The organism is Sulfuricaulis sp. (genome assembly GCF_040901545.1).
Lineage (GTDB): Bacteria > Pseudomonadota > Gammaproteobacteria > Acidiferrobacterales > Sulfurifustaceae > Sulfuricaulis.
Genome location: NZ_JBBDYL010000054.1, coordinates 184,001 through 266,877, shown reverse-complemented (window position 1 = coordinate 266,877; position 82,877 = coordinate 184,001). Strand labels below are relative to the sequence as shown.

Annotated in this window: 79 protein-coding genes, 2 tRNA genes and 1 riboswitch (1 of these 82 cut by a window edge); of the genes, 50 read left to right on the top strand and 31 right to left on the bottom strand. The window is 56.1% G+C overall.

Annotated elements, in window-relative coordinates:
- Positions 1-126: 126 nt before the first annotated feature.
- The 3 genes from ampD (at position 127) to WD823_RS12155 (ending at position 2,648) form a co-directional block, all read left to right on the top strand.
- Positions 127-675, top strand: a complete 549-nt coding sequence (gene ampD, locus WD823_RS12165) for a 1,6-anhydro-N-acetylmuramyl-L-alanine amidase AmpD (protein WP_368429773.1) — start codon at positions 127-129, stop codon at positions 673-675.
- 64 nt (positions 676-739) lie between these two features.
- Positions 740-1,672 carry a cobalamin biosynthesis protein gene (locus WD823_RS12160; RefSeq protein WP_368429757.1) on the top strand — a complete coding sequence of 311 codons (933 nt, stop codon included), beginning with the start codon at positions 740-742 and terminating at the stop codon, positions 1,670-1,672.
- A gap of 73 nt (positions 1,673-1,745) precedes the next feature.
- Entirely contained in the window at positions 1,746-2,648 is a 903-nt protein-coding gene (locus WD823_RS12155) for a cobalamin-binding protein (RefSeq protein ID WP_368429756.1), read from the top strand.
- On the opposite strand, the gene WD823_RS12150 is transcribed toward WD823_RS12155, so the two are convergent.
- From WD823_RS12150 to WD823_RS12110, 9 genes are all read right to left on the bottom strand, one after another.
- Positions 2,645-3,196, bottom strand: coding sequence for a cob(I)yrinic acid a,c-diamide adenosyltransferase (locus tag WD823_RS12150; RefSeq protein WP_368429755.1), 552 nt, complete (start codon positions 3,194-3,196; stop codon positions 2,645-2,647). The two genes, WD823_RS12155 and WD823_RS12150, sit on opposite strands and share 4 nt — an antisense overlap.
- A gap of 3 nt (positions 3,197-3,199) precedes the next feature.
- The gene (locus WD823_RS12145) at positions 3,200-3,586 is read right to left on the bottom strand and encodes an energy transducer TonB (protein ID WP_368429754.1); all 387 of its coding nucleotides are present in this window, start codon (positions 3,584-3,586) and stop codon (positions 3,200-3,202) included.
- Between the two features lie 269 nt (positions 3,587-3,855).
- Positions 3,856-5,844 carry a TonB-dependent receptor gene (locus WD823_RS12140; protein WP_368429753.1) on the bottom strand — a complete coding sequence of 663 codons (1,989 nt, stop codon included), beginning with the start codon at positions 5,842-5,844 and terminating at the stop codon, positions 3,856-3,858.
- A gap of 178 nt (positions 5,845-6,022) precedes the next feature.
- A riboswitch (cobalamin riboswitch) is annotated at positions 6,023-6,275 on the bottom strand.
- A 168-nt stretch (positions 6,276-6,443) separates the two neighbouring features.
- A complete protein-coding gene (locus tag WD823_RS12135; protein ID WP_368429752.1) occupies positions 6,444-6,641 on the bottom strand; it encodes a hypothetical protein in 198 nt (65 codons plus the stop codon).
- A 205-nt stretch (positions 6,642-6,846) separates the two neighbouring features.
- The gene (locus tag WD823_RS12130; protein ID WP_368429751.1) at positions 6,847-9,207 is read right to left on the bottom strand and encodes an EAL domain-containing protein; all 2,361 of its coding nucleotides are present in this window, start codon (positions 9,205-9,207) and stop codon (positions 6,847-6,849) included.
- Between the two features lie 220 nt (positions 9,208-9,427).
- Positions 9,428-10,195, bottom strand: a complete 768-nt coding sequence (locus tag WD823_RS12125) for an ABC transporter ATP-binding protein (protein ID WP_368429750.1) — start codon at positions 10,193-10,195, stop codon at positions 9,428-9,430.
- A gap of 1 nt (position 10,196) precedes the next feature.
- The gene (locus WD823_RS12120; protein WP_368429749.1) at positions 10,197-11,165 is read right to left on the bottom strand and encodes a FecCD family ABC transporter permease; all 969 of its coding nucleotides are present in this window, start codon (positions 11,163-11,165) and stop codon (positions 10,197-10,199) included.
- A 9-nt stretch (positions 11,166-11,174) separates the two neighbouring features.
- Entirely contained in the window at positions 11,175-11,828 is a 654-nt protein-coding gene (locus WD823_RS12115) for an HAD family hydrolase (protein ID WP_368429748.1), read from the bottom strand.
- 4 nt (positions 11,829-11,832) lie between these two features.
- On the bottom strand, positions 11,833-12,783 hold the full coding sequence (locus tag WD823_RS12110) for a WD40 repeat domain-containing protein (protein ID WP_368429747.1): 951 nt from the start codon (positions 12,781-12,783) through the stop codon (positions 11,833-11,835).
- A gap of 145 nt (positions 12,784-12,928) precedes the next feature.
- Between WD823_RS12110 and WD823_RS12105 the strand changes: the two genes are divergently transcribed.
- Positions 12,929-13,417 (top strand): RNA pyrophosphohydrolase, encoded by a 489-nt coding sequence (locus tag WD823_RS12105; protein WP_368429772.1) that lies wholly within the window; start codon positions 12,929-12,931, stop codon positions 13,415-13,417.
- Positions 13,418-13,431: 14 nt separating this feature from the next.
- Positions 13,432-16,152, top strand: coding sequence for an efflux RND transporter permease subunit (locus tag WD823_RS12100; RefSeq protein WP_368429746.1), 2,721 nt, complete (start codon positions 13,432-13,434; stop codon positions 16,150-16,152).
- A gap of 99 nt (positions 16,153-16,251) precedes the next feature.
- Here the strand turns inward: WD823_RS12100 and queF are convergent, their stop codons facing one another.
- Complete coding sequence (gene queF, locus WD823_RS12095) at positions 16,252-18,210, bottom strand: preQ(1) synthase (protein WP_368429745.1); 1,959 nt, start codon at positions 18,208-18,210, stop codon at positions 16,252-16,254.
- A gap of 81 nt (positions 18,211-18,291) precedes the next feature.
- On the opposite strand from queF, the gene smc reads away from it, so the two are divergent.
- The 8 genes from smc to WD823_RS12055 all read left to right on the top strand — a co-directional run bounded on the left by smc (position 18,292) and on the right by WD823_RS12055 (position 28,137).
- On the top strand, positions 18,292-21,801 hold the full coding sequence (smc, locus tag WD823_RS12090) for a chromosome segregation protein SMC (protein WP_368429744.1): 3,510 nt from the start codon (positions 18,292-18,294) through the stop codon (positions 21,799-21,801).
- Positions 21,801-23,006 carry a cell division protein ZipA C-terminal FtsZ-binding domain-containing protein gene (locus tag WD823_RS12085; RefSeq protein WP_368429743.1) on the top strand — a complete coding sequence of 402 codons (1,206 nt, stop codon included), beginning with the start codon at positions 21,801-21,803 and terminating at the stop codon, positions 23,004-23,006. Before smc ends, WD823_RS12085 begins: the two co-directional genes overlap by 1 nt.
- Complete coding sequence (gene ligA / locus WD823_RS12080; RefSeq protein ID WP_368429742.1) at positions 23,003-25,015, top strand: NAD-dependent DNA ligase LigA; 2,013 nt, start codon at positions 23,003-23,005, stop codon at positions 25,013-25,015. The genes WD823_RS12085 and ligA overlap by 4 nt, the downstream gene beginning before the upstream one ends.
- A 222-nt stretch (positions 25,016-25,237) precedes the next feature.
- Positions 25,238-25,705, top strand: coding sequence for a restriction endonuclease (locus tag WD823_RS12075; protein ID WP_368429741.1), 468 nt, complete (start codon positions 25,238-25,240; stop codon positions 25,703-25,705).
- Positions 25,677-25,979 carry a DUF2034 domain-containing protein gene (locus WD823_RS12070; RefSeq protein WP_368429771.1) on the top strand — a complete coding sequence of 101 codons (303 nt, stop codon included), beginning with the start codon at positions 25,677-25,679 and terminating at the stop codon, positions 25,977-25,979. Before WD823_RS12075 ends, WD823_RS12070 begins: the two co-directional genes overlap by 29 nt.
- A gap of 6 nt (positions 25,980-25,985) precedes the next feature.
- Positions 25,986-26,600, top strand: a complete 615-nt coding sequence (locus WD823_RS12065) for a hypothetical protein (RefSeq protein WP_368429740.1) — start codon at positions 25,986-25,988, stop codon at positions 26,598-26,600.
- Between the two features lie 71 nt (positions 26,601-26,671).
- On the top strand, positions 26,672-27,205 hold the full coding sequence (locus WD823_RS12060; protein WP_368429739.1) for a transposase: 534 nt from the start codon (positions 26,672-26,674) through the stop codon (positions 27,203-27,205).
- A 77-nt stretch (positions 27,206-27,282) separates the two neighbouring features.
- On the top strand, positions 27,283-28,137 hold the full coding sequence (locus WD823_RS12055) for an EamA family transporter (RefSeq protein WP_368429738.1): 855 nt from the start codon (positions 27,283-27,285) through the stop codon (positions 28,135-28,137).
- Between the two features lie 2 nt (positions 28,138-28,139).
- Here WD823_RS12055 and WD823_RS12050 read toward each other — a convergent pair whose 3' ends face one another.
- The 6 genes from WD823_RS12050 to WD823_RS12025 form a co-directional block, all read right to left on the bottom strand.
- Complete coding sequence (locus WD823_RS12050; protein ID WP_368429737.1) at positions 28,140-29,150, bottom strand: esterase-like activity of phytase family protein; 1,011 nt, start codon at positions 29,148-29,150, stop codon at positions 28,140-28,142.
- A 58-nt stretch (positions 29,151-29,208) separates the two neighbouring features.
- Entirely contained in the window at positions 29,209-30,069 is an 861-nt protein-coding gene (locus WD823_RS12045; protein WP_368429736.1) for a peptidylprolyl isomerase, read from the bottom strand.
- A gap of 43 nt (positions 30,070-30,112) precedes the next feature.
- Positions 30,113-30,379 carry a BolA family protein gene (locus WD823_RS12040; RefSeq protein ID WP_368429735.1) on the bottom strand — a complete coding sequence of 89 codons (267 nt, stop codon included), beginning with the start codon at positions 30,377-30,379 and terminating at the stop codon, positions 30,113-30,115.
- Positions 30,380-30,679: a YciI family protein gene (locus tag WD823_RS12035; RefSeq protein WP_368429734.1), complete on the bottom strand. Its 300-nt coding sequence runs from the start codon at positions 30,677-30,679 to the stop codon at positions 30,380-30,382.
- The gene (locus tag WD823_RS12030; protein ID WP_368429770.1) at positions 30,679-31,269 is read right to left on the bottom strand and encodes a septation protein A; all 591 of its coding nucleotides are present in this window, start codon (positions 31,267-31,269) and stop codon (positions 30,679-30,681) included. Before WD823_RS12030 ends, WD823_RS12035 begins: the two co-directional genes overlap by 1 nt.
- 73 nt (positions 31,270-31,342) lie before the next feature.
- A complete protein-coding gene (locus WD823_RS12025) occupies positions 31,343-32,092 on the bottom strand; it encodes a hypothetical protein (protein WP_368429733.1) in 750 nt (249 codons plus the stop codon).
- Between the two features lie 59 nt (positions 32,093-32,151).
- Between WD823_RS12025 and WD823_RS12020 the strand changes: the two genes are divergently transcribed.
- From WD823_RS12020 to WD823_RS11965, 12 genes are all read left to right on the top strand, one after another.
- A complete protein-coding gene (locus WD823_RS12020; RefSeq protein ID WP_368429732.1) occupies positions 32,152-33,063 on the top strand; it encodes a PHP domain-containing protein in 912 nt (303 codons plus the stop codon).
- 5 nt (positions 33,064-33,068) lie between these two features.
- Positions 33,069-33,692, top strand: coding sequence for an L-threonylcarbamoyladenylate synthase (locus tag WD823_RS12015; protein WP_368429731.1), 624 nt, complete (start codon positions 33,069-33,071; stop codon positions 33,690-33,692).
- Between the two features lie 79 nt (positions 33,693-33,771).
- Complete coding sequence (locus tag WD823_RS12010; RefSeq protein WP_368429730.1) at positions 33,772-34,425, top strand: site-2 protease family protein; 654 nt, start codon at positions 33,772-33,774, stop codon at positions 34,423-34,425.
- 23 nt (positions 34,426-34,448) lie between these two features.
- Positions 34,449-35,642 carry a tryptophan--tRNA ligase gene (locus WD823_RS12005; protein ID WP_368429729.1) on the top strand — a complete coding sequence of 398 codons (1,194 nt, stop codon included), beginning with the start codon at positions 34,449-34,451 and terminating at the stop codon, positions 35,640-35,642.
- The gene (locus WD823_RS12000) at positions 35,642-36,433 is read left to right on the top strand and encodes a ScpA family protein (RefSeq protein ID WP_368429728.1); all 792 of its coding nucleotides are present in this window, start codon (positions 35,642-35,644) and stop codon (positions 36,431-36,433) included. The genes WD823_RS12005 and WD823_RS12000 overlap by 1 nt, the downstream gene beginning before the upstream one ends.
- Entirely contained in the window at positions 36,433-37,125 is a 693-nt protein-coding gene (gene scpB / locus WD823_RS11995; RefSeq protein ID WP_368429727.1) for an SMC-Scp complex subunit ScpB, read from the top strand. Before WD823_RS12000 ends, scpB begins: the two co-directional genes overlap by 1 nt.
- Positions 37,118-38,002: a 23S rRNA pseudouridine(2605) synthase RluB gene (rluB, locus tag WD823_RS11990; protein WP_368429726.1), complete on the top strand. Its 885-nt coding sequence runs from the start codon at positions 37,118-37,120 to the stop codon at positions 38,000-38,002. The genes scpB and rluB overlap by 8 nt, the downstream gene beginning before the upstream one ends.
- A 92-nt stretch (positions 38,003-38,094) precedes the next feature.
- On the top strand, positions 38,095-39,438 hold the full coding sequence (gene chrA / locus WD823_RS11985) for a chromate efflux transporter (RefSeq protein WP_368429769.1): 1,344 nt from the start codon (positions 38,095-38,097) through the stop codon (positions 39,436-39,438).
- Between the two features lie 16 nt (positions 39,439-39,454).
- Complete coding sequence (locus WD823_RS11980) at positions 39,455-39,874, top strand: chromate resistance protein ChrB domain-containing protein (protein WP_368429725.1); 420 nt, start codon at positions 39,455-39,457, stop codon at positions 39,872-39,874.
- 9 nt (positions 39,875-39,883) lie between these two features.
- Complete coding sequence (locus tag WD823_RS11975) at positions 39,884-41,089, top strand: MFS transporter (protein ID WP_368429724.1); 1,206 nt, start codon at positions 39,884-39,886, stop codon at positions 41,087-41,089.
- A 26-nt stretch (positions 41,090-41,115) separates the two neighbouring features.
- Positions 41,116-41,781, top strand: a complete 666-nt coding sequence (locus WD823_RS11970; protein WP_368429723.1) for an endonuclease III domain-containing protein — start codon at positions 41,116-41,118, stop codon at positions 41,779-41,781.
- Positions 41,782-41,999: 218 nt separating this feature from the next.
- Positions 42,000-42,482 carry a DUF2127 domain-containing protein gene (locus tag WD823_RS11965; protein ID WP_368429722.1) on the top strand — a complete coding sequence of 161 codons (483 nt, stop codon included), beginning with the start codon at positions 42,000-42,002 and terminating at the stop codon, positions 42,480-42,482.
- 13 nt (positions 42,483-42,495) lie between these two features.
- Here the strand turns inward: WD823_RS11965 and WD823_RS11960 are convergent, their stop codons facing one another.
- The 6 genes from WD823_RS11960 to dksA all read right to left on the bottom strand — a co-directional run bounded on the left by WD823_RS11960 (position 42,496) and on the right by dksA (position 48,200).
- Entirely contained in the window at positions 42,496-43,449 is a 954-nt protein-coding gene (locus WD823_RS11960) for a hydrolase (RefSeq protein WP_368429721.1), read from the bottom strand.
- A 204-nt stretch (positions 43,450-43,653) separates the two neighbouring features.
- The gene (locus WD823_RS11955) at positions 43,654-44,838 is read right to left on the bottom strand and encodes a GGDEF domain-containing protein (protein WP_368429720.1); all 1,185 of its coding nucleotides are present in this window, start codon (positions 44,836-44,838) and stop codon (positions 43,654-43,656) included.
- 214 nt (positions 44,839-45,052) lie between these two features.
- Positions 45,053-45,640 (bottom strand): YqaA family protein, encoded by a 588-nt coding sequence (locus WD823_RS11950; RefSeq protein ID WP_368429719.1) that lies wholly within the window; start codon positions 45,638-45,640, stop codon positions 45,053-45,055.
- A 4-nt stretch (positions 45,641-45,644) separates the two neighbouring features.
- Complete coding sequence (locus WD823_RS11945; protein WP_368429718.1) at positions 45,645-46,442, bottom strand: undecaprenyl-diphosphate phosphatase; 798 nt, start codon at positions 46,440-46,442, stop codon at positions 45,645-45,647.
- 24 nt (positions 46,443-46,466) lie between these two features.
- Positions 46,467-47,774, bottom strand: a complete 1,308-nt coding sequence (locus WD823_RS11940; protein WP_368429717.1) for a dihydroorotase — start codon at positions 47,772-47,774, stop codon at positions 46,467-46,469.
- A 66-nt stretch (positions 47,775-47,840) separates the two neighbouring features.
- On the bottom strand, positions 47,841-48,200 hold the full coding sequence (gene dksA, locus WD823_RS11935; protein WP_368429768.1) for an RNA polymerase-binding protein DksA: 360 nt from the start codon (positions 48,198-48,200) through the stop codon (positions 47,841-47,843).
- Positions 48,201-48,514: 314 nt separating this feature from the next.
- On the opposite strand from dksA, the gene WD823_RS11930 reads away from it, so the two are divergent.
- Positions 48,515-49,672 (top strand): pyridoxal phosphate-dependent aminotransferase, encoded by a 1,158-nt coding sequence (locus tag WD823_RS11930; protein WP_368429716.1) that lies wholly within the window; start codon positions 48,515-48,517, stop codon positions 49,670-49,672.
- Here the strand turns inward: WD823_RS11930 and WD823_RS11925 are convergent.
- The 3 genes from WD823_RS11925 to WD823_RS11915 all read right to left on the bottom strand — a co-directional run bounded on the left by WD823_RS11925 (position 49,669) and on the right by WD823_RS11915 (position 53,559).
- Entirely contained in the window at positions 49,669-51,918 is a 2,250-nt protein-coding gene (locus WD823_RS11925) for a response regulator (protein WP_368429715.1), read from the bottom strand. The genes WD823_RS11930 and WD823_RS11925 overlap by 4 nt on opposite strands.
- A 149-nt stretch (positions 51,919-52,067) precedes the next feature.
- Entirely contained in the window at positions 52,068-52,514 is a 447-nt protein-coding gene (locus tag WD823_RS11920; protein WP_368429714.1) for a host attachment protein, read from the bottom strand.
- Positions 52,515-52,743: 229 nt separating this feature from the next.
- Positions 52,744-53,559, bottom strand: coding sequence for a sulfurtransferase (locus WD823_RS11915; RefSeq protein WP_368429713.1), 816 nt, complete (start codon positions 53,557-53,559; stop codon positions 52,744-52,746).
- 154 nt (positions 53,560-53,713) lie between these two features.
- Between WD823_RS11915 and queD the strand changes: the two genes are divergently transcribed.
- The 3 genes from queD to WD823_RS11900 all read left to right on the top strand — a co-directional run bounded on the left by queD (position 53,714) and on the right by WD823_RS11900 (position 55,575).
- A complete protein-coding gene (gene queD, locus WD823_RS11910) occupies positions 53,714-54,073 on the top strand; it encodes a 6-carboxytetrahydropterin synthase QueD (protein ID WP_368429712.1) in 360 nt (119 codons plus the stop codon).
- Positions 54,030-54,770, top strand: coding sequence for an alpha/beta hydrolase (locus tag WD823_RS11905; RefSeq protein WP_368429711.1), 741 nt, complete (start codon positions 54,030-54,032; stop codon positions 54,768-54,770). Before queD ends, WD823_RS11905 begins: the two co-directional genes overlap by 44 nt.
- Positions 54,771-54,924: 154 nt before the next feature.
- On the top strand, positions 54,925-55,575 hold the full coding sequence (locus WD823_RS11900; RefSeq protein WP_368429710.1) for an ankyrin repeat domain-containing protein: 651 nt from the start codon (positions 54,925-54,927) through the stop codon (positions 55,573-55,575).
- Between the two features lie 349 nt (positions 55,576-55,924).
- Here WD823_RS11900 and WD823_RS11895 read toward each other — a convergent pair.
- Positions 55,925-56,000, bottom strand: a tRNA-Glu gene (locus WD823_RS11895).
- Between the two features lie 117 nt (positions 56,001-56,117).
- On the opposite strand from WD823_RS11895, the gene pcnB reads away from it, so the two are divergent.
- From pcnB to WD823_RS11845, 10 genes are all read left to right on the top strand, one after another.
- Positions 56,118-57,467 (top strand): polynucleotide adenylyltransferase PcnB, encoded by a 1,350-nt coding sequence (pcnB, locus tag WD823_RS11890; RefSeq protein ID WP_368429767.1) that lies wholly within the window; start codon positions 56,118-56,120, stop codon positions 57,465-57,467.
- The gene (folK, locus tag WD823_RS11885) at positions 57,448-57,963 is read left to right on the top strand and encodes a 2-amino-4-hydroxy-6-hydroxymethyldihydropteridine diphosphokinase (protein WP_368429709.1); all 516 of its coding nucleotides are present in this window, start codon (positions 57,448-57,450) and stop codon (positions 57,961-57,963) included. Before pcnB ends, folK begins: the two co-directional genes overlap by 20 nt.
- Positions 57,964-57,987: 24 nt before the next feature.
- Positions 57,988-58,638 (top strand): deoxynucleoside kinase, encoded by a 651-nt coding sequence (locus WD823_RS11880; protein WP_368429708.1) that lies wholly within the window; start codon positions 57,988-57,990, stop codon positions 58,636-58,638.
- Positions 58,635-59,450: a 3-methyl-2-oxobutanoate hydroxymethyltransferase gene (panB, locus tag WD823_RS11875; protein WP_368429707.1), complete on the top strand. Its 816-nt coding sequence runs from the start codon at positions 58,635-58,637 to the stop codon at positions 59,448-59,450. The genes WD823_RS11880 and panB overlap by 4 nt, the downstream gene beginning before the upstream one ends.
- Complete coding sequence (gene panC / locus WD823_RS11870; RefSeq protein ID WP_368429706.1) at positions 59,437-60,291, top strand: pantoate--beta-alanine ligase; 855 nt, start codon at positions 59,437-59,439, stop codon at positions 60,289-60,291. The genes panB and panC overlap by 14 nt, the downstream gene beginning before the upstream one ends.
- Positions 60,292-60,348: 57 nt before the next feature.
- Entirely contained in the window at positions 60,349-60,729 is a 381-nt protein-coding gene (gene panD, locus WD823_RS11865; RefSeq protein ID WP_368429705.1) for an aspartate 1-decarboxylase, read from the top strand.
- 126 nt (positions 60,730-60,855) lie between these two features.
- Positions 60,856-61,824 (top strand): patatin-like phospholipase family protein, encoded by a 969-nt coding sequence (locus WD823_RS11860; protein WP_368429704.1) that lies wholly within the window; start codon positions 60,856-60,858, stop codon positions 61,822-61,824.
- 253 nt (positions 61,825-62,077) lie between these two features.
- Positions 62,078-63,058: a quinone oxidoreductase gene (locus WD823_RS11855; RefSeq protein ID WP_368429703.1), complete on the top strand. Its 981-nt coding sequence runs from the start codon at positions 62,078-62,080 to the stop codon at positions 63,056-63,058.
- Positions 63,059-63,354: 296 nt separating this feature from the next.
- Positions 63,355-63,705, top strand: coding sequence for a hypothetical protein (locus WD823_RS11850; protein ID WP_368429702.1), 351 nt, complete (start codon positions 63,355-63,357; stop codon positions 63,703-63,705).
- The gene (locus WD823_RS11845; RefSeq protein WP_368429701.1) at positions 63,647-64,846 is read left to right on the top strand and encodes a Fic family protein; all 1,200 of its coding nucleotides are present in this window, start codon (positions 63,647-63,649) and stop codon (positions 64,844-64,846) included. Before WD823_RS11850 ends, WD823_RS11845 begins: the two co-directional genes overlap by 59 nt.
- Before the next feature lie 131 nt (positions 64,847-64,977).
- On the opposite strand, the gene WD823_RS11840 is transcribed toward WD823_RS11845, so the two are convergent.
- A tRNA-Leu gene (locus WD823_RS11840) sits at positions 64,978-65,064 on the bottom strand.
- 85 nt (positions 65,065-65,149) lie between these two features.
- Between WD823_RS11840 and WD823_RS11835 the strand changes: the two genes are divergently transcribed.
- On the top strand, positions 65,150-66,142 hold the full coding sequence (locus WD823_RS11835; RefSeq protein WP_368429700.1) for a glucokinase: 993 nt from the start codon (positions 65,150-65,152) through the stop codon (positions 66,140-66,142).
- A 26-nt stretch (positions 66,143-66,168) separates the two neighbouring features.
- Here WD823_RS11835 and WD823_RS11830 read toward each other — a convergent pair whose 3' ends face one another.
- Complete coding sequence (locus WD823_RS11830; RefSeq protein WP_368429699.1) at positions 66,169-67,764, bottom strand: glycoside hydrolase family 57 protein; 1,596 nt, start codon at positions 67,762-67,764, stop codon at positions 66,169-66,171.
- A gap of 7 nt (positions 67,765-67,771) precedes the next feature.
- Entirely contained in the window at positions 67,772-68,692 is a 921-nt protein-coding gene (locus WD823_RS11825) for a hypothetical protein (RefSeq protein WP_368429698.1), read from the bottom strand.
- A gap of 324 nt (positions 68,693-69,016) precedes the next feature.
- Here WD823_RS11825 and raiA point away from each other — a divergent pair, with 324 nt between their 5' ends.
- The 3 genes from raiA (at position 69,017) to WD823_RS11810 (ending at position 70,934) form a co-directional block, all read left to right on the top strand.
- Positions 69,017-69,373, top strand: coding sequence for a ribosome-associated translation inhibitor RaiA (raiA, locus tag WD823_RS11820; protein ID WP_368429697.1), 357 nt, complete (start codon positions 69,017-69,019; stop codon positions 69,371-69,373).
- Between the two features lie 24 nt (positions 69,374-69,397).
- A complete protein-coding gene (locus WD823_RS11815; protein ID WP_368429696.1) occupies positions 69,398-70,087 on the top strand; it encodes a class I SAM-dependent methyltransferase in 690 nt (229 codons plus the stop codon).
- Positions 70,088-70,175: 88 nt separating this feature from the next.
- On the top strand, positions 70,176-70,934 hold the full coding sequence (locus WD823_RS11810) for an alpha/beta hydrolase (RefSeq protein WP_368429695.1): 759 nt from the start codon (positions 70,176-70,178) through the stop codon (positions 70,932-70,934).
- Positions 70,935-70,959: 25 nt separating this feature from the next.
- On the opposite strand, the gene glgA is transcribed toward WD823_RS11810, so the two are convergent.
- Positions 70,960-72,414 (bottom strand): glycogen synthase GlgA, encoded by a 1,455-nt coding sequence (gene glgA, locus WD823_RS11805; protein WP_368429694.1) that lies wholly within the window; start codon positions 72,412-72,414, stop codon positions 70,960-70,962.
- Between the two features lie 132 nt (positions 72,415-72,546).
- Between glgA and glgC the strand changes: the two genes are divergently transcribed.
- Entirely contained in the window at positions 72,547-73,815 is a 1,269-nt protein-coding gene (gene glgC / locus WD823_RS11800; protein WP_368429766.1) for a glucose-1-phosphate adenylyltransferase, read from the top strand.
- A 157-nt stretch (positions 73,816-73,972) separates the two neighbouring features.
- On the opposite strand, the gene glgP is transcribed toward glgC, so the two are convergent.
- Entirely contained in the window at positions 73,973-76,531 is a 2,559-nt protein-coding gene (glgP, locus tag WD823_RS11795; RefSeq protein ID WP_368429693.1) for an alpha-glucan family phosphorylase, read from the bottom strand.
- Between the two features lie 110 nt (positions 76,532-76,641).
- Here glgP and queA point away from each other — a divergent pair, with 110 nt between their 5' ends.
- The 6 genes from queA to glyA form a co-directional block, all read left to right on the top strand.
- Positions 76,642-77,697, top strand: a complete 1,056-nt coding sequence (gene queA, locus WD823_RS11790) for a tRNA preQ1(34) S-adenosylmethionine ribosyltransferase-isomerase QueA (RefSeq protein ID WP_368429692.1) — start codon at positions 76,642-76,644, stop codon at positions 77,695-77,697.
- Positions 77,698-77,745: 48 nt separating this feature from the next.
- Positions 77,746-78,873, top strand: a complete 1,128-nt coding sequence (gene tgt, locus WD823_RS11785) for a tRNA guanosine(34) transglycosylase Tgt (RefSeq protein ID WP_368429691.1) — start codon at positions 77,746-77,748, stop codon at positions 78,871-78,873.
- 187 nt (positions 78,874-79,060) lie between these two features.
- Entirely contained in the window at positions 79,061-79,402 is a 342-nt protein-coding gene (gene yajC, locus WD823_RS11780; RefSeq protein ID WP_368429690.1) for a preprotein translocase subunit YajC, read from the top strand.
- 90 nt (positions 79,403-79,492) lie between these two features.
- Positions 79,493-81,418, top strand: coding sequence for a protein translocase subunit SecD (secD, locus tag WD823_RS11775; protein ID WP_368429689.1), 1,926 nt, complete (start codon positions 79,493-79,495; stop codon positions 81,416-81,418).
- A gap of 9 nt (positions 81,419-81,427) precedes the next feature.
- Entirely contained in the window at positions 81,428-82,360 is a 933-nt protein-coding gene (secF, locus tag WD823_RS11770) for a protein translocase subunit SecF (protein WP_368429688.1), read from the top strand.
- Positions 82,361-82,536: 176 nt separating this feature from the next.
- Positions 82,537-82,877 carry the 5' end (the start) of a serine hydroxymethyltransferase gene (glyA, locus tag WD823_RS11765; RefSeq protein WP_368429687.1) on the top strand. Its footprint extends 916 nt past the window's final position, so 341 of the gene's 1,257 nt are visible here — the first part of the coding sequence; its start codon is at positions 82,537-82,539; its stop codon lies off the right edge, out of view.

The window sequence follows — 82,877 nt, the reverse complement described above, 5'->3', positions numbered from 1 at the left end:
GAGCAACTGATTCGTAATCAGTAGGTCGTCGGTTCGACTCCGGCCACCGGCACCAACTCCCGGGGAGAGTCGGCTACAATTTTCCTTATGACCACAGTACGGACTTCCAGACACCTTCCTGGCACGCTGCATTATGACTCTGTCACCGGGCTGATCGAGGAGGCGCGGTTTGTGGCATCGCCAAACTGCGATCTTCGTCCGCAAGGTACCTCGATAGATACCTTAATTATTCATTCGATAAGTCTCCCCCCGGGAAAATTCGGGGGCCGCGGCATTGAGCAGCTATTCAGCAATTCGCTGAACCCTGACGAGCATCCTTATTACCGCGAGATCCAGGGGTTAAAGGTCTCTTCCCACCTGCTGATTCGGCGCCATGGCGAATTAGTGCAATTCGTCCCGTTGCATCACCGTGCCTGGCACGCCGGCCGATCGTTTTGCGACGGCCGTACCTGTGTTAATGATTTTTCCATCGGTCTCGAACTGGAAGGGGCGGATGACATTCCGTTCGATGGCGCCCAATATGAATCGCTTGCATTGCTTACCCGAACTGTGCGTCAGTTTTATCCCGCAATCGCCCCACAAAGAATTTATGGCCATAGCGATATCGCGCCCGGGCGCAAAACCGATCCGGGCCCGCTGTTTGACTGGAAACGTTATCTAAATGGCTGCACTTAGCGCTTGCATTGGAACGGGCGTGGCCATTACATTTAGACGCTACCACAGATGAGAAGCAGACGGCATGAGTGAAATACTGATCGCTGTACTTTTGGCGCTGACACTGGATTACCTGATACCTGATCGTCAGGGTATTAAGCCTTTTGCCTGGTATCGTGACTGGGCCGAATCGATTGAAGAGCGCTTTAATGGCGGCAAGCGTGTGCACGGGATTGGAGCGGTTGCCTTGGCGATTCTCCCGATTCTGGCCGGTGTGGCTGTCATCCATTATATCCTGGGAGAGCTCGGCTGGATTTTACAGTTCATTTTCAATGTAATCGTGCTCTATGTTTGTGTCGACGTTTCCCGGCTGAGTAAAACTGCAAACGCCGTCTCCATGGCACTGGAATCCGGTGACGCCGATGAAGCCAATGAACAACTGCAGGTATTAACCGGAAAAAGTACCACGGATGTAAACGAAACCGAAATCGCGCGCGCCGCCGTGGAAGGTGTTCTCAAGCAGGGTAACACGCTTATTATCTCGCCGATTTTCTGGTTTATACTGCTCGGACCGTTTGGCGCGGTGCTGCAACGCCTCAGCAGCATATTGGATTCGCTTTGGGGTCATCGTTATGAACGCTTTGCCGAGTTTGGCTGGGCGGCAGCCCGCTTCGACGATGTGTTGGGATGGGTTCCGGCGCGAATCACTGCGCTTTCTTACGCCCTGATGGGAAGCTTCGAAGACGCACTGCATTGTTGGCGCAAGCGCGTGGGAGTCTGGTCGGATATTAACAGCGGACCGCTTTTGGCATCCGGTTTCGGTGCGATGCACATGCAAAGTTGCGATATGTCCGCGGACGAAGGCGAATACGAGGAACAATCATTGGAACTCACTGTAGTCCCGGATGCCGGCCATGTGCGCCGTGCGGTGGCGTTGGTCTGGAGAGTGTTGCTGTTGTGGCTGGTGGTGGGGATTCTGATGGCCGGCGCCCATCTTGCCGGCTTTATTTCAAGCTGATCGTTTATTCATTGTGATGAACAACAAATTGTGGCCGGTATATTTTCGCTGGCTGCACTTGTTCTATTGACTCATGATGTTATGGAAAACATCATGCATTGTAATAGGATGCCTGCTGTTTGTTGCCACCGGTCTCGCCGGGATCGTTGTGCAAGACGACACGGGTCGGACACTGACGCTTGCTTCGCCCGCGCGGCGTATCGTCAGCATTGCACCGCATGCGACTGAGCTGCTTTTTGCCTCGGGTGCAGGCAATACCATTATTGGTGTCGTGGATTACAGTGATTATCCCGAGGCCGCGAAGCGTCTCCGACGCATAGGCAGTGGCGCCGGTCTTGATCTCGAAGCCATCGTCTCGCTGCAACCTGATCTCATCGTCGCCTGGCATAGCGGAAGTTCCGCCTGGCAGGTGGAGCGGTTGGCCAAGCTCGGTTTTCCGGTATTTATTACCGAGCCGCGACGCATCGGTGATGTCGCCGGTTTGTTGGAACGATTTGGCAAGTTGGCGGGTACCGAGGCCATGGCCGAGAAGGCCGCGGCCGATTTTCGCCGCCGGATGGCTGAATTGCGTGCCCGATATGCGCAGCGGCCGGTGGTGACGGTGTTTTATCAAATACTGGACAATTCGCTGCTCACGGTGAATGGCCAACATTTCATTAATGACGTAATTCAAACGTGTGGCGGGAAAAATGTATTCTCCGACCAGCCGGGATTAACGCCACGCGTAGATCTGGAATCTGTGTTACACAGAAATCCGGAAGTAATTCTGGCTGGCGGCACCGAATCATTATGGGCGGAGTGGCGTGGTCGCTGGAAAATCTGGACCGCGCTTGATGCGGTTGCGCAAGGCAATCTGTATCGGATTCCGCCCGATCTGATTCACCGGAACGGCCCGCGAATCCTGGCGGGAGCCGAAAAAGTGTGTGCGGCGCTTGACCAAAGCCGGTCGAGGCGGAACAAGGCTGATATTCGCTAGCGGGTTTTGCCGGGCTGCCACAGTACATCGCTGCAGCCGGCGTGTACGTTCAGCGTGCGGGCAATAACAAATAGCAAATCGGAAAGGCGGTTCAAATATTTTCCCGCCTCTGCGCTGATTTTTTCCGATTCCGCGAGCCGGGTCACTCGTCTTTCGGCGCGCCGGCAAACGGTGCGCGCCATGTGACACACAGCCGCGGACGCCGACCCTCCCGGTAAAATAAATTCCTTGAGCGGCGGTAAATCAGCGTTCAGCCGATCCAATGTTTCTTCCAGGCGCGCAACCTGTTTCTCGGTGATGGCGAGACGACCGGGAATGCTCAGTTCTCCACCGAGATCGAAAAGTTCATGCTGAATATCCACCAGGATAATGCGGATTTCCGATTTGATTGCGTGGGTTAGCAACAATCCAATGACACTATTCAGTTCATCGACGGCGCCAATGGCTTCAATCCGTTCGCTAGTTTTTTTCACTCGCGAGCCGTCTCCCAGACCGGTAGTGCCGTCATCGCCGGTACGCGTATATATCTTGGATAGACGGTGTCCCATAATTTAGTTGTCGATCAGCCGATAAATAACGGGCAATTGCATTTCCATCTCCTGACCCTTCAGCCAGGTAGTCGCTTCAGCGAGACGACCCACTCGATTCAGGGAGTTTAACGCTGAATGATCGAGGACGGTAAAACCCGAGCTGCGATCGATGCGTAACTGGTGTAGATAACCGTCGGACTCAACACGCATCCCCAGTAACACAGTACCTTCCCATCCGCGGCGTCGCGCCAACGGTGGGTACACGAGGTAGCGTGACAGGCGTGTCTGCAATTCACCGAGGAGTTGATTGTGTGTCTCGACGGTACCCGTCGCGTGCTCTGGAACCGCTTCTTGGCGGTTAGCGGCGTCATTGGCCAGCGTCCCAGGAGCAGGACTGTCGTCTGACATCTCAGGGGGTCTCGAAATCCTCGGGGCAAGCACCTCTGAAATCCTTTCAGCGATTACGCGCTGGGGCGTGAGAGGAGGAAACATGGATTGCACGGCGGTATTTTCTGTGCTCGTCAGGCGCACACTCAATAAAGTTTGTCCAAGAGGGTCCGGTGCCGCGGCATGGGGGGATAAATTGAAGTTGGCGTGCGTGAGAAATATCAAATGAATGACTGACGACAGCAAAAGAAAAACCGGTAGCACCTTGTGATGAACGGGCGCAAGCATGGTCAGAAATCCCTCCCGATGGAAAGAGAAAAATTTCTTTCCGGCAGCGGGTACGCATTGAACGTGTTTGGCGAACTGGTGCTGCGGATGCCGTAGTCGAATGCCTTTTTATCGAGGAGATTGTAAACGGCTGCCTGCCATTTCCATATTTTGCTTTTTCCCAAAAACTTGAGATCAACCGTGGTGTAGCCCGGGATTTTCGCGAAGGTATTTGATTGATCGTTATCGAAACGCTTGTTCCCGGTATAACGCGCCGCGGCAGACAGTGAAAACATTTCATTTGCTTTCCAGAACAACGAAAGACTTCCGCTATTTCGTGCCACCAGCGGCACTTCATTGCCGGCGAAATCGCCTTCCCGAAAGATTGCGCGCGTGTAGGCGTATTGCGCGGAGGTGCGCCATGAAGCACCAAATGACCGACTGGCCGACAACGTGACACCTTCCCGGCGCGTGGGATCAAGATTTTCGTTGGCAAAGATCGTCGGGTTGAAATGGATTTCATCACGCAGGTTCATGCGGTAAATGGCGACGCTCATCCGACTGTTGTCTTCCGCATAATCCGCTCCCATGTCAATGCTTTCTGCGGTTTGCGGTTTCAACGGCGAGAAGGTCTGCAGAAAGTTATTCGGGTCGGTTTGAAAGAATTCATCGACGGTGGCGAAACGAACGCTGCGGCCAATCTTACCGTAGATTGACCACCTTTCATCTACTCCCCGGCGCAGGCCAAGATCGAGCGTGTGTTGATTCTCCGTGCTGCTTCGATCCGGCGCACCGCTGCCAAAGGCCCCCCCGGGTGCGGTTGGATCGAAATCGTCGTGGGCCCGGATACGGACTTTTTGCAGCCTGGCGCCTGTTGTCAGGGTGGTGTTGGTTGTGATTTCGCTCATATTCTGGCCGTAAACCGCCAGGCTTGATTGGTTGACGTCCAGTCGGTGTATGGGTGTTCCGGCCGTCGAGGGATTGAGAGACCGGTCGGAATCGTATTGTGAATGGTAGTAGTCGATACCGGATGTAAAGACTCCCGGCCGATCGAAAAGCGTGTGCCGGGATTTCAGCCGTGGCGTGAAGGACAAAGTGGCGAGATACGTATCGACGTAATTGGCAAAGGCGCCTCCGAATGCATAGTCGTCGAAAAACGCTGTTTGATTCTTATAGCGATAACCCGCATCCACGATCAATTCCTGATCGTCCGACATGAAACGGGTGAACCCTGTCGTCAGAGAATAACCGCGCTGGTTGCCGTAATCCCGCGGCCGCGCCGTTCCGCGACGGTCATTGCTTAATTCGTCCACGCCCGTGCCGGGATCGACCCGCCGCTCGCCGGGAAGACGCAGGTTCTGGTCGTCAAATCCAAGCTTGAGAAACCATTCGCTTTGCTCACGGGTGAAGCGCAAGTCGGCCTGAAGATTGTTTTGCTCAAGTTCATTGTTTCGACGGTAACCATCCGAAGCGACGGTGTCTGCGAAGACATTTATTGCGAACGCTTCTTGACCGTGGGACAGGGAGGCATCCAGACGGTACGAGTTGTAGGATTCACCGGCGGCCGAAACGCTGCCCGTGGTGCCGGTCCGCCCCGGCTGTTTGGTGATGATATTGATCGCCCCTCCGACGGCCCCGTCACCATACAGTACGCCGCCTCCGCCACGAATAATTTCGATCCGCGCGATGCTCTCCAGGGGGATCGCGGTGAAATCAACGGCTGAAAGATCGATGTCGTTCAAACGGCGTCCATCGAGCAGAATGAGTGTATTTTGCGTGGATGCGGCACCGAAACCCCGGATATCCACCGTGGCGCGTGAGGCGTGATTGCCATACAGGCTGCGCATAATGACTCCGGCCTGCAGCGCCAGCAGTTCGGGAAGGGTCGGTGCCGGACTGCGCTTGATTTCTTCCGCCGTCAGAATGGTGACAGATGCCGGGAGCCGAGCCGTGTCTTCGGACAGGCGTGTGGAGGTGACGATCACACCAGGATGTTTATAGTCAGATGCCACCGATGAACTCACGGGTAGGAGACAAACCGCAAAGGCAGCGACAACAAGCGAAAAAATAAGCTTCATGGACATCCTCCGCCGGCAGCGCGCACCCGCGCCGCGATTCTTTATGGATGGGCAGAGGGGGATGAGATGCGAAAGGCAGGAAGGCCATCGCCGCTCGCGTCGCCCTCCGCGACACCGTGTGGTTGCCACAGGCCGGTCTCCGGGCTCACGAGCGGTTATACCTGGCAAATCGCCTTCCCGTTCGCCGTCGATCGCATGCTAGATCTCGGCGGCTGAACAGTGGCGGTTGATTCGCCTTAACTCGTTTACCGTTGCGGGGGCAGCGCCGGGATTGCCCGTCTCGACAAATGTGACGGACGCACCGGCTTCCCGTTTCATTTCCCGGCAGCAATAGTCCGGGAAACACCTGAAGCTGAAGATTTACAAAACTGGACGCAATATATGGAGTGGCGGGAGGGGTGTCAATGCCCAGGCGAATTCGTAACGTCCGCGAACAACAAAAGGAAGTGGATCAGTGGACTCTGGGGGATTTAATCCACAAAAAAGCCGGCCCTATACGGCCGGCTATGAAAAGAAATTGAACTAACGGTGCCTTATTTTTTCTCGGGCGCTGCCGGGGCAGACGATCCCGGTGCCGCGGCCTCAGCCGGTTTCGGCGCTTCGCTGGTGACTGGCGCGGCGGGCGCCGCTGCCGGTGCCGCCGGAGCGGCCGCCTTTTGAGCTTTCTTCTCGCAAGCGGAAACCGCGGTCATGGCCAACAGCGCGGCAAACAGAATTGAATACTTTTTCATGATGTTGCTTGTCCTTTTAAAAATTAAGTTTGATCTGGAGTGGAAGCACCTAAATGGCAGTCTGCGTGAATATCCAGCTGCCGAGCGTCTATTTTCGTGATTTTTCAATAATCTTCCATCGTCAATATTGAACGTAAAGATTTAAATTCTTTATCGACGCGGAATATCCAAAGGCAAGACGGTGGAATCGGACGGGCGGAGGTTTTCAGGATGTCATACGCGGTGCTCCGTAGAACAACCCTTGGGCATTGCTGATGCCGATTTCCATCAATGCGTGCTCGGTTGCGGCGTTTTCCACGCTCTCGGCAATGGTTTTCATCCCGAACGATGTGGCGAGATCATGAATATGGGTAACGATCTTTCGATCGGATTCATTGCGCAGCATGCCGCGAACGAACGACCCTTCGATCTTGAGGAAATCCGGGCGAAACTGATTGAGGAAATTGTACGTGGAATACCCACTGCCGAAATCATCCAGGGCCAGTTTACAACCGAATGCGCGCAAGGTCTGGATGTCCTGATGCAAGGTGTCGCTGATCGGAATGGTTTCACGTTCCGTGATTTCTATCGTGATGGAGCGGCCGCTGTCACACGCCGGTTTGAGCAACTTGCTCAGGTCCTGCACGAAATCTTTGGTGTTGAATGATGAGATGTCGACGTTTAGAAACAGGGCAAAATCCATCGGAGTTTGTTGCAAGGCCTGACCGATGATATTCAGGTCCACATCACGCGTAAGCCCGAGTTCTTCCGCCACCGTGATGAAATCCTTGGCCTGGATCACCAGTCCGTTGACGCGCATGCGGGCCAGGACTTCATAAGCCATCGGTTCCCCGTTTTTGAGATTGCAGATGGGTTGATAGGCCGCATGGAGTTGACCCTGTTCGAGCGCGTTGCGCAGCTGGAATCCCTGGCTGAAAATGGACATGACTGCCTTGCTGATGTCCGGCGATAATATCTCGATACGATTGCGGCCGCCGCGTTTGCTATGGTAGAGCGCCACGTCGGCGGCGCTTACCAGATCCTGGGCATTGCTGCCATGCGTCGGCGCTTCAGCGACGCCCATGGATGATTGCAATTGCATGTGACCCACGGGCAGCGGTACGCGTGTACTGCTGATGCTGTCATGAACCTTCTGGGCGATGCGCGTGGCGTTTACAATGTCGGTGTTTTTTAGCACCATGGCAAATTCATCGCCAGCCAGACGCGCGATGTAGTCATTTCGGCGGACCAGCTGTTTGAGTAATTGTGCCGTGGTGCGCAATACTTCGTCCCCGAAAGGATGGCCATATGTGTCATTGATAAATTTAAAACCGTCGATATCTATCAACAGCAGGCACACCGGCGTGTTTTTTGGCAGGTGGTCGGCCAGGATTACTTCCAGCTGGCTGTCGAAGTGCCGGCGGTTATATAGTCCGGTCAGCGGATCCGTGACGGACAAATGATACAGCTCATCCTGATACCGGCTAAGTAAATGGTTCAGTTCGACGCTTTTGGTGATATCGCTCAATGTACCGATTATCCCGGTGAAATTACCGGAAGAATCGGTTTGCGCGTCGGCGTCAAGACTCATCCACAGGCGTTTTCCGTTTGCAGAACGTAAAGAAATTTCCCGGTTCTTTTCATGCAACCGGGCCAGGGTTTTTGGCCCAAAATCGCGAAGGACCGCTTCATCGGCAATAAAATCGCCGAATGGCTTGCCGATCGAGTCATCCACGGCAAAGCCGGTCAATGCCAACCACGCCGGGTTGAGAAACATGATTGTTCCTTCAGCATCGAGCTCAAACAGGATTTCATGCATGCCATTGACAAGTTTACGCAGCCGCGTTTCGTTGAACTCGAGCAGTTCCCGCGTCTCTTCAAGGCTCTGGACATAATGCCGCATGGTGGCTGAACCGTCGGTGAATGCTTGATTGAGCTCCTGGATTTCACGGCTGCCCGACTCCATGAGCTTCACGCGAGGGTTCCAGTTGCCATGGGCAAACTCGCGCGCCCATTGCATCAGCGGTCGTAACGGCGCCGTGAAACGGTTCAACAACAGATAGGTAAGCAGAAAAACCGCGGCCAGCGAGGCTACGGTCAATAAACCGCCTACCACGGCGACACGATGAATGCTTTGGTTGAGCGGGGAGTAGGAAAGCGTGGCTTCAATCCGCCCGACCCTTATACCGTTGATTGACACTTTAGAGATAATTAATGGGCTGGTAGCCGGCGCGTCAGTTAGTAATCGCGTCAGCCGGCTCGCCGGTTCGGTGTTTCCAGAGTGCCCGTAGAGCAATGAGCCACCGCTTTCATCGAGGATTCGAATCGAGGCAATGGCAGGATCGGCGGCCATTTTACTCATGTAATCGTCCAACCCGGCAATATCGTAATTTGCCACCATGCCACGGACGGCGGGTTCAACAAATGTCATCAGGTTGTGCGTTAATTGACGCTGCGCTTCCAACTGCGACTGGGCGGCCTGGCGCGCGAAGGCGATGGTAACGACTGTCGCGGTAATAAGGAGCAGGACGGCGAAGGAAACGGCGATGCGTGCGCGTAAGGAGCGAGGAAAGAGCCGCAGACGCATCAGGGACTTGCGACCGCTGAAAAAACGGGAAGACGGGGACGGACAGGGAGCAATGGCCCTGGCGCGGATTTAAGCAGACGACTCAATCCCAAAGCGCTTGCCCCATATCCAGAAATAAAATGCCGCCGAGAGTGACTGGAAGTATAACGGCCGGACTTCATTTTATCCACTTGTATGATGGCCAGTGGTGACAGCCGCACCAACCGTTTGTCTCCGGCGGCTAGTCCGGAAGATACCAGGGGGTGCCGTCACTGCGGACTTCGCGCAAGCGACAGTGATACAACCGTTCGAGGTTCGTGCGCTCAATGATCGTCGGCAATGACCCGCAGAGGTATTGCCCGTCATCGAACAACATAATGCCATGAGACCCAAACCGCACGGCAAGATTAATATCGTGCAGGACGAATACATTAAAATGACCCGGCCGGTCCGATCGCGCCGACAGCAGCCCCAGAATTTGAATTTGGTGGCGCAAGTCAAGATGATTGGTCGGCTCGTCCATTAAGCAAATAGGCGCGTCCTGGGCGAGCAGCGCCGCGATATCGACTCGCCGCCGTTCACCGCCGGAAAGCGTTGCCAGCGATCGGTGGGCAAACCCGGTCAATCCAACGGCATCCAGCGCCGCTTCAGCCGCCTGAGAATCCTCGGTACTTTCCCACTGCCAACGCTCAAGCCGCGGGTAACGGCCGGTCAATACGGTTTCGAGAACCGTGGCGGGAAACTCCGAATTGAAATCCTGGAACAAGACACCCAGCCGGCGTGCCCGCTGGCGATGCGGAATTCGGCCGACCGGAACTCCATCCAGTGCTGCCAACCCTTGATCCGGTTCGCGTAATCCGGCCAGCGCGTGCAGCAATGTGGTTTTTCCGCTGCCATTTGCCCCCAGAATCACCCAGTTCTCGCCGGGGTTAAACTCAGCATTCAGTCCACGGCACAAGGTTCGATTGGCAATGGTCAATGTCAGGCGTTCGGAAATGAGCGTCGTCATGTCAGCGGGCACGAGATAAAAGGTACAGGAATACCGGAACACCAAGCAAAGCCGTCAGCACGCCGACAGGCAGTTGCAGCGGCGCCATCAAGCTGCGGGAGAAGGTATCGGCAATGGTTAAAAAGCCACCGCCCAGTAACACACTCGCGCAAATCAGGTAGCGGTGATCGGACCCGCCGGCGAGCCTTAAAATATGTGGGATAATGAGACCCACAAAACCCACGCTACCCGCCAGAGTGACGGCCATCGCGGTCAGCGAGGATGCCAGGATATAAATGACAATCCGGAGCCGGGCCGGATTTACACCCAATGTGGCGGCGATATTTTCACCTCGCATGAGAAGATTCAGCGGGCGCGCAAACCACATCGCAACGACCAGGCCCATAAGCAGCACCATCCAGGCTGTCCCTGGCTGGTTGGCATGACTTAAATCGCCGATAAGCCAAAACAGCATCCCTTGAACTTGTGCCGCCGGGGCGATCGTCAGAATCAGGCTAATCGCGGCGCCCCAGCCAGCGGCGACTACCACGCCGGTAAGCAACAGGCGATTCTGCGTCCACACAGTGCCGGTGCGGCTCAATCCGAATACGATCAGCATGGACAATACCGCACCCAAAAAGGCGTTGCCACGCAACCAGCCCGTACCGAGACCGCAGAGCATCGAAAGCAGTGCCGCGACCGACGCGCCGCCGGAAATACCGAGTATGTAGGGATCCGCCAGGGGATTGCGCAGCAACACTTGCAGCAATGCCCCCGATAACGCCAGCAATCCACCGACGGCAAAGGCGGACAGGGCGCGCGGGAGGCGCAATTCATGTATGACCAGATATTCCGTGCCGGCGTGATCGCCGCGCAACGCCTGCCAGAGATCCGCTGTCCCGATGGGCACACTTCCCTGAGAGAGCGCGAACCACAGGCTAAGCGGCGCGGCCGCAAGCAAAATCAGCGTAACCAGCAGGCGACGGTTCATGGAGTTCGTTCAACCCAATGACAGGATTTCCCAGCCGCGCTTTTGAGCCTCGCGACGCAGGATGTCGTCGGGGTTGACCGCAATGGGATGTTCGACCTGAAAAAGCAACGGCAAATCATTATGCGAATCGCTGTAACCCCAACTCCCCTGGAGCGATAGTCCGTGTTCTTGTGCCCAGTTTTTCAACCGGATTACCTTGCCTTCGCGGAAGCATGGTGTGCCGGCGACTTTCCCAGTGAAGCGTCCGCCACTCGTCTCGGGTTCGGTCGCGATCAGGTTCGGGACGTTGAATTCCTGCGCAATTGGCCCGGTGACAAACCGGTTGGTGGCGCTGACGATGACGAGGGTATCGCCGCGCCGGCGATGTTTTTCCACGAGCGCGCGCGCCTGGGGCGTGATCATGGGCCGTACCTTGGTCTGCATATACTGTTGGCGCCAGCGGTCAAGCGTCGCGCGATCATGCGCCACGAGCGGGCGCAAGGCAAATGCCAAAAATTCCATGATGTCGAGCGTTCCCGCCCGATACTGGGCGTAGTAACGATGATTCTCACGCTCATACGCCACGCCGTCGACGATGCGGTTCTCGATCAGAAATTGTCCCCACGCATAATCGCTGTCGCCACGGAGCAAAGTATTGTCAAGATCAAAAATGGCGAGGGGCAAGCAATCAATCCTCCGCGTGTATATTCAACGCGAATACATTTTCCTTCGGATAAATTTTCCGTTCCGGCAACAAATGCAGTAAATCCCAGATATGTACATTCGCGTCGTCGGAAGTCGAGGCAAGATAGCGTCCGTCCTTGGAAAGACGTACATAGGTTCCGCACTGCTCATGCGGTTGAAAACGTTTCAGGACGGCGCCGGTCCACGTATCGAGTAGATATACCGCGCTGTCAGTCTCGTTGCCAATGCTCGCGAGCGACCGGCCGTCTTGGCTGAAGCTGATGGAGATAACGAGTCCGCGATGCTCAGTGCGCACGATTCGCAAGCGGCCATCATCCAATCTCCAGTGGAACAAGTTGAACCATCCACCGCCCATGAGCGAGGTTCCGTCGGGCGAAAAGGCCAGATCCCGCGCATCCGTGGGCGGCGCAGGTAACTGCCGCGGCGCTTCACCTAAACGCCAGCTGAAGACGCGTCTGTCCGTACCGCTTGAGGCCAATTGCCGGGTATCGGCATGGTAGGCCACCGCCCGCACCGCACCACGATGCGGATGCATATCGTTGACCAAAGCGAAATCCGTCAGACGCCACAGCCGCACATGGCCATCGCGGTGTCCGGTCACGATAAGCGCGGTGGTTTCATCGACGGCCATGCTGTTGATCGGCGCCGGGGAGGTTATGCGTTGCAACAGCGTTCCATCACGCGTCCAGCGCGCCAGCGTGCCATCGTAGGCAGCCGATAGCAGTTCATGGTCCCGATTGAGAAACTTCAGCCCCTGGAGCGAATCGGTATGCGCCTTCCAGCCGACCAGTTCCTGCCCGTCCGGCAAACGCCACAGCCGGATACGGCCTTCCGCGCCGCCGGATGCAAGGGTTTCAGATCTGTCGTCAAAGGCGAGCGAGTAACCATTGTTGTGTACGTCTCTCAGGATGACATTCGCAGGTATGCTGGGCAATGAAACGCAACCTGCTCCCATGACGCCGGCGCAGTATATGCTGCCGATGAGCCGTAACACGCCCCGTGACGCATTGCTGCGACGACAGCTTCGTGGAAAAATCATGGAAATCATCCTCGCGATATCGGACATTGAGGAGATTATAATGATAGACGAACACGGTTACCGCCCCAACGTGGGCATAATTCTGTGCAACCGCATCAATCAGGTTTTTTGGGCCCGGCGCTGCGCCCAGAACGGCTGGCAATTTCCGCAGGGAGGCGTTCGTCCCAAGGAATCCGTCGAATCCGCCATGTACCGTGAATTGCGCGAGGAGGTTGGCCTTGATCCGTCGCAGGTTGGCGTTCTGGGGCGAACCCGCGACTGGTTGTATTATGACATTCCTGATGACTATCGCCGGCGAAATCCTCAAACCGTCTTCCGCGGGCAAAAACAGATCTGGTTCCTGTTGCGGCTTCATGGGAGAGACGAGGATGTGCGTCTCGACCTGTCTGATCGACCTGAATTCGATTCCTGGCGCTGGACCGAATATTGGAGCGTGCTGGAGGATATCATCGACTTCAAGCGTGAAGTCTATAAGCGTGCCCTCGCCGAACTCGAGCCGCTGCTGTTGACGGCTCCCGCGCAAGATTGAAAGACGCGCGGCACATGTCTCCGAAAGCCGCTCGCCCATTGCATCATTATCGTCACCTGGTATCCCTCTCGATCCTCTTGTTGGTGTTGCTGGGCCTGTTTGCCATTGGCCGTCTTCCATCGGATCAGACGTATGCACGAACAGCGCCTGATTTGCGCGTGAAGATTTCAGTGCCCGGTGTGGTTCCATCGGTGATTGAGGAAATTATCGTGCGCCCGCTTGAACATGTGGTTTCCGGGATCAAGGGGGTGCAGTCCGTCGATTCGGATACCGGGCCGGGACGCACCATTGTCAATTTGCATCTTGAACGCCGCCGCGACCTCAAGGCCGTGTCGCGGGATCTGGCCGGTCAGCTGGAACTCATCCGTGCATCCTGGCCCGCGGCGGTAGAACCTCCTGTGGTATCGCTCGTCGACGATACTTCCCTGGTTGAAGAATTCCTCGTGACATCCCGTCAACGCAATATGCTCGAAGTGCGTGACTGGGCCGAGGGTGAATTTGCCGCAAAACTCAGGGAAATATCAGGCGTCGCTGCGGTGGCGGTCGAGGGCGGAGTGGTGCATGAAATTCTCGTGGTTCCGGATCAGCGTCGGCTGGCCGGACACGGACTCGATTTTGGGGATGTTCTCAAGGCGCTTGGAAGAAATCCGGCATCGAAAACCGAAATTCTCGCGTCACCCGCGACGGGGCCAGATCGTCCAGAGGCAGTGCTAACGGGTGACGTCGCGGCCGTGGCAGCCGTGCCCGTGATCTTACCAAGTGGCGAAAGTATCCCGTTGTCAGAAATCGCCAGGATCCAACTGAGTGAAGAAATAAAATTCAGCTTGCTTGCTCCCGATGGTGCGCAGCCCGTCAGAGTGATCATCACGAAACAGCAGGACATCGCCATGTCAAGCGTCGCTGAGCGCATTCAGGCGCATGTCGACTGGATGCGGGCCAACCGGTTGATTCCCGAAGGTATCGATATTCATCCTGTATCGGGAAAAACTGCTGAGTTACGACAAACCATCAAGCAGCTGACCTACGCACTTGTCAGCGGGGTCATGCTCATGCTTTTCGCCGCTTACCTGATACTGGGAAATGCGCGCCGAACCGTGATTCTTGTAACGATAATCGTCTGCACGTTGCAAACAGTATTTGTGGTCATGATGTTATTCGACCTGGCGCTCGATGCGGTGATACTGGGCAGTTTGACGCTTGGATCAGGACTTTTTGCTACCGCCGCGATGGTCATGTTCCAGGGCAAACCGCCGCACGAACATGACATCTCCTATTCTGCCGTTCTGGCGGTCGTCGTAGCCATCGTCATGCCCGCGTCACTGGTACCACTCTTGTTCACAAACGGTGCAGCAGCGCCGTTATTCCTGGAAGAAATATTGGTAATTTGCACCGGGTGGGTAGTCTCGTCGCTGTGGGCACTGCTACTGGTTTTTACGTTTGATCGGCACATGTCAGATCGTATGAATGGTTCGGGGGATACCGCCGTCAGTCATGCGATTGTCCGCTTGCGACAATCCCATAACCGGTTGTTGCGCCGGTTGCTTCGATTTCCTGTCGCCACGCTGGTGTTGTTGGTGCTTTTCATCGTGTCCGTGACCGCCATGATCTTTTTGGGTAGACAGGATATGGCATATATCCGGAAGCAGACTGATAAAATTGTCTTGCGCATCCAGGGGCCGGAATTCACGCAACTGTCGGAAATAGGTGATAGGGTGCAAAATCGGCTGCGCCAGTTGCCGAATACAGGCGAGGTGAACCATTCTGCGGCGGCGTTAATCGAAATGCCCGTTTTGCGCATGGATGAGGAACGCGCACGCGACCTTGGCATCAACATCATCGAGGCCGGAAGGGCGCTCGCGATCGGCGTATCAGGGATATACGCGGGCAGTTTCCGGGATGCCGAACACCGCTACGATATACGCCTGCGCCTGAATGCGGATAAGGCGAGACGCGCACCGGATTTGGGGCGCATCCTGCTGCGCGGCGAGCTCGATAATCGTTCGGCGGTATATCTCCAGGATGTCGCTACGATCGAACCGGCCGCAGTACCGGCGCGGCTTGCGCGTTACAACGGTTCGCCGGCGGTCGAAGTATCGGTTATACCCGAGAACAATGCTGCTGCGGACCAATTGCTGGATCAGGTTCGCGAAGCGCTAAAAAATATCCAACCGCCTTCCGGTTATCGACTGTCCTACGCTGTTCCCGAGGAAATACCCTTGCGCCACGGCGATGGGCTGCAAGGGCTGGGTTGGGCGCTGCTTGGCGTATTTATCGCGACGGCATTGTTGTGTCGGTCACTTTATATCGCGACACTGGTGACCTTGTCGGCTTGTTTCGCATTGGGCGGTGCCGCCGCGGCGCTGCTGCTGTTCGGTTTACCGGCATCGCCGGCAGCATGGTTGGCGGCGCAAATCCTGATCGGAATCACGGCAAGTTATGCCGTGGCCCCGGCGCTGTATCTGCAGGCGTTGGCGCGGCACGGCATCGCATTACGGACGATGGTAACGCGTTCGGCCAGGCAGCAATTTCGTCCGTTACTGGCGATGACCCTCCTCGGTATTCTGGGAATGCTGCCGTTGTTGTGGACGAACAGCGAGTCGGTTAATTTCCAACCTATCGTAATTATTATTGCCACGGGACTGGTTTTTTCGTTCATCGCCGCTTCGCTGGTTGTGTTCTTGTTGTATTTCACTATCCCGGGCAAAGCACAAAATCATCTGCCGTCACGTTTTTGAAAGATGCATTGGCAGTGGTTCCGGCTGAATACGCAAGCACGGGGAAATAAACCGGATTTCCTGGGCAACTTCCAAGCCATAAGTACATTCCGTCCAAGTTTATTGAAAGGTCTTGGCCACAATACCAGCGGCAAGCAACGCCGAACCCAGAGCCGCGTTTTGTGATTGCGCCTTTTTCATCTTGACTCGAAGTATCCGTTCGCGCAGTCGTTCCCATGCCGGATTCTGTGCCCCGCCGCCGGTGGTATAGACCTCGGTGAGCTTCGGCGCCCCCAGTTGTTCCAGCAATTCATATCCCTGGGCCTCGATGCGCGCGATTCCTTCCAGCATTCCTTGAAAGAAGGTGACGCTGTCACCGGGAAGCGGTTCCAGCCGGGGGGTCATTTCCGGATTGTTGATGGGGAAGCGCTCGCCGATGTCCGGCAAGGGGTAATAATCCAGACCGGTGAAATTCTCAGTATCGATCATCGGAGTCATTTCCCGCATTTGTTCGACTTTATAATATTGCAGCAGAACCGCGCCGCCGCTGTTGGAGGCGCCGCCAACGAGCCAGTGTCGGCCGAGGCGATGGCTGTAGACGCCATGTTCTGCCGAGAACACCGGTTTGTCGGACAGCAGTTTCAGCACCAGGGTAGTCCCCAGCGCGGTCATCCCGTGACCCATTTGGCTGCACCCGGCGGCGATCACGGCGGCAATGCTGTCGGTGGTTCCAGCTTTGATCCGAGTATCGCTGGGCAAACCCAGACTTTTGGCGATATCGGGATTCAGCGATCCAATGGTCGCTCCCGGTTCATGGACTTCCGGCAGCAGGGCCACGTCGATGTCGATTTTGTTGATCCACTTGGGCCAGGCCATCTTGTCCGCATCGTATCCAAGCTTCAGACAATTATTGTAATCGCTGTGTCCAAAAATCCCCGTCAGGCGGCCGCTAATCCAGTCTGCCTGATGCACAACATGATAAGCCCGTTTGTCGAGCTTTCGATCGTGCATCCACTTGAGTTTTGCCAGACTGCTGGTAGCCCCCTGAGCGCCGGAGTTGGAATCGGCGATAGCGGCAATTTTTTGTGCCTGGTCAACGGCGCGCTTGTCGTTATACATAATGGCCGGTGTGATGGGATTGCCCTTGTCATCGCACAGCAGCAGCGTCCCGGAGGTGCCGTCCACGGCCAGCGCCGTCACGCGCAGCGGATCGATCTGCTTCAACAGATTTTGCAGGCAACCGGTCACGGCTTTCCACCACAAAGTCGGGTCCTGGGTTACCTGATTTTCGTTTCTGAGCGGCGGCGGAATCGGGGCGCTGGTTTCGGCCTGGATCATGCCTGTGTTATCGACCGCCACGGCACGGCAGCCGGATGAGCCCAGATCAATGCCGATATAGAGTTCATCCCGTTTAGGCGGTTGCTTCTGACGGGTTGCTTCTGGAGCGGGAGGCGCCGAGGCATCCTCCTTGCTTGGTCGGCGACGTCGCTGCAACATCCGGAAGCGGTCGCTTGGCGGGTGGGGCTGGGCCGGAGGTGGCGCCGGTTCCGGCTCCGGGGACGACGGCGAGGCTGCCATCGGGGAGGGTTGTGGTGTCGTTACCGAGGACGGGCCAAGAGGCACCGGCGCGGCTTTAGTCCGGGCATGCGGCATCAGCTTTTCGGGCAATTCCTGCACCACACGCGGAATATCGGTAAGTGGCAGCGGCGGCGGTGGTTTCCAGCCCGGTTCACGGTGTTCGACCTCGACCGTGGTATAAATTCCTCCGCGAACATTGAATTTGGCCCGTACGCGCATGAACCGCGGTTGCGTGGCCGTGACCAGATCGTTCAGAATCCGGTTGGTTACGTCTTCGTGAAAGTGCCCTTCGTCGCGGAAAGACCAGATATACAGCTTTAGGGACTTGAGCTCCACGCACCATCGATCCGGGACGTACTCGAGCGTGAGGGTGGCGAAATCGGGCTGGCCGGTTCTTGGGCACAGACAGGTGAACTCCGGACACTCGATCTGAATGATATAATCCCGGTCCAGACGGGGATTGGGAAAGGTCTCCAGTTTCTTGCTTGGCTGGGTAGGCATCTTGTGGCAAAGGGAATCGGTATCTCTGTAAAATTGTAGCTTAATTTACGCCGACGAATAGGACGCTTACGCTTAGATACGATGCGACTTAAAATAATCAAGCTTTCCGGCTTCAAGTCGTTCGTCGAACCCATCACTATCCCCATCACCGGCGACCTGATTGGTGTCGTCGGACCTAACGGTTGCGGCAAGTCCAATATCATTGATGCCGTGCGCTGGGTCATGGGTGAAATGTCCGCCAAGACCCTGCGCGGCGATTCCATGGCCGACGTCATCTTTAACGGTTCCAATACGCGCAAACCGGTGGCCATGGCGTCCGTCGAACTGATTTTCGATAACAGCGACGGCTCCGCCGGGGGCCAATACGCCAGTTATGCCGAAATCTCCATCCGCCGCGAAGCGGGACGCGACGGGCTCTCCGACTACTATCTCAACAAAACCAAATGCCGCCGCAAGGACATCATGGATATTTTCCTGGGGACGGGGCTCGGCCCGCGCGCGTATTCCATCATCGAGCAGGGAATGGTGACGCGCATCGTGGAGGCCAAGCCCGAGGAGTTGCGCGGTTACATCGAAGAGGCGGCGGGCATCTCAAAGTACAAGGAACGGCGCCGCGAGACCGAGAACCGGATCAAGCATACCCGCGAGAATCTCACGCGCGTGGAAGACATATGCCGCGAGTTGGAACTGCAGCTCTCGAAATTACAAAGACAATCCCGGGCCGCGGCGCGCTACAAGGAACTGAAACAGGAGGAACGGCTCACGCGGGCGCAGTTGTTCGCGCTTCGCTGGCAGGATCTCGATGCGCGTGTGGGCCAACACGATGCGATTCTGGCGCAACAGCAGACATCCCTGGACGCGGCGTTGTCGTTGCAGCGGGCCAGCGAGGCCGAGATAGAAAAAATCCGCGCGCACCAGTCCGATGCACTGGATCTGTTCAATGGCGTGCAGGCGGAATTTTATTCCGTGGGGGCCGACGTTTCGCGACTGGAACAAGCTATCCAGCATGCCCGCGAAACACGCGAAAATCAGGCGCGCGAACAGGAACAAATCAATCGCACCTGGAGCGAAGCCGATGTTCATCTGCAAGCCGATGTAAGGCAAATGGAGGAAATAAAACGCCGGCTTGAAGCACTCGGGCCGCAATTGGACAACCACCGGAGTACGCTGGAGGATTTAACGGAAAAACTCCTGCTCGCGAATCGCGCCTTGCAGGATTGGCAGCAGGAGTGGGAGACATTCGGCGAGATGGCCGCCGAGCCGTCCAAGATACGCGAGGTCCAGACCGCGCGCATACGCCAGATGGAGCAACATGTATCGCAACTGAGGCAGCGGCAGGAGCGTCTGGCCCAGGAGGCGGCCGGCATTATCGCGGATCTGGAGAAAGCATCCGCCACGGTCCTGTCCGAACAGGTGGCTGAACTGGACGACAAATGCGAATCGCTGGAGCGTTCCATCGGCGAGCTCGATGTCCGGCTGCGTGAAGCGCGTGACCGCCGCGACGAACTCGACGATGAGCTTGCCGAGGTGCGCGGAGTTAAACAGAATTGCGAGGCGCGACTGGCTTCACTTCAGGAACTGCAGGCCGCCGCCCGGGGGGAAAGCGATGCCGCGTTGAAGGATTGGCTGCGTGATCAGGATCTGGAAAAGGCGCCGCGCCTCGCGCGATTGATCGAGGTTGAACCCGGTTGGGAAAAGGCCGTGGAACGCGTGCTCGGCATCAACCTGGCGGCGGTGTGCGTGCCACGTCTGGACAAGATTGTTTCGCAGACGGGAAAACTCACGGAATCCCAGGTTTCCCTGATTGATCTCGGCATGTCGCCGTCCGCGCGGCAAACCTCGGGACGCGACTCGCTACTTGATAAAATCCGGTGCGACATTGATCTGGCGCCGCTGCTGGATGGCATTTATATCGCCGACAGCCTGGAGCAGGCGCTGGCGGTCCGCGGCGGCCTGACCGCGCGCGAATCGATCGTCACACGCGCCGGGGCGTGGGTCGGGCGTAACTGGCTTTCACACGGACATGAAAAAGGGGCGCGCACCGGGTGGCTGCTCCGCGAGCGCGAAATCGAAACCTTGCAGTCAGAGCTGACCGCAACGCAAAAGAAGTTCGCCAATCTCGAGGCGCAATTTTCCGACATCGATACGCAACAGCAGGTCCTGGAAGACGAACGCGAGGATCTCAACCGCGATCTCAGCGAAGACAATCGTGAACGTTCTCGCCTGCGCGAACAACTGGGCCGCGAGCAGGCGCGTAAGTCGCAACTGGAATCTCGCCGCGCGCAAATCGATCGTGAGCAAATTGAAATCAATGAGCAGTTAAAGCGCGATCTGGCCGAACTGGAATCGGCCGGTAATCTGCTGCAGCAGGCCGAAGCGACCGGCACGGAACACGAACAGCGGCGCGCGCAATTGCAGCAGAATCGCCGCGGGCTGGAGGAGGCCGCGGAACAGGCGCGCGTCCAGGAATCCGCCGCGCGTGACCGCCTGCATCGTTTGGAGATCGAGCGTGAAACACTTCAGACCTCGCTGGACGCGACCCAGACCAGTTACACACGCCTCGAAGGACAACTCCGGCAACTTGTGGCGCGGCGGGAACAACTCGCGCTCCTGCTGGCTGTCGACCAGGATCCCGCCCAGGCGTTTCGCCAGCAACTGGATCAACAGCTGCAAAAACGGCTCGGCGTGGAGGACCGCCTCACGGTTTCACGGCAGGCGGTATCGGAGCTTGAAAACCGGTTACGCGAGCAAGAGCAGGCACGCACCGCGGCAGAGCGACAAGTTGGCGAGCTACGCGAGCAACATGAAGGCGAGCGCGTCGCCCGCCAGGAGATTGTCGTCCGGCGTGACACGCTTGCCGATCAGTTGCGCGAAACCGGATTTGAGATTGAGCCGGTGCGCCAGGAACTTCCGGCCGCGGCGACCGAACAGGATTGGGCCACGAAACTTGAGGCCATTACGGCGCGTATCGAACGATTGGGACCGATCAACCTCGTGGCGATCGAGGAATTCGAGGAAATGAGTTCACGCAAGAATTATCTCGACAAGCAGTTCGAAGACTTGTCGCAAGCATTGACGACCCTGGAGGAGGCAATCCGCAAGATCGACCGCGAAACGAGGATACGTTTCAAGGAGACTTTCGACCGGGTCAACGAGAATTTTCAAGCCTTTTTCCCGCAACTGTTCGGCGGCGGCAGCTCGCACCTGGAGATGACGGATAACAACCTCCTCGAAACCGGCGTGACCGTCATGGCGCGTCCGCCGGGCAAGCGCAACAGCACGATTCACCTGCTCTCCGGTGGAGAGAAGGCGCTGACGGCGGTGGCGATCGTGTTTGCCATTTTCCAGCTCAATCCGGCGCCGTTTTGCCTGCTCGATGAGGTGGATGCCCCGCTCGATGACGCCAACGTGATTCGCTACTGTGAAACGCTGAAGACCCTGTCGCAAAAGACCCAGCTGGTATACATCACGCATAACAAAATCAGCATGGAAATGGCCGATGTCCTGATCGGCGTGACCATGTCCGAGCCGGGCGTCTCGCGGCTGGTGGCGGTGGACGTGGAGCAGGCCATGGAGATGGTAGCGCAGTAATGGATCTGCAGTATGCCCTGCTGCTTATCGGAATCGTCGTGGTCGCCGTGGTCGCCTTGTCCGCCCTCGACAAGGCGCGTCTGCGCCGGCAGCGCGAACGTCCGGAAGTCGATCTGGGAAATTTCACGCGTGACGATGCGCCGGTTCCCCAGAGCTTGTTGAATGCCACCCGCGAAGAAGGCAGTGAAAAAGTCCTGCGATCCGATATCGAGATAACCACCCGGGAAAAGCCGCACGACGAGATCCAGCGTGAGGAGATCCAGCGGTTGGAAGAGGTCGCAACCATGCCGCTCGACCTCACCACCGGTTTACGGCATCCGCGTCGCCGTCAAGCCGCGCCCGGCAGAGAGTACCTTTCGGATGAAAAAATCGACTTTGTCATTCAGCTTCCGGGCGACCGGCCGGTGGCGCGCAACACCGCGCTCGGCATCTTCATGCAGGAAGAGTACAAGCTCAACAAGGCGCGACACCTGTACGGCCAGCATTACCGGACATCACATTGGTCCGATCTCCAACTCGACCGGTCAAACACCCAGTATGGCGACCTCACGCTCGCTATCCAGCTCGTGGATCCCCGGGGTGCGATCGAGGAAACCGAGCTCAATACCTTTACGCAGATCGGGTTGCGGATGGCCGATGAACTGCAGCGTTTGACGAAATTGCCGCTCTCCTTCGAGCAGGGCCTGGCGCGCGCCCAGGCGCTGCAGGAATTTTGTAACACTTATGATGTCATTGCCGGGATTTATGTGGTGCCGGAAGAGCATAAGACCTTCTCGGGTATCGCCATTCAGATGGAGGCCAATCGCGCCGGTCTGGAGTACGGCGCGCGGAATTTCTTTCACTTGAAAAATGTCGTCGCCCCCGGCAGCCGTTACTTGTTCAGCATGGCCAATCTTAACGATTCGAGCGCGTTCGATCCCGGCGCATGGGACAAGCTTGAATCCAAAGGCCTCACGCTGTTCATGAGCGTGCCCTGCGCCTATCACCCGGGGGCGGCGTTCGACAAGATGGTCGCCACGGCCCGAGACATTGCCCGCGGCCTGGGCGGCACGCTGCAGGATCAGGTTCATCGGCCCCTGACCGACAAGGGCATCGCCGTCATCCACCACCAGATCGAAGCGATAGAGGAAAAAATGCGCGCCTACGGCATTTCTCCGGGAAGCGAGACCGCGCTGAAGTTGTTCAACGAAGCCGCGACGTTATGAGTCCCGCGGACAGCTTGCGCCGGCGGGCCGAGGCGCTGCGCCAGAAAATCAATGATCACAACTACCGCTATTATGTCCTGGACGACCCCGTCATATCCGACGCGCAATACGACAATCTCCTGCGTGAATTACAAAAAATCGAGGTGGATAACCCCGAGCTGATCACCCCCGACTCGCCGACACAACGAGTTGGCGCCGAGCCCTTGAAGGAATTCGGCGAGGTGCGTCATTCCATTCCCATGACCTCCATGGACAACGCCTTCACGGATGACGAGGTGGGCGAGTGGGATCAGCGCGTACGCAAGGGGCTCGCGGCCGGAGGCGATGTCGGCTACACCGCCGAGCCGAAATACGACGGCACGTCCGTCAGCCTGAGCTATGAACAGGGCGTGTTGGTCCGGGCCGGAACCCGCGGCGATGGCACCACGGGTGAGGACGTGACGGTGAATGTCCGCACCATCAAGACCGTGCCGTTGCATCTGCAAGGCAATAGCTGGCCGAAGTTATTGGAAGTGCGCGGTGAAGTCGTCATTCCAAAAAAGGATTTCGAGCGTCTCAACGCCGAGCAGCTGAAGCAGGGCGCCAAGATTTTCGCCAACCCGCGCAACGCCGCGGCCGGCAGCCTGCGCCAGCTTGATCCGCGTATCACGGCTTCGCGCCCGTTGAGTTTCATTCCATGGGGGCTGGGAGAAACGTCCGAGCCGGTGGCGGCGCGTTATTCGGACGCGGCCCGCCAGCTGAAAGAATGGGGGTTCCGTGTGTCGGAATTTTTCCGCACGGCGAAGGGACTCGATGCGTGTCTAAGGTATTACCGCGACATGCTGTCCCGGCGCGAGCAACTGCCATTCGAGATCGACGGGGTGGTGTACAAGGTGGATGAATTCGAGGCACGCGAGCGTCTTGGTTACACCGCGCGTGCGCCACGCTGGGCGCTGGCGCACAAGCTGCCGGCGCGGGAGGAAACCACCGTCGTCGAGGATATCATGGCCTCGGTCGGCCGCACCGGCGTCATCACGCCGGTCGCGGTACTCAAGCCCGTGCAGGTCAGCGGCGTGACGGTCACACACGCGACACTGCACAATCAGGACGAAGTCGATCGCAAGGATGTCCGTGTTGGTGACACCGTGATCGTGCGCCGCGCGGGCGATGTGATCCCTGAAGTGTTGGGCTCAATCAAGGACAAACGCCCGCGCGGCGCGCGCAAGTGGCGCATGCCGGACAAATGCCCGGTCTGCGGCTCGCAAGTGATTCGCGAGGAGGAAGCGGCGGCGCACCGCTGCATGGGCGGCCTGGTCTGCCCGGCGCAGCGCATGGGCGCGATTCTGCATTACGCCTCGCGCCATGCCATGGACATCGAGGGTCTGGGCGACAAGCTGGTGCAGCAACTGGTGGACAAGGGCATGGTGAAAACCGTGGCTGACATTTACCGGCTGAAGAAAGACGAGTTGGCCGGTCTCGATCGCATGGCGGAAAAGTCGGCGCAGAATCTGCTGGATCAAATCGAAAAAAGCAAAACCACCACCCTGGCGCGGTTTCTCTATGCGCTCGGTATCCCGCAGGTAGGCGAGGCGACCGCCCAATTACTGGCGGATCATTTCGGTGCCATCGATGACATCATGGATGCGAAGCGCGCAACGCTGGAAGCAATCCACGGCATCGGCCCGGCCATGGCCGAAGACATCTACGAGTTTTTCCATGAAAAACACAATCGTGTCGTGATCCGGAATCTGCTCAAGGCCGGTATCCACTGGCCCAAGCCGGCGCGCGCCAAAAAGGATTCACCGCTCTCCGGCAAGACCTTCGTGCTCACCGGCGGGCTGGCCTCCATGAGCCGCGAGGAAGCCCGTCGCAAACTGCAACTCCTCGGCGCCAAAGTTACCGACAGTGTATCGAAGAAAACCGATTACGTGGTCATCGGCGAAGACCCCGGCTCCAAGGCCGACAAAGCCAGGAAACTCGGGGTGACGATACTGGATGAGAAAGAGTTACTCAAGATGCTGGAGAAATAGCTTTCATGTAGGTTGAGGTGATTGAAATGAACCCTAACAAACCCGAGATTGAGGGTTTGAGCGATTATGTTGGGGTTCGCGGCGCTCACACCAACCTACGTGCTAAAGGACGCTAACGACTTGATTCTACAAATATCGAATTTTATTAATGCCGAAAAGCCTCGTTTCAACGGAGCTTTTAGGCGGTCGAATTTAAGTTAGAGCCTGTAAGGAATCACCGGGATGCACAGACCTGATCTGAGCGAATTCGGCGTTAATCAGCAGGACGTCGAATGGACTGAGAAGACTGAGGGTCAGCTACCTCTGGTTCTGTTCGTTATATCGGCGCTCGCTTGGGGAGTGTATGCATTGTCTAACACCGAGTCCTTTCACCTGGGGCTCGCACTGCTCTTCCTGTTCTTGGGGTTTGCGGTCATCTTCCTTACGACGATGGTTCTAATGTTCCCGGCCGAGCTTTTGCTGCGGTTCCTCGTACCTCGGTATCGTCGGGCGCAACGATACCGAAAGGCACTCGAGAAATTCCGTGCTTGGTGGGTACGAACCCAAAAGGAGTTCTGGTCTTCTTTGTCGGGTAAGCAGTTTGAGGCAGAGCTTGCGACTGTTTTTCGGCGAGCTGGTTTTCGCGCGGAGCTCACTTCCGCCACGGGAGACCAAGGCGTAGATATTTGGTTGCCATACCGAGCGCGGTAGGGAGATCGTCCAATGTAAGGCTCACAGAGCGCCGATTGGTCCAGCGGTCGCTCGGGAACTCTACGGAACACTCCAACACTTCGGCGCTCCAGCTGCCATTTTGGCCAGCACCTCAGGATTTACGAAGGGCGTGCTCGACTATGTTCGAGACAAACCGATTAAGCTAATGGATCTGTCTGGTATCATTGCGCTCCAAGAAAAGGCGCCAGGCTCTAACCCGCTGTTGAACACGGACGCACGCAGACGAGCCGCGCACCGGTTCGCGCAACGTTGACAGTCTATGGAAGAACCCGAACTCGACCAAGACACAATCAACCAAGCGGCATGCGACGCGGCACTTCTGCTTACCGAAGCGATCCGAGAACTGTCTATCCCGCAGCACTTGATGACCTGCGCCAATAAATTGGAGGAGACCCAGCGCGTCTCGGCGACTTACGCGGCTGCCGTGCAACGGATTGCCATGACTGCTACTGTTATCGGCGTCTATCGAGTTAACGAAACCCGGAAACACTTCCTGACCCCTTGGCTGTTTTCCGAGGAGGAACTCCAGCGGCTCGGGCTGCCGGAAATCGAGCACTTTGTCCGGGATTGCGTAGCTTTCGAAACTGTTCGGTCTCAGTGGGCAGCGCATGCACAAGCGAAGAAATCGACCATCCGAAGACCCGGCCGCCTTATAGATGCGTCGGCACTAGGTCGAGCACTCGAAAGGACGGGAATCGGAGACGAAGAGCAGTTTTTGAGGCGCATCCGCGACGAGTTGACGCCGGCGGTCGAAAGGGTCAGAGACAAGATTCTTGAGGCCTATGCCGAAGCGCGGGACTTCATTACGACCGGATACCCACGGGCTCTGCAACAGGGAGCGATTGACGAGGAGAGAAATCGTGATGCTGTCTAACAGCCCGTAGGCTGGGGTGAGCGCAGCGAACCCCAACAAACATCAATCCACTTCGTTGAATTATTGTTCTCATGCGTTATCGCCGCGCAGGGGTTCCCGGAGCAAGTTATTTCTTCACCGTCAATCTTGCCGAGCGGAGCCGGACATTGTTGGTGGACCGCGCCGATATTCTGCGAGAGGTAATCCGTGAGGTGCAGTCCCGGCATCCGTTTCGTATTGATGCGATGGTGGCGCTCCCGGATCATCTACATGCCATCTGGACATTGCCGAAGAACGACAAGGATTTTTCCACTCGCTGGATGCTGATCAAAAGTGGATTCTCGCGCCGGCTATCTGCGGGCGAACGGCGCAGCAGAAGCCGGCTGGCAAAGGGTGAGCGGGGCGTCTGGCAACGCCGATTCTGGGAACACTTGATACGTGATGAAAAGGATTACGAGAGACACGTGGATTACATTCACTATAATCCGGTGAAACACGGTTATGTGGCGAGGCCCGTGGATTGGGCTCACTCAAGTATCCATAGGTTTATCGCCCAAGGTATTGTGAGTCCGGATTGGGCCGTAGGGAATCAGGATGAGGCCAGCAAAGAATATGGCGAGCGATAAGTTTGTTGGGGTTCGCTGCGCTCACCCCAACCTACATATTCTGATCGTGCTCAATCTGATCGGCGGGCAGGGCTGACATGACCGCTGCGGCGCTGGCTCTCACGGCGGCGGTGCTGATGCACGTCGCCTGGAACCTGCTGGCGCGGGCGGGTCATCCCGACACCCGGTTTCTCTGGTGGGCGCTGGTCGGTTATCTCATCATCCTCGGTCCGTGGTCCCTGTATGCGCTGGTCATCGACGCACAGTGGTCGTGGAGTCTCGCCATGTTGCTGGTGATTTCGGCGCTCGCCAACGCCGTGTACTTTCTGGTATTGGGCGCGGCCTATCGACATGCGCCGGTGGCACTGGTTTACCCCATCGCCCGCAGTTCGCCGCTGTTGATTGCGCTCTGGAGCAGCTTGTTGTTCAGCGAGATGATTGCGGCATCCGGATGGCTCGGAATACTTATTACAGTCGCCGGGTTACTATTGCTGGCAATCAGCGCCCGCCATGGCGACACCCGCCGCGCGGTGCTGTGGGCTGTCATCGCCGCCTTCGCCACCAGCGTGTATTCACTGAGCAATAAATTCGCGGTGGCCAGTCTGCCGACTTACGGTTCCCAATTGGGGCTGGTGAGCGTCGATCTGACGGTTTCATTTATTGCGCTCAGCCTGGAACAACGCGTGCGTCTTGGACGCTGGCGTCCGTCGATGATGCCGCCGATAGTACGCTGGGTGCCGGCGGGACTGTTCATCGGCAATGCCTACGGACTCGTGATCTTCGCGATGCAGTATCTTTCCGCCGCTTATGCCGTCGCCTTCACCAACGCGGGCATTGTGGTCGCTGGTTTGTTGTCGATTTTCGTTTTTGGGGAGCGGGAACGTTGGAGAATGCAACTGGCCGCGATGGTTATTGTCACGTCCGGCCTGGCGGTACTGGTGCTATCCGCCTGACGTTAGTTATCCAAGATTTCAAAATACATCAACAAGGACCGCTGGACAAAAAGATCATTGTTATCGCTGATCATGAAAAAGCGGTTGCCCTGGTGGCGAGACAGCCCCTCAAAGTTGTCAACGTGATATCCCTCCACACTGTCCAGCTTCACAATAGTTTCAGGTTTCAGCAGTTCGCCGGATGTGGCTTTTTTCAATTGCGCGCGATTTAACAACACGACAACGTTCCCGAGGGGATTACGAAAATTTTGTTGCAGGACCAGCACCGCTCCGTTCCCAAGGCATTCCATGGCGGTGATGCGGTCGCCTGATGCATACGGATAGCGCCAAAATTGGCCAGATAAATTGAAAATACGCGTTGTGTCATGACCATCCGATTTTAGCGGGATCTCGGGCGCGGTGATGATACCCAGTGACGAGTCCATGCACACGGACTCCAGCATCCTGTTATCGTTGCTATAATTTTCCGCTTTGTTTAATACCTCCGGTAACGGAATGACCGCGATAGCGTGACCGTCCGGGCGATAGCGAACGATGCGCGGTTCGCGCTCAAAGCTGATGATCAATTCCGTGTTACCTCGCCGACGGTCGTGGCCATTCAAGACATAAAGATCCTCGGAATCGGCGCGTGACCGTTTAAGCGGTTTGCCGCTGTCGAGTTCGCGCAAGGGGAAAGCCCGCAGCAGCCGCACACCCGTGAGGACATCATTCTTGAATCGGGGTTTAAGATGAAACAGCCCACCTTTGTCGGTGACGGCATACAAGATCCCCTCGTCGTCGTCCCAGGCAATACCCGAGAGTTGCGAAAACCGCACGCCATCATGGGTAATATCGGAAAGCGACAGCATTCCGAGAAATCGAATCCGACCGACACGATCGCCGACACCGATATTTTCAGCCAGGTTGACTGAGCGGGTTTCCAGTTCGATCTCGGCGTTGGCACCGTCGATTCCGAGGGCAAACGCGATAACGCAAAGTATGAGTCCGCCGTACTTGAAAACGTTGTGCGCCATGGGGAAATTTTACGGAAGCCATCCATCCCGTTGAGACGGGATGGATGGCTAGAATGATTTAATTCACCGTGATCTTGGCTTTGCCTTTCAAATCCTTGATCAGGCCGTCGATCCGGTCGTTCTGCATTTTGCGATAAATGTTCGTGCGCGCTTGCTGATCCGACATGAAGTTTTCGAAAGTGGGTACCTTGAACGGACGTGTGTCTTCCAGCTTGATGACGTGCCAACCGAAATCGGTCTTGACCGGGGTCGTGGAAACCGCGCCTTTTTTCATTTCAATAACCGCGTTAAAGAAGTCGGGCACCACCATGCCTTGATTGATCCAGCCGATCTCGCCGCCCGAATCGCCACTTTGCGTGTCAATGGATTTGCTCTTGGCCAGTTTCTCGAATTTCGCGCCTTTACCCAGTTGCACGATGACGTCGTTGGCTTCTTTTTCTTCTTTCAGGAGAATATGGCGAACCTTGTATTCGGACTTGTGGGTTTTTTCCACCTCTTGCTCGAAGTTCTTTTTCACGTCCGCCTCGGTGATGGGGTTGTCACGAAGTTGTTTTCGCTTGGCCGCCTGCCCCAGTATCTCTTCGCGAATACGTTTTAGCAGCGTGCTGACTTCGGGCTCCTTATCGAGTTTGTTGTCGATGGCATATTGCGCGAGCAACATCTTGTCGATTAATTCATCGAGCACGATCTTTCTTTCCTTCTCCTTGTCCGGGATTGGCCCGACCTGCTGCTGACGTAACTGCAGGTAGCCCTGGTAGTCCGATTCCAGGATGGTCTCGCCATTCACGGTGGCGATAACCTTCATTTCTTCCTTGGAAGCTTCGGGCTTTGCCCGTTCGCCCGGTATTTTATCGCAACCGGCAACGAGCAGGCCGGCTGCGGTCAAGATTACTATCAGGGATGTGCGTAGGGGTGACATGAAATTTCCTTGGTTACGGTTGGGTTGTGGATGAATATTTCGCTTAAGTCTCATCCGGCGAGATCGCTCGGATACTGAGCGCATGAATGTCCTGCTGCAACATGTCGCCGAGCGCCTGGTAAACCATCTGATGGCGTTGCAAGGAGCTTTTGCCCGAAAAATGTTGCGATACGATGGTAACGGTAAAGTGCCCGCCACCGCTTCTGGCGCCTTCGTGACCGGCATGGAGCCCGCTGTCATCTCGAACCTCGATTTTCGTGGGCGTAAATGCCGCGCGCAAGCGGTTTTCGATCTGGGATTGGCGATCCATTCAGGGGAGCACTTTGCAAAACGGCTTGACGCTGATATGGGCATAAACTCCGGCTTCGACATAGGGATCGGTATTGGCCCAAGCTTGCGCCTCTTCCATCGATTCGAATTCGGCGATGATCAGGCTGCCGGTATATCCGGCCGGACCCGGATCATAGCTGTCGACCGCCGGATAGGGACCGGCGAGAAGCAGACGCCCTTCGTTCTGAAGTTGTTGCAAGCGCGCCACGTGCGCCGCGCGGACAGTAAGTCGGCGCTCGAGGCTGTCCTCCGCGTCCGTACCATTGATGACGTACCACATCAGTCCGACGTCCTGTCAGCAACCGATTCACCGCCGGGTTTGTCCTGAACGTGTTTCGCGATGAAGACCGCCTGGACCACCGTAAACAGCAGCGTCAAACCCAGCAGACCGAACACCTTGAAATTTACCCATATCTCGCGCCGGTTATCCGGGTCGAGATCGAGGCCGTAGTAAAAAGCGACGTAGATGTTTGCGGCACCGACCACGGCGAAAAAAATTCCCCAACTCAGATTGAGCCGTCGCCATACCGCCGCCGGCAGGGTGATTTGCGCCGCCATCATGCGCTCGATGACGGTCTTTTTCCCAACATACTGGCTGCCAAGCACCAGCGCCGCGAGAATCCAGTAAACCAGGGTGGGTTTCCACTTGATAAAGGTATCATCGTGCAAGGCGAGCGTCAGGCCACCGAAGACGGCGATGACGGCCAGTGTGATCAGGTGCATCGCTTCAAAGCGGCGGTGCTTCAACCAGAACAAGCCCACTTGTACGAACGAGGCGGCAATGGCCACGGCCGTGGCGACATAAATGTCGTAGAACTTGAAGGCGGCAAAGAACAGCAACAGCGGGAACAGATCGTATAGGAATTTCATCATGACGGCCGTGAGAAATGGGGCGCTATTTTCGCACTTCCCCGGGAGCGGCGGCAAGGATGTCAGCGAAGAACTAGTGCATCCTGGGTCTGGTCCAACGGTCGAAATACCGCCCCATGATCTGCCGCACCGGCTGCGGGTAGTTGAGCGCTTCCATTTGCTGCATTCCCTCGGCAAAGAAGGTCGGGGCGTCTTCCGGAAGATATCGCACCAGGTCGTCGAATACCCTCTCCATGAGCGCCGGATTGTGCGTTCGCGTCGCCATAATGCCCCGATTCAGGTGCAGTATTCGCCAGGGCCTGATGGGATTGTTTTTTTCCAGATCCTGCTTGATCGCGCTTGAGCTGGCCTGCGCCACGCGGCCCATGAAAAGCGTGAGTGGCTCCAGCAGGGAGGTTTCATGCATGCGGTTGGCGAAATTGGCCAGGGCATTGACCACCGGTTCAAGGGTGTGAATCTGACCCTCGTGCCGCACCACCCAATCCGCGGCGGCCAACGTGACGATCTCAAGGTCTTGCCGCGGAACAGCCAGATTGAGTTGCACGGCCCATGCGCCGAGATCGGTCAGCAACGACATTCCATAATCGCCGATCTTCGTCGGATCTTCCTTGCGGATCGGGCCGGATTCGCCTTCTACCTGATCGATGCGCGTAATCGTGGACAGGAATTGGTCGACACCCTCCGCCAATTGGGCGGGAGTAATCTGATTTTCCTCGTCCGCGTGCTGCGCCTCATAGGAGTCGATAATCTCCGTTGCCGCGTGTTGAAAACGCAGTGTCGCTTCGGAAAGGCTTGGCGGTAAGGCATAACTCCCACTGCTCATTGTCGGTCCTGGATGCAGTCACGGCATAATATATAAGTTCATGATACTCTGTTTAGACCATGGGAAATACTTGCGCAAATTCCGTTTCTGCCTCGGCATTACGCTACGATTTGCACAGCCACAGCATTCGCTCGGATGGGACGCTCACGCCTGCTGACCTGGTGACCAGGGCGCATGCGGCGGGGATCGGCGTCCTGGCTTTGACCGACCACGACGTAACCGATGGAATCGGCGAGGCGCTGTTCACCGCGAATCAATTAGGCATGTCGTTGATCGCCGGTGTTGAAATTTCTGTCACGTGGCAAGGTCATACGGTGCACATAGTCGGTCTTAATATCGATACCACCCACGTCCTCTTACAGCAAGGTTTGGCCCGTCTGCGTGCCTTTCGCGAGTGGCGCGCCGTGGAAATCGGTCGTCGGCTGCAAAAGAAAAGAATCGACAAGGCTTACGAAGGCGCCAGACGATTGGCGCAAGGGGAAATTGTCGGGCGCATGCATTTTGCCCGGTTCCTCATGGATCAGGGCTATGTTCGAGGCCATCAGCAGGCCTTCCGTCAGTTTCTTGCGCGCGGCAAGCCCGGGTATGTGCCTGCCCAATGGGCCGAACTCTCGGAGGCGGTAACCTGGATACGATCCGCCGGCGGCAGGGCCGTTGTGGCACATCCGGGTCGTTACACCATGAAGCCGGGCGAGTTACGAGAGTTTTTTGATACTTTTCAGGAGTGTGGTGGCGAAGCGATAGAAGTGATTTCCGGGAGTCACACGGCCGAAGCCAATCGGCACTACGCCCTTCTGGCTCAAGAGCGTGGATTTCTGGCCTCGGTGGGGTCGGATTTTCACGGCCCGGAAAAAACCTGGATGACCCTTGGCAGATTGCCAGCCTTGCCGGACGGATGCATTCCCGTGTGGCGAGATTGGGAGTGCTCAGGACTAAGGACTGAGGACTCAGCCCTAAGTCCTCAGTCCTGAATTTCATGGCCCAGTATTTTGAAATTCATCCCACCCATCCACAGCCACGCTTGATCCGGCGCGCCGTCGATATCGTTCGTGCCGGGGGCGTGATCGTTTATCCCACGGACTCCAGTTATGCACTCGGATGTCACATCGGCGACAAGGAGGCCATGGAGCGGATCCGGCGCATTCGCCAGGTGGACGATCGTCACAATTTCACGCTCGTGTGCCGCGATCTTTCTGAAGTGGCCCAATACGCCCGCGTGAGCAACGCCGATTACCGGCTGCTCAAGGCGTACACCCCCGGGGCGTATACATTTATCCTGCCGGCCACTCGCGAAGTGCCGCGGCGTTTGCAGCACCCCAAGCGCAAAACCATCGGTCTGCGCGTGCCGGATCACGTTATCGCGCAGGCCTTGTTAACCGAATTAAACGAACCGCTCATGAGCTCGACCCTGATTCTCCCTGGTGAACGGGTACCTTTGAGTGATCCGGCGGAAATCCGCCAACAGCTCGAGCATGAGGTGGATCTTGTCCTTGATGGAGGTTTCTGCGGTCTGGAACCGACCACCGTCGTCGAACTCGATAGCGGCCGGGCGGTTCTCTCCCGTCTGGGCAAAGGCGATAACGCGCGCTTCGTCGAGTGATATTGTTCAAAGAAATCAGGTAAATAGAGACGGATTCCTGGTTTAAGTCAATGACCGCACCTGATATACTGCGCGGCCAATGCCCAAACTAACTCTGCTTCAAACTATCGCCGTTGCCATTTTGCCACTGCTGTTTGCCATTACGGTTCACGAAGTCGCTCACGGATGGATGGCTAAACAATTTGGCGATCCCACGGCACAAAGATTGGGCCGATTAACGCTTAATCCACTAAAGCATATCGATCCGCTTGGCACTATTCTAGTGCCGGGGCTACTGCTCATGCTTGGAGGCTTTGTTTTCGGCTGGGCCAAGCCGGTTCCCGTGACTTGGGAGAATCTCCGTCACCCCAAGCGGGACATGGCGATTGTGGCCGCGGCCGGCCCTATGGCAAATCTGATCATGGCGCTGATCTGGGCTGTCATCGCCCGTATCGGCATTCAACTTGGTACCACATCCTGGGCCGGTCTACCCATGCAATATATGGGATTTATTGGTATACAAATCAATGCGATATTCATGATTCTTAATCTTCTTCCTCTACCACCGCTCGACGGCGGAAGGGTGGCTGTGGGGTTACTCCCTGGCCCCATGGCCTGGCAACTTTCGCGTGTGGAGCCTTTCGGGTTTTTCATTCTGCTGGCCTTGCTGGCTACGGGTGTTCTGACTGTGATTATCGGTCCGCCCATCCATGTGGTAGAAAATTTGGTATTGCTGCTCGTGGGGTTACGGTGAGCACGGTTTTGCCCGGGCAGCCCATGCGTGTACTGTCGGGAATGCGGCCCACCGGCCGGCTGCACCTGGGTCATTATCACGGCGTGCTGAAAAACTGGGTCAAATTACAGACCGAATACGAGTGTTTTTTCTTCGTTGCCGATTGGCATGCCCTAACCACCCACTATGAAGATCCCCAAATCATGGAAGAAAGCATTTGGGATATGGTGGTGGATTGGCTTGCGGCCGGTATTGACTCCGGCACGGCAACGCTCTTCATTCAATCCCGCATCCTTTCGCATGCTGAACTGCATGTCTTGTTATCGATGGTCACCCCGCTTTCATGGCTTGAGCGCGTACCTTCCTACAAGGACCAGCAGGCCGAACTCAAGGACCGGGACCTTCTGACCTACGGTTTTCTGGGATACCCCCTGCTCCAAAGCGCAGATATCCTTGCGTATCGTGCGGGAATAGTACCGGTGGGCGAAGACCAGGTAGCACATGTTGAACTCACACGCGAGATCGCCCGTCGATTTAACCACCTCTATGGCCGGGAGCCGGACTACGAAAACCGCGCCGAGGAAGCGATCAAGAAAATGGGCAAGAAGAACGCCAAACTGTACCGCGATCTCCGCACCGCCTACCTGGAACAAGGTAATCACGAGGCGCTCGATACGGCCCATGCCCTGCTCGAACGGCAGAAGAATATCGCGCTCGGCGATAAAGAAAGACTGTTCGGATATCTGGAAGGCGGAGGCAAAATCATTTTGCCCGAACCCAAGGCGTTGCTGACTCTTGCACCGAAAATGCCGGGTCTCGATGGCCGCAAGATGTCCAAGTCGTATAACAACGTCATCAGCCTGCGGGAGCCGCCGGTCGAGGTGGAAAAGAAATTTCGCACCATGCCGACCGATCCGGCGCGCGTGCACCGCTCCGATCCCGGAAATCCGGATAAATGTCCGGTGTGGGATTTTCACCTCATCTACTCGGATGGAGAAAAAAAGGATTGGGTGCAAAAGGGATGCCGATCGGCGAAAATCGGTTGCCTGGAATGCAAGCAAGTCATTATCGATGCCGTGTTGGCGGAGTTGAAGCCAATACAGGAGCGTGCCGCTGAGCTTTCGCGCGATCCGCTCGCAATTAAAAACATCATCGCCGAAGGCTGCAAGCGCGCGCAGGCAACGGCTGAAGCGACAATGGCCGAGGTGCGCGACGCCATTGGTTTGAATTACAGCTGATGAGCACGCCGGCCGGTCCGGAAACCCCGGTTGCCGTGGTACGCGGCGAAACACTCTCCCAATTGCCGGAGGATTTGTATATTCCGCCGGACGCACTGGAGATTTTCCTTGAAACCTTTCAGGGACCGCTGGATCTGCTGCTTTATCTCATTCGCAAGCAAAATCTCGATATCCTCGATATTCCCATCGCCGAAGTAACGCGCCAGTACATGGGATATGTCGAATTGATGCAAGCCGTAAAGCTGGAACTCGCCGCCGAATACCTCGTCATGGCGGCGATGCTGGCCGAAATTAAATCACGCATGTTGTTACCGCGGCCATCGAGCGAAGAGGGCGAAGAGGCCGATCCGCGCGCTGAACTGGTTCGCCGGTTGCAGGAGTATGAACGTTATTGCCATGCCGCCGAGTCACTGGATAAATTGCCGCGGATCGGGCGCGACTTGCATCTGGTTGTGATTGAAAACGATCGGCCGCCCGTCAAGCGTATTGAACCGAATGTCAGCCTGTTTGAATTGCTGGATGCCTTCAAGGAAGTACTTGTACGCGCCGAGCTTTATCGGCATCATCATGTGCAATTGGAGCCGCTGTCTGTACGCGAGCGCATGACCCGGATTCTGGCGAAGATCAACAGTGAAACGTTTGTGAACTTCGAGGATATGTTCGAATTGCACGAGGGGCGCCGAGGTCTGGTCGTCACCTTCGTCGCGATACTCGAACTGCTGAAGGAGTCGCTGATCGTGCTGGTTCAGCAGGACCCATTCGGTCCCATCCATCTCAAGGCGGCAGCCTGATGAACAAACCGAACCCAGAGCTGAAAAACATCATCGAGGCGGCGTTGCTGGTCGCCGGTCAGCCGCTGACCATCGAGAAAATGCTGACGATGTTTCCCGCCGAATCGCAACCCACGCGTGAGGAAATCCGCGAAGTAATCCGCCAGCTCGAGGCGGAATTCGAGAATCGGGCGATAGAGTTGAAACAAATCGACCGTGCCTGGCGATTCCAGACCCGCGATAAATACTCCCCCTGGATCTCCCGCCTGGCCGAAGAGCGCCCCGTAAGGTACTCGCGTGCCTTGCTCGAAACGCTGGCTATTATTGTTTACCGTCAACCGGTGACGCGCGGCGATATCGAAAACATACGCGGCGTATCTGTCAGCACGGATATCATCAAGACATTGCTCGGGCGCGAATGGATTCGCCAAGTGGGAGTGCGCAAAGTCCCGGGACACCCCGCGTTGTACGGCACGACGCGCGAATTTCTCGAGCATTTCAATCTCAAGACTCTCGAAGCGCTGCCGCCGCTTTCCGCCTTGCGGGAACTCGATGTCATCAGCCAGGAATTGAACCTGCGGTTGAATCTCGAGCCGAACGATAGAATTTCGCAGCACGGCCGCGAGTCAGCGCGCGATGAAATTCATGGCGGCACGGAAGACGAGCCGGAACACGTGGTCATGACCGAGGTCCATTCGGCCGAACGTGAGTGACCACGGCAGCCCGGCGGGGGAAAAACTGCAGAAAGTTTTAGCCCGCGCCGGCCTGGGTTCACGTCGCCAGATAGAAGGCTGGATCGCAGCCGGTCGTGTCACCGTCGACGGCAACCCCGCGACCTTGGGCGTCCGCGTAACTCCCGCACAAGCGATTCGTGTCGACGGACGCACCGTTCTGGCGCGCGTCAGGCAACCCAGGCCGCGGGTCCTGATCTACCACAAGCCGGAAGGCGAAATCTGTACCCGGTCGGATCCGCAGGGCCGCACCACGGTTTTTGAAAAACTCCCCACTCTCCGCGGCGCGCGCTGGATTCCCATCGGTCGCCTGGATTACAACACTTCCGGTTTGTTGCTTTGCACCACCGACGGCGAGCTCGCCAACCGATTGATGCATCCCTCCCAAGCGATCGAACGGGAGTACGCCGTGCGCGTGCTCGGCAAAATCAGCGAGGAAATGATCACTAGATTGAAAACGGGGGTAGTGCTGGAAGACGGCCCCGGACATTTTGATTCCATCGTGGATGCAGGGGGCGCCGGCGCGAATCACTGGTACCATGTGGTACTCAAAGAAGGACGCAATCGTGAAGTACGCCGGCTATGGGACAGCGTGAGCGTGAAGGTGAGCCGTTTGATCCGGATACGCTTCGGCCCGATCCGCCTGCCGCCGCATTTTCATACGGGACGTTCCGTTGAACTCGATGACAAAGCCATGGCAGTGCTATATGGGTTTGCCGGCCTCAAGCTTCCATCAATCCCGGAAAGCAAGATTCATGCAAAGCGGAAACCACCAAGACAGGATAACAAACGACGTAACGCGAAAAAATTGTATCCTGACTCCGTCAGGAAACGCCGGAGAATCACAGCACAGCGTTAAACGTTTCCGTCTCTATATGGAGTCGCGTAGTGAGTCCAAAAAAAACTACCACCGCATCAACCCTCGGTGACAGCAATTCACCGCCGCCTCCCATATCCTTCCGTGAAGCGTTTTATTATTGGCTCAAGTTGGGTTTCATCAGTTTCGGCGGTCCGGCGGGGCAAATCAGCATCATGCATCAGGAACTGGTCGAGCGGCGGCGGTGGATATCCGAACACCGCTTTCTACACGCGCTCAATTACTGCATGGTCTTACCGGGTCCCGAGGCGCAGCAACTCGCGACCTATATCGGATGGATGATGCATGGGCTGAAGGGCGGCATCACGGCCGGGGTGTTGTTCGTACTGCCATCACTTTTTATTCTGGTCGCGCTAACCTGGATTTATTTGGTTTACGGCGATGCCCTGATCGTCGCGGGCATACTCTATGGGATCAAACCGGCGGTAACGGCGATTGTCGTGTTTGCCGCTTACCGGATCGGTTCACGCGCCTTGAAAAATTCTGTTCTTTGGGTCATGGCCGTGGCTGCTTTTACCGCCATATTCGCATTTTCAATTCCATTTCCTTATATCGTTCTGACGGCTGGTATTGTGGGGTATTTCGGGGGACGTTTTTCACCGGAAAAATTTCAAACCGGGGGGCATCTCGTCGACGGGAAAAAAGGTTATGGCCCCGCTGTAATAGACGATCATACCCCGTCACCGGAACACACCCGTTTCGCATGGCCGCGGGTGATTACGTATGGCCTCGTGGGTTTGCTGATCTGGTTCGGTGCGATGGCCGCGTTGTGGGCGTTATTCGGTCGGGAAGGCTATACGCAAATTGGCTGGTTTTTTACCAAAGCCGCGCTGGTGACTTTCGGCGGGGCCTACGCGGTGCTGCCGTACGTATATCAAGGCGGTGTCGAACATTATCAATGGTTGACCGCAACGCAAATGATAGACGGTTTGGCGCTCGGCGAAACCACTCCCGGACCGCTTATCATGATCGTGGCGTTTGTGGGTTTTGTCGGTGGTTGGACCAAGGCGCTCTTCGGGCCGGAATCGTTGGCCCTGGCAGGAATCGTGGGCGCGTGCGTGGCGACCTTTTTTACTTTTCTTCCCTCTTTTCTGTTTATCCTGATCGGCGGACCGGCCGTCGAATCCACGCGCCGCGATATCAAGTTCACGGCACCGCTTACCGGCATCACGGCAGCGGTCGTGGGTGTGGTGCTTAATCTTGCCGTGTTTTTCGCCTATCACGTGCTCTGGCCGCAGGGATTGGCGCAACCGTACCGATTGAGCAATCTGTTTATCGGTGTCGAATGGTTCTCGGCTTTGATCGGTATCTCGGCCTTTGTTGCTCTATTTCGGTACCAGGTCGGAATCATTCTCGTCATTGGCGCGTGCGGGGTCGTCGGGCTTCTGGCAACGCTGGCGCGAACTTTCGTCGTTTAGAAAGGAGGCAGTCCCCATGAAATGGATAACACGTGAGCGTCCCAAGATCGATCGTATCGCCTGTCCATGGTTAATCACGCGATTTATCGACAAGGCACCGGAGTTCCTGTTCGTCGCGCCGGACAAAGTTCTTCCGGTTGCCGAGGATACCGGGGCGATCCCATACGATATTCCGGGTGTGGAGTTGGGCCACGTCGAGGAGCTTTGCAGCTTTGATGCGTTTCTCAAGAAATATCAACTAACCGATCCCACACTGCAAAGGCTCGCGGACATTGTGCGTGCCGCCGACACCGGTCGATTAGACCTTGCGCCGGAAGCGGCTGGACTGCTCGCAGTCTCGCGCGGGTTGTCGCATAACTTCAGGGACGACCACGAGATGCTCAAGCATGGCATGGTGGTTTACGACGCTCTTTATGCATGGTGCCGCAGCGCGTAGCCGGTGCGGATGAGCGATCGGCTGATTCTTTATGCGGCAGCATTCCTGCGCGCGCTCGCCACCGGCTTGATGGGCGTGTTGCTTGGTATTTACCTCGACAAGATCGCCTTCACGCCCGCCGAAATCGGTCTGGTCATCGGCTCCGGTCTCACTGGCGCTGCTCTGTCTACCCTAATCGTTACGTTTCTCGGCGACCGGCTGGGCCGGCGGTGGTCCTTGCTTGTCATTGGCGTCGCCAGCGCCGCAGGCGGAGTTGCGTTGATTGTCACATCCAGCATTACGGCCGTTTGTGTAGTCGCGTTTATCGGCATGGTAAACGGCATGGGCCGCGACCGCGGCGCCTCACTCGTGCTCGAGCAGGCAATCCTGCCCGGCACCGTGACACCCGAGCGACGCACGCGCGTATTTGCCTGGTACAACGTATTGCAGGACATGGGCCATGCTTTGGGCGGCGTGCTGGCGGCCATGCCTGTGATGCTGCGCGAGACCGCCGGCGCAGGTGTGCTCGCTTCGTTTCATGCGACCGTTGCTGTCTATGCCGGCCTGTTCCTCCTGAGCGCGCTGCTGTATTCCGGTTTGTCGTCCGCGGTCGAGACGCATGAGCCGACCGCGACGGCGAAACTTGCGCCGCACAGCCGCCGCGTCCTTTGGAAGATTTCGTCGCTGTTTGCGCTCGACAGCCTGGCCGGCGGTTTTCTCGGCACGGCGCTGCTGGCGTATTTCTTTTACCAGCGATTCGCGGTTGATGAGGCTACCATCGCCATTTTGTTTTTCTTTGCACGCGTGGCCAATGCGGCTTCGCATCTTGGCGCGGCGTGGCTGGCCGCGCGCTTCGGTCTCGTGAACACCATGGTGTTCACACATATCCCTTCAAGTATCCTGCTCATGACGGTGCCGTTCGCGCCAAGCTTTGAGGTTGCGGCGTTACTCTTCCTACTGCGCGAGGGCTTGGTGGAGATGGACGTGCCCACGCGTCAGTCCTATATAATGGCGATGGTCAGACCTGAGGAGCGGACGTTTGCTTCCGGTATCACGCATCTTGTACGCATGGGCGGCTGGGCCACCGCGCCGTTTTTCGCCGGGTTCCTGATGCAGGGGCTAGCGCTTGCCACACCCCTGCTTATCGGCGCAGGCATGAAGATTGTTTACGATATCGCGCTGTACAAGGCATTTCGCCACCTCAAACCGCCCGAGGAACAGCTGCCGGTACGGTAACGAGTCCGATTTCCCAGCAACCTGAAATGAAGGCGAGTACCAGCATCCCCAAGGTTTATCGCAAACTGTTCGCCGCCAATGGCAAACAGCACTGGTGGCCGGGAGACTCCGCGTTTGAAATTATGGTCGGCGCGGTGCTGACGCAGAATACCGCCTGGACTAATGTCGAACGGGCCATCGCTAACCTAATTCAGGCACGGGCACTTTCGCCCAAGGCTATCGTTAAGGCGCATCCCCGGCAACTCGGGAAGTGGCTCAGACCGTCCGGCTATTTCAATATCAAGGCCCTGCGACTGAAGGCCATGTGCCGCTGGTTGATCGCGCAGGGAGGGTTACGAAAAATCTCCAAAATCCCGACGAATGAACTGCGCCGCGCATTGCTGGGCGTGCGCGGAATCGGCCCCGAAACGGCCGACGATATTCTGCTTTATGCCTTCAACCGCACGGTGTTCGTGATCGACGCCTACACGCGGCGCATTTTTTCGCGGCTGGGTCTGATCAGGGGATCGGAGAAATATGAATCACTGAGGCATAAATTTGAGATGGCACTGGAACCAGACGCGCAGATGTTCAATGAATTTCACGCCCTCATCGTCGTACACGGCAAGGATATCTGCAAGAAAAGGCCACGCTGTCAAATATGTGTGCTTGCTTCCCAGTGCCCCTCATCGATTGATCTTTCCCGCCGTTGAAAATACTAACCCGGAGATTTATCTATGACCATCTAAATCCATCACGCTTCATATTCTTTCTCCTCGGCAATATTGTTCTGCTTGCCATGTGGATCAGACTGGCAATCATGCTTTAAGCGCACAGCGTGCAAGTTATGAATAATTTGTAAACGATTGGCGCGGAACAATCGCGGAATTGACTCCGTCTGGCGATAGCGTAAATTTACGTCCGAAAGCCAGTGAGCAACAACATGGAAACGTCGGGGAAAAAAGGCCGTTTCACCTTTCGGGCTGCCGCCGTGCTGTTCGTGGTGTCCGCCGCATTTGAGCTTTTTTCCATAACCTCGGAAGTTCCTTTGTTTGGGGCAATCATCGGCGGAACCGGCGTCGGCATTTATCATCTGGTCTATGCCGCGTTATTCCTGGCGCTTGGCGTCGGTCTCTGGAGCGCGACGCAATGGGGTTACTTCCTCGTTTTTGTGACGGTGTCGATCTACACGATCGACAAGCTGCAATTTATCTTGAGTCGTCAGGCGATGGAAAGTTTCATCTCCAAGCAGATTGGGATTTATGAGAGTGAACTGCTCTCGCAAGGGATTGACAAGGCGATGATTAGCCAGGCGATTGTGCTGATGACCGTATTAGTCATCCTCTGCTGGTGGGGATTCGCGCTTTATGCCTATATCCGGCGGGATTACTTCCAGTCAGCCAAGGACGCATGACCTCCGGACCGAATTACAAATATTGGACGAGATAAGCCGGTATCCGCTCTTCAAGCCAGTAACGTGGTTTCCATGGCCATCTGCCCGAAACAAACCCTACGTGCCCGCCGTGCGCAGAAAGTTCGAAAGTCACGGCATCAGAAAGGTCGTCTGCGCGCGGGATCGCCGACTCGGTCATGAAGGGATCATCGCGGGAATGCAACAGTAAAGTTGGCACTGCGATTTTCCCGAGATACTGCCATGAGCTTGAAACGGCGTAGTAGTGATCAGCATTGTTGAACCCGTGCAACGGAGCCGTGACGTTATCGTCGAAATCACGCAGTGTTCTCAGCGCAGAAAAGTCCCGTATTGCAATCGGAAGAACCATGCGCCGGCGTTTTGCCGAAACCGTGTTTCGCAGGGAACGCATCAGGTGCCATTGATACAATCGTGAAAAGCCCTGTTGAAGACGGTCCGCGGCCACGCTCAACTGGTAAGGTACCGATATCGCGACGGCCGCACGTAACGGCGCCCGAGTATCGGTTGTGCCCAACCATTTGAGCAAAACATTCCCGCCGAGTGAAAATCCGATTGCCGCCAGAGGCGTAAACGGTTCGCGTTTTTTCACCGCATCGATTAAGTAAGCGAAATCGCCGGTATCGCCGGAGTGGTAACTGCGTGCAAGTCGATTGGGTTCGCCATTGCATCCGCGAAAATGCATGACGACACCGCGCCAACCCCGACGCATAACGGCATTTAACATTCCACGCGCGTAAGGAGAAGCGGAAGAGCCTTCCAGGCCATGCAATATGATGACAATCGGACCTTGTTCATTCTTTGTCCAATCAATATCAATGTAATCCCCATCAGGCAGTTCCAAGCGCTCCCGGGTTAACGGCACGTGGGGCGCGCGTCTTATCACGCGTGCCCACAATGTTTGCCCATGAGGGCCGCGGCACCACCAGGCGGGCTGAAAACCTCCGGTCATGAACGGATGGGGGATAAGAAAGCTAAAGTCAGAATCGTTACGCCTTACCCCAGTGATGGCGGGTATCCGGTCGCGGTCCGATGATTTTGCGGACGCTCATTAATTCTGGGAGCTGATATATTATTCCGGTAACACTGATTGCAGGGTGTTGGTGAAGCGTTTCATGGCCGTGCATGTCCGCACCTCATATATCAAGCCGGACCATTATCGCATATCGGAGAGTTTATCCTTGAGTGACTCAATCGCAAAACCAAGACCCAGATCGAGTTTTCGGTTGCAGAATTCGAGTAGGGGAATACAGCGGGTAACGAGATCCGGCAAGAACGGTACCAGTTTTCCGCCTTCGTCGGACCCGAGCATTTTGAGCGCTGTTTCGAGATCGGGCTGTTCGATGACAGCCTCGTCGGGTTTAGGCGCTTCTTCCTGATAGCTGATGCCAAGGCGATTCCCTCCGGCCGCCTTGGCAAGCGTCATGCGTTGTTCCGCCAGGGTAAGTAGGTCTTCCGTCGTCTCACCGGGATCGCGGCCGTAAGAAGCCAGACCCAGGCTGATTGTTAGAGGGATTGTCGCGCTTTCGTTAGTGAACGGGCTGGCCGCGACCCCGGTGCGCATCCGTTCGCACAGCACCGCCGCTTCCATTCGCCCGGAAGACGGCGCCAAAACTGCAAACTCGCCGCCACCGATACGCGCCACGGTGTCTTCTTTGCGGCTGCTGGAAACCAGAATCTTGGCCAGCCATACGAGAATCTGATCGCTGGTCTGATCGCCGTATTTCTTGTATATCGACCGGAAGTTATCTATGTCGACCCGGATAATGGACAAATCGTTGTTGTGCCGTTTGACGTACGCGAGATCCTGTACACCTCGCTGAATGAAATATCGACGGCTGTGAAGTTGCGTAAGCGGATCGACCGCAGACTGCTCTTCCAGTGCTGTGGAAGTTTCCTCTAGTTTGCGCGTGGTTTGATCCAGCTTGGCGTGGGCTCGGGTACGCGCCAGCAATTGCACGCCGTCAATGGGTTTGATGATGAAGTCGGTGGCGCCGCAGGCGAACGCGCGTTCACGGGTCAGTTCGTCGTCGGCACCGGTGATGACGATAATGGGCACGTTTCGGACCCGCTCGGTTTCGGCCGCGCGCACGCGGCAGATAAGCGAGTAGCCGTCGAGCTTCGGCATTTCAATGTCGGATACCAGGACCTGTATGGATTCGTCTCGGAGAAGCTGATCCCAGGCCGCTTCTCCGTCTCCGACCTCGACGAGATCGAATTCGTTGTTTAATATTTTTGTAATTGCCTTGCGGATGACACGCGAATCATCCGCCACCATCACCCGAACTCTTTCCGCCTGGGGCGTGGCAATTTCCGCTTTCATTTCCATATTTTGGCTCATTCAATCAACGGGCCGATGGCAAAAGTTTTTTCCGGCGTTGTGCGTGGCCCCATTTAAATAAACATAGTGCAGACACGGGGCACAATCAAAGTCTTGATTACGCTGATAATTGGTTGGGATAACAGGTTTTCAGCCCGCAAAATGGGCAGGGATAATGCGGCTCCGGGTCTAATTCCCGGCCTTACCCGCCCAGCCTTGCGGCGACCGGCTCCGTCTACCACCCGGCAATCAGCAGGAAAAAACCGATTAATAACGCCATAAATACCACTGTCAATATATTGAAATAACGGTCAATAAACAGCTTGATGGCGGCGCCATATCGGTGAATCATCCACGCGAGCAAAAAGAATCGCGCGCCGCGGGAGAAAAGCGAGGCAAGCGAAAATCGCCACACGTCCATCTCGAACGCGCCGGCGGCAATCGTAAAGACTTTATATGGGATCGGGGTGAATCCGGCGATTGCAACGGCCCAAATGTCATAGTTTAAGTACCATGCGCGAATCTTCTCAAAAGGCTGTTGCAACTGATAAGCGTCAAGGACCCATTGACCGACACTGGCCATGAAACCGTAACCGATAATGTACCCGCCGAGGCCACCCAGTACCGACCCGGCGGTCGTGATCAGGGCAAACCGATAAGCCTGAGTCGGAATACCCAGCGCGAGCGCAATCAGCAATACGTCCGGCGGTATCGGGAAGACCGAAGATTCGGCAAAAGCCAGCACAAATAGCGCAATCTGCGCATGCGGATGATGCGACAGGGAGAGAACCCATTCGTAAAGTCTTCGTAGCGGATGAAACACGGACCTAACCCCGGAAATACGCTAGAACCAGCAGGCCAAAGCCGATGCGGTATAACGCGAATAACGTGAAATTATGGCCCGCTACGTATTTAAGGAATGCCTTGACCACGATTAATGCTGTCAAAAATGACATGACAAACCCCACGGCGAACACGAAAACATCCTCGGCATTTAACGAGTTAATATTTTTGAAAAGCGCGTAAAACGTGGCTGCCAACATGACCGGCATGGCGAGGAGGAATGAAAACTCGGTCGCCGCCGTCCGCGAAAGGCCGGCGAGAAGCCCGCCCATAATGGTTGCGCCGGCACGTGATATGCCGGGGAAGAGTGAAAACATCTGGGCCACGCCTATCTTGAAGGCAGCAAGCGGACTCACGTTTTCCATGCTGTCCACGCGGACCGTCAATGGCAACCGCTCGATAATCAAAATCAGGATTCCGCCTGCGATGAGCGCCCACGCGACAGTTACCGGATTGAACAGATAGGTGGTTATGTATTCGTGCAGCAGGAGACCCAATACGGCGGCCGGAAGAAACGCAATCAACAAATTCAGCATAAAAAGCCGTTCATGCCTGATTCTTATGCCAGTGATCAAGCGGCCGACGCGCATACGGTAATCCCAGACTACTCCGAGGATGGCGCCGAGCTGAATGACGATTTCGAATCCTTTACCGTGGCCATCACTAAACTGGAGCAGATCGCCCACGATAATCAAGTGTCCAGTGGAAGATACAGGTAGAAATTCAGTCAAGCCTTCGACGACGCCGAGAACCAGCGCCTTGATAAAGAGGGAAAGTTCCATGGAGCGGCTTCCGCTTTTTGAAGCTTAATTAAAAGCCAAGGGACGTCCGTGCACGCCTTCTCGGATCTTGCCGTTATCGAACGCCACTTGTCCGCCAACCACGGTGTAGACCGGCCACCCGACAAGTATACGCCCGTGAAAAGGCGACCATCGTACTTTGGTGAACATTTCCTCGTTTTTTACCGGCTTGGCATGTTTCATACCGACGATGGTCAGATCGGCATCCCATCCTTCAATTACTTTTCCTTTGTTATGTATCCCATAGGCTTCGGCGGGCCCGGAGCACATCCATTTCTGGATTTCTGCCAGCGTGACTCGACCGGCCTTCGCCTCCGTGAGCATCAAGGGAAGTGAAGTCTCGACACCCGGCATGCCGGCAGGAGAATCAGGATAAGGAGTTCGCTTTTCTTCGAGTGTATGTGGCGCATGGTCCGTGGCGACAAAATCGATTGTTCCCTCGTGCAGTCCCTGCCACAGCGCGGCATTATCATTCGCACTTCGGATAGGCGGGTTCATTTGCGCGAGCGTTCCCAGATCGGCGTAATCAGTGATGTTCAGGAACAAGTGATTGGGGATTGCCTCGGCCGTAACCCAGTCTGGTTTGTCCCGGCGCAACAATTCCACTTCCTCGCGGGTGGACAGATGGAGGATATGCAAGCGCCGGCGGTATTTCCTGGATAGCGACAAAGCCAGCTTTGTCGCCATGAGCGCGGACTGGTTGTCGCGAATTTCGGAATGCGCGGCGACATCGATGCGATTTTTGAATCGTTCGCGGCGCGTGCGTATGCGCTGCTCGTCCTCTGCATGCACGGCGATCAGACGGTTGCCGTTGGCGAAAATACGCTCAAGATCTTCCGCCTTGTCCACCAGCAAGCTTCCGGTGCTCGCGCCCATGAAAATCTTGATCCCGCAAGCAGGTTTGGCCTGGTTTATTTCATCGAGATTGTCCGGCGTGGCGCCGATGAAAAATCCGTAATGGGCGACGCATTTTTCCGCCGCCCGGCGCAGCTTGTCGTCCAGCGCGTGTTGAGTGGTGGTGGGCGGGTCCGTATTGGGCATTTCGAGAAAACTGGTGACGCCGCCTTTCACGGCGGCACGCGAACCGGAGCCAAGGTCTTCCTTGTGTTCCCGTCCGGGTTCGCGGAAATGCACCTGTGGGTCAATGACACCGGGAAGAAGCAGATTCTCCCCGGCATCGATGGTTTCATCCGCGGGGGTTGTAATATGCGGGGCGATGCGCTCAACCACACCGTTTTGGCACAACAGATCGCCCTCAATAACTGATCCGTCCGGGTTTACGATGCGAGCGTTGCGGATCAGAAGTTTGGGCAAGATTTTCTCGATGTCTGGAATTACCGCGAAGCAGTCGGGTGTAAATATCGGGGAAGCAAAGCGATTTCAACCCATCTGTTTTTCACGAATTTCATCGAGTGTTTTGCAGTCGATGCAAAGCTCCGCCGTCGGTCTGGCCTCAAGCCGTTCCACGCCGATTTCAACGCCGCAGACCTCGCAGTAACCGTAATCGCCGGTGTCAATGCGGTCGAGCGCTTCGTCAATTTTCTTGATGAGTTTCCGTTCACGGTCGCGCGAACGCAATTCGAGCGACATATCCGTTTCCTGGCTTGCCCGGTCATTGGGATCGGGAGGATTTTCCGGTACATCGCGCATTTGCTGCACGGTGCGGGCGATTTCATCCTCCAGCTCTTTTTTCCAGGCATTCAACACAGCACGGAAATGATCATGCTGTTTTTTATTCATGTATTTCTCGCCCTTTTTTACGACGTAAGGGCTGATCCCCGTAACGGGAGATACGGGCAAATCCTTTTCCTTCTTTTTCCTGGCCGGCATGCTTCGACTCCTGCACAATAGTATTACCCCGGGACATGGGGGTAAAAAATTAAGCGCGCATCTATACCAGAATCTCCCGGGGGTAGCAACCGGACGGGGATAGACACGGGAATTTCCCCGTGTGACATTAACGCCATCGCCGTGATTTCAATCGATTCCATGTCACGCCAGACATCAACCACGAGTAATTATCCATGCCGGGTGACCGGTATGGCGGCCAATTCATGAAACCCATAGCTGATCGCTTGGCGCGGATCGAACCGTTTTACGTCATGGATATCCTGGCCCGCGCCCGCGCCATGGAAGCGCAGGGACGTTCGATCATCCACATGGAGATCGGCGAGCCGGACTTTCCGACGGCACCGGGCATCGTGCAAGCGGGAATCGAGGCGTTAAAAGCCGGACACACCCATTACACCCCGGCTCTGGGGATACCCGCGTTGCGCGCCGCGATCGCAGCGGGTTATCCGGCTGACGTCAGGCCTGAAATTGACAGAATTGCCGTCACGCCAGGCGCGTCGGGAGCCCTGCAGCTGATTATGGCGGCGCTGATCAATCCCGGTGATCAGGTATTGATGGCCGATCCCGGATATCCGTGTAACCGGCATTTTGTTCGGCTTTTCGAGGGCGATGCCACTGCCATTCCGGTGGAGGCCTCGACGGGGTATCAACTGAATGCCGGACTGATTCAACGTCACTGGACGGAGCGTTCGGTGGCGGTCCTGCTGGCCTCGCCGTCGAATCCCACCGGCACGCTGATTCCAACCGATGAAATGGCGGAGATCGTGAAGACGGTGGAGCGGCTGGGTGGCGTGCTGATCGTTGATGAAATCTATCACGGACTGGTATACGAGAATGAAGCCGTCACGGTGTTATCTCATTCGGCGGATGTATTTGTGGTGAACAGTTTTTCAAAATACAGCGGTATGACGGGTTGGCGCCTGGGTTGGCTGGTTTCTCCGGCATCATACATCCCGGCGATTGATAAACTGGCTCAGAATATTTTTCTGGCATCAAGTACCTTGGCGCAACATGCGGCGCTGGCGGCATTCACCCCTTCGGTACAGCTCGAATTGGAAATGCGCCGGAAAATCTTTCTTGAACGGCGTGATTTCCTTTATCCTGCATTGCTCGAGCTGGGGTTTATCATTCCGGTAAAACCGCAAGGCGCGTTTTATTTGTATGCAGATTGTTCCCGCTTTTCTCACGACAGTCAGGCATTTGCACTCGACCTTCTTGAACGTACCGGGGTGGCGATTACACCGGGTGTGGATTTTGGCCGTCATCGAGCGTCACAGCATGTACGGTTTTCCTACGCCAATACCATTGAGAACCTGCGTGAAGGCGTATCACGCCTCCGCAAATATCTTAGGACAAATTAAATCGCCTCTTTCTGCAGGCGAGATCGCAGGCTGGAATAAGCGTCTTCAAGTATTTCTATTACCGGTGCGGTTTGATCGAGCCGTCCTTCGTCAGCCATTTTCTCGAGTTTTTCCGCCGCTTCGTGCATTGCGTGAGCCTGAAAATAGGCGCTTGAACTTTTAATGGTATGTGCCTCGCGCGCCACGCGCTGGGCGTTCGAGGAAGCCAGTGCCTGACGCAGTGATTTCAGTCTTTGCGTGGTTTCCCGGATAAAAATTTCCACCAGTTTCGGATCGGCATTGATGTCGTTATCCTCGGCCATCTGGCCCGATGGCGCGGACGGTGTTGAATTCAATCCGGCGGAAGACGGTTGTGACATCGATTGCTGGCGCGTTAATGCATCTGCAAGAGTGTTGCTATCCACGGGCTTGATCAGAAAATGCTTGACCCCTAATGACCGACAGCGTGCCTCTTCCGCTTCCGTTGCGCCGGCGGTCAGTACGATAACGGATGCTTTGGCATGCGCCGCGGAAAGCCCGTGAATCGCCTCGATGACCTCGATGCCGCTGATGTCCGGGAGATGCATGTCCATCAGGATTAGCCCGTATGAGTGCTTGCGCGCAGCCTCGATGGCGGCATGTCCTGATTCGGCCACATCCGTTTCAAAGCCGAGTTTTGACAGCATATTTATCGTGATCTCCCGATTGACCGGGCTGTCTTCCACCAACAACAAGCGGGAATGCTTCCGGCGGATTTCGGACAGCGTGTATTTGGTGACCAGACCCGACCGCTGGCGTTCGGTTTCATCCATGCCCCGTGTCACCATCACCGCCTTCAACATATCGTGCAAATCTTCAGGAGGGATGTGCTTGCCGAAATAGCCCGAGAAACCGATTTGGTTGAGTCGCTGCGCGTCGCCGCGTACGCCGGCAGAGGTCATCATGACGAGTACCGTGTCCCGCATTTCCGGATGCGACTTAACCTCGCGGCCCAGCTCCTCGCCGTTCAAATTAGGCAGGAACATGTCCACCATCACCAGATCGAATCGATAATCGGTATCCGCTGCCGAGCGGATCATTTGCAGGGCGGCATTTCCATTGCCGATGGATTGCACTTCCATTCCCAGTGATTTGAGCTGCTCGACAAGATTGACGCGCGCCGGGATATTGCCATCGGCGACCAGCACGCGCAGGCCCTTCAGATCGACCCGGGCGGGCGGCGGCGCAGCGCTTATGACAGCAGGTTTTTGCAGATTGACGGCGAACCAGAAGATACTGCCCTTGCCCGCCTCGCTCTTCACGCCAATCTTCCCGCCCATGGCTTCGACCAGTTCTTTGGTGATGGCCAGTCCCAGACCCGTGCCGCCATAACGGCGGGCAGTCGAGGCTTTGGCCTGGTTGTAAGGTTGAAAAAGCCGTAACTGATCCTTTTCCGATATGCCCACCCCGGTATCGGCTATTTCGATTTGCAATCGTATGTGTTTGGAGGATGCTTCGGGGAGTTGCTTCACGCTCAGGACAATCTCTCCGTGGTGCGTGAATTTTATGGCATTTCCCAGAAGATTGATGATGATCTGTCTTAATCTTCCCGGATCGCCGAGCAAACGGCTCGGCATGTCCGGCTGAATAAGATTTGTGAGCGTAAGACCTTTGATGGCCGCCTGCTGCGTCAGCAAGGCCACCGATTTTTCAATGCAATCACGCAGGTCGAATTCGATTTCCTCCAGTTCCAGTTTGCCCGACTCAATCTTGGAAAAGTCCAGGAGATCATTGATTAAAGTCAGTAACCCGCTCGCGGACGATTTTATGATTTCAGCATGTCGGCGCTGTTCACCTGACAATTTTGTTTCGAGCATCAAATCGCTCATGCCGATAATCCCGTTGATGGGTGTACGCAATTCATGGCTCATTTTCGCGAAGAAGTCGCTTTTGGCCTGGCTCGTAAAATTGGCCTGCGTCAAGGCTTCGCGGAGCGACTGCGTCTTGTTTTGCACCAGATCGTTGGCTTCGCGCGCCATCCGGTAGCTGGCGTATTGCCCCCACATGGCAAAGACAAAGGGCATGCTGTCCACCGTCCATAACGCGATATTGGAGGACTGGGCGAGGATGATGCCTTCTATGGAGATGTCACCGACCATGACATAGCTGACCAGCGACGACGCAATCACAACACTGGCGCTGGCAATGTAAACGCCATACAGCGCGTAGCGCGAAGCCTTCTCCCGAAGCAGCAGGAGGTCATCTGCCAATCGTTGACGATGGTCCATGGATGCGTTGCGTTACGGTCTTGCGTGCATGTATTTTTAAGTCTAGTAGATTCTGGGGCGGCCATTTGACCGGGCGCGCGAACAGCTTCACTCACTGAGTAAGCGCCTTGCATTTATTGCGGGAAACGCCTGTCCCTGGGGGTTGGAACTCAGAGACGGACGAAGTCAGACAGGTGCTTGGGCAGAAAATGCGGTTCTACGCCGCCCAGATCCTTGCCAACGGTTGCGGTCACGAGGGCAGCCGTGGTGGAACTCAAAGCGGCACGCAAATTTCCGAGGAAACGCGGTTCAGCTACCAGCACGAGTCTTGTGTAGCGTTGTTGGTTGCGTCCATCATCCAACATTGTGCTTAATTGTTTGGCAAATTGCTCTGCCAGATGCGCGGTGGGCTCCTGTTCCGAGCTTAATGCGTGTCGACTCTGGCCCCGGCTGTCGAAACTGCGTCCGGGTCTGTCGGCGCCGATATCTTTATTCTTCAACCGTCCCTCGGGATGCGGTATGTCGGAGACCAGGCTCAAACCCCTGCCCGGACCTTTGTTTTCAAACAGACGCGCGCCGCTGCGGTGGGCCACCAAAATCCAGGTATTGTTTTTCATAAGCCGGGTCTTTTTTCACGAACGCAGCCAAAACTGAATTGTAACATTAATATTTACATTATCGAATTAGCCAAAGGCTGTGTGTCAGTTTCACTTGTGCCAATTGTCAACCGTGTACAGTCTCATGAAATAATGGCGTGTATACACTATTGTACCGACACGAAGTAATCCTCAACTTAACTGCGGAAAAAAACAGAGTAAATCGCTAATAAATGGTCGAATACAGCAATTATTCAACCGGTGTTTCGGTTATGTTGCCCCATTCAGACCATGAACCGGGATAGCCCCTAATGCGGGTGTAGCCCAGATTTTTTAGAACGATATAGGTGTGTGCGGAGCGATGATGGGTGTGACAGTAAGCGATAACCTCTTTGTCCGGTGTCACGCCAATCTGTGACAAAGCTTGTCTTAATTCTTCCTCCGATTTCAGACGCAGGCTGTTCGCTTGATCGATCGCCTGAGTCCATTCGAAATTGACTGCTCCGGGTATATGACCGGTGCGGTTGGCACGCTTGAGTTCGCCGCTGTATTCCGCCTGCGTGCGTGCGTCGAGGATAACCACGCCGGGATCTTTCAGGTGATTCATGATATAGCTTTTGTCAGCCACCGCTGCATCCAGAAAAGTGACCGGATATTGGCTGCGCGGGCGCAAAACAGGGTCGGTGCTGATCGGCAAATCGTCGTTTACCCACGCTTGCCAGCCGCCGTTTAACAGCGATTTGCTCGCATGGCCCACGACGTCCAGCGTCCAGAGCAATCGTGAAGCCCGTCCACCGCCTTCATTGTCATAAGCCACAACATGATTCTCCGGCCGCATGCCGATGGAACTGAATACATCGCTCAATTGAGGTTCGCTCGGCAACTCGCCCATCGCAGGCGGTCGGGCCGCAATGATTTGTGCGTAATCGATATGCGCGGCGCCGGGGATATGTCCCTGGTCGTAGATTTCAGACCGTGACACGTCCACAACCAACAGGTTTTCCGCGCCGAGTTGTTTTTCAAGCTCCTTCGGTTCCATGATAAGCGGCAATGATTGTTTGGTCATGATTCCTCTAAGCAATGAGTGGCGGCTGTTGGATGAAATGGATTGCGTGAATATTCTAACGTTGAGCAACGCCGATCGCGAGTGTCCGGTTCATGGTATCCGGAACACATGAAAGCGGCTAAACTGACCGGTCTAAAGTCGGCAGATCATACTCGTGGAAATATTCAAGTTTATTACTATTGAGGCGGCACATTTGCTGCCGAATGTTGCTGAAAATCATAAATGCCGGCGGTTGCATGGCCATTCATTCCGGATCGAAATCCGCGTTGCCGGACCGGTGGAGGAAAAGACCGGATGGATCATGGATTTCGCCGATATCTCCCGGGCTTTCCAACCGCTTTTTGAACAGCTGGACCATCATTATTTAAACGAGGTCAAAGGCCTTGAAAATCCAACCAGTGAAAATATTGCCCGCTGGATCTGGCAGCGGCTGAAACCCCGGTTGCCCCAATTGTCTGAAGTCCGCGTCCATGAAACCTGCGCGGCGGGTTGCGCCTATCGCGGAGAGGAGTGACCGGTATATGGATAAATCGACGCACGAACCCCCCATCGTCCTTGAAACGGGATCTGCGCCGGCCGCCAGTATTATTTGGCTGCATGGTCTGGGCGCGGATGGGCACGATTTTGAAGCCCTCGTGCCGGAATTGCGATTGCCGCCACGACCGGCGCTGCGGTTCGTGTTTCCTCACGCACCTTTTCGACCGGTGACCATCAATGGCGGTTATGTCATGCGCGCCTGGTACGACATCGCCATGACAGAAAACGGTATCGAACAGAACCGCAATCACATTCTTGAATCGGAAAAAATACTGCAAAGCCTGATTGCGGAACAAAAGCAGGGCGGCATTCCTTGTGACCAAATCGTTCTGGCGGGCTTTTCGCAAGGCGGAACAGTAGCCTTGCTGACCGGTTTACACTATCCTGAACCGCTGGCCGGAATTTTATCGCTTTCAGCACCGGTGCCGTTTGCCAAGAGCCTGATGGCTGAGATTCACCATGCCAATGAGCGGGTGCCGATTTTTATGGCACATGGGACGGAAGATCAGATGATACCGTTCTCCATGGCGGAGTCGGCCCGGGAGATCATGACGGCACACGGTCTGACGTTGACCTGGCACGAATACGCGACCGGCCATTCGGTGGTAACGGATGAAATTCGGGACGTTGCAAACTGGCTGAAACAGGTATTCTCCAAGGATGTGGTTAAATGAAACGCTGATTTATGGCTGATTATCCGCGAAGAACGCCAATTTTATTCGCGCTTCAAAGATTGAAAAATGCATCTAGACTTAATGACAGGCGACTCCATGCGGTTACGGGTGACAGCCGCCATCGCCAACACATGGATATAAGGGGATTGATTTTGTGGTTATCTTAAAAGAAACGCCGCGTGACTGGGGTCTCGTTATTATCGTCGTTCTGCTCTCGCTCGGCGCCAACTTGCCGAGCGAGTGGACGGAATGGGTCAATTTCGACCGGAGGTTTTTTCTCGGCGGGCTGATAGCAGTCATCGCCGTAGCGCTGATCAAGTATCTCAAGTTCACGCTCATTCTTGTAATCGTGTTCCTCGCCATCGGCGCCAACCTGCCGGAGGAAGTTGCCAACGAATTTGGCGTTGACCCGCAAATCAGCCTCCTTGGACTGGTTGCCTTGATTGTCATGGCGGTTACCAACCAGTTTCTTAAACTGCCCACCGGCCTTGAGCGGAGCGGCCGCTCTAAAACGGCGCACGGTGCAGCTGCCTTGTTCACGGCAATTCTCAAGGGGCGCATCGCGGTGGTGCAGTCGTTACTGAGCCAGGGCGTGAACGTCAACACGCGGACCATTAGCGGAAAGACGCCGCTGATGGCGGCGGCTTACAAGGGTTATGGTGATATTATCCAAATGCTGATTGAAGCCGGTGCGGACATCAACGCGAAGGACAGTCGTGGAGACTCGGCACTCAAAATCTCCGTTCGCGGCGGTTACACGCGCATCACCGAACTGCTTAAGAAATCGGGCGCTGCGGAAGATTGACCGGTCCGGGTGTCCTGTCTTCGTCGCAAAGGGCCCGTCGGGCCCTTTTTTTATTAATGGCGCTCCCAAGGTGATTGCTCGTCACTTTCTTCGCTACGCAATCCTGTTTCGCTCGAAAGCCGGGGCTCGACATCCGGCCTCGCCCGCTCAGCGGGATAAAGGTCCACCGGACCTTTTCTTTTCCGCTTCGACCCTGTGGCTCACCCTCGCCACTTCGTGGCTCGGGCCGGCCTTCGGCCGTCCAAATTTGTTCCGGACAAATTTGTCGAACCCTCCGGGTTCAAATCCCGTCGCGTGCGCGACGCAAACAACAAGGCCCCACCTGACGGCGGGGCCTCGTTGTTTGTCTTGGCGCTCCCAAGGGGATTCGAACCCCTGTTACCGGCGTGAGAGGCCAGCGTCCTGGGCCACTAGACGATGGGAGCGAAAGTTGACGGCACGTTGTCTCGAAAGCGGTGTATTATACGTGCGACCCGACAAAGCACCAGTAAATCATTCAAAACAAAGACCTCCGCCATTAGGCTCGGACAGGTGAATGAACGATTAACACGCCGGCCATCATACCACGCGAGCTGCATTTCATTTCGCGCACGCTGATCAGCGAAAACGCACTCAAGGTTCTGCACCGTCTGAAAGATGCCGGTTATGCCAGTCTGCTGGTAGGCGGGTGCGTGCGCGACCTGATGCTCGGGCGTGAGCCCAAAGACTTCGATGTCGTGACCGATGCGCGACCGGAACAGATCAGAAAACTATTTCACAATGCACGCATCATTGGCCGGCGTTTTCGTCTGGTTCATGTCCGTTTCGGCCGCGAGATCGTCGAGGTGGCTACCTATCGCGCGATCCCGCGCGATATTACAGAAGCAAGTTCTCCAATTGAGCCGCCGGAGAACGAAGTTACGGAAAACGATATTCCTGCGGAAATTATGGATCACAATGTTTATGGCACACAGGAAGAAGATGCCGTCCGGCGGGACTTCACTGTGAACGCGCTGTATTACGATATTCGCGATTTCAGTGTCATCGATTATGTCGAGGGAGCGGTCGACTTGAAACGCGGCATTTTGCGCGTGATCGGCAATCCTGAATCCCGTTATCGCGAAGATCCGGTCCGGATGCTGCGCGCCGTCCGCTTTGCCGCCAAGCTGGGATTCAAAATCGAGGAGAACACGGCTGCGCCGTTCCGATGTCTTGCCCCGCTGCTGACTTCGGTGCCGCCGGCACGGATGTATGAAGAAGTGCTGAAGCTGTTTCACGGCGGTTATGCGCTCGAGACTTTCGAGTTGTTGCGTCATTATGGTTTGTTCCGCCATCTGTTTCCGTTAACAGAAAACTCCATGGAACGGGAAGAGGAGGGGTTCCCCGTAACGCTCGTGCCTCGCGCCCTGGCCAACACCGATGCGCGGATTAACGAAAATAAACCGGTGACTCCGGCTTTTTTGTATGCCGCGATGTTGTGGGAGCCGGTCCGGCATAAGACGCGTGAGCTTGTGGCAAACGGGATGAACATTTATGACGCCAGGACCAGGGCGGCGGAACAAGTCTTGCGCGAGCAACTACGATTCATTTCCATTCCCAAGCGTTTCAGCGTGCCGATGCGCGAGATCTGGAGTTTCCAAGATCGATTCGAACGGCGTGCCGGTATGCAGGCGTATCGTCTGTTGGAAAACAAGCGCTTCCGCGCCGCGTATGACTTTCTGCTCTTGCGTGTTGAATCGGGCGAAGCGAACGGCGCCCTGACCGACTGGTGGACCCGATTCCAGACGGCGGGCGATCATGAGCGCCGCGCCATGATTGCGGCAGTGACCCCGGCCGGTGGTAAATCCAAACGGCGTCGCCGCCGAGGAACACGAACGCCGCCAGTAAATAAGGATGAATCGACCACTCCGTAGCGGCATACGGGCCTACATCGGACTGGGCAGTAACCTGGCCGATCCGGTTTCCCAAGTCCGCTCAGGTTTCACCGCGTTAGCGCGGATTACGCAAAGTCATGTCGAGGCTTGCTCGTCGCTCTACCGCACCGCGCCGATAGGGCGTCAGGACCAGCCTGATTTCATCAACGCGGTATGCCGTTTGCGCACAACGCTGGTTCCTGCGGTACTCATGCGGACGCTGCTCGAAATCGAGCAAATCCATGGACGGGTTCGCGAAGGCGAGCGCGGCGGGCCGCGAACGCTGGATCTCGATTTGCTGTTGTATGGCGGTGAAACTATCCAAACGGCGGAATTGACCGTGCCGCATCCCAGGCTACACGAACGCGCATTCGTCCTGTATCCTTTGTTCGAGCTTGAACCGGCATTGTTGGTTCCGGGGCATGGGACGGTGCGCCAACTGCTGGAGGATTGTTCCGGCCAGCCGGTACAGAAGCTGGATGAACGAGCGGAATAGCGAAAATAATCGGGCTATGAAGCGATGAAAGGTGTAAATCCGGGTTACGTCGTGGTCGAAGGCCCGATCGGCGTGGGGAAAACCAGCCTAGCCGCGCGCCTGGCGGATGCTTTTGGCGCCATGCCGCTGCTCGAACACCCGGAAGAAAACCCTTTTCTCGAACGGTTCTACCGATCGCGCAAACAGTCTGCGCTGCCGACACAACTTTTTTTCCTGTTTCAGCGCGCCCGTCAGATAGAACAACTCAAGCAGGGAGACATGTTCAGCAACGGTTACGTCGCCGATTTTCTGCTGGACAAGGATAAACTGTTCGCGCGCGCCAATCTGGATGATGATGAACTGCGGTTATACGACCAGGTCTACGCCCAGATGAGCCTGGATCTTCCGGTGCCGGACCTGGTGATATATCTCCAAGCACCGGTTGACGTGCTGTATGAACGCGTCCGCCGGCGAGGCGTGGAATACGAGCGTTATATCGAACGTGAATATTTGCAGGTCCTGGTGGATGCCTATACCCAGTTCTTCCACCATTACACGGCGGCACCGCTGTTCGTCGTCAACGCGGAGAAAATCAATATTGTGGAAAACGACGACGACTTTCAAATGCTGCTGTCACACATACGCAAAAACCGCAGTGGCCGCCACTTTTTAAACCCCATCGCCGCCAACCTATGAAGCCGGTTACGCTTACCACGCTGAAGGAAATGAAGCGCCGGGGGGAAAAAATCACCTGCCTCACGGCCTATGATTACAGCTTTGCAAGTCTGCTCGATCGCGCCGGTATCGACACCATCCTGGTGGGCGATTCGCTCGGGATGGTCATACAGGGGCACGATTCCACGCTTCCGGTCACCGTGGCTGAGATGGCGTACCACGGCAAATGCGTGGCACGCGGCGTCAAACGCGCGTTTCTCTATGTGGATATGCCGTTCATGAGTTATCAGGAAAGCCCGCAGCGCGCGCTCGCCTCGGCCGGCCGGCTGATGCGTCTAGGAGGCGCAAAGATGGTGAAGCTGGAAGGCGGCGAGCCAATGGCCGAGACCGTGCGTTTTCTGGTCGACCGTGGAATACCCGTATGCGCGCATCTGGGTCTGATTCCACAATCCGTCCATCAGCTCGGCGGTTACCGCGTTCAGGGACGGGAGGCGGCGGACGCCAAACGGATTCGTCACGACGCCAAAGTAATGCAGGAATCCGGTGCCAGTCTCCTTATTCTTGAGGCTGTCCCGGCCGAATTGGCGAAAACCATCACCGGGGATTTGGCGATACCCACCATTGGAATCGGGGCGGGCAAGGATTGCGACGGTCAGGTGCTGGTGCTGCAGGACATGCTTGGCATCTACCCGCAACCGAGTCCCAAATTTTCCAAGAACTTCATGGAAGGGGCGGCAAACATCGATGCAGCAGTGAAAGCGTTTATTACCGCGGTCAAATCTGGCAGTTTCCCGGGGCCGGAGCATAGTTATTATTCAGATGATCACGGTTGACTCCGGTGTCGGGCTGAAGGAACACATGGCCCGGATGCGATCAAGTGGCAAGCGCATCGCCTTTGTCCCAACGATGGGCAATCTGCATGCCGGCCATATTCGCCTGATGCAGGAGGCACGCCGCCACGCTCAGGCGGTCATTGCCAGCATCTACGTCAATCCCCTGCAGTTCGGGCAGAACGAGGATTTTTCCTCTTATCCGCGTACTCCGGCGCATGACAAGGTGACTTTGCTCTCCGCCGGGGTAAATCTGCTGTTCATGCCGACGGATTCCGTCGTGTATCCACGCGGTGTGGCGGCGCAAACTTTTGTCGAGGTTCCGGACTTGAGCGATGATCTTTGCGGCGCTTTCCGGCCCGGGCACTTCCGCGGCGTGGCCACCGTGGTGAACCGCTTGCTCAATCTGGTGACTCCCGATGTGGCCGTATTCGGCAAGAAAGATTATCAGCAATGGCAGATTATTCGCCTGATGACGGCGGACCTAGGGTTGCCGGTTGAGATTATCGGCGTGGACACCGTGCGTGAGCCCGATGGTCTCGCCATCAGTTCCCGGAACAACTATTTAACTCCTGCCGAGCGCAAGCTGGCTCCGCAATTGTATGAGACGCTGTGTTCACTGCGCGACCGTATTGTCAAGAACGGCGAGATTACCGATGAGGCGGGGGCCGACGCCATGATAGAACTCAAAGGATGCGGTTTCAGGCCCGATTACGTCAGTGTTCGCCGTCAGGATGATCTGGGCAAACCGAACCTGAATGATCGCCGGCTTGTGATCCTCGCGGCGGCGTGGCTGGGTGGCACGCGGCTCATTGATAATGTCGAATTCGAACTCATGAAATAGACATTTGAATCCATGCGGATTAAGCACGATAATAAGCGGTATTATTGGAGGGTAACCATGCGCCGCATCATGCTGAAGTCCAAACTGCACCGGGTGCATGTCACGCATTCCGAACCGGATTATGAGGGTTCGGTGGCGATCGACGCCCGTCTGCTGGACGCGGCCGACATCCGCGAGTACGAGCGGATCGAGGTCTATAACCTCGGCAATGGCGAACGTTTTTCCACGTACGCAATTCAAGCGGAGGCGGGTTCGAGGATGATCTCCGTCAACGGCGCGGCCGCCTTCAAGGCCAGCCCCGGCGACATCGTGATCATATGCGCCTACGCGGAACTGGAAGAGAAGGAACTTGCCGCTTTCAAGCCGTGCCTGGTGTACGTCGACAACCATAACCACATCACCCATACGCGCCATTCCATCCCGGTCCAGGTCGCCTGACGGTTTCCCATTTCCGGGGCAGAGTCGTACGGCAAATTTCCTTGCAGGATTATCCGGGCGTCATGATCTGACGGCGCCCCGGATTTGTTCACGTCAACCTTCCGCGTATTGATATTTGGCACAGGTATGGAGCCCCAGAATAACCCCCCTCATGGTAAAAACGGTCTGGTGCTGGCGCTGAGCGGCGGCGGGGCGGCCGGTTTGGCGCATATCGGCGTTATCCAGGTGTTAGCGGAGAACGATATTCCCGTACGCGCCGTGGTCGGCACCAGCATCGGTGCTGAAATCGGCGCGTTCATGGCCAGCGGCATGCAGGTCGACGAACTGGTGAGTTTGGCCACGGCCTTCGACTGGAAGCAAACGCTGCAGCTTTTCATGCCCGATCTGCCGACGGGAGGTCTTGTGTCCGGCAAAAAGATCATGGATTTTCTGAATACAAAGCTGGGTAAGCGCCATATTGAAAGTCTTCATATAGGCTATGCCGCGATTACCACCGATCTTGAAACCGGAGAACAGGTAGTGCTTGACTGCGGTGGGCTGGTGGATGCCGTGCGTGCTAGCATTTCGCTGCCAGGTCTCATTGCACCGCATTGTATTGGGAGCCGGTGGCTCGTGGATGGCAGTGTGCTCAATCCCGTGCCGTTTGATGTTGCCCGCGAGCGATTTGGCGGCCCGGTGGTGGCCGTGGCGGTGCATTCCGCCGCGCGTCGGCATGTCAGGCACCCACGTCAACCGAGGTCCAGACAATTGCCGGTTCGCATCCGGCAACTTCTACGGCAACCCTGGATGGCGCGCGCGAGAGGACTCGAGGAGTGGTTGGAAACACAGCTTGAGAATTACCAAAAGACACAGGATAAGAAACAATGGTGGACAGCACGCCGGGTGCTGGATCAGGTGTTGGATATCACCCAGGCGGAGATTGTGCGTTTGAGGTGGAGCGTGAACCCACAGGATCTCATGCTGGTGCCTGAAGTGGGTCGCGTTGGAACAGTTGAATTCTACCGCGCCAAGGAGGCGATCGCGGCCGGCCGCGCGGCGGCGCAGGAAAAACTGATGCAGATAAAATGCCTGCTTGATCCGGGAACTAATCAATAGGTGTTGTTACGCCATCCTGTTGGCTGAAATTGGTAACAAGGGCCGGGTAAAATCAGCACATTATTCGCATAGCCGGTTAATTTATTCACAGTGTCGCTGCCAATCATTTATTTAACGGTAATATCAATGCATGTTCGCTTATGTTGATGTATGTTGATGTTTGACGAAAGCTGTGTTTCATTAGTAATGATCATGATGTGATTATAAATAAATTTAAATTCTTCATTGGCCAGAACATTCAAGGAGTAAAACGGTGACAAAAGCAATCCGTGTACATCACGTTGGTGGTCCCGAAGTTTTGCGCTGGGAAGACGTCGATCCGGGCAAGCCGGCGAAAGATGAAGTGCTATTGCGGCATACCGCCATCGGGCTGAATTTTATCGATGTGTACCACCGTACCGGGATTTACCCGGTGGAGCGGTTGCCATTTACGCCCGGTCTCGAAGGCGCAGGCGTGATCGAGGCCGTTGGTGATGGAGTATCGGACCTGAAAGTGGGCGATCGCGTCGCCTACGCCGGCGCGATCGGTTCCTATGCGGAGCGGCGCCTCGCCCCGGCGGCCAAGCTGGTTCGGATTCCGGATGGGATCGACGACCAGACGGCCGCAGCGATGATGCTGAAAGGAATGACGGTCCAATATCTGTTAACCGGCTGCTACCCCGTAAAACGGGGCGACACCATTTTGTTTCATGCGGCGGCCGGGGGCGTGGGAACCATCGCCTGCCAATGGGCGAAACACCTCGGTGCCACCGTGATCGGTACCGTCGGCTCGGAGCAAAAAGCCAAGCTCGCGAGGGATCACGGGTGCGATTACCCCGTCATCACGACGAAAGAGGATTTTGTTCAGCGTGTGCGAGAAATCACCAAGGGGGCGGGCGTGGCGGCGGTGTACGATTCGGTCGGCAAGGATACGTTCATGCGCTCGTTGGATTGCTTGCGTCCGCTGGGAATGATGGTCAGTTTTGGCCAGTCCTCCGGCCTGGTTCCGCCGTTTGACATCGGCATACTCAGCAAAAAAGGCTCGCTCTTTCTGACTCGCCCGACACTCATGACGTATACCGCGAAGCGGGAAGACCTTCTCAGCCGGTCACGGCAATTATTCGATGTCGTAAAAAATGGCGTCGTCAAAATAGAAATAAATCAAACCTTTCCGCTCAAAGAGGCGGTCAAGGCACACGAGGCGCTCGAGGCCCGACGGACAACGGGTTCAACAGTATTGCTGCCCAGTTCATGATCGGGTTCTACCCCAATTTCAAATTTCACGGACACATCCAAAAAGGCCGATAATCACCTTGCACTTGCCCCCGCCCGATTCGCCCTTCCGGCCCGGGTGGGGTTATCCGAACAAAGCAGCCCCGTATGACGGCACAGCCTTACGGGGCTTTTCGTTTCCGGGCTTCACCATGCCGCATGAGCCCCCGGCGGAGGCCGAAGCGGTATTTCAGCACCTCCCTGCTATTGGAAAAAACTTAACATTTATGGTCAGTTATTCTAAGATTCTTAACAATTCCCGGACCTGGCCGCCCGTTAATGCGAAAAATCCAACAGCCGCCCACGCAGGAGATCGTCTACGGCAGCGCCAAACCGAAGGAGTCGGTCGCCATCTCGCGCGAGGTGCGGGCCGGGCGACTGCGCCGCATCGCCCCCAAGCTCTACACCACCAATCTCAAGGACTCTCCCGAAAGTATCATCCGCCGGCACCTGTACCGCATTCTCGCGCGCTACTACCCTGGAGCCGTGGTGAGCCACCGCTCGGCGCTCGAAGGCGGGGTGGCCGCGCGACGACACGATCTTCCTCACCTACAAGTACACCAAACGCGTGATGCTGCCCGGCATCACGATCCGGCTGCTTCAGGGCAAGGGCCCGGTGGAAGGCGATAACCCGTTCATGGAAGGCCTGCATTTGGCTTCGCGAGCACGCGCGCTGCTTGAGAACCTGCAGCCGGCGCGTGCACGCAGCGGTGCGCCCAAGAGCTGGTCGCGGGAGGAGATCGAGGAATACCTGGATGAGATCGCCCGGGTCCACGGCACGGCCGAGCTCAACCGCCTGCGCGATGCTGCCCGGGGCATCGCCCCGAAGCTTAAACTTCGCGATGAATTCAAGACTCTGGACTCTCTGTTCGGAGCCATCCTCGGTACACGCAAAGTAAAACTTACCGCTGAGGCGGCGCGGGCACGGGCGTCAGGCGCGCCCTACGACGCGCATCGCTTGGAGCGCTTCATGACGCTCTTCGCCGCGCTGCGCCGTGCGGTGTTGCCCGTGCGTCAAACGCCGACGCTTACGCCCGAGGGTAAACGTAATCTCGCGTTCTTCGAGGCCTACTTCTCGAACTACATCGAGGGTACCGAATTCCTGGTGGAGGAGGCGGCCGATATCGTTTTCCGTGGCAAGATCATTCCCCAGCGCCCGGCCGACGCCCACGACGTCGTCGGCACCTATCAGATTGTCTCGAACAGCGAAGAGATGAACCGCGTTCCGGAATCTGCCGATGAATTGATCACATTACTCAAGTCGCGCCACGCCGCGCTGCTCGCCGGCCGCCCCGAGAAACAGCCGGGGCGCTTCAAGGAAGAAGTGAACCGCGCCGGGGAGACCGTGTTTGTTGCGCCCGAGCTGGTCGCGGGCACCCTCATCAAGGGCTTCGAGCCCTACCGCGCCCTCGAAGACTCCCTAGCCCGTGCGCTGTACGTGATGTTCCTCGTCGCCGAGGTCCACCCCTTCGCCGACGGCAACGGCCGCATCGCCCGCGTCATGCTGAACGCCGAGCTTGTGCACGGCGGCCGGGCGCGGATTATCATCCCGACGGTCTATCAGGAGGACTACCTGCTGGCCCTGCGGGCGCTCACGCGCCAAGGCAACACCGACCCGTATATAAGGATGCTCGACCGGGCGCAGGACTTCACCGCGCGGATCGACTTCAACGACTACGAGCGCGCGCTGGCCCAGCTGCGCGCCGCCAATGCCTTTCTCGAGCCGCACGAGGGGCGGCTGCGGATGCCGGAACAGGCGGTTGCGACGTGAAGGCTAGGGAGTGGACATGTCCGAACGGGGGGCGATGGCAAAATAACAAAAAAAGCCTCGCCGCTTTGGTCGCGCGCAGCGCGGCCCGAAGGGCGGGGCGCATGGACGAAATTGTGCCACCTGATTTTGATTGGTACCGAGGGTCGGAATCGAACCGACACGGTGTTGCCACCACCAGATTTTGAGTCTGGCGCGTCTACCAGTTCCGCCACCCCGGCTTGATCGATGCACGGTACTAAAAGTATAACAATCCTGCGATCATGTTAATAGTTGATTCACGAATACGGAGATCAACATCGGGCGATGCGAGTGCTGGCGGGCGACATCGGCGGAACCAAGACATTGCTGCAGGTCAGCGCGTGGGCGGCGGGTCGTCCGCGCACGATTCGGGAACAGCGATTCGATAGCTGCGACTACCCCAGTTTCGATAATCTTCTCATTGAATTTTTAAACCGGGGAAAAAAAGAAAACATTGATTCAGTTTGTTTTGGCGTTGCCGGACCGGTCAGGGAAACCGATACCGGACAGACCGTAAAAGTTACCAACTTGCCTTGGGAAATTGAGAGCGACGCCATTGCGCGTGATTTCGGATTTCCCAGGGTCCGCCTCATCAATGATTTTCAGGCCATTGGCTACGGGATTGAACTATTGAAGGAGGGCGATCTTGTCGTCTTGCAGCAGGGCGAGCCGTTGGCGCACGGACCGCGGGGGGTGATCGGCGCCGGCACGGGACTGGGGCAGGCCCTATTGGTCTGGCAGGCTGATCATTATGAACCTATTGCCACGGAGGGCGGCCACGCGAATTTCGGCCCGACCAGCGATTTGCAGATAGAATTGTTGCGCTATCTTCTGAAAACCGCCGGTCGTTCTTCTTACGAGCTCATTATATCCGGACACGGCTTGGCCCGGCTCTATGCGTTCTTGAAAGAACGCGGCGGCATTCCTGAATCCTCCGTTATGAGCAAGGCGATGAAAACCGGTGATGCCGCCATCATCACGCGCGCCGCCTTGGAGCAAAATGACCGATTGGCAAACCAGGCAATGGATTTATTTGTCGAAATATATGGCGCCCAAGCGGGCAATCTAGCGCTGACTGCTGGCGCCACCGGCGGCGTTTATATCGCCGGCGGAATTGCTCCAAAAATTGTTTCACGGCTGACGGATGGCCGCTTTCTTCGCGCCTTCCGGAATAAAGGCAAGATGTCTGCGTACGTCGAGTCCATTCCCGTGAGCGTGGTGATGAATCCGGAAGTCGGTCTGATCGGTGCCGCGCGGCTCGCCAGTCGTTTGAATTAACCAACTTGTACCGCATCGTGATGCGGTCAGGCCCAGGGCCGGTTCTGAAAAATCCGGTAGTCCATGTCAGGAAACAGACTATCGCGCGCGGTTATTTCGCGCAGATAGTTCTCATCGAAATTACCGGTCTCGGCCATTGACGCCATACGGCCAAATCGATGGAGGTGTGTCTTGAAGCGGCGGATGGCATATTCCACGCTGGTTCCGGTTTTCATGATGAAGGCCCAATCACTGGACTGTGCCAGCAACAGTTCGCGGACCGCCTGATCCAGCGCCCAGCGAAGCAAGCCGTCGGCATCCGGAAAGCGCTGAACCAGGGAACGCATGCGTTCAGCGGATCCATGCAGGTACGGATAGATCCAGTCGTTCGCGCCGTTCAACCACACTTCGTGAAATCCGCCGGCACCCCAGCTGCACTCGGGTGGCGATACGGGCTGCAGTTCACTGACGCGATCCAAATACTCCGAAAGCCTGATGGTTTTGATTTCGTTCTGGTCATAGGCGATCTTGCGCAGAAGATAATCGATCCACTGCGGTCCCTCGAACCACCAGTGGCCAAAAAGCTCGGCATCGTACGGCGCCACGATGATCGCGGGGCGGTCGAAGAATGGCGCCAGCCATTCGATTTGTAACTGGCGATTATGCATGAAATGCCCGGCATGCGTGGCGGCACGGTCAGCGGCCCAGCCCGGGTGGTACGGTTCCTTCCAGTCTGATTTTCCGGTAATCCGGTGATATTTCAAGCCGGTAAAGGTGGGAATGCCGGCATGATGCAATTGGCGGATATGCGGTTCATGGATATCAAATCCGGCATCGCGATAAAACTCACGGTAGGCGGGATCGCCCGGATAGCCTTCCTCCGCCGCCCATACTTGTTTGCTCGATTCGTAGTCCCGCCCGAAGGCAGCCGGACCGCCCGGTGTGCGCACGGGGCAGTGCACGCCGAACTTCGGGCGCGGCTCGGCGTTGAGCAAACCGTGCGAATCAAGAATGAAATATTCGATCCCGAAATGATTGAGAATGCGATCAATACCGGGTTTGTAACCGCATTCCGACAGCCATATTCCGCGCGGTTTTCTCCCGAGGATGCGCTGATGGGTGCGTACCGCCATGGAAAGCTGGGCATAAATACTTTCTTCGTTCACGGCGAGCAACGGGAAATAGCTATGCGTGGCACCACAGGTAAGAATGTCGAGATGCCCTGACTCCATCAACCGGCGGAATGATGTCGTGACGTCTTTTTGATCCAGTTCCAGGTAACGACGGCGAAGACCTTGGTAGAGGTTATTGTAAAACTCGATCACCGGATGAAAATAACTATCGCCATCGGTACGCCGACGTTCGCCCGCCAATGCTTCAATCCGTTCGTCGAGATAGCGCAGGTACCGGGATTGCAGCAAGGGGTCTGTCATCATTGACAGCAGCGTGGGGGTAAGCGACATATTGATGCAAAACGGTACCCCATCACGTACCAGCCCTTCGAAGACATTCAACAATGGCAAATAGGTCTCCGTCATGGCCTCGAAGAACCAGTCTTCTTCGAGAAAACGCTCATGTTCCGGATGGCGCACAAACGGCAAGTGTGCGTGCAGCACAACCGCCAGATAGCCCTTTGGGTTCACAGAAGAATTATTTATTGCTCTTGCCTGCCTGAGCGCGTAGATGAGATGAAATGCCTGGCGCGCCTCCCGGACTCCCGATCGATGCCGCCCAGCCAAGCCGTGTATCGCGCTCGAATCCGCCCGAACGCCGGTACATGGCGCGGAATTGCTCGTCGCTTACCCACCACATGCGGTCGGTATATTCGGAGGCATAAAGGCTCGGAATCCGCGCGATGCCACGATGGAACGCGGTAACAAAACTTCCGTCCGATTCGTAGTGTCCCAGTTGCAAATAGACGGCGCCGATTTCCTCCGACTCATCGAGACGGAAATACCAATGGCCATGGTTCTGCGGCGGTGAGAATTCCTCGATGATTTCAAACCTGTCTTTGACCATGTGTCCCAGCCGGAGCTTGAGCGATTTAAAAGGCGGCACGGTATCCGGCGCTATTTTCCAGTAACCGTGCAGGAGCCCCGGTTTCACCGGCAGCAGGCAGAGCATCGATTCCGCGATCGGCGGCAGGTGATCAATGTCTTCTCCGAGGTCGGCCGCCACGCCGGAGGGTGCGGTGGCGCCACTTGGAACCGTGGCGTATTTTGCGGATTCCACGCGCTCTTCATCGGCGGCCGGTCGTCGTGTATCGGATGTCCACGCCGCCATGGAAACAGGTTTTATCGCGACGCTGGCAGCGTGAGCGGGAGCGGCGGACGGCAATAATTTCTTACCGGCAGTCAGATCGCTGTTAACTTCCAGACGCCTGGATTTGGAAGTTGACCGGCCGGATTGTTGTGATTTGGCCGGTTTTTTAGGTTTATTCAGGCTTTCCGGTTTAGGGTGTGCGTTTCCCGCCAGCAGGCGCTCAAGTTTGTCGCGCCCCAGTTTAGAATAATTTTTCAGCCCACGGAGTTTGGCCAGGGCGCGGAGATCCTTAACGGTTTTGTAAGCCATAGGCTCACCCCCTTGGCGGCCGAGCGAGACACCGCTCGTACGCGGTTAAAATATTGAGGCATCGGCCTCATCCTTCCACTCCGTGACTTAATTGTAAAGACCCGGATACACAGGGTTTAAACGCTCGATGTTTCCGCAGACCGGAGTGCGAGAAAATCTTATCCGACAGGTCCGTTTGATATTCCGCCTCCCGCAATGTAAAAATGTCCGGACGACAGGGGCGAAAAATTTAAAATCAGCGTATGCTTGAGTCTCAAATTATGACCATCGAAATGAAAAACACGCTACCACCAGCCATCGTTACACATCCATGGGGGCATGAACATGCAGATTCCGTTGCAGATAACCTTGAAAAACATGCCACAATCGGGCGCTGTCGAATCACGCATCCGGGCGAAAACGGAAAAGCTCGGAAGGTTTTATGATCGGATTATCAGTTGTCGCGTAGTGGTGGAAACACCGCAGCGGCATCAACACCAGGGCAAACTCTACAGTGTACACATTGATCTTATGGTGCCTGGCGCGGAACTCGTGGCTAATCGCGCCCAAGACGAGGATGTGTATGTTGCGATTCGTGAAGCCTTCGGTGCCATCACGCGCCAGCTGGAAGATTTTGCCAAGCGTCAGCGCGGCGAGGTGAAGCGTCATATCCTGGCGGGCAATGGATCTTCCGCAGGATAACCGGATGTGTGCGGAAGGGCGTAAATGAGGTTCGCGCAAAGGGGGGTTATGCGCATGGATGTCACAGCGGTCCAGAAGGTGTATCGGCGCTACGCGCAGGGCTACGACCTTTATTTCGGCGCGATGTTTCAGCAGGGCCGTCAGGCCATCATAACCAAAATGAACTGCCACTCCGGTGACCGCATCCTCGAAGTGGGCGTGGGGACGGGGTTGTCCTTGCCGCTCTATCCCCGGAACGTTCAGATTACGGGTATCGATCTGTCGCGTGAAATGCTGGCGCGCGCCCGCGCGCGCAAGATGCGTGAAAATCTCAGCCATGTTGCGGCGCTGCAGTTGATGGATGCCGAAAACATGAAATTTGAGGACAACAGTTTCGACATGGTCGTGGCGATGTATGTGGTATCCGTCACGCCACACCCGGCGCGGTTGGTGAACGAGATGCGCCGGGTATGCAAACCCGAGGGTGAGCTGTATATCGTGAATCATTTTCACCATACCAACCCGTTTGTGGGAGGAGTGGAGCGCATGATCGCTCCGTTATCCCGACAGATGGGATTTCGTCCTGATTTTTCCATGAAAAATTTCATCAAAGAAACGGGTCTGGACGTGGTGGAGCGGATACCCGTTAACTTGCTGGGATACTGGACCTTGCTTAAGTGCCTCAATAGCAAAATCTCGCCGACGCCTATTCATTCAGAAATGGCCATCGCCTGAAGCGATGCACGCTGGATACGCGTTGCTGGCGTTCGCTTTCGCCGTAACCTTGTTGAGTTGTTCCAGCAGTGCCACGAAATCGTCCGCGATGAGCAGCGATTCAGAAACCAGTATCTGCGGGCGCTTCCGCGAACCACTGGCATTCTGGATGTTTCGGCGCGCCGCCGGAACAGCGGATGAGCGCCGTGTGGCCAGAATAAGGGATATCGAGCGAATCAATTTTATAACCCGCGACGGGCGTGAACTGGGTGGCTACAAGCTGCTGGTGCGAGAAAATCCCCGGGGATATCTCTTGGTCGCGCCGGGAAATGCCATGCTCGCGGATCAGATCATGGATGAAATGCAATTGTTCCGGGACCGGGGTTTTGATGTTTATATCTACGACTATCGTGGCTACGGACTTTCCGGTGGTAAAAGCAGGCTGGCGGCGCTGGTTTCAGATTATCGGGAGTTGGTTGCCTTTCTCAATACCCGGCCTTACCGCCGCCGGGCGTTGTATGGGATGTCAATGGGAGGAATCATTCTGCTGAACGCCGTGGGTTCCACGGATATGTATTCGGCAATGGTGGTCGATTCCTCTCCTAGCCGCATTTCGCACCTGGGATGCCCTGACTCTTATGATCCCGTGAATCATTTACCGGTGGACGGTTCGCGCATGAAAATTATCAGCGGGGAACAAGACAGTGTGGTGCGGCCGGCGGAAATGGCTGAGTTAATGCAGATCGCGAAAAAACGTGGCACCACGGTTGTCAGCCGTGAGGAATATGCGCACCCCTTTCAGGATGCGGATCTCACTATACGTCGACGCCGGTTGATTGAAGTGGCTGATTTTCTCACTCAGAAGTAATCGCGTCGCGGGACGAATAGATAAGCTAAATTGATTGGGTGAGGTGACGATACAGGCGCAGATACTGCGCGGCGCGGCGATGCCAGCTGAAGTCTTCACGCATTCCTGTCAGCATTAGTTTTTGCCAGTGATCCGGGTTTTTTTGCAGCGCGAGCGCACGGTCCACCGCATCCATGAGCTGACTTGCGCGTGCTTCCTCGAACACAATGCCGGTTGCGTTTCCTTTCTTGAGGTTCTCTTCCGTGGCATCGATCACCGTGTCCGCCAGCCCGCCGACACGGCGCACGATCGGGATGGTGCCGTAACACATGCTGTAAAGCTGATTCAGCCCGCAAGGTTCGAATCTTGAGGGCATGAGAAACATGTCCGCGCCGGCTTCGATAAGATGTGCCAGCCGTTCGTCATAACCGATCCGAACCGCCAAACGGCCTGGATAGCGTTGCGCCTGCCTGCGTAGCGCGGCTTCATAGCCGTTGTCTCCGCTACCCAGCACCACGAGCTGTACCGGCCGGCGCATGATTCCCGGCAGCGTTTCAATGACCAGATCAATCCCTTTCTGTTGAACCAGCCTTCCGACCATGCCGATCAGCGGCGTTTCCGGCTGCGCCGGGAGGCCGAATTCCCTCTGCAATACGCTCTTGTTGGGATGCTTGTCCTGCGGCCGCCGCGCGGAATAGCGCCTGAACAGAAACGGATCATGCGCCGGATTCCACACCTTCCCGTCGATGCCGTTTAATATTCCCGTCAGCCGGTCTGACCGATGACGCAACAATCCATCAAGCCCGCTTCCGAATTCCGGTGTCTGGATTTCGCTCGCGTAGGTGGGGCTCACAGTGGTCAGCCAGTCGGCGAAGACAAGCCCACCCTTGATGAATGACAATTGACCGTGAAACTCAAGCGCCTCGAAAGACCAAAGCGGGGCGGGCAAATCAAGCTCGGTGAAAGTCTGGTAGGGAAACAGACCCTGGTAGGACAGATTGTGAATCGTGAAGATCGATGCCGGCCGGTTTTTTTCCTGCGCCAGCAGCGCCGGCACCAATCCGGTTTGCCAGTCGTGACAATGCACCAAATCGGGTCGCCAGTTCAAGCCTGCCCGGCCGAGGGCAAGCAGCACGGCCGCGCGCGCGAACAAAGCGAACCGCAAGGCATTATCGATCCACGGTAGACCGTGCGAATCAAGATAAGGATTGCCGGCACGTCCGAAAGCAGGAGGATAATCAACGAACCATGTAATCAATTGTGTACCGGGCAACCGCCCTTCAAGGAGTCGAACGGGTTCTGGAAAGCCCGAGACATGTAATTCCGCCACCGGTGAAAGTTTTTCCGCGCGCGCCACGGCATCCCGGTAGGCGGGAAGCAGCAAGCGAATGTCCGTTTTGAGTGATGCGAGTGCGACCGGCAAACTGCCGATAATATCTCCCAATCCGCCGGTTTTGATCAGCGGATGCGCTTCGCTGGCCACAAAGAGAATCTTTGGCACGTGCGTTATTGTCCCGGGAAATGCTTCGTTTCGGAATTGATAGTGTATTTGAATTCATAGCGGTGTGGTAAATTCCTATCTGACGGTGAAGGTGTCCGATTTTCGCCGCGGGTGACAGAGGAGGGCGTTATGATGTTCCGAGGTGAGACAGCACGCCAGATTACCCGACTGACACGCGATACCTTGGCCCTGATTCTCGCCGGCGGCCGCGGCTCACGCCTGAAACACCTCACCGTGTGGCGCGCCAAACCCGCCGTTCCCTTCGGCGGCAAGTTCCGCATTATTGATTTCCCGCTTTCCAACTGCATGAATTCGGGTATCCGCCGCGTCGGAGTGCTGACCCAATACAAGGCCCATTCACTGATCCTGCATATCCAAAAAGGCTGGGGCTTTTTGCGTGGCGAGCTGGGGGAATTCATCGAGCTGCTTCCGGCTCAGCAACGCATCGAGACTTCCTGGTATACCGGCACGGCGGACGCGGTGTATCAGAATCTCGATATCATCCGCAATCACGATCCAAGTTTTGTCTTGGTCCTTGCCGGCGATCACGTGTATAAAATGGATTACGGCGCCATGCTGATTCACCACGTGGATAGCAACGCGGATGTCACCGTCGCCTGTGTCGAAGTGCCGGTCGAACGCGCGCATGAGTTTGGCGTGGTGACTGTGGACGCGCAGTCGCGTATCACCAAATTTCTGGAGAAACCCAAGGACCCGGAACCGATACCCGGCCGGCCGGGTATCACGCTGGCGTCCATGGGGATCTATGTGTTCAACACAAAATTTCTGTATGAACAACTGGTACGAGACGCCGGCACAACTTCATCCGCTCATGATTTCGGCAAGGATGTCATTCCCTCCATCATGGATTCCTGCCGTGTCATGGCGTATCCATTCCGCGATCCGGTGACCAAGAAACAACCTTACTGGCGCGACGTCGGCACCGTGGATGCATTATGGGAGGCCAATATCGAATTGGTGGAAATAACACCGGAGCTGAATCTGTACGATGAGGAATGGCCGATCTGGACATACCAGGAGCAACTACCGCCGGCGAAATTCGTGTTCGACGATGACTTGCGCCGTGGAATGGCGACGGATTCCATGGTGTCCGGGGGTTGCGTCATTTCCGGGTCGAAAGTGAGTCACTCGCTGTTATTCTCGAATGTTAAAGTGCACTCCTTTTGCGAAGTCGATGATTCCGTGGTGATGCCCGACGTCGTGATTAACCGCCATTGCCGGCTCAGGAAAACGCTCATCGACAAAGGATGTCACCTGCCCGAAGGAACGATAATCGGTGAAAACCCGGAAGAAGATGCCAAGCGGTTTTACGTGACACGGCAGGGAGTGGTGCTGGTGACACCGGACATGCTGGGACAACAGTTGCACCATGCCCGCTAGGACGCGGATGCCGCCGTGCTGAGGTAATGTGTACGTGCCACCGCAATTTTAGTATTTCTCAGCGACATGGATTATCAGCTTCGCACTACCATCAACGAGTGCGCCATATCTGACGCTGATAACCTCCGGATAAGGCGATTGACGTGAACCGGACCGCTCAAATCCAGATCATGTATCCCGATTCGAAACGGTGCGAAAGCGCGGGATGGAACGGAAACATCCGGATCTTGTAACTCTGCAAACCCGGCAAACGCGGATAAAGGTCCAGCTTAAAATACGTTTCGCCATTGTCATTCTGTGATTCCGTTGTAAAGATGTGGCTGTCCAACCTGCTAAACTTGCCATCATCGGATTCTTTCCCCACGAGACATTCCACGAGCACGTCCTCCGGGTGCAATCCGCTCAGGCGGGCGGCAACTCGCAGCGGAAGTATCTCGCCAGCGCGGATTTCAGTCTGGGGACTATCGTCCCGCCACAGGCTGACATTCGGCCAGCTATGATCAAGCCGCTTGCGCCACTCGGAAACTTCCCTGGCGCGCGCGAAATTGTTGCCAGACATCATGAGATGCTGTTTTTTTGCCAGGGCGTAATAATTTCGGACGTAATCCATGACCATGCGTTGGGCATTGAAGCGCGGAATCAGCGATTTCATGGAATTTTTGGATTTTCTCACCCATCCCTCTGAATAACCGTGACCTTTGCGCGCGTAGTAAAGCGGAATGACCAGTTTTTCCAGGATATCGAGCAGTTCCTGGGCCTCTTCGCGGTTACGGTAAGCGCTATCGTAGTGCGGCCCATGCGGTGTAATCCCCCAGCCGTTTTCACCGTTGTAACCTTCGCCCCACCAGCCGTCCAACACGCTTAAATTAATGACGCCGTTGATACCGGCTTTCTCGCCGGAGGTGCCGCTGGCTTCCATGGGAAACTCGGGCGTGTTGATCCACACGTCGACACTGGTGACGAGCTTGCGCGCGAGGGCCAGATCGTAACCTTCAAGCAGAATAACCTTGCCTTCGAATTCCGGGCGGCGGGAATAGTCGTTAATTACCTGGATCAGGTGTTGTGCCGGCAAGTCATGCGGATGCGCTTTGCCGGCGATGATCAGCAACACGCGGCGTTTCGGATCGTTGAGCAGTCGCGCCAGGCGCGCCGGATCGGAGAACAGCAGGGTGGCGCGCTTGTAGGTGGCGAAGCGGCGAGCAAAACCCAGCGTCAGCACATCGGCATCGAGCGGCGTGAGATACTGTGTGTATCGCTCGATCAGCGCCTCACTGGTGCCGTTACGCCGGTGCTGAATGATGACCCGACGCTTTACTTCCTCGAGCATTTCCGATTTCAACGACTGATGCAGACTCCAGTAACTGTGATCCGGGATGTCATCGATATGCCTCCAGAAATCCTCGTTAAGCAGCTCATTGCGCCAGCCTCCGCCAAAACGCATGTCGAATACGTTGGCCCATTCGCGCGCGAGGAACGTCGGAACGTGTACGCCATTCGTGATGCAACCCACAGGGTTTTCTTCCGGCGGAATCTGCGGCCAGATGTACGCGGCCATGCGCGAAGCCACCCCGCCGTGAATGCGCGACACGCCGTTGCGGAATCGCGAACCGCGCAGCGCCAGACCCGTCATATTGAACCCACCCTGACTGCTTGGAGTAGAACCTAACGCCATCAACTGTTCCATACTGATGTCAAATTTTTTTATCTTGTGGCCGAAATAGCGGGTCATGAGCGCCTGATCGAAAATATCGTGACCGGCGGGCACGGGGGTATGCGTGGTAAACACCGTGTTGGCGGCGACCAACTCGAGGGCACTGTCGAAATCCAGCCCCTGGGCGACGAATTCGCGACAACGTTCGAGTATCATAAATGCCGCGTGGCCTTCGTTGATGTGCCACACCGTCGGCTCGAGCCCGGCCGCCTGGAGCGCGCGCACCCCGCCGATACCGAGCACAATCTCCTGTTGAATTCGTGTATCGATATCGCCGCCATAGAGTTGATAGGTGATGTGGCGGTCGGCCTCGCCATTGTCAGGCAGGTCACTGTCAAGCAGGTACAGGGAGATATGTCCGGCCCGGGCTTTCCATACCTTGAGCATCACGCGCCGTCCGGGCAGGCCGATCTCCACGTGGATTTCCTCGCCTTTGGCGTTCATAGCCGGGAAAATCGGTAAATCGGCGAAATGGGTGGGCGTATAATGCGCTACCTGGTTACCGTGTTCGTCGATCGTCTGGGTGAAATAGCCCTGACGGTAAAGCATACCGATTGCGACAAAGGGGATGTTCAGATCGCTTGCCGCTTTGCAGTGGTCCCCCGCGAGGATACCCAGCCCCCCGGAGTAAATCTGAAAGCTTTCGTGGAAACCGAACTCGGCGCAAAAATAGGCGACCAGGTCTGCTTTCGGGTCAAGGTACTGGAGGATTTCAGGCTGGGTTCTTTCCTGGTGATAGGTATCGTAGACCGACAGGACGCGGTTGAAGTCTTCCATGAATACCCGGTCTTCAGCGGCTTCATTCAATCTTTTCTGCGACACCCGGCGGAGAAACACTTTGGGATTATGCCCGCAGGATTCCCACAGCTCGCTATCCAGACGGAAAAAAAGCCCGCGGACTTCACGATCCCAGCTATACAGCAGATCATTGGCCAGCTCCTGCAGACGCTGCAGACGTTGCGGCAGAACTGGTTGGACTTCAAGTGTATAACGAGTGCCCGGCATGATTCCTTTTATCAATTCTGAGCCAGTCTATGGCTGCCTCTTATTATAGTATGATGCTTTGTCAGGGTGACGATGTTTTTTCGCGCCTCTCGAAATTTCAGTCAGAGCTAATGCGTAGATCCGACTTCCATTATTCCCTTCCTCTAGAACTTGTCGCGCAATATCCGGTAACACCGCGCACCGCCTGCCGCCTGCTGACGGTGGACGGCGATCGTAGCATTATCGGTGACCGGCGTTTTACCGATCTGCGCGATTTAATGCAAGCCGGCGATTTGCTTGTGTTTAACGACACCCGTGTGATTCCGGCCCGTCTCATCGGGCGCAAGGAAACCGGGGGGGAAATCGAGCTGTTGATCGAGCGCATTTTGGGCACGCGCCGTGTCTTGGCCCAGGTGCGCGCGAGCAAGCGCCCGAAGCCGGGACAAACAATCACGCTGCAGGAAAATTTCAGCGCCAAGGTGAACCGGCGCGAAGGCGAGTTTTATGACCTTACGTTTGCCGGCCAAGACACGATAATGGAAGTTCTTGACCGGATTGGACATGTGCCTCTGCCGCCCTATATCGGGCGTCCGGATGAAGCCATCGATCGCGATCATTATCAGACGGTGTATGCGCGTCACCCCGGTGCCGTGGCGGCACCCACCGCGGGCCTCCATTTCGATGAAGCCATGCTGACCCAGCTCCACGAGCAAGGGGTGGAAACCGCCTTTATCACTCTGCATATCGGTGCTGGCACGTTTCAGCCGCTACGGGTGGAAGAGATTCACGAACATCGGATGCATTCGGAATATCTGCGTGTGACGCCCGCGGCATGCGATAAAATCAACGCGGCCAGGGAGCAAGGCCGGCGCGTGGTGGCCATCGGTACGACGGTCGTGCGCGCGCTGGAGACGGCGACGCAAAAAGGACGCATAAAACCTTACGAGGGTGAGACGGACATATTCATTTATCCGGGGTTTCGTTTCCAGGTCGTGGACGCGCTGTTGACCAATTTTCATCTGCCGGAGTCCACCCTGTTGATGCTCGTGTGCGCTTTCGGCGGAACGGAGCAGGTGCTCAACGCCTACCGCCATGCCGTGGAACGAAAATACCGCTTTTACAGTTACGGGGATGCCATGTTCGTTTTGCCTCAGAGAAAAGTGGAAAGAAAAAAGAGCAAAGAATAAATCTGATTTTCACTTTCCTCTTTTCTCTTGTATCTTTCCTCTGATGCTATGAACTTCGAACTGCTTAACACCGACGGTAACGCCCGCCGAGGGCAAATGACGTTCGCTCGGGGAACCGTTGAGACGCCGGCCTTCATGCCGGTCGGGACCTATGGCACGGTAAAGGGCATGACGCCGGAGGAATTGCGTGCCGGCGGGGCAGAGATGATACTCGGGAATACTTTCCACCTGATGCTCCGGCCGGGTCTGGAGGCGATCAAGGCGCATGGGGGCCTGCATCGATTCATGCATTGGGATGGTCCGTTGCTTACCGACTCCGGCGGATTCCAGGTGTGGAGTCTGGGACCGATGCGCAAACTGAGCGAGCAAGGCGTGTGGTTTCAGTCTCCGGTCGATGGTGCGCGAATTTTTCTTGGACCGGAGGAATCGATTGCCGTACAGCAGGCGCTCGATGCCGACATTATCATGATTTTCGATGAATGCACCCATCATCCCGCGACCGAACCGGAGGCGCGTGCTTCCATGGAACTTTCACTGCGCTGGGCCGAACGTTCGAAAAACACGCACACCGGCCATCCCGCGGCGCTTTTCGGCATCATACAAGGAGGGATGTACGAACATTTGCGCGATATCTCGCTCGCTGGCCTCAAGCAGATTGGCTTTGACGGTTATGCCGTGGGCGGGCTTTCGGTGGGCGAGAGCAAAAAAGAAATGTTTCGGATTCTCGAGCATATTTCCCCACAGCTGCCGGCGGACCGGCCGCGTTATCTCATGGGCGTGGGTCTGCCGGAGGATCTGGTCGAAGCCGTGCGGCGCGGCATGGACATGTTCGACTGCGTGTTGCCGACACGCAATGCGCGCAACGGCTGGCTCTTCACCCACGAGGGCAGCCTGAAGATCAAGAACAGCCGTCATGCCCGCGACACCGGCCCGGTTGACCCCTTTTGCGACTGTTATACCTGCAGGCATTACAGCCGTTCCTATCTGCGTCACTTGCAGCAAGCCAACGAAATTCTGGGTGCGCGGCTCGCCACCATTCATAATCTCCACTATTACCAACGCCTGATGCGGGGGTTGCGCGATGCCATCGCTGAAAAAAAACTGGATGATTTCATCGAGAAGTTTTATCGTATGCGCCGCCCGGAGCCCCCGGACAGCCCTGAAAACCGAGAATAGACAGGATTAACAGGATTAATTAGGATTTAGGATTAAGGATGCTTCTAAAAAATCTCTCCCCCCGGAGAAGAAGGAGTTTTCCAGTTATTTAGAGTTACTCTTAACATATTGCAACGGGTCAATTGGTTTTAATCCTGTAAATCCTGTTAATCCTGTCAATTTTCTATTTTCTTTTGAGGAATTATTAATGAACTTCTTAATCTCCGAGGCCTGGGCCGAGGCCCCGGCCGCCGCCGGCGCCCCGGGACAGGGTAGTCCGGTTGTAACATTCATCATGCTGGGCGTGCTGTTCGCGGCATTTTATTTCATTTTGATTCGTCCGCAGGCCAAGCGCGCCAAGGAGCACAAGACGATGATTGCCGCCCTGGCCAAGGGAGACGAAATCTTGACGTCGGGCGGAATACTCGGTCGTATCACGGAACTGGGCGATGTGTATGTGACAGTCGAGATTGCCGATGGGGTACTGGTCAAGGTGCAACGCCCGGCGATACAGGCGGTGCTGCCTAAAGGAACGATTAAAGCTGTTTAAAAATCACTTCATTCCTGTCATGAAAGTGATTGTTTGGGAAATTCAAATCTATATCCGCGCACACGGTATTCTCCATCCAAAAAATAAATAATGAATAAATATCCGCACTGGAAGTATCTGCTGATTCTCATCATCGTGGTGGTCGGGTTTGTCTATGCCCTGCCCAACATCTACGGCGAATACCCGGCGGTACAGATCTCGCCCACGCGCACCACTAAAGTCGACCGGCCGTTGCTCTCATCCGTCGAAGCGCAGCTGAAACAGGCCAATATCGCCTATGTCGAGGCATTTCTCGACGACAAGGGCGCCCGGATCCGGTTTGCTGACACGGAAATTCAGATCCGTGCACGTGACCTGGTGCAGAAATTTCTGGGGGACAATTACGTAGTGGCCTTGAATCTGTTGCCGGCCACACCGGGCTGGCTCGAGGCGCTGCGCGCCAAGCCCATGTATCTTGGTCTCGATCTGCGCGGCGGGGTGCATTTTCTCATGCAGGTGGACATGGCCGCGGTAATCAAGAAGGCAGATGAAAGTTACACCGACGACATGCGCCGTACCATGCGTGAGAAAAAGATCCAGTATCTGACTGTGACCCGGTTGGATCGTGGTGGCGTTGAAATCCGTTTCCGTGAAGCGGGTGAGCGGGAAAAGGGCCGCGACGCGCTGCGCAAGGAACTCCCTGACCTCGAGTTCGTTGAAGTGGATCGCGGCACCGATTTTGTCATCACCGCCAGAATGAAGCCGAGCGCCATAGCGGAAAAAAGCCGGTTCGCCCTGGAACAAAACATGAATTCCCTGCGCAACCGGGTAAACGAATTGGGTGTGGCTGAACCGATTATCCAGCAGCAGGGACAGGATCGCATCGTGGTGCAGTTGCCCGGCGTGCAGGACACCGCCAGAGCCAAGGAAATCATCGGGCGCACGGCGACACTCGAAATCAAGTTGGTGGATGAAGAGCACGATCTGGGTGGCGCGATTTCCGGGCAGGTCCCGCCCGGTTCGAAACTCTACAAGATGCGCGACGGGCGCCCGATCCTGCTCAAAAACCGGCTGATCTATTCGGGAGACAACATCATCGATGCGGCGCCGGGTTTTGACAGTCAGACCAGCAGCCCGATCGTTTCCATCACCCTCGATGCCCGCGGCGCGGCGATTAACCAGCGCGTGACCGGGGAGAATGTCGGCAAGCGCATGGCAGTGATCTATAGCGAAATCAAGTCGGAAACCAGGCTCGACGAGCAGGGTAGGCCGGTGCTGGATGCGAACGGTCGTCCGCTGCGCGTGACCCGGAGCGTGGAGGAGGTGATTACGGCACCGGTCATCCGCTCACAATTGGGTAAGCGTTTCCAGATCGAAGGCCTGGATTCGGTGCAGGAGGCCAATGAGCTGGCGCTGCTGCTGCGTGCCGGCGCTTTCGCCGCGCCTGTAGAGATTATCGAGGAACGCACCGTGGGACCTAGCCTCGGCGCCGACAACATCGCTAAGGGATTCAACTCCATCTGGGCTGGATTCGCGGCGATTGCGGCCTTCATGATCGTGTATTACATCATCTTCGGTTTAATTTCAGTGACGGCGCTCGGCGTCAATTTGCTGCTGCTGGTGGCCTTGCTGTCATTGATGCAGGCCACGCTGACGCTTCCCGGCATGGCCGCCATTGCGCTCACCGTCGGTATGGCCATCGACGCCAACGTGCTGATCAATGAGCGTATTCGAGAGGAGTTACGCAATGGCAATACCCCTCAGGCCAGCATCTACGCCGGCTATGAACGGGCGTTTGGCACGATTTTGGACTCCAATATCACCACCCTCATTGCCGGCCTGGCATTGCTTGTGTTCGGTTCGGGGGCGGTGCGCGGATTTGCGGTCGTGTTGTGCCTGGGCATTTTAACCTCCATGTTCAGTGCCGTCATGGTTTCGCGTGCGCTGGCCAACTTGTATTACGGCAGCCGGCGTAAGCTTGAAAAAATATCCATCGGCAATACCGCCTGGAAGGAAGCAGACAGGACCACAGGATAAAAACGCACCATGGAATTTTTCAAGATCAGAAACGACATTCCCTTCATGCACTATGCGTTGGCGTTCAATGTGATTTCGATCGTTACATTCATCCTCGCGGTGGGCATGCTGGTGGCGAAAGGCCTGAACTTCGGCGTTGACTTTACCGGTGGCACGGTGATGGAGTTGAGTTATTCCCAATCGGCCGATGTGCCCAAAATCCGGGATTCGCTGGCTAAACTCGGGCTGGAAGAGGTCGCCGTGCAGAATTTTGGCACCTCGCAAGATGTGCTGATTCGATTGCCGTTGAAAGCGAAAACCACCACAGCCAGGTTGTCCGAAACCATTATGGATACACTGCGTCAGGCGGACCCCACGGTCGAGTTGCGCCGCGTAGAATTTGTCGGTCCCCAGGTTGGCAGCGAGCTGGTGGAAAACGGCGCCCTGGCGTTGTTATTCGTTTCCATTGGCATCGTGTTTTATCTCTGGTTCCGGTTTGAATGGAAGTTTGGGGTCGCCGCCATTGTTGCCAACCTGCATGACGTCGTGATCATTCTCGGATGTTTCGCCCTTTTCCAGTGGGAATTTTCACTTCCTGTGCTGGCGGCGGTACTTGCCATTCTCGGGTATTCAGTCAATGAATCGGTGGTGGTCTTCGACCGCATAAGGGAAAATTTTCGCAAGCTGCGCAAGAGCACAACCGTGCAGATCATCGACAACGCCATTACGCGCACCATCTCTCGTACCATCATCACGCATGGCAGCACCCAGATGGCCGTGCTCGCGATGTTGTTTTTTGGCGGTGAGGCGCTCCACTATTTCGCGCTGGCGCTCACCATCGGAATCCTTTTCGGCATTTATTCCTCGGTACTGGTTGCGAGCCCCATCGTCATGTGGCTGGGCGTTTCGCGTGAGGATCTGATGCCGGTGAAAAAGGACACGCTTGAAGACGGCAGACCGTAATTCCTCTCGCTTGCCGCTTACGAGTTGATATTACCCGTCGTTTCGCGCGAATTGTCTATCCACTTATGCAACACCGGTTTGAATCGTATATCCTAAGCCGCTTTTCGGGGCGTGACCCCAATCACTGGGGCATATGTGATAACACGAACGACAATCGATAGGAGTACCGGGATTCCATGTTCGCCAAAGACATGACTATCAGGGGTTTCGACGATGAACTGTGGACAGCAATCCAGAATGAGTCGCGCCGCCAGGAAGATCATATTGAATTGATCGCCTCCGAGAATTACGCCAGCCCGCGCGTGTTACAGGCCCAAGGGTCGTTATTGACCAACAAATACGCCGAAGGTTATCCCGGCAGGCGTTACTACGGCGGGTGTGAATACGTGGATGTTGCCGAACGTCTGGCAATAGACCGCGCGAAACAGCTATTTTCCGCCGCCTATGCCAACGTGCAACCGCATTCCGGTTCCCAGGCCAACGCCGCGGTTTACATGGCGCTGCTCAATCCGGGAGA

Bases quoted from the DNA above. Each gene is read 5' to 3' on its own strand.
- WD823_RS12160 (WP_368429757.1), top strand. From the start codon at position 740: ATGAGTGAAATACTGATCGCTGTACTTTTGGCGCTGACACTGGATTAC.
- WD823_RS12155 (WP_368429756.1), top strand. From the start codon at position 1,746: ATGATGTTATGGAAAACATCATGCATTGTAATAGGATGCCTGCTGTTT.
- WD823_RS12150 (WP_368429755.1), bottom strand. From the start codon at position 3,196: ATGGGACACCGTCTATCCAAGATATATACGCGTACCGGCGATGACGGC.
- WD823_RS12145 (WP_368429754.1), bottom strand. From the start codon at position 3,586: ATGTCAGACGACAGTCCTGCTCCTGGGACGCTGGCCAATGACGCCGCT.
- WD823_RS12135 (WP_368429752.1), bottom strand. From the start codon at position 6,641: ATGAAAAAGTATTCAATTCTGTTTGCCGCGCTGTTGGCCATGACCGCG.
- WD823_RS12130 (WP_368429751.1), bottom strand. From the start codon at position 9,207: ATGCGTCTGCGGCTCTTTCCTCGCTCCTTACGCGCACGCATCGCCGTT.
- WD823_RS12125 (WP_368429750.1), bottom strand. From the start codon at position 10,195: ATGACGACGCTCATTTCCGAACGCCTGACATTGACCATTGCCAATCGA.
- WD823_RS12120 (WP_368429749.1), bottom strand. From the start codon at position 11,165: ATGAACCGTCGCCTGCTGGTTACGCTGATTTTGCTTGCGGCCGCGCCG.
- WD823_RS12105 (WP_368429772.1), top strand. From the start codon at position 12,929: ATGATAGACGAACACGGTTACCGCCCCAACGTGGGCATAATTCTGTGC.
- WD823_RS12100 (WP_368429746.1), top strand. From the start codon at position 13,432: ATGTCTCCGAAAGCCGCTCGCCCATTGCATCATTATCGTCACCTGGTA.
- queF (WP_368429745.1), bottom strand. From the start codon at position 18,210: ATGCCTACCCAGCCAAGCAAGAAACTGGAGACCTTTCCCAATCCCCGT.
- smc (WP_368429744.1), top strand. From the start codon at position 18,292: ATGCGACTTAAAATAATCAAGCTTTCCGGCTTCAAGTCGTTCGTCGAA.
- WD823_RS12085 (WP_368429743.1), top strand. From the start codon at position 21,801: ATGGATCTGCAGTATGCCCTGCTGCTTATCGGAATCGTCGTGGTCGCC.
- ligA (WP_368429742.1), top strand. From the start codon at position 23,003: ATGAGTCCCGCGGACAGCTTGCGCCGGCGGGCCGAGGCGCTGCGCCAG.
- WD823_RS12075 (WP_368429741.1), top strand. From the start codon at position 25,238: ATGCACAGACCTGATCTGAGCGAATTCGGCGTTAATCAGCAGGACGTC.
- WD823_RS12065 (WP_368429740.1), top strand. From the start codon at position 25,986: ATGGAAGAACCCGAACTCGACCAAGACACAATCAACCAAGCGGCATGC.
- WD823_RS12060 (WP_368429739.1), top strand. From the start codon at position 26,672: ATGCGTTATCGCCGCGCAGGGGTTCCCGGAGCAAGTTATTTCTTCACC.
- WD823_RS12055 (WP_368429738.1), top strand. From the start codon at position 27,283: ATGACCGCTGCGGCGCTGGCTCTCACGGCGGCGGTGCTGATGCACGTC.
- WD823_RS12050 (WP_368429737.1), bottom strand. From the start codon at position 29,150: ATGGCGCACAACGTTTTCAAGTACGGCGGACTCATACTTTGCGTTATC.
- WD823_RS12045 (WP_368429736.1), bottom strand. From the start codon at position 30,069: ATGTCACCCCTACGCACATCCCTGATAGTAATCTTGACCGCAGCCGGC.
- WD823_RS12040 (WP_368429735.1), bottom strand. From the start codon at position 30,379: ATGGATCGCCAATCCCAGATCGAAAACCGCTTGCGCGCGGCATTTACG.
- WD823_RS12035 (WP_368429734.1), bottom strand. From the start codon at position 30,679: ATGTGGTACGTCATCAATGGTACGGACGCGGAGGACAGCCTCGAGCGC.
- WD823_RS12030 (WP_368429770.1), bottom strand. From the start codon at position 31,269: ATGAAATTCCTATACGATCTGTTCCCGCTGTTGCTGTTCTTTGCCGCC.
- WD823_RS12025 (WP_368429733.1), bottom strand. From the start codon at position 32,092: ATGAGCAGTGGGAGTTATGCCTTACCGCCAAGCCTTTCCGAAGCGACA.
- WD823_RS12020 (WP_368429732.1), top strand. From the start codon at position 32,152: ATGGGAAATACTTGCGCAAATTCCGTTTCTGCCTCGGCATTACGCTAC.
- WD823_RS12015 (WP_368429731.1), top strand. From the start codon at position 33,069: ATGGCCCAGTATTTTGAAATTCATCCCACCCATCCACAGCCACGCTTG.
- WD823_RS12010 (WP_368429730.1), top strand. From the start codon at position 33,772: ATGCCCAAACTAACTCTGCTTCAAACTATCGCCGTTGCCATTTTGCCA.
- WD823_RS12005 (WP_368429729.1), top strand. From the start codon at position 34,449: ATGCGTGTACTGTCGGGAATGCGGCCCACCGGCCGGCTGCACCTGGGT.
- WD823_RS12000 (WP_368429728.1), top strand. From the start codon at position 35,642: ATGAGCACGCCGGCCGGTCCGGAAACCCCGGTTGCCGTGGTACGCGGC.
- scpB (WP_368429727.1), top strand. From the start codon at position 36,433: ATGAACAAACCGAACCCAGAGCTGAAAAACATCATCGAGGCGGCGTTG.
- WD823_RS11980 (WP_368429725.1), top strand. From the start codon at position 39,455: ATGAAATGGATAACACGTGAGCGTCCCAAGATCGATCGTATCGCCTGT.
- WD823_RS11975 (WP_368429724.1), top strand. From the start codon at position 39,884: ATGAGCGATCGGCTGATTCTTTATGCGGCAGCATTCCTGCGCGCGCTC.
- WD823_RS11970 (WP_368429723.1), top strand. From the start codon at position 41,116: ATGAAGGCGAGTACCAGCATCCCCAAGGTTTATCGCAAACTGTTCGCC.
- WD823_RS11960 (WP_368429721.1), bottom strand. From the start codon at position 43,449: ATGACCGGAGGTTTTCAGCCCGCCTGGTGGTGCCGCGGCCCTCATGGG.
- WD823_RS11955 (WP_368429720.1), bottom strand. From the start codon at position 44,838: ATGAGCCAAAATATGGAAATGAAAGCGGAAATTGCCACGCCCCAGGCG.
- WD823_RS11945 (WP_368429718.1), bottom strand. From the start codon at position 46,442: ATGGAACTTTCCCTCTTTATCAAGGCGCTGGTTCTCGGCGTCGTCGAA.
- dksA (WP_368429768.1), bottom strand. From the start codon at position 48,200: ATGAATAAAAAACAGCATGATCATTTCCGTGCTGTGTTGAATGCCTGG.
- WD823_RS11930 (WP_368429716.1), top strand. From the start codon at position 48,515: ATGAAACCCATAGCTGATCGCTTGGCGCGGATCGAACCGTTTTACGTC.
- WD823_RS11925 (WP_368429715.1), bottom strand. From the start codon at position 51,918: ATGGACCATCGTCAACGATTGGCAGATGACCTCCTGCTGCTTCGGGAG.
- WD823_RS11920 (WP_368429714.1), bottom strand. From the start codon at position 52,514: ATGAAAAACAATACCTGGATTTTGGTGGCCCACCGCAGCGGCGCGCGT.
- WD823_RS11915 (WP_368429713.1), bottom strand. From the start codon at position 53,559: ATGACCAAACAATCATTGCCGCTTATCATGGAACCGAAGGAGCTTGAA.
- WD823_RS11905 (WP_368429711.1), top strand. From the start codon at position 54,030: ATGAAACCTGCGCGGCGGGTTGCGCCTATCGCGGAGAGGAGTGACCGG.
- folK (WP_368429709.1), top strand. From the start codon at position 57,448: ATGAATCGACCACTCCGTAGCGGCATACGGGCCTACATCGGACTGGGC.
- WD823_RS11880 (WP_368429708.1), top strand. From the start codon at position 57,988: ATGAAAGGTGTAAATCCGGGTTACGTCGTGGTCGAAGGCCCGATCGGC.
- panB (WP_368429707.1), top strand. From the start codon at position 58,635: ATGAAGCCGGTTACGCTTACCACGCTGAAGGAAATGAAGCGCCGGGGG.
- panC (WP_368429706.1), top strand. From the start codon at position 59,437: ATGATCACGGTTGACTCCGGTGTCGGGCTGAAGGAACACATGGCCCGG.
- panD (WP_368429705.1), top strand. From the start codon at position 60,349: ATGCGCCGCATCATGCTGAAGTCCAAACTGCACCGGGTGCATGTCACG.
- WD823_RS11860 (WP_368429704.1), top strand. From the start codon at position 60,856: ATGGAGCCCCAGAATAACCCCCCTCATGGTAAAAACGGTCTGGTGCTG.
- WD823_RS11850 (WP_368429702.1), top strand. From the start codon at position 63,355: ATGCGAAAAATCCAACAGCCGCCCACGCAGGAGATCGTCTACGGCAGC.
- WD823_RS11845 (WP_368429701.1), top strand. From the start codon at position 63,647: ATGCTGCCCGGCATCACGATCCGGCTGCTTCAGGGCAAGGGCCCGGTG.
- WD823_RS11835 (WP_368429700.1), top strand. From the start codon at position 65,150: ATGCGAGTGCTGGCGGGCGACATCGGCGGAACCAAGACATTGCTGCAG.
- WD823_RS11825 (WP_368429698.1), bottom strand. From the start codon at position 68,692: ATGGCTTACAAAACCGTTAAGGATCTCCGCGCCCTGGCCAAACTCCGT.
- raiA (WP_368429697.1), top strand. From the start codon at position 69,017: ATGCAGATTCCGTTGCAGATAACCTTGAAAAACATGCCACAATCGGGC.
- WD823_RS11815 (WP_368429696.1), top strand. From the start codon at position 69,398: ATGAGGTTCGCGCAAAGGGGGGTTATGCGCATGGATGTCACAGCGGTC.
- WD823_RS11810 (WP_368429695.1), top strand. From the start codon at position 70,176: ATGAGCAGCGATTCAGAAACCAGTATCTGCGGGCGCTTCCGCGAACCA.
- glgC (WP_368429766.1), top strand. From the start codon at position 72,547: ATGTTCCGAGGTGAGACAGCACGCCAGATTACCCGACTGACACGCGAT.
- glgP (WP_368429693.1), bottom strand. From the start codon at position 76,531: ATGCCGGGCACTCGTTATACACTTGAAGTCCAACCAGTTCTGCCGCAA.
- queA (WP_368429692.1), top strand. From the start codon at position 76,642: ATGCGTAGATCCGACTTCCATTATTCCCTTCCTCTAGAACTTGTCGCG.
- tgt (WP_368429691.1), top strand. From the start codon at position 77,746: ATGAACTTCGAACTGCTTAACACCGACGGTAACGCCCGCCGAGGGCAA.
- yajC (WP_368429690.1), top strand. From the start codon at position 79,061: ATGAACTTCTTAATCTCCGAGGCCTGGGCCGAGGCCCCGGCCGCCGCC.
- secD (WP_368429689.1), top strand. From the start codon at position 79,493: ATGAATAAATATCCGCACTGGAAGTATCTGCTGATTCTCATCATCGTG.
- secF (WP_368429688.1), top strand. From the start codon at position 81,428: ATGGAATTTTTCAAGATCAGAAACGACATTCCCTTCATGCACTATGCG.